This is a genomic window from Staphylococcus sp. TE8, assembly GCF_000692055.1.
Taxonomy (GTDB): domain Bacteria; phylum Bacillota; class Bacilli; order Staphylococcales; family Staphylococcaceae; genus Staphylococcus; species Staphylococcus capitis.
On record NZ_JMGB01000001.1, the window covers coordinates 1025495 to 1140837 of the forward strand.

At 32.7% G+C, this 115343-nt stretch carries 109 protein-coding genes, 1 other RNA gene, 1 riboswitch and 3 other annotated features (1 of these 114 cut by a window edge); of the genes, 8 read left to right on the forward strand and 102 right to left on the reverse strand.

Annotated elements, in window-relative coordinates; genetic code table 11:
• From CM54_RS04830 to CM54_RS04980, 31 genes are all read right to left on the reverse strand, one after another.
• On the reverse strand, positions 1-517 hold the 5' end (the start) of the coding sequence (locus tag CM54_RS04830; RefSeq protein WP_037549296.1) for a DNA internalization-related competence protein ComEC/Rec2. 1700 nt of this gene lie to the left of the window's left edge; 517 of the gene's 2217 nt are visible here — the first part of the coding sequence; its start codon is at positions 515-517; the stop codon falls past the left edge of the window.
• A gap of 3 nt (positions 518-520) precedes the next feature.
• Positions 521-982, reverse strand: a complete 462-nt coding sequence (locus CM54_RS04835) for a ComE operon protein 2 (RefSeq protein ID WP_037549297.1) — start codon at positions 980-982, stop codon at positions 521-523.
• An 81-nt stretch (positions 983-1063) separates the two neighbouring features.
• Positions 1064-1744 (reverse strand): helix-hairpin-helix domain-containing protein, encoded by a 681-nt coding sequence (locus CM54_RS04840; protein ID WP_037549298.1) that lies wholly within the window; start codon positions 1742-1744, stop codon positions 1064-1066.
• A 65-nt stretch (positions 1745-1809) separates the two neighbouring features.
• Positions 1810-2529, reverse strand: coding sequence for a class I SAM-dependent DNA methyltransferase (locus tag CM54_RS04845; RefSeq protein WP_037549299.1), 720 nt, complete (start codon positions 2527-2529; stop codon positions 1810-1812).
• Between the two features lie 3 nt (positions 2530-2532).
• On the reverse strand, positions 2533-2886 hold the full coding sequence (gene rsfS / locus CM54_RS04850) for a ribosome silencing factor (RefSeq protein WP_002436550.1): 354 nt from the start codon (positions 2884-2886) through the stop codon (positions 2533-2535).
• On the reverse strand, positions 2887-3471 hold the full coding sequence (gene yqeK, locus CM54_RS04855) for a bis(5'-nucleosyl)-tetraphosphatase (symmetrical) YqeK (protein ID WP_002436723.1): 585 nt from the start codon (positions 3469-3471) through the stop codon (positions 2887-2889). It abuts the gene before it with no gap.
• Positions 3461-4033, reverse strand: coding sequence for a nicotinate-nucleotide adenylyltransferase (locus tag CM54_RS04860; RefSeq protein ID WP_037549302.1), 573 nt, complete (start codon positions 4031-4033; stop codon positions 3461-3463). Before CM54_RS04860 ends, yqeK begins: the two co-directional genes overlap by 11 nt.
• Positions 4033-4323 carry a ribosome assembly RNA-binding protein YhbY gene (yhbY, locus tag CM54_RS04865; RefSeq protein ID WP_037549305.1) on the reverse strand — a complete coding sequence of 97 codons (291 nt, stop codon included), beginning with the start codon at positions 4321-4323 and terminating at the stop codon, positions 4033-4035. Before yhbY ends, CM54_RS04860 begins: the two co-directional genes overlap by 1 nt.
• Complete coding sequence (aroE, locus tag CM54_RS04870; RefSeq protein ID WP_002436759.1) at positions 4323-5132, reverse strand: shikimate dehydrogenase; 810 nt, start codon at positions 5130-5132, stop codon at positions 4323-4325. The genes yhbY and aroE overlap by 1 nt, the downstream gene beginning before the upstream one ends.
• Before the next feature lie 16 nt (positions 5133-5148).
• Entirely contained in the window at positions 5149-6249 is a 1101-nt protein-coding gene (yqeH, locus tag CM54_RS04875) for a ribosome biogenesis GTPase YqeH (protein WP_037549308.1), read from the reverse strand.
• A gap of 3 nt (positions 6250-6252) precedes the next feature.
• Positions 6253-6777 carry a YqeG family HAD IIIA-type phosphatase gene (locus CM54_RS04880; protein ID WP_002436733.1) on the reverse strand — a complete coding sequence of 175 codons (525 nt, stop codon included), beginning with the start codon at positions 6775-6777 and terminating at the stop codon, positions 6253-6255.
• A 21-nt stretch (positions 6778-6798) separates the two neighbouring features.
• Positions 6799-7485, reverse strand: a complete 687-nt coding sequence (gene mtnN / locus CM54_RS04885) for a 5'-methylthioadenosine/S-adenosylhomocysteine nucleosidase (protein WP_023350170.1) — start codon at positions 7483-7485, stop codon at positions 6799-6801.
• Positions 7486-7656: 171 nt separating this feature from the next.
• Positions 7657-8913: an NRAMP family divalent metal transporter gene (locus CM54_RS04890; RefSeq protein WP_023350169.1), complete on the reverse strand. Its 1257-nt coding sequence runs from the start codon at positions 8911-8913 to the stop codon at positions 7657-7659.
• A 12-nt stretch (positions 8914-8925) separates the two neighbouring features.
• Positions 8926-9678 (reverse strand): 5-oxoprolinase subunit PxpA, encoded by a 753-nt coding sequence (pxpA, locus tag CM54_RS04895; protein WP_037549310.1) that lies wholly within the window; start codon positions 9676-9678, stop codon positions 8926-8928.
• Positions 9678-11039 (reverse strand): acetyl-CoA carboxylase biotin carboxylase subunit, encoded by a 1362-nt coding sequence (locus tag CM54_RS04900; protein WP_002436565.1) that lies wholly within the window; start codon positions 11037-11039, stop codon positions 9678-9680. The genes pxpA and CM54_RS04900 overlap by 1 nt, the downstream gene beginning before the upstream one ends.
• A 14-nt stretch (positions 11040-11053) precedes the next feature.
• Complete coding sequence (locus CM54_RS04905; protein ID WP_037549311.1) at positions 11054-11509, reverse strand: acetyl-CoA carboxylase biotin carboxyl carrier protein; 456 nt, start codon at positions 11507-11509, stop codon at positions 11054-11056.
• Between the two features lie 2 nt (positions 11510-11511).
• A complete protein-coding gene (locus tag CM54_RS04910) occupies positions 11512-12516 on the reverse strand; it encodes a biotin-dependent carboxyltransferase family protein (protein WP_037549312.1) in 1005 nt (334 codons plus the stop codon).
• Entirely contained in the window at positions 12506-13237 is a 732-nt protein-coding gene (pxpB, locus tag CM54_RS04915; RefSeq protein ID WP_037549313.1) for a 5-oxoprolinase subunit PxpB, read from the reverse strand. The genes CM54_RS04910 and pxpB overlap by 11 nt, the downstream gene beginning before the upstream one ends.
• A 406-nt stretch (positions 13238-13643) precedes the next feature.
• On the reverse strand, positions 13644-14120 hold the full coding sequence (gene greA, locus CM54_RS04920) for a transcription elongation factor GreA (RefSeq protein ID WP_002435980.1): 477 nt from the start codon (positions 14118-14120) through the stop codon (positions 13644-13646).
• Positions 14121-14147: 27 nt separating this feature from the next.
• Positions 14148-14771 carry a uridine kinase gene (udk, locus tag CM54_RS04925; protein WP_002436118.1) on the reverse strand — a complete coding sequence of 208 codons (624 nt, stop codon included), beginning with the start codon at positions 14769-14771 and terminating at the stop codon, positions 14148-14150.
• A complete protein-coding gene (locus tag CM54_RS04930; protein WP_037549316.1) occupies positions 14771-16039 on the reverse strand; it encodes a peptidase U32 family protein in 1269 nt (422 codons plus the stop codon). The genes udk and CM54_RS04930 overlap by 1 nt, the downstream gene beginning before the upstream one ends.
• A gap of 19 nt (positions 16040-16058) precedes the next feature.
• Positions 16059-16982 carry a peptidase U32 family protein gene (locus tag CM54_RS04935; RefSeq protein ID WP_037549319.1) on the reverse strand — a complete coding sequence of 308 codons (924 nt, stop codon included), beginning with the start codon at positions 16980-16982 and terminating at the stop codon, positions 16059-16061.
• Positions 16983-16984: 2 nt separating this feature from the next.
• Entirely contained in the window at positions 16985-17620 is a 636-nt protein-coding gene (locus CM54_RS04940) for an O-methyltransferase (RefSeq protein ID WP_037549322.1), read from the reverse strand.
• 404 nt (positions 17621-18024) lie between these two features.
• The gene (locus tag CM54_RS04945) at positions 18025-18345 is read right to left on the reverse strand and encodes a DUF1292 domain-containing protein (protein WP_037549324.1); all 321 of its coding nucleotides are present in this window, start codon (positions 18343-18345) and stop codon (positions 18025-18027) included.
• Positions 18346-18358: 13 nt separating this feature from the next.
• Complete coding sequence (ruvX, locus tag CM54_RS04950; RefSeq protein ID WP_002435990.1) at positions 18359-18787, reverse strand: Holliday junction resolvase RuvX; 429 nt, start codon at positions 18785-18787, stop codon at positions 18359-18361.
• 1 nt (position 18788) lies between these two features.
• The gene (locus CM54_RS04955) at positions 18789-19049 is read right to left on the reverse strand and encodes an IreB family regulatory phosphoprotein (protein ID WP_037549325.1); all 261 of its coding nucleotides are present in this window, start codon (positions 19047-19049) and stop codon (positions 18789-18791) included.
• A gap of 63 nt (positions 19050-19112) precedes the next feature.
• Entirely contained in the window at positions 19113-21743 is a 2631-nt protein-coding gene (alaS, locus tag CM54_RS04960) for an alanine--tRNA ligase (protein WP_037549326.1), read from the reverse strand.
• 339 nt (positions 21744-22082) lie between these two features.
• Positions 22083-24533, reverse strand: a complete 2451-nt coding sequence (gene recD2, locus CM54_RS04965; RefSeq protein ID WP_037549327.1) for an SF1B family DNA helicase RecD2 — start codon at positions 24531-24533, stop codon at positions 22083-22085.
• A gap of 1 nt (position 24534) precedes the next feature.
• The gene (locus tag CM54_RS04970; RefSeq protein ID WP_037549328.1) at positions 24535-25203 is read right to left on the reverse strand and encodes a tetratricopeptide repeat protein; all 669 of its coding nucleotides are present in this window, start codon (positions 25201-25203) and stop codon (positions 24535-24537) included.
• A 102-nt stretch (positions 25204-25305) separates the two neighbouring features.
• Positions 25306-26424 (reverse strand): tRNA 2-thiouridine(34) synthase MnmA, encoded by a 1119-nt coding sequence (gene mnmA / locus CM54_RS04975; RefSeq protein ID WP_002436098.1) that lies wholly within the window; start codon positions 26422-26424, stop codon positions 25306-25308.
• Positions 26424-27566, reverse strand: a complete 1143-nt coding sequence (locus CM54_RS04980; protein WP_037549330.1) for a cysteine desulfurase family protein — start codon at positions 27564-27566, stop codon at positions 26424-26426. Before CM54_RS04980 ends, mnmA begins: the two co-directional genes overlap by 1 nt.
• Before the next feature lie 260 nt (positions 27567-27826).
• Between CM54_RS04980 and CM54_RS04985 the strand changes: the two genes are divergently transcribed.
• Positions 27827-28822, forward strand: coding sequence for an LLM class flavin-dependent oxidoreductase (locus CM54_RS04985; protein ID WP_037549332.1), 996 nt, complete (start codon positions 27827-27829; stop codon positions 28820-28822).
• Between the two features lie 53 nt (positions 28823-28875).
• Here the strand turns inward: CM54_RS04985 and CM54_RS12535 are convergent, their stop codons facing one another.
• Positions 28876-29016: an SAS049 family protein gene (locus CM54_RS12535; RefSeq protein ID WP_002436115.1), complete on the reverse strand. Its 141-nt coding sequence runs from the start codon at positions 29014-29016 to the stop codon at positions 28876-28878.
• Between the two features lie 348 nt (positions 29017-29364).
• A complete protein-coding gene (gene cymR / locus CM54_RS04990; protein ID WP_002436108.1) occupies positions 29365-29787 on the reverse strand; it encodes a cysteine metabolism transcriptional regulator CymR in 423 nt (140 codons plus the stop codon).
• An 83-nt stretch (positions 29788-29870) separates the two neighbouring features.
• Here cymR and CM54_RS04995 point away from each other — a divergent pair, with 83 nt between their 5' ends.
• On the forward strand, positions 29871-31139 hold the full coding sequence (locus CM54_RS04995; protein ID WP_030064671.1) for a replication-associated recombination protein A: 1269 nt from the start codon (positions 29871-29873) through the stop codon (positions 31137-31139).
• Positions 31140-31235: 96 nt separating this feature from the next.
• On the opposite strand, the gene CM54_RS05000 is transcribed toward CM54_RS04995, so the two are convergent.
• The 24 genes from CM54_RS05000 to CM54_RS05105 all read right to left on the reverse strand — a co-directional run bounded on the left by CM54_RS05000 (position 31236) and on the right by CM54_RS05105 (position 54842).
• Positions 31236-32009: a tRNA threonylcarbamoyladenosine dehydratase gene (locus CM54_RS05000; protein WP_002435982.1), complete on the reverse strand. Its 774-nt coding sequence runs from the start codon at positions 32007-32009 to the stop codon at positions 31236-31238.
• A gap of 110 nt (positions 32010-32119) precedes the next feature.
• Positions 32120-32310: non-coding RNA, 6S RNA (gene ssrS, locus CM54_RS12335), on the reverse strand.
• A 285-nt stretch (positions 32311-32595) separates the two neighbouring features.
• Complete coding sequence (gene aspS, locus CM54_RS05005) at positions 32596-34362, reverse strand: aspartate--tRNA ligase (protein ID WP_037549336.1); 1767 nt, start codon at positions 34360-34362, stop codon at positions 32596-32598.
• 15 nt (positions 34363-34377) lie between these two features.
• Positions 34378-35640, reverse strand: coding sequence for a histidine--tRNA ligase (hisS, locus tag CM54_RS05010; RefSeq protein WP_037549338.1), 1263 nt, complete (start codon positions 35638-35640; stop codon positions 34378-34380).
• A gap of 387 nt (positions 35641-36027) precedes the next feature.
• Entirely contained in the window at positions 36028-36903 is an 876-nt protein-coding gene (locus tag CM54_RS05015; RefSeq protein ID WP_002436126.1) for an N-acetylmuramoyl-L-alanine amidase, read from the reverse strand.
• A complete protein-coding gene (gene dtd, locus CM54_RS05020; protein WP_030064674.1) occupies positions 36900-37352 on the reverse strand; it encodes a D-aminoacyl-tRNA deacylase in 453 nt (150 codons plus the stop codon). The genes CM54_RS05015 and dtd overlap by 4 nt, the downstream gene beginning before the upstream one ends.
• A gap of 13 nt (positions 37353-37365) precedes the next feature.
• The gene (locus CM54_RS05025) at positions 37366-39555 is read right to left on the reverse strand and encodes a RelA/SpoT family protein (protein ID WP_037549340.1); all 2190 of its coding nucleotides are present in this window, start codon (positions 39553-39555) and stop codon (positions 37366-37368) included.
• A gap of 409 nt (positions 39556-39964) precedes the next feature.
• Complete coding sequence (locus CM54_RS05030) at positions 39965-40483, reverse strand: adenine phosphoribosyltransferase (protein ID WP_002453394.1); 519 nt, start codon at positions 40481-40483, stop codon at positions 39965-39967.
• An 18-nt stretch (positions 40484-40501) separates the two neighbouring features.
• On the reverse strand, positions 40502-42775 hold the full coding sequence (gene recJ, locus CM54_RS05035) for a single-stranded-DNA-specific exonuclease RecJ (RefSeq protein WP_037549341.1): 2274 nt from the start codon (positions 42773-42775) through the stop codon (positions 40502-40504).
• Between the two features lie 138 nt (positions 42776-42913).
• Positions 42914-45205 carry a protein translocase subunit SecDF gene (gene secDF / locus CM54_RS05040; RefSeq protein WP_037549343.1) on the reverse strand — a complete coding sequence of 764 codons (2292 nt, stop codon included), beginning with the start codon at positions 45203-45205 and terminating at the stop codon, positions 42914-42916.
• A 235-nt stretch (positions 45206-45440) separates the two neighbouring features.
• Entirely contained in the window at positions 45441-45704 is a 264-nt protein-coding gene (gene yajC, locus CM54_RS05045; RefSeq protein WP_002436110.1) for a preprotein translocase subunit YajC, read from the reverse strand.
• Positions 45705-45719: 15 nt separating this feature from the next.
• A complete protein-coding gene (tgt, locus tag CM54_RS05050) occupies positions 45720-46859 on the reverse strand; it encodes a tRNA guanosine(34) transglycosylase Tgt (protein WP_002436105.1) in 1140 nt (379 codons plus the stop codon).
• A 22-nt stretch (positions 46860-46881) separates the two neighbouring features.
• Positions 46882-47907, reverse strand: coding sequence for a tRNA preQ1(34) S-adenosylmethionine ribosyltransferase-isomerase QueA (queA, locus tag CM54_RS05055; RefSeq protein ID WP_002436078.1), 1026 nt, complete (start codon positions 47905-47907; stop codon positions 46882-46884).
• A 1-nt stretch (position 47908) separates the two neighbouring features.
• Positions 47909-48913 (reverse strand): Holliday junction branch migration DNA helicase RuvB, encoded by a 1005-nt coding sequence (ruvB, locus tag CM54_RS05060; RefSeq protein ID WP_002436053.1) that lies wholly within the window; start codon positions 48911-48913, stop codon positions 47909-47911.
• Positions 48914-48946: 33 nt separating this feature from the next.
• Positions 48947-49549 carry a Holliday junction branch migration protein RuvA gene (gene ruvA, locus CM54_RS05065; RefSeq protein WP_002436096.1) on the reverse strand — a complete coding sequence of 201 codons (603 nt, stop codon included), beginning with the start codon at positions 49547-49549 and terminating at the stop codon, positions 48947-48949.
• Positions 49550-49562: 13 nt separating this feature from the next.
• A complete protein-coding gene (locus tag CM54_RS05070; RefSeq protein WP_037549346.1) occupies positions 49563-50018 on the reverse strand; it encodes an ACT domain-containing protein in 456 nt (151 codons plus the stop codon).
• 11 nt (positions 50019-50029) lie between these two features.
• Positions 50030-51322 carry a GTPase ObgE gene (obgE, locus tag CM54_RS05075; RefSeq protein WP_002436005.1) on the reverse strand — a complete coding sequence of 431 codons (1293 nt, stop codon included), beginning with the start codon at positions 51320-51322 and terminating at the stop codon, positions 50030-50032.
• A 143-nt stretch (positions 51323-51465) separates the two neighbouring features.
• On the reverse strand, positions 51466-51750 hold the full coding sequence (gene rpmA / locus CM54_RS05080; RefSeq protein WP_001830822.1) for a 50S ribosomal protein L27: 285 nt from the start codon (positions 51748-51750) through the stop codon (positions 51466-51468).
• Between the two features lie 11 nt (positions 51751-51761).
• Positions 51762-52082, reverse strand: coding sequence for a ribosomal-processing cysteine protease Prp (locus CM54_RS05085; protein ID WP_037549351.1), 321 nt, complete (start codon positions 52080-52082; stop codon positions 51762-51764).
• Positions 52083-52086: 4 nt separating this feature from the next.
• Positions 52087-52395: a 50S ribosomal protein L21 gene (rplU, locus tag CM54_RS05090; RefSeq protein ID WP_002436008.1), complete on the reverse strand. Its 309-nt coding sequence runs from the start codon at positions 52393-52395 to the stop codon at positions 52087-52089.
• A gap of 12 nt (positions 52396-52407) precedes the next feature.
• Positions 52408-52538 (reverse strand) — a sequence feature (ribosomal protein L21 leader region).
• Between the two features lie 32 nt (positions 52539-52570).
• A complete protein-coding gene (gene mreD, locus CM54_RS05095; RefSeq protein WP_037549354.1) occupies positions 52571-53092 on the reverse strand; it encodes a rod shape-determining protein MreD in 522 nt (173 codons plus the stop codon).
• Positions 53092-53934, reverse strand: coding sequence for a rod shape-determining protein MreC (mreC, locus tag CM54_RS05100; protein ID WP_037549357.1), 843 nt, complete (start codon positions 53932-53934; stop codon positions 53092-53094). The genes mreD and mreC overlap by 1 nt, the downstream gene beginning before the upstream one ends.
• A gap of 196 nt (positions 53935-54130) precedes the next feature.
• On the reverse strand, positions 54131-54271 hold the full coding sequence (locus tag CM54_RS12540; RefSeq protein WP_002436055.1) for a hypothetical protein: 141 nt from the start codon (positions 54269-54271) through the stop codon (positions 54131-54133).
• Between the two features lie 88 nt (positions 54272-54359).
• The gene (locus CM54_RS05105) at positions 54360-54842 is read right to left on the reverse strand and encodes a DUF4930 family protein (RefSeq protein WP_023350145.1); all 483 of its coding nucleotides are present in this window, start codon (positions 54840-54842) and stop codon (positions 54360-54362) included.
• 165 nt (positions 54843-55007) lie between these two features.
• Here CM54_RS05105 and CM54_RS12345 point away from each other — a divergent pair, with 165 nt between their 5' ends.
• On the forward strand, positions 55008-55187 hold the full coding sequence (locus CM54_RS12345; RefSeq protein WP_037560643.1) for a hypothetical protein: 180 nt from the start codon (positions 55008-55010) through the stop codon (positions 55185-55187).
• Positions 55188-55257: 70 nt separating this feature from the next.
• On the opposite strand, the gene CM54_RS05110 is transcribed toward CM54_RS12345, so the two are convergent.
• The 5 genes from CM54_RS05110 to CM54_RS05125 form a co-directional block, all read right to left on the reverse strand.
• Positions 55258-55539 (reverse strand): hypothetical protein, encoded by a 282-nt coding sequence (locus CM54_RS05110; protein ID WP_023350143.1) that lies wholly within the window; start codon positions 55537-55539, stop codon positions 55258-55260.
• A 67-nt stretch (positions 55540-55606) separates the two neighbouring features.
• The gene (gene radC / locus CM54_RS05115) at positions 55607-56290 is read right to left on the reverse strand and encodes a RadC family protein (protein WP_037549361.1); all 684 of its coding nucleotides are present in this window, start codon (positions 56288-56290) and stop codon (positions 55607-55609) included.
• A complete protein-coding gene (locus CM54_RS12350; protein ID WP_082243228.1) occupies positions 56287-56997 on the reverse strand; it encodes a prepilin peptidase in 711 nt (236 codons plus the stop codon). The genes radC and CM54_RS12350 overlap by 4 nt, the downstream gene beginning before the upstream one ends.
• Before the next feature lie 185 nt (positions 56998-57182).
• A complete protein-coding gene (locus CM54_RS05120) occupies positions 57183-58448 on the reverse strand; it encodes a bifunctional folylpolyglutamate synthase/dihydrofolate synthase (protein WP_030061502.1) in 1266 nt (421 codons plus the stop codon).
• Positions 58449-58458: 10 nt separating this feature from the next.
• A complete protein-coding gene (locus CM54_RS05125; RefSeq protein ID WP_037549365.1) occupies positions 58459-61089 on the reverse strand; it encodes a valine--tRNA ligase in 2631 nt (876 codons plus the stop codon).
• A gap of 40 nt (positions 61090-61129) precedes the next feature.
• Positions 61130-61377: a binding site (T-box leader), on the reverse strand.
• 58 nt (positions 61378-61435) lie between these two features.
• On the opposite strand from CM54_RS05125, the gene CM54_RS05130 reads away from it, so the two are divergent.
• Entirely contained in the window at positions 61436-61996 is a 561-nt protein-coding gene (locus CM54_RS05130) for a DNA-3-methyladenine glycosylase I (RefSeq protein ID WP_023350138.1), read from the forward strand.
• A gap of 52 nt (positions 61997-62048) precedes the next feature.
• Here the strand turns inward: CM54_RS05130 and CM54_RS05135 are convergent, their stop codons facing one another.
• The 28 genes from CM54_RS05135 to CM54_RS05270 form a co-directional block, all read right to left on the reverse strand.
• Positions 62049-63116: an AbrB family transcriptional regulator gene (locus CM54_RS05135; protein WP_037549368.1), complete on the reverse strand. Its 1068-nt coding sequence runs from the start codon at positions 63114-63116 to the stop codon at positions 62049-62051.
• Between the two features lie 97 nt (positions 63117-63213).
• Positions 63214-64497, reverse strand: a complete 1284-nt coding sequence (gene hemL / locus CM54_RS05140; protein ID WP_002435979.1) for a glutamate-1-semialdehyde 2,1-aminomutase — start codon at positions 64495-64497, stop codon at positions 63214-63216.
• 28 nt (positions 64498-64525) lie between these two features.
• Positions 64526-65500: a porphobilinogen synthase gene (hemB, locus tag CM54_RS05145; protein ID WP_037549384.1), complete on the reverse strand. Its 975-nt coding sequence runs from the start codon at positions 65498-65500 to the stop codon at positions 64526-64528.
• Positions 65490-66170, reverse strand: a complete 681-nt coding sequence (locus CM54_RS05150; RefSeq protein ID WP_037549820.1) for a uroporphyrinogen-III synthase — start codon at positions 66168-66170, stop codon at positions 65490-65492. The genes hemB and CM54_RS05150 overlap by 11 nt, the downstream gene beginning before the upstream one ends.
• Positions 66171-66204: 34 nt before the next feature.
• On the reverse strand, positions 66205-67134 hold the full coding sequence (gene hemC / locus CM54_RS05155) for a hydroxymethylbilane synthase (protein WP_002436130.1): 930 nt from the start codon (positions 67132-67134) through the stop codon (positions 66205-66207).
• Positions 67135-67200: 66 nt separating this feature from the next.
• The gene (locus tag CM54_RS05160; protein WP_002436077.1) at positions 67201-68013 is read right to left on the reverse strand and encodes a cytochrome C assembly family protein; all 813 of its coding nucleotides are present in this window, start codon (positions 68011-68013) and stop codon (positions 67201-67203) included.
• 21 nt (positions 68014-68034) lie between these two features.
• On the reverse strand, positions 68035-69381 hold the full coding sequence (hemA, locus tag CM54_RS05165) for a glutamyl-tRNA reductase (protein ID WP_023350132.1): 1347 nt from the start codon (positions 69379-69381) through the stop codon (positions 68035-68037).
• Between the two features lie 203 nt (positions 69382-69584).
• Positions 69585-70172 carry a ribosome biogenesis GTP-binding protein YihA/YsxC gene (gene yihA, locus CM54_RS05170; protein WP_037549386.1) on the reverse strand — a complete coding sequence of 196 codons (588 nt, stop codon included), beginning with the start codon at positions 70170-70172 and terminating at the stop codon, positions 69585-69587.
• Between the two features lie 145 nt (positions 70173-70317).
• A complete protein-coding gene (gene clpX / locus CM54_RS05175) occupies positions 70318-71580 on the reverse strand; it encodes an ATP-dependent Clp protease ATP-binding subunit ClpX (RefSeq protein ID WP_002436051.1) in 1263 nt (420 codons plus the stop codon).
• Positions 71581-71969: 389 nt separating this feature from the next.
• Positions 71970-73271: a trigger factor gene (gene tig, locus CM54_RS05180; RefSeq protein ID WP_023350131.1), complete on the reverse strand. Its 1302-nt coding sequence runs from the start codon at positions 73269-73271 to the stop codon at positions 71970-71972.
• 163 nt (positions 73272-73434) lie between these two features.
• Positions 73435-74358 carry a hypothetical protein gene (locus CM54_RS05185; protein ID WP_002436066.1) on the reverse strand — a complete coding sequence of 308 codons (924 nt, stop codon included), beginning with the start codon at positions 74356-74358 and terminating at the stop codon, positions 73435-73437.
• A gap of 19 nt (positions 74359-74377) precedes the next feature.
• Positions 74378-74986, reverse strand: coding sequence for an NUDIX domain-containing protein (locus CM54_RS05190; protein ID WP_002436122.1), 609 nt, complete (start codon positions 74984-74986; stop codon positions 74378-74380).
• Positions 74987-75166: 180 nt separating this feature from the next.
• On the reverse strand, positions 75167-75523 hold the full coding sequence (rplT, locus tag CM54_RS05195; RefSeq protein ID WP_002436058.1) for a 50S ribosomal protein L20: 357 nt from the start codon (positions 75521-75523) through the stop codon (positions 75167-75169).
• Positions 75524-75571: 48 nt separating this feature from the next.
• On the reverse strand, positions 75572-75772 hold the full coding sequence (gene rpmI, locus CM54_RS05200; RefSeq protein WP_001830767.1) for a 50S ribosomal protein L35: 201 nt from the start codon (positions 75770-75772) through the stop codon (positions 75572-75574).
• Positions 75773-75799: 27 nt separating this feature from the next.
• Complete coding sequence (gene infC / locus CM54_RS05205) at positions 75800-76327, reverse strand: translation initiation factor IF-3 (RefSeq protein WP_037549391.1); 528 nt, start codon at positions 76325-76327, stop codon at positions 75800-75802.
• 27 nt (positions 76328-76354) lie between these two features.
• Positions 76355-76478: a sequence feature (ribosomal protein L20 leader region), on the reverse strand.
• A gap of 60 nt (positions 76479-76538) precedes the next feature.
• Entirely contained in the window at positions 76539-78038 is a 1500-nt protein-coding gene (locus CM54_RS05210) for an amino acid permease (RefSeq protein ID WP_037549394.1), read from the reverse strand.
• A gap of 220 nt (positions 78039-78258) precedes the next feature.
• Positions 78259-78434: riboswitch (Lysine riboswitch) on the reverse strand.
• A 49-nt stretch (positions 78435-78483) separates the two neighbouring features.
• Positions 78484-80421: a threonine--tRNA ligase gene (thrS, locus tag CM54_RS05215; RefSeq protein WP_037549398.1), complete on the reverse strand. Its 1938-nt coding sequence runs from the start codon at positions 80419-80421 to the stop codon at positions 78484-78486.
• A 347-nt stretch (positions 80422-80768) separates the two neighbouring features.
• Positions 80769-81689, reverse strand: a complete 921-nt coding sequence (gene dnaI / locus CM54_RS05220) for a primosomal protein DnaI (protein ID WP_037549400.1) — start codon at positions 81687-81689, stop codon at positions 80769-80771.
• Positions 81689-83074: a replication initiation and membrane attachment family protein gene (locus CM54_RS05225; protein ID WP_037549404.1), complete on the reverse strand. Its 1386-nt coding sequence runs from the start codon at positions 83072-83074 to the stop codon at positions 81689-81691. Before CM54_RS05225 ends, dnaI begins: the two co-directional genes overlap by 1 nt.
• On the reverse strand, positions 83075-83545 hold the full coding sequence (gene nrdR / locus CM54_RS05230) for a transcriptional regulator NrdR (protein ID WP_002436018.1): 471 nt from the start codon (positions 83543-83545) through the stop codon (positions 83075-83077).
• A 355-nt stretch (positions 83546-83900) separates the two neighbouring features.
• Positions 83901-84926, reverse strand: coding sequence for a type I glyceraldehyde-3-phosphate dehydrogenase (gene gap, locus CM54_RS05235; RefSeq protein WP_002436117.1), 1026 nt, complete (start codon positions 84924-84926; stop codon positions 83901-83903).
• 196 nt (positions 84927-85122) lie between these two features.
• Entirely contained in the window at positions 85123-85722 is a 600-nt protein-coding gene (gene coaE, locus CM54_RS05240) for a dephospho-CoA kinase (protein WP_023350124.1), read from the reverse strand.
• Between the two features lie 15 nt (positions 85723-85737).
• A complete protein-coding gene (gene mutM, locus CM54_RS05245; protein ID WP_002436128.1) occupies positions 85738-86610 on the reverse strand; it encodes a bifunctional DNA-formamidopyrimidine glycosylase/DNA-(apurinic or apyrimidinic site) lyase in 873 nt (290 codons plus the stop codon).
• Positions 86611-86625: 15 nt separating this feature from the next.
• Positions 86626-89256 (reverse strand): DNA polymerase I, encoded by a 2631-nt coding sequence (gene polA / locus CM54_RS05250; protein ID WP_023350123.1) that lies wholly within the window; start codon positions 89254-89256, stop codon positions 86626-86628.
• 291 nt (positions 89257-89547) lie between these two features.
• Complete coding sequence (gene pnpS / locus CM54_RS05255; protein ID WP_037549407.1) at positions 89548-91245, reverse strand: two-component system histidine kinase PnpS; 1698 nt, start codon at positions 91243-91245, stop codon at positions 89548-89550.
• The gene (locus CM54_RS05260; protein WP_002434702.1) at positions 91245-91955 is read right to left on the reverse strand and encodes a response regulator transcription factor; all 711 of its coding nucleotides are present in this window, start codon (positions 91953-91955) and stop codon (positions 91245-91247) included. The genes pnpS and CM54_RS05260 overlap by 1 nt, the downstream gene beginning before the upstream one ends.
• 283 nt (positions 91956-92238) lie before the next feature.
• Positions 92239-93507 (reverse strand): NADP-dependent isocitrate dehydrogenase, encoded by a 1269-nt coding sequence (icd, locus tag CM54_RS05265; protein ID WP_037549410.1) that lies wholly within the window; start codon positions 93505-93507, stop codon positions 92239-92241.
• A 54-nt stretch (positions 93508-93561) separates the two neighbouring features.
• Positions 93562-94680: a citrate synthase gene (locus CM54_RS05270; protein WP_002434679.1), complete on the reverse strand. Its 1119-nt coding sequence runs from the start codon at positions 94678-94680 to the stop codon at positions 93562-93564.
• A 348-nt stretch (positions 94681-95028) separates the two neighbouring features.
• Between CM54_RS05270 and CM54_RS05275 the strand changes: the two genes are divergently transcribed.
• Positions 95029-96384, forward strand: a complete 1356-nt coding sequence (locus tag CM54_RS05275; protein ID WP_023350119.1) for an amino acid permease — start codon at positions 95029-95031, stop codon at positions 96382-96384.
• Between the two features lie 136 nt (positions 96385-96520).
• Here CM54_RS05275 and pyk read toward each other — a convergent pair whose 3' ends face one another.
• From pyk to CM54_RS05315, 8 genes are all read right to left on the reverse strand, one after another.
• On the reverse strand, positions 96521-98278 hold the full coding sequence (gene pyk / locus CM54_RS05280) for a pyruvate kinase (RefSeq protein ID WP_002434667.1): 1758 nt from the start codon (positions 98276-98278) through the stop codon (positions 96521-96523).
• 19 nt (positions 98279-98297) lie between these two features.
• Complete coding sequence (pfkA, locus tag CM54_RS05285) at positions 98298-99266, reverse strand: 6-phosphofructokinase (RefSeq protein ID WP_002434701.1); 969 nt, start codon at positions 99264-99266, stop codon at positions 98298-98300.
• A gap of 178 nt (positions 99267-99444) precedes the next feature.
• The gene (locus CM54_RS05290; protein ID WP_037549413.1) at positions 99445-100389 is read right to left on the reverse strand and encodes an acetyl-CoA carboxylase carboxyltransferase subunit alpha; all 945 of its coding nucleotides are present in this window, start codon (positions 100387-100389) and stop codon (positions 99445-99447) included.
• The gene (accD, locus tag CM54_RS05295; protein WP_002434776.1) at positions 100389-101246 is read right to left on the reverse strand and encodes an acetyl-CoA carboxylase, carboxyltransferase subunit beta; all 858 of its coding nucleotides are present in this window, start codon (positions 101244-101246) and stop codon (positions 100389-100391) included. Before accD ends, CM54_RS05290 begins: the two co-directional genes overlap by 1 nt.
• Positions 101247-101352: 106 nt before the next feature.
• Positions 101353-102582 (reverse strand): NAD(P)-dependent malic enzyme, encoded by a 1230-nt coding sequence (locus CM54_RS05300; protein WP_037549416.1) that lies wholly within the window; start codon positions 102580-102582, stop codon positions 101353-101355.
• A gap of 329 nt (positions 102583-102911) precedes the next feature.
• Entirely contained in the window at positions 102912-106115 is a 3204-nt protein-coding gene (locus tag CM54_RS05305; RefSeq protein WP_037549419.1) for a DNA polymerase III subunit alpha, read from the reverse strand.
• A gap of 19 nt (positions 106116-106134) precedes the next feature.
• On the reverse strand, positions 106135-107076 hold the full coding sequence (locus CM54_RS05310) for a DHH family phosphoesterase (protein WP_023350115.1): 942 nt from the start codon (positions 107074-107076) through the stop codon (positions 106135-106137).
• Between the two features lie 34 nt (positions 107077-107110).
• Positions 107111-108409, reverse strand: a complete 1299-nt coding sequence (locus tag CM54_RS05315; protein WP_037549424.1) for a DRTGG domain-containing protein — start codon at positions 108407-108409, stop codon at positions 107111-107113.
• A gap of 208 nt (positions 108410-108617) precedes the next feature.
• Between CM54_RS05315 and CM54_RS05320 the strand changes: the two genes are divergently transcribed.
• A complete protein-coding gene (locus tag CM54_RS05320; RefSeq protein WP_002434753.1) occupies positions 108618-109031 on the forward strand; it encodes a universal stress protein in 414 nt (137 codons plus the stop codon).
• A gap of 81 nt (positions 109032-109112) precedes the next feature.
• Here CM54_RS05320 and CM54_RS05325 read toward each other — a convergent pair whose 3' ends face one another.
• The gene (locus CM54_RS05325; protein ID WP_023350114.1) at positions 109113-109802 is read right to left on the reverse strand and encodes a metal-dependent hydrolase; all 690 of its coding nucleotides are present in this window, start codon (positions 109800-109802) and stop codon (positions 109113-109115) included.
• Positions 109803-109972: 170 nt separating this feature from the next.
• On the opposite strand from CM54_RS05325, the gene CM54_RS05330 reads away from it, so the two are divergent.
• Entirely contained in the window at positions 109973-111028 is a 1056-nt protein-coding gene (locus CM54_RS05330; protein WP_023350113.1) for a M24 family metallopeptidase, read from the forward strand.
• Between the two features lie 56 nt (positions 111029-111084).
• Here the strand turns inward: CM54_RS05330 and ald are convergent, their stop codons facing one another.
• Positions 111085-112203: an alanine dehydrogenase gene (gene ald, locus CM54_RS05335; RefSeq protein WP_002469674.1), complete on the reverse strand. Its 1119-nt coding sequence runs from the start codon at positions 112201-112203 to the stop codon at positions 111085-111087.
• Between the two features lie 142 nt (positions 112204-112345).
• Here ald and CM54_RS05340 point away from each other — a divergent pair, with 142 nt between their 5' ends.
• The gene (locus CM54_RS05340) at positions 112346-112846 is read left to right on the forward strand and encodes a universal stress protein (RefSeq protein ID WP_037549430.1); all 501 of its coding nucleotides are present in this window, start codon (positions 112346-112348) and stop codon (positions 112844-112846) included.
• 160 nt (positions 112847-113006) lie between these two features.
• On the opposite strand, the gene CM54_RS05345 is transcribed toward CM54_RS05340, so the two are convergent.
• The gene (locus CM54_RS05345) at positions 113007-114251 is read right to left on the reverse strand and encodes an acetate kinase (protein ID WP_037549433.1); all 1245 of its coding nucleotides are present in this window, start codon (positions 114249-114251) and stop codon (positions 113007-113009) included.
• 89 nt (positions 114252-114340) lie between these two features.
• Positions 114341-115288: a class I SAM-dependent methyltransferase gene (locus CM54_RS05350; RefSeq protein ID WP_037549436.1), complete on the reverse strand. Its 948-nt coding sequence runs from the start codon at positions 115286-115288 to the stop codon at positions 114341-114343.
• Positions 115289-115343 lie beyond the last annotated feature (55 nt).

Below are 115343 nucleotides of genomic sequence, written 5' to 3' on the forward strand. Positions count from 1 at the left end.
CACCTGAATGTTGAATCTTATCGATTATATAGTCTTGATGGAAATAAATGAATTTAAACCTATCATTATAAGTACATGAATTAGTGTGGATTTCATTCAGTGTAATTGATGGAGGAACTTTATCAAACTTGAATTCCCCATTTATACTACAAGTGTGATGTTTGAGGGAGGTAATGTTTGTCTTATTATTGTTATTATAAAAGAAATTATAATTTTTACCTTTATAAACTAATATTCCAGTAATAAAATTATTTTGAACTTTAAGTGTTTTAAATTTTACGTAATCATTAACTTTGGGATTATACATTAGTATGCGTTGTTCATGGTCAACACGTTGGTTATATGTTTGTGTAATATAATTTGAAAAGAAAGGACACACAACAATAAGTAAGATTATTGGAAGTTTAAGTTTTTTGATGAAGATTAATAAGATTAAAAGGAAAAATAAAGAGATAGAGATAACTTTGAAATTCATCCAAAGTATCCCTACTAAAAATGATAGTGCTATGTATATCATTGATTACCACTGTGTTAAATATTGAGCTACATATTCCGGTGTAAATGGAATTTTTTTATATTCAATACCAGATTGATTTAGTAACTTAATCGCATAATTATGATTGTGGTAATCTTCAGCATAATAAATTGTTTTAATCCCTGCTTGAATAATAGATTTAGTACAATTTAAACAAGGGAAATGTGTAACATATATTGTCGCTCCCTCTGTTGAAACGCCTTGTTTAGCACACTGAAGTAATGCATTCATTTCTGCATGAATTGTTCTGATACAATGTCCATCTTCTATTAGGCAACCTTCATCTATGCAGTGAACTTCACCGGCAACTGAACCATTGTAGCCTCCTGCTATAATTCGATTATCTTTAACAATAGTAGCTCCTACAGATAGTCTCTGACATGTTGATCTCAAAGCAAGTAAATGACTTTGAGCCATAAAATATTCTTCCCATTTAATTCGTTCCATGTAAAGGTGCCTCCTTATCTTGAATAACAATCAACATTTATAGCTTAATCATTTATAATTATAAATGCAATCATTGACCAGTTAAACAACAAGATGTTCTTTAAGTTTCTCAAATGTTTTTTCGCCAAATCCTTTAATTTTTTTCAAATCTTCTATATTCTTGAACCCTCCATTTTGCTCTCTATAATTAATTATTTCTCTTGCTTTAGAAGGCCCGACGCCTGGAATGCTTTTTAAATCCGTTTCAGTGGCATTATTCAAATTAATTTGTTTATTTCCCTCGTTTTGATTGATATTATTATTTGAAATATTATTTACCGTATTATATTGACTGTGTTCTCCCTTTTTGGGAACATAAATTAGCTTTTGATCTATTAACCTTTCAGATAAGTTTATTTGTGATAAGTCTGCATCCTTATAAGGTTTAGCTTTATTAATTGCATCTATGACTCTTTCAGTGTTTGTCATCTGATAAACATTTGGATGTTCTACTGCGCCTTTAATATCTATAAAAATTTTTTCATTGTTGTTTCCTCTTTGAGATTGTCTTTCTTTTTCATTATTATCTTTGTTAGTTGAACTATATCTCTTAGAATTAACCTGCTTGCTATTAATCTCTTTGTTAAATTCATCCTCTTTGCTATTGTCTTCATAATGATTAAATAGACTTAAAACTACCATTGCTAAAACTACTAGACCTATAATTAAATAAATTTTCCATTTAATAATAAATTCAATATACTTATTACCTTTGTTAAACAAAAAAATCACCCCTTCACACTTAATAACGTATGAACGAGTGATTTTACTTCTATTTATTTCATAATCTATTTTTTTACAACGAAAAATAATCGATCAGCATCTTCTTCTTTTTGATTAAAATCAAAATCGGTGAAAGTTTTAACTTCTTTAAAGCCAGCCTCATTGAGTAACCGTTTATAAACATCTTCTTCATATGTGCGTTGATAATGGGATTCGTCAAAGCGTCGATAACTTCCATTATTATTTTGAATGAAAAAAGTCATTTCATGATAAACACTTAATGGTTCATTACCTTGAATTGCTTCCCAACCTAAGAAGACATTTTCGGTTTCATCAATATAACTTTGATTATTAAATAAAGTATTCATCTTATGTACAGTATGCACATCAAATAGAAATACTCCATCATCAGTTAAATGCTGGTAAACTTTATTAAAGGTTTCTTTAACTTCTTTACTTGAAGATAAATAATTCAGTGAATCACAAAATATTGTAATGATATTGAATTTTTGGTTCAACTTAAAACTTGTCATATCTCCTTCTAACCATCTAACTTCATTAGATTTTTGATTAGCGATAGTTAACATATCAACACTTAAATCCATTCCGATAACATTGCCTAATGGAACCAACATATGTGTTAAATTTCCTGTACCGCAACCTAAATCTAGAATGTCATTAGATTCTCTCTTTGAAAAGGTTTGAACTATATTGAACCAAGCATCATATGGTTGATCTTGAGTAAGCTGGTCATAGACCAAACTCAAATCTTCGTATTGACTCATATTTTAATAAGCAACCTGACCATATGACTCATATGGAGCATCTTGATATAATTTCTCGATATTATAATAATTTCGCTCATCCTTATGGAAAATATGAACCACAACATTAGCTAAATCAATTAATACCCATCTTGCGTCGTTATAACCTTCCATACGTTTAACATCAATACCTTGCTCATGAACAGCTTCTTTAACAGCTCTTGCAATGGATTGTACTTGTCGCTCATTGTTACCATGACACACAACAAAGTAATCAGTCATATCGCTGATACCTTGCATATTAAGAGAAATTACATCTTCTGCTTTTTTGTTTTCTGTCGCTTCGACAGCAATATTTAATAATTCTTCTGAACTCATTTAATCATCCTTTATTCTTTCGTCACTATAATTATAATAATTCAAGCATGCAATCGTAGCGCCATATACCGTAATGTCTTTACCGATTAAAAATAAAACTGTTCGCTTAGAAATTTCATAAATTGTTTTATCTAAGCTACCTTGATTGTATGCCATATCTCTAATTTCTTCAACTCCTGGGGTTTTTCTACCAGGTTCAATATAATCAGCAATAAAAATAAGCTTTTCTGTTTTAGTCATTTGCTGACGCCCAGTTGTATGATATTTTATAGCTAGTAAAACCTCTTCATCTTCAATGTGATAATCATGTTCCATGATTGCAGCGCAAACAGGTCCATGTAAGATTTCACTTCCATAACTAAGTAAGTCACTCTCTAATTCACATTGTCTAACAATTTGGTACATTGAACTTAAATCATCATACTTACAATAGTCATGTAAAACACCAGCTAATTCTGCTTTATCTTTATCTCCATCATATATTTCTGCTAATTTTACAGCTGTCTCAGCAACTCTAAGCGAGTGATTATAACGCTTCTCGGGCAATTTTTCTTTCACTAGCTTTTTAGCTTCACTAATTTCCATAAAGTCCTTCCTCCTCAATATAGTCCTCCACTTTATTAGGGACGAGTGCTTGTATAGATTTATGATTTTTAACACGGTCTCGAATCATTGTTGAACTAATATCAATACGAGGTATTTTAACCGATATCATACCAGTTTCGACACTTTGATAATCTGACTCACGATTAACTATAACGAAGGTGATCAACTTTTTTAATTCGTCAATTTTAAACCACTTATCAAGTTGCTCATATTGATCAGTTCCTATTACAAAATAAAATTCATCTTTAGGATTGTTACGCTTTATTTCAGACAACGTGTCAAAAGTATAGCTTTGTCCTTTTCTATCTAATTCACTAGTACAAATTTTTCCAAAACCTAATTCCTCTATGACAAATTCAATCATCTTCATACGATAAGAAGCATCTAGGAAATCTTGATGTTCTTTCAACGGAGCCATGTAACTAGGTAAGAAATAAAATTCATCAGGTTGTAATTCATGGAACACCTCGCTAGCTACCACCATATGAGCGGTATGAATCGGGTTAAATTGACCGCCGTATAATACAATCTTTTTAGACATTAGGGTAAAACGATGTCTTTATTTTCTTGAGATTCTTTATAAAGTACAATCATTGACCCGATTACTTGTACTAATTCACTTTTAGTTGCATGACTAAGTTCATTAGCTAATTCATTTTTATCATCAAAATTATTTTGTAAAACATGTATTTTAATGAGTTCTCTATTCTCTAAGGTTTCATCAATTTGAGAAATCATATTTTCGTTAATTCCACCTTTACCTATTTGGAAAGTTGGATCAGTATTATGAGCTAAACTACGTAAGTATCTCTTTTGTTTTCCAGTTAACATTATAAATCTCCTTTTAATTTATCTAATACAGTATTTTTCATGATTTGAATATTAGGTTGTTCTCCTGTCCAAATTTTAAAGCTTTCAGCACCTTGATACACAAACATATCTAAACCATTATAAATGGGGTTACCTTTACTTTCAGCTTCTAATAAGATTGGAGTCTTATAAGGAATGTACACTATATCACTTACTAACGTATGAGGAGATAAATTTCTTAGATTTATCACACTATCATTATTTTTATCCATTCCAGCAGGTGTTGTATTAATAACGATATCAAATTCATCCAAATACTTCTCAGCGTCATTTAGAGAAATAGCATTAATATCTAAATTCCAATCTTCAAATCTTGACATTGTACGATTAGCAATTGTTAATTTAGGTTCAACAAATTTAGTTAATTCGTTAGCAATTCCTTTACTTGCACCACCAGCACCTAAAATGAGTATATAAGCATTCTTTAAATCATCATAAATTTGTTTTAAGCCAGTTACATAACCTATACCATCTGTATTATAGCCTATCCACTTACCATCTCTAATTAAAACAGTATTTACCGCACCAACTGTTTTAGATTGCTCATCTACCTCGTCTAGGTAAGGTATTATACGCTCTTTATGAGGGATAGTGACATTAAATCCACTAAGTTTCTTTTCAGTAATGATGTCTCTAAGTAAGTGGAATTCGTCAATAGGAATGTCTAGTGGTTCATAGGTGTAATTTAAACTTAAATTTGAAAAGTTAGCACTATGCATTATAGGTGATAAAGAATGAGAAATCGGATGGCCAATTACTGCAAATTTCATTCTCAACCACTCCCTTTTATAAAATAGAATTTCTTAAAATGACGTCTACATTTTTGGGTACACGCACGATCACTTTTGCACCTTCGTCAATTGTGATAAATCCTAAGCCTGATATCATAACATCACGTTTAGCTTTACCAGTTTCTAATCTAACAGCTTTTACGTCATTTAAATCAAATTGACTTGCGTCATGTGGTGGTGTTAAAAGTGAACCCAATTGATTTTTCCATAATTCATTAGCTTTTTCAGTTTTTGTTCTATGGATATTTAAATCATTGGAGAAGAAACATACTAATGATCTTTTACCTCCAGATAAATAATCAATTCTAGCTAAACCACCAAAAAATAATGTTTGTTCTTCATTTAGTTGATATACGCGTTGTTTTATTTCCTTTTTAGGCATAATGGTTTTTAATTCTTTATCAGAGACATAGTTTGTCATTTGATGCTCTTGTATAATACCAGGTGTATCATACATCAACGTAGTTTCATCAAGCGGAATATCAATCATGTCCAAAGTAGTACCTGGAAATCTTGAAGTAGTTACTACATCTTTTTCACCAACACTAATTTCAATTAATTTATTAATTAAAGTAGATTTCCCTACATTAGTCGTACCTACGACATAAACGTCCTCATTATTTCTTACTTGATTAATTGACTGCATCAACTCTTTAATGCCCCAACCTTTATCAGCCGAAATAAGTACAACATCATCGGCTTCTAAGCCGTATTTTCTAGCAGTTTTCTTTAACCACTCTTTTACACGACGCTGATTGATTTGTTTAGGTAGTAGATCAAGTTTGTTTGCAACTAAAATGATTTTTTTATTACCTACAATACGTTTAATTGCATTAATAAATGATCCCTCAAAGTCAAAAACATCCACAACATTAACTACAATACCAGATTTATTAGAAAGACCAGTTAATAAATTTAAGAAATCCTCACTGTCCATCCCAACATCTTGAACTTCATTATAATTTTTTAATCTAAAACATCTTTGACATATAACATCTTCACGGAACATATTATGTTCAGGTACATAGCCTGGAGCATTTTTATCTTCTGATTGTAGTGGAGCGCCACAACCAATACATTTTAGTAATTCACTCAAACACTATTCCTCCCATTTGATATAACCTTTTTTTCTAAAGTGATTTAATAAGCGTCTTTCAATTAGACGATTAAATTTAGTCACAAAGCCATCAGTTCTTTTAACTGGAACGACCATAATAGTATATAGTCCATTGCGATTACCACCGAAAACATCTGTAAGCATTTGATCTCCAATAACAACAGTTTCTTTAGCTTGTATATTCATTTGTTTAATAGCTTTTATAAAAGCTTTACCCATTGGTTTACGTGCTTTGAATATAAAATCTACTTCTAAATCTTTAGAAAAACTAGATACACGTTCTTCATTATTGTTCGACACAATTGTAATTGTAATACCAAGCTCACGCGCTTTAGAGAACCACTCTTTAATTCTCTCGGTAGGCTCTTTAACGTCCCAACCAACAAGGGTGTTATCTAGGTCTGTAATGATTCCTTTAACTCCCATACTCGCTAATTTTTCTATATCTATATCGAATACAGATTGTACGTATGCATTTGGCATAAATAAATTTTTAATAATACCCATTTTATAAATTCACCTTTACTTTTATAATGATTTAACTAACAATTCAACTGTCTCACTAGAAGAAATCGCAGCTTGACCTAAAAATTCTTCAAATGAAATATCTGCTTCTCCATTAGCTAAATCTGAAACTGCTCTCGTCACAATAAATGGAACGTTAAATTGGAAACATGTTTGTGCAATAGCTGTCGCTTCCATTTCTACTGCCATTGCATCTGGAAATTGTGATTTAATTTTATTTCGTTGTTGAGCACTTCCAATAAAACTATCGCCACTAGTAATCATGCCCACTTTACCATTTAGCTGTTGCTGTTTTAATATATCAATTGTTTTTTCTAATAATTTTTCACTAGACTCATAACGCTCTGGCATTTGTGGGATTTGACCATAAGCATAACCAAATGCTGTTGCATCTGCATCATGATAAATGACTTCATTACTAACTAATACGTCACCCACTTTTAAACTCTCATCAAGAGCGCCAGCAGAACCTGTATTAATTACTATATCTGGATTGAATTTTTCAATTAATAAAGTCGTAGATATAGTAGCATTCACTTTACCTATTCCACTTTGAGTTAAAACAATGTCTTTATTATTAAGTGTACCAGTATAAAATTTTACGTGTGCCACACTAATTTCACTTAAGTCGACAATTTTATCTTTGAGTATACCTACTTCTTCTTCCATAGCTCCAATTATGCCTATCATTTCTATTTACACCTCTTTTAAAAAGTCCTAGCACTACGTATTTTATCACATTTTAAAATTCATCACGATAGGATAAGTTAATTATCAAAAGGGAGTTAAATAATTAAATTTTTAAGACTTTTTAATAAAAAAATACTTCACATCTTAACGACGTGAAGTAATAAAAAATAATTAACCTTTCCATAAGCTTGCTAAATCTTGTAGAGAGAAAATACCAGTGATAATCGTAACTATAACTGCTATGATTCCGAAAACAAGCATCCAAGTAGGATGTTTATAATCTCCAACAATAGATTTTTTACGACTAGCTATTAAGATAGCCCCTAGTGTTATTGGTAAAATCCAACCATTGATTGCTCCCGCAATTATAAGTAAACTTACAGGTTTACCAATGAATAAGAAAATTAATGTTGAGATAACTATAAACATAATGACTATTAAATTATTTTTATTAAATAAAGACTTATGTAATGTCTTCAAGAAGGTTGCACTTGTATATGCTGAACCGATAACAGATGACATCGCTGCTGCAAAAATAACTACACCAAATATATTTTTTCCTATTGGACCAATAGCGTGTTCAAACACTGAAGCAGGTGGATTTTCTGCACTTAACGTAACTCCAGTAACAACCACACCTAAAACTGCTAAGAAAAGTAAAGTTCTCATAACTCCTGTTGTTAAAATACCTGCAATCGCAGATCTGTTAACGAAAGGTAAAAACTCTTTACCTTTCATGCCAGAGTCTAATAATCGGTGTGCTCCTGCAAAAGTTATATATCCACCTACAGTGCCTCCAACTAAAGTAATTATAGGTAAAATAAGTTTAATTGGATGTTCAGGTGCAACCATGTGTACTAATGCATCACCGTATGGAGGATTAGAAACTACCATCACATATGCAACGACCAAAATCATTACTACCCCTAGAATCATAGATACTACATCCATTATTTTTTGGCCACTTTTACTTACAAAGATTAAGATAGAGAATATTGCAGTTATAGCTGCACCCCATTTAACATCTAAACCAAACATTGCATTGAGTCCAAGACCTGCACCTGCAATATTACCTATATTAAATGCAAGTCCCCCAAATGCTATTAATATTGATATCACTGTGCCTAATCCAGGTACAACTTTATTTGAAACTTCTTGACCACGCAATCCAGTAACTACTAAAACACGCCAAATATTAATTTGAGCACCAATATCAATTAATATTGATATTAAAATAGCGAATGCAAAACTAGCATAAAATTGTGCTGTGAAAACAGCCGTTTGAGTTAGAAATGCCGGACCAATGGCAGAAGTAGCCATCAAAAATACTGAACCATATAATAAACGTCTATGACCTTTTGTAAATTTAAAGTCTTTCCCACTTTGTTTTGTTTCTTGATTGTTGCTTTGTTTAAAATTTTCTCCCATCTCTGGTACCCCCTATAAGGATTGAATATCAATGCCTTCTTTCGTTAATTTTTTTCTAATTTGAGTTACAAAATCAAGTGCATGAGCACCATCACCATGGACACATATTGTATCGGCTTGTAAATCAATTTCTTTACCATTTTTACTAACAACTTTATTTTCAGTAACCATTTTTAACACTTGCTGTAATGCTTCATCCGTATTTGTAATTGTCGCATCTGATTCTTGACGACTTACAAGCTGACCATCATCTTCATAACGACGATCTGCAAAAACTTCTGAAGCAGTACGTAAACCAAGCGCTTCAGCTTCTGAAATTAACAATGTATTAGATAGTCCAACTAGCACTAAGGATTTATCGAAATCATAAACCGCTTGTGCAATAGCTTGAGCAATTTCTTTATTTTTAGCGCCCATGTTATATAAAGCACCATGAGGTTTAACATGATTTATACGAGTTCCATGAATTTTACAAAAACCATTCAAAGCACCTAATTGGTAGACAACTAAATTGTAGATTTCTTTAGGTTTAATATCCATTTTGCGTCTGCCGAAACCTTGTAAATCAGGTAAACCTGGATGTGCTCCTATGCCTACATTATTTTCTTTAGCAAGTTGTATTGTCTCATTCATTACATTTTCATCACCGGCGTGAAAACCACAAGCAATGTTTGCCGAAGTAATTAAAGGAATAATATCATTGTCGCCACCAAATGAATAATTTCCAAATGCTTCACCTAAATCACAATTCAAATCGATTTGCATTATAAATCCACCCCTTTAATGATTTGATGCTTCTCTAAGAATTTAATATCAACTTCACTTGCATCACCATCTGCATATAACGGATAACTTAATACTGCGTATAAGAAATCTGCTGTTGTAGTGAAACCTTCAATAACCATTTCATCTAATGCTACTTTTAATTTATTGATAGCTGTTTGTCTATTTGAGTCTTTTACAATCACTTTTGCTACAAGTGAGTCATAATATGGTGATACTTGATAACCGGAATATAATAAAGAATCTACTCGAATATTAAATCCTTGTGGTAAATGTAATTTCTTCACTTTACCAGGAGTGGGCTGGAATTTCTTTTCTGGATTTTCAGCATTAATACGTGCTTCAATTACATGTCCGTTAAACACTATATCTTCTTGTTGGAACGGTAATTCACCATATTGCAATAAATATAATTGTGCTTGTAAAAGATCTCTATCTGCTCGCATTTCAGTAACTGTATGTTCGACTTGGATACGTGCATTCATCTCAATAAAGTAGTGAGCATCCTCTGTTACTAAAAATTCAATTGTACCAGCACTTCTATAATTAGATGCCTTTGCTACTTTAACAGCATCATTACAAATCCGTTCTCGTCTTTCATCTGTTAATGCAGCACAAGGTGATTCTTCAATAAGTTTTTGATTTTTTCGTTGCACTGAACAATCACGTTCACCTAAATGAACATAGTTATTTTTACCATCACCGATGACTTGAACCTCTACATGCTTTGCAACGGGAATAAAAGCTTCAACGTATACACGATCATCATTAAAATATTTTTGACCTTCACTTTTAGCTTCTTTTAATGATTTTTCTAATTGTTCAGGTTCTTTAACGATACGGATACCCTTACCTCCACCGCCACTTGCAGCTTTAAGAACAAGGGGGTATCCTATTTCTTCCGCGAGTTTTTTAATTTCATCAACAGATTCAACCTCGCCGTCAGATCCAGGAATTACTGGAACATTTGCAGCATGAACGGTCTGACGAGCTGTAATTTTATCCCCCATCATTTCCATTGTCTTTTTATTAGGGCCAATGAAGTGGATATCATTTTCTTCAACAGCTTCAGCAAAAGTAGTTGATTCAGATAAGAAACCGTAACCAGGGTGTATCGCATTTGCTCCGGTAATTTCTGCTGCTGAGATAATACGTTCTATATTTAAATAGCTATCTAAAGGATTAGCTTCTCCAATACAAATCGCTTGATCAGCTAAACTTACATGCAGACTATCTTCGTCGCCTTTGGCATAGATGGCTACTGTTTCGATTTTCATCTCTCTACATGCGCGAATAATCCTTACGGCTATTTCCCCTCTGTTTGCAATCAAACAACGATACATAAGTCTATTCCCCCTTACTTCATTTTGACTAATACTTGATCATATTCAACATTAGTACCATGTTCTACAACAATTTCAGTAACCTCACCACTCACGTCACTAGTGATTTCGTTCATTACCTTCATTGCTTCTATGTAACCAATGATATCTCCTTCTTTAACTTGATCACCAACTTTAATTTGGGGATCCGTTAATTCTTTACTATCTTGTAAGAAAAACGTACCAACCATAGAAGATTTAATTTCTTTGTCATCACTAGAATCTTGCGTTTGGTTGTTAGTATCTTGAGTTTCATTATTAGTTTGTGTCATTTCATTTGATTGTACATTTGCAGTTTGAGATAAACCTTGTGATGAATTACCCTCTGTGAAATCAAGTTCAATTTCATTCTCAAAGTCTTTATATTTAAACTTTTTTACATCATTTGATTTTACTAAATTTATAATTTCTTCTATTCTTTCAAGATTCATTATTATTTGTCCTCCTTAATTAGTGATGCTAATTTCTTAGAAGTGTTTCTTACATTGCTTAAATTAAATAATGGTTGTTCTGACACGTTTTTTAATTTTTGATCAAAATCATTTTCAAATTCAATTAATTGTTTAAACGCTTCTTCTGTAGATATCCATTCAAATCGAATAGTCTCTCCAGGTTTAAGTTGCGCTAATTTTTTTAAATCTAATTGAGTAACTGTAGCAATTTTAGTATAACCACCTACAGTTTGTTTATCATTTAATAGAATAATTGGATTTCCGTCATTAGGAACTTGGATGCTTCCTAAAGCTACAGGTTCAGAAATAATGTCAGCCGTTTTCAAAGGTGAAACGGATGGACCAACTAATCTGTAACCCATACGATCCGACTGATCTGAAACCTTAAATTCAGAATTGATAAATGTATCTACTGCTTCCTCTGAAAATGAACTAAATTGAGGACCTTTAATAACATGAATAGTATTATCCTCTACTAATGGTTTATAGTCGGTTGCTTTACCTAAATTCTCATTATAAGATGCATTACTTTGAGTAGGTATAATATCATGCTTTTTAAGCGCTCGTCCTTCAAAACCACCAAGTCCACTTCTAGTATGAGTAGAATAACTCTCTGCAATCCTTTCTATTTTTAACGGATGACCAAACACAAGATATCCTCTCGCACCTTCAGTAACCTGACCGATTTCTAATACATCGTTAGTCTGTACTTTATATACTACTTGTGAATCAATGGAATTACCGTTTAATTTTGCATTGGATGTACCACCGATAAATGCAAAAGTATTTTCTTTAAGAAACTGTACTTTAGGGCCAATAACAGTGTATTCAATCGCAGGTCCATCATTACCAATTAATTTTTGAGCCATTTTAAAACTATAAAAGTCTAAAGCACCAGCTCCGGAAAATCCTAAATCTTGATAACCTATACGTCCTTCGTCTTGGATTGTTGAAAATAAGCCAGGTTGTAAAATTTTAATACTCATCTTTATTTGTCACCCACTTATCTATATCAAATTTTCCATTTTCAATTTCCTCAGATATATTGTTATATTCATGTTGATCAATCTCATAAAACTGAATATAATCTCCAGCTTCATACATTGTCATCGGAGTTCGATTGAGATCAAAAACCTTAAAAGGTGTACGACCAATAATTTGCCACCCTCCTGGAGAGTCCATTGGATATAATCCCGTTTGATTATTGGCTATTCCAACAGAACCAGCCTCAATCTTAAGTCTTGGCTCAGAACGTCTTGGTGTATGTAAACGTTCGTCAAGCCCCCCTAAATAAGGAAATCCTGGCATAAAGCCTAACATATAAATAAGGTATGGCTGACGAGTGTGAATCTGTTTGACTTCTTCTTTAGTTAAATGATTATGTTCTGCAACTTCAGCCAAGTCAGGTCCATATTCCTCACCATATAAAACAGGAATTTGAATAATACGCTTATTTCGAGTTCTAGCATCTGACTCGTTTTGTAAGCGGTTAAGTTCTAAATTTTCTAACAATTCATTTCCTTCTATCCTATTATTATCGAAGTATATTAGAATTGCTCTATAAGATGGAATGATTTCTGTTATCTCTGAATGATTCTGTTTCTTTATGTATTGTACTGTTGATTGAACGAGTTGGTAAGTGCTTTCACTAATTTCATTATCAAAATAAATCATCACAGTTTGTTCATTTATAATTTGAGTTTCCAACTTTAAAATCCCTCCCCTTTAAATTTTTAAGGATTTATTTGCTGTAACTATTTAATTGTATCATTGCAATAAAATGTTTGTTTAATAATTAATTCAAATTGTTAGTGATAATTACTAATAATTTGATATTTAGAAATTAAGGTCTTTCAAAAAATATAGCATTTCTATTTCAAAAAATCGCTAATATTTATTTAATCATACATATTATTTTTTGTCATGATAAAAATGATGAATAACAAAAGGATTTTATCCTACTCATCTATTAAGAACTACATTTAATGGTGTAATGTTTCTTTAAAGCTAAAATTTCTATAATAATAACATAAAAAAGTCCAAGTCATAAAATATGACTCGGACTTAATACTAGAATTCATTAGTACTAGCAATTTTAAAATAAAATATTTAATTATTTGATATCAACGATTTTAACGTTCATTTCTCCGCCGTTAGGAAGAGGAACACGAACTTCGTCATTTAATCCTTTACCTATTAAAGCATTTGCCATAGGAGATTCATTTGAAATTTTTCCTTTGAATGCGTCAGCTTCAGCAGAACCTACTATTTGATAACTTTCTTCTTCATCACCTGGTAATTCAACAAAAGTGACTGTTTTACCAATTTGAACAACGTTATTATCGCCATTATCTTCAATGATAAGCGCATTTCTAATCATATGTTCAATACGTTGAATATCTTGTTCGATAAATCCTTGTTCATCTTTTGCTGCATCGTACTCAGAGTTCTCTGATAAGTCACCAAAAGAACGAGCTACTTTAATTTTTTCAACAACTTCTGGTCTTTTAACCGTTTTTAATTCTTCTAATTCTTGCTCAAGTTGTTCATAACCTTCTTGAGTCATTGGGTATTGTTTTTGGTTTTCCATAATGTCATCTTCCTTTACTATAAGTTACTATTTTTTGCTAACGAGTGATTGAATCTTCGTAGTCATAATATCAATTGCGACCTTATTACTGCCACCTTCAGGTATGATAATATCTGCATGTTTTTTTGTTGGTTCAATAAATTGTTCATGCATTGGTCTGACTACATTTAAATATTGATTAATTACAGACTCCATAGAACGTCCACGTTCTTGAGTATCACGTGTAAGTCTACGTAAAATTCTTAAATCTGCATCTGTATCCACATAAATTTTTACATCCATCATATCTCGTAAAGTTTTATTTTCTAAAGCAAAGATACCTTCTACGATAATAACATCTTTTGGTTCAAATGCAATCGTTTCATCACTACGAGTATGTTTCGAATAATCATAAGTAGGAACTTCGATGGCCACACCATTTCTTAAATCTTTAAGATTTTGTATAAGTAAATCATTATCGAATGCGAATGGATGATCATAATTTGTCTCAAGTCTTTCTTCAAAAGTTAAATGAGACTGGTCTTTATAATAGTAATCTTGAGCTAAAAGTGCAACACTGTGGCCTTCAAGATTCTTCATAATTTCATTAGTAACAGTGGTTTTACCTGAACCAGAGCCACCAGCAATACCAATTATTGTCGTTTGATTCATTAGCCGATTTCCTTTCTCATCATGTTATTAGCATAAATAGGTTTGTCGACTTTAATTTGAACAATTTGCAGTGGATGACGTGCGGCATCTAAACTATTACCTTCCTCATCATAAATAGCATCAACAATTTGCCTGAAACTATCAATTTCAGGACCAAAGAATTCAATTTCTTGTCCTGGTTTGAAATGGTTTCGCTGTTGTATGGTAGCAAGTTGCGTTTGTTCATCATAGTCGAGTACTAGTCCGCAAAAATCGTAAGCTGATTTCTTAGATTGTTCTTCTCCAAACATTTGCTCTTCATATCCAGGTGTCCCTTGGAAGAAAGCTGGCGCTGTATCACGATTTGCGCATTTATCCAGTTCTTTGAGCCATTCAGGTTTAATCTTAAAATTCTCAGGATCCATAGCATAAGCGTCTATGACTTTTCGATAAACTGATACGACAGTTGCAATATAATGAATAGATTTCATCCTACCCTCAATTTTTAAAGAGTCGATTCCTAATTCCATCATTTGTGGTATAGATTCAATTAATTTTAAATCTTTTGGACTCATTGCAAACGGTGTAACATCTCCATCTTCATAAAATAAATCAAGTTCTCCATCATTATCTACTTGAAGTAAATCATAGTCCCAACGGCAACTTTGACAACAGCCTCCACGGTTTGAATCACGAGCTGTCATATGATTACTTAATGTACAACGTCCTGAATATGCTATACACATTGCACCATGAATAAAAGCTTCAATTTCAATATCAACTTTTTCCTTCATTTCTTTCATTTCCATAGCGCCTGTCTCACGTGCTAACACAACACGGTCTAAACCTTCTTCTTTCCAAAATTCAACAGCTTTATAATTTGAAAGAGATTGCTGAGTAGATAAATGAATTTCAAGTCTTGGTGCGACCTCTTTGCATGTTTCTATGATTAATGGATCAGCTACAATAATTCCAGTTGCGCCTGTTTTATCTAACTGACGTAGATATTCCTCTAATCCATCCATATTTTCATCATGTGCAATAATATTTGTTGTAACGTAGATTTTAGCACCATAACGATTTGCAAATTCTACGCCTTCAGCAATTTCATCCATAGTAAAATTATCTGCATTTGAACGTAAACCATACTCTTGACCACCTAAAAATACTGCATCAGCACCATAATGTACAGCTATTTTAAGTTTCTCTAAATTTCCTGCTGGAGCAAGTAATTCTGGCTTTTTCATTTTTGGTTTCGAACTTGATTGAACTTCTTCTAGAGTTTTCATTATTAATGATAAGCCTCCCTTAGTAAACCGTTTGTTTATATAAGAAACCTTCATCGAATGGACGATGTTCAGGTTGAATTTCCTCTATAGGATCGACTAACATGAATTTTTCATCATCATATGCTTCAGGGTCTTCATTATATAAGTCAATTGCTTCTCTATATTGCTCTGTTACTACATTGATATAGTCTTCTGATTGTAGAACGCCATCGATTTTGAATGCGTCAATTCCCGCTTCAAAAAATGGTTCTAATTCCTCGATTAAACAAATATCATTCGGAGACATAATATGCGTTCCATTATAATCTTCAAAAACTGGATATTTGTTATCGCGTTCTTCATCATATAAAAGTAAATCTTGTTGTGCATTATTGCGCTCAATCTTCATTTGTCTGTCTTGGAATGTATAGTAATTACCTAACAACATTCGTTTCGATTGAAACATGCATGTCATTCCATGTACTTGGACTTCGATTTCAACATTAGCATTCTTTTTAATATTAATCATCTCTTCTAAGCTAAGCTCTTTAGCTAAAACAGCTCTTGATGCACCCTTTTTCCCCCAATAATTACATTGGAAATAATTTGTTACTAATGCTCCAGCATCCCAATGTAAAGGGATAGGATTTGATTGATTTTTAACAAACATTACTACTGCTGGATCACCGAAAATAATTCGATCCACTTGAATTTCATGTAAAAAATATATGTAATTTTCTAAAGCATCTAAATGATAATTATGAAACAAACCATTGACCGCAGCATAAACTTTTTTATTGTTTCTATGTGCTATTTCAACAGCTTCTTTCATCATTTCACGATTAAATTCTCCTGGAAGTCTTAAACCAAATTTTTGTTCACCAATAACAAATGCATCTGCACCTTTTTCTATTAGTGTTTCCATATGAGTTATTGACTTAGGAGTAACTAATAATTCAACCATAGTCATTCTCCTTTAATTGATATTGCTAAACCATCATCTATATTTAAAAAGTTAGTTGTATACCCTGATTGCTCCATTAACCACTGGTTATATTGTTGTACCTTTTTAACCATTTGACGAACATTTCTAGATCTCACAATGTCTATATTCGATACAAAACCGTGGTATAAAACATTGTCAGTTACTACAATCCCACCTTTTCTTAAAAGAGGCGTATATAACTCAAAGAACTTTTTGGATTGGGCTTTGGCTGCATCGATAAATATCATATCATATTCTCTATCATTGACTTGTTGGTATGTTTCTAGCGCATTACCTTCAATCAATCTTATTTGTTCATTGTAACCATATTCTTGAAAATAATTTCGCGCCAAAGCAATCATATCTTCGTTACGTTCAATGGTAGTTACATGTATATCATTTGCTACTGAAGAAAATTGCATTGAACTATAGCCAATAGCAGTACCAATTTCTAGAATGTTTTTGGTATGATTCATTCTTATTAATTGTTTAATCATATCTAAAGTTAATTTATCTACAATAGGAACTTGATTGTCTTCTGCATAAGGTCTTAAATTCTCTATGTTTGTATCTAACTTTTGATGTAATTGAGTTAAATAGTTTTGGTTCAAATCCATTTTGAAATAACTTCCTTTATTATAAAAACTAAAAAGATTTGTAGACATAAAATAAATCAGTCCAAAATTGATTATCATTTTAATCAATATAAATGACTGATTTCTATAATGGTGCTTCTATTTCTTTCATATTAGAAGTGAATGATCGTTTCATAGAAATTAACTTTACATATTTTACCATAAATTATTAATAAATATAAGTGAGAAATATGTGATTCAATTTATTTTAGTATGTTATTAAAGTAATTATAGTTTGCGTTTTTAAGTTCGATATTACTAACTCAATTAAATAACAATAAAATAACTCATTTTTAATCAAAAAAGCTCTAAGATGTATACTAAAAACTTACATCTTAGAGCTATGAGTTTTAAACAATTAAAGCTTACATATTAATAATGAGATACTATTCATTAATCTCAGTATTTACAACCTCTTCAATCATATCCCATTCTTCATCTGTTTCGATAGGTACTAATTTACCACCATCTCCAGATTCATCAGGTTCATTAATCATAGGTACGAGTTCAATCATATCATCTTCATCAGATTGAGCACCTTCTTCGGATAATACAACATATTCCTTTTTGAATTCAGGATGGTAAAATTCTAACATTTTACGATATAAAACTTCATTGCCGTCTTCATCGAATAAAGTTAATAATTCTTCTTCGTTATTAATGCTTAAATCTGATTCATGATTTTGTTCGTGGTTATGTTCTGTCATTTTTATATCTCCTTTATTGGATAGAGTCTAAATAGCCTTGTAATATAAACACAGCTGCCATTTTATCTATAACTTTCTTTCTCTTTTGCCTAGAAACATCTGCTTCTAGTAATGAACGTTCAGCAGCCATCGTACTTAATCGTTCATCCCACATTATAATTTCTATGGAAGGCAAGGCTTCTTGAAGTTTCTCTTTGTATTGTAACGAAGCCTCTCCTCGAAATCCAATAGAATTGTTCATATTTTTAGGTAATCCTATAACTACAGTACCGACTTGATTTTTTTTAATAATATCGACTAATTCTTCTATGCCTAATTCGTTTTGTTCTTCGTTGATACGGAGTGTGTCTAAACCTTGGGCAGTCCATCCCATTAGGTCACTTATAGCAATGCCAACAGTTTTGCTTCCTACGTCTAAACCTATAATTTTATGTTGTAACATTTTAATGGTCAGACTCTTTTAAATAATAAGAAACAAGTTCTTCCATAATCACATCTCTATCAATATGACGAATTTGATTTCTCGCTTCATTTTGGCGAGGAATATAGGCAGGATCACCAGAGAGTAAATAACCTACAATTTGATTTACTGCGTTATATCCTCTTTCTTCTAATGTACGGTGCACATTGTTAAGTACTGATTTGACATCTTCTTTTGGAATCTCTTCATAGTCAAATTTCATCGTTTCATCAAAGTTTTCCATATGTGACACTCCTTTTAATGCATATTATTATTCAAGTTAATTCTACAATATTATGAAATTAAGTTATAGATTTTTAATGTAATCTTTAATGAAGTGTAATGCTTCTGTTATGTTTTCAGGTTGTGTGCCGCCACCTTGAGCCATATCCGGACGACCACCGCCTTTACCACCTACGATAGGTGCCATGTTTTTTATAATGTCTCCTGCTTTAACTTGATCTGTAAGTGATTTAGGAACAGTAGCTATTATGGAAACTTTACCATCAACATTACTTGCTAACACAATAATCGTGTCTTGTAACTTAGATTTAAAATCATCCATCGTTGAGCGTATCGCTTTAGCGTTTGGAACTTCAACTTCAGTTGCTAATACTTTCAAGTCATTGATAACTTCAACTTGGTCTTCAACATTTCCCATTTTAAGAGAGGTGATTTCTTTGTTACGTTGTTCTAATTGTTTAAGTAATGATTTTTCTTCTTCTTGTAACTGAGTTACTTTACCAACTACTTGTTCATCTGATTTGACTTTAACATGATTTTTAATGGTATTAAATTTAGACTGAATATCTTCGAGATAAAGGAAAGCAGATTTTCCTGTTAACGCTTCGATACGTCTAACTCCTGCACCAGTACCAGATTCACTTACAATTTTAAATAAACCAATTTCTGCAGTATTACTTACATGAATACCACCACATAATTCGATAGAAAATGGAGCCATATTTACTACTCGAACAATATCACCATATTTTTCACCGAAGAGAGCCATTGCCCCCATAGATTTGGCTTCATCTATACCCATTTCTTGAATACGAACATCAATGCCTCTCCATATTTCTTCATTCACTCTTCGTTCAACTTGATCTAATTCTTCTTGCGTCATTGGGCCGAAGTGCGAGAAGTCAAAACGTAATCGATCTGCTTCTACTAATGAACCTGCTTGGTTTACGTGATCACCTAATACTTCTTTTAAAGCAGCATGTAATAAATGCGTAGCACTATGATTCTTTTGAATTGCACGACGGTCTTCTTTATTAACGCTAGCATCCACTTCTGCTCCAACTGTAGCTTGTCCATATTGCACAATACCTTTGTGTAGATTCTGACCATTTGGTGCTTTCGTCACTTCAGATACTGCAATTTCAAATTTATCATTTCCAATTGTACCTTCGTCTGCTACTTGGCCACCACTGACAGCATAAAATGGCGTAGCTTTTAGTGTGAAATAAACAGTCTCTCCAGCCTCCACTGACTCGACTTCTTCACCATTGTATATTAAATGCGTGATTATAGATTGGTAATCAGTTGTTTCATATCCAACAAATGTACTATCATCAGTAATATTTTTTAGCACTTCACTTTGTATTTGCATAGATTGAGAGCTTTGACGTGCTTGTCTAGCACGGTCTCTTTGCTGTTGCATTTCATTTTCAAAAGTAGTCATATCAACTGATAAACCTTCTTGAGTTGCTAATTCTTCGGTTAATTCTACAGGGAAACCATAAGTATCATACAGTTTAAATGCATCTTCCCCTTTAATTTCATGATTGTCTTTTTTAGCTTTTTCAATTAACTGATTTAGAATTGATAAGCCTTCCTCGAGTGTCTCATGGAATCGTTCTTCTTCTGACTTAATCACTCGTTTAATAAAATCGGCTTTTTCTTTGACATTTGGATAATATGGTTCCATAATTTCAGCAACAATATCCACAAGTTTAAACATAAATGGTTCATTAATACCTAGTGATTGACTAAATCTAACTGCACGACGTAATAAACGACGTAGGACATATCCACGCCCTTCATTTGCAGGTAATGCACCATCAGCAATAGCAAACGCAATGGTTCTAATATGATCTGCAATAACTTTAAATGCTACGTCTTGCTCTTCAACTTCTAAATATTTCTTTCCTGAAACATTTTCAACTTCATTTATAATAGGCATAAATAAATCTGTTTCATAATTTGTTCTGACATTTTGTGAGATTGAAGCCATACGCTCTAATCCCATGCCAGTATCAATATTTTTATTAGGAAGTGGTGTATACGTATTGTCTTTATTATGATTAAATTCACTAAATACTAAATTCCATACTTCTAAATATCTTTCATTTTCTCCGCCAGGATACATTTCTTCAGCAGGATCATTCTGACCATATTCGTCACCACGATCATAGAAAATTTCTGTATTAGGTCCCGATGGCCCTTCGCCAATATCCCAGAAGTTACCTTCGATTCGAATAATACGAGTTTCATCTAAACCAATATCTTCATTCCAAATTTTATAAGCACCCGTATCTTCTGGATGAATTGTTACATATAATTTTTCTGGTTCCATACCCATCCATTTCTCACTAGTTAAGAATTCCCAAGCGAATTCAATTGCTTTTTGTTTAAAATAATCTCCAATTGAGAAATTTCCAAGCATTTCAAAAAATGTATGATGTCTCGCTGTAAAGCCAACATTTTCAATATCATTAGTACGAATGGCTTTTTGTGAGTTTACAATTCTTGGCTTTCTTGGCGTCTCGCGACCATCAAAGTATTTTTTTAGTGTTGCTACACCTGAGTTAATCCATAGTAATGAATCATCATCAATAGGTACAAGTGGTGCAGAAGGTTCAATCATATGACCTTTTTCAACGAAGAAATCTAAATATTTTTGTCTAATTTCACTAGCTTTTAAATTTTTCATCTATAGAACACTCCCTTGGGAAATAAGTATTTAATAAAGAAATACGAATTTTAACTTAATGATAATCACACGAAAAATAAAAAACGTTCATCCACAAAGGGACGAACGTTATCGCGGTACCACCCTAGTTATAAGAAAAATAATAGTAGCTATAAAAGAAACTATTTATAACTTAATTAAATTTCTTACCACTTAAAATTACGTATTCTCTATGACATAAAGTAGCGTTCGGTAACATTGATTGCACTTTACACCAGCCAGTACATCTCTAAAATCAACATGTTACTTACTCATCTTTATGTGAACTTAAGTTTATTTTATTTATTTTAATGACGAATGTCAATGCTCGGCAAAATCGTAAGGCGTCATTTCTCCCATATTAATCATAGGATCAATTTTAAATATAGTGGTTTCACTAAGAACAATGTCATTTTGTGGTGCGTCAGTTGTTGCGCTCTCTTCTTCAGTTTGTGTAGTATCATTTTTTTCAGTGCTATTTACAGATGAATGACCTGAACTACCTATAACTTCTTGCTCATCACCAAAATAAGATTTTAATAAGTGATTCAACTGAGTTAAACGTTCTTGGCCTTTTGTCTTCAGTCCTATATCAAATGCTTGGGGATCCCCTAGTAAAACAAGTGATTGCTTAGCACGGGTCAGACCCGTATAAAGGATAGGTCTTTGTAACATACGAAAGTATTGTTTAACTATAGGCATAATAACAATTGGAAATTCTGACCCTTGAGATTTATGAATAGATGTACAATAAGCATGAGTAAGTTCAAGTAAGTCTTGTCGAGTAAAGGTAATTTCATTTCCTTCAAAATCTACTACTATTACATCTTTATTAAGAGCATTTTCTTTAGCCCAAAATATGCCTACAATTACACCAATATCACCATTAAATATATTGTCATTAGGTCTATTGACCAACTGAAGTACTTTATCTCCTTTACGAAATACAACATCTCCGAATTCAATTTCACGACTATCTTTTTCCTTTGGATTTAAAATAGATTGTAATACTTGATTGAGACGTTTTATTCCTGCATTACCTTTATACATAGGAGCAAGGACTTGAATATCACTCATATTATACCCCTTACTCACTGCACTTTTAACAACTTTATCTACTACATCAGGTATTTGGTCTGAAGTACAGTTAATGAAACTGCGATCGTGAAAACGTTGAGTTATATCTATGGGTTCGCCTACTTTCATACGATGTGCTAAATCAACAATACTTGAGCCATCCTGTTGGCGATACACTTCCGTAAGATTAACACGCGGAATTCTTTTAGAATCAATGAGGTCTTTAAACACTTGACCCGGTCCAACTGAAGGGAGTTGGTCTTCATCTCCTACAAATACAATTTGAGCATCTAATGGAACAGCACTTAAAAATTGATGAAATAACCATGTATCTACCATAGACATTTCATCTATAATGATAAGCCGTGCATTAATTTCATTATCTAAAATATCTTCAGGTTGTGTTTCTTGATTCCAACCTATTAAACGGTGAATTGTCATTGCTTCTAATCCAGTAGATTCCTGAAGTCTTTTAGATGCGCGTCCAGTTGGTGCAGCAAGTACAACTGGATAATCATCCTCGTTGTAATCATCATAATCTAATGATAATCCATGTATTTCTGCATAAAGCTCTACGATGCCTTTAATGACAGTAGTTTTACCAGTACCGGGACCACCAGTAAGAAGCATCACTTTTGAATTGATTGCCGTCTCTAAAGCTTCTTTCTGTGAAGTTGCATAATTTACTTGATTTAGTGACTCAATTTCACCAATATGCATTTGTAAATCTGATTGTTCGATTTCTTTTAACTTTTTATTATTAGTTAGAATACGATAAAGATTTTGAACACTCTTTAATTCCGAATAATACAAACTTGGAATTGAAACTTGTTCTTCGCTTTGAATCAATTTTTTCTCTTCAGAGAGTTGCTCAATCTTTTGCTCTAGCATTTTAGTAGAAATAACAACTTCAGAGCTATCGTTAAGCATAGTTTGCGTTGATTCAATCACATATGAATTAGGCAAATATGTATGTCCTTGTTTGATACATTCTTCTTCAAGTGTATAAAGCAATCCTGCTTTTAAACGCTCTTCAGAATCTGCTGCAATACCAATGTTTCGCGCTAATTGATCAGCTTTATTAAAACCTATTCCTTTAATATCATAAACGAGTTGATAAGGATTTTCGTCTAGTATTTTCAATGTATCTCCCATATAAAACTGATAAATTGCCATTGAAAGTTTAGGACCAAATCCTAAATCATGTAACCGAATCATTATTTTTTCTGATTCTTGATTCGAACTTATTTGTTCTGCAATCTGCTTTTGCTTTTTCTTAGGTAAACTAGGGACTTTTTCTAACACTTCAGGATTATTTAATATATCATTGATTGCATTCTCGCCTAATGAATTAACAATATTTTGAGCAGTTTTCTTTCCTATTCCTTTAAATAAATCACTAGATAAATAACTAATAATTGCATCTTTGGTTTGTGGAAGTTCCTTTTCAAAAGTTTCAGCTTTTAATTGTTTACCATAACGTGGGTGGTCGACAATTTGCCCTTTAAACGTATAGACGTCTCCTTCAACTACATTTGGAAGAAACCCTACAACAGTTGGCATGCTATCAAAGGACTCATTCGTTTCAATCGTGTCTACTTTAAGAACTGTATAGAAATTATCATTATTTTGAAATAATATAGCATCTACAGTACCTTTGATCATTGATTTATCAAAATGTGTAGGGTCAGACATGTTACTCCTCCTCTTTCATCGTCTTAAACGTTTTTAAAGCGTGTTGACTTAATAAATGCTGTTCATCAATAGAAACTGCTTGTTCAAAATAAGCAATAGCTTCATCAACATCTTCTTTTTTCATATAGCTTGCTAGGCCGAGATTATATATAGCATCTACATGTTCAGGGTCAATTTTTAATACGTGATTTAACTGATTAATGGCTTGTTCAAACATTTCGAGCTGGCATAAGACAAGTCCATATTGAAATTGAATCTCAACATCATCGTTATCATCTTTTTCAGCTGCAGTCATCAAGAATGGTAATGCTTCTTTAAAAGCTTCTAATTGGTTAAATGACATTCCAATCATATAATTACAATCTACAATAGCTACATTGTTTTTTAATGCCTTTTGATATAATTTAATTGCTTCTTTAAAGCGACCTTGATTATAGTAAACATTCGCTAAATTATAATATACAGCACCATTAGACGGATCAATAGTAATCGCTTTTTGGAAGAAACGCTCGGCTTTTTCTATTTCTCCTGCATCAGATAACACAATTCCTGCATTAATGTAGTTTTCAACTGCATTAGGATTTTCTTCAATATTATCGAAAAGTGCTTTTAAAGCATCTTCGAACTTACCATCTTTAATATATTGATAAATTTGATTCTGTTCATGCATCATTCGTACCTCGTTTCTAAATAATTATAACATGCTTAAAAAATAAAAACCGTTAACCCAAAGATAGTCATCTTATGAATTAACGGTATTCAAGTTCAAGGTTTAAACTACGTAACTAAGTTGACCTTCATTTTTGTATACATCATCTATAGTAGCTCCACCTAAGCAGACTTCTTCATTGTAAAAGACAACCGCTTGTCCAGGAGTAATTGCGCGTACAGGTTGGTCGAAAGTTACACGAATTGAAGATTCATCCTCTTTTTTAACGAATACTTTTGTATCTTTCTGACGATAACGGAATTTCGCAGTACATTCGAAACCATGCTCTAAGTCAATTTCATTTTCATTAACAAATGAGAAATCTGAAGCGATTAAGTAATCACTATATAAAGCATCATGATGGAAGCCTTGCTCAACATATAATAAATTGTCATCTAAGTTTTTACCTACAACAAACCATGGATCTCCATCTCCACCTATTCCTAAGCCATGACGTTGTCCAATTGTATAATACATTAAACCGCTATGTTGTCCCATTTTTTTACCATCTAATGTTACCATGTCACCTGATTGTGCTGGTAAATATTGCGATAAAAATTCCTTGAAGTTTCTTTCACCAATGAAACAGATTCCTGTAGAATCTTTTTTCTTGGCTGTAGCTAAATCTTGTTCTTCTGCGATTCGTCTAACTTCACTTTTTTCAATGTCACCAATTGGGAACATAACTTTAGAAAGTTGTTCTTGTGATAGTTGGTTTAAAAAGTAAGTTTGATCTTTATTATTATCTACACCGCGTAACATTTCTACATGCCCATCCTCGTGTCGACGTATACGAGCATAATGTCCAGTTGCGACATAGTCAGCACCTAATTTCAAAGCATGCTCTAAGAATGCTTTGAATTTAATTTCTTTATTACACATTACATCAGGATTTGGTGTGCGTCCTTTTTTATATTCATCTAAAAAGTAAGTAAATACTTTGTCCCAATATTCCTCTTCAAAGTTAACTGCGTAATATGGTATACCAATTTGGTTACATACTGCAATGACATCATTGTAATCTTCTGTGGCGGTACATACACCATTTTCATCAGTGTCATCCCAGTTCTTCATAAAAATACCTATAACGTCATAACCTTGCTCTTTTAATAGGTGTGCAGTTACTGAACTATCAACACCTCCAGACATACCAACGACTACGCGTATATCTTTATTTGACACTATGATTCCTCCTTAAATTTATGATAAATTTTATGAATTTCGGCTACTATATATTTAATTTGTTGTTCGTTCATTTGTTCATTAAAGCTAAATCTAACAGAATGTTTTGCACGTTCTTCATCTTCAAACATTGCTGCTAAAACATGTGACGGTGTTGTAGAACCTGCTGTGCAAGCTGACCCAGATGATACGTATACATTAGAAAGGTCTAGTAGAGTTAACATTGTTTCAACATCAATAAATGGGAAATAAAGATTTAAAATATGACCTGTTGAGTCTGTCATAGAACCATTAAGTTCGAACGGGATCGCACATTCTTGCAAACTAACTAAGAATAATTCTTTTAAATTCATTAAATGAACATTATTTGCGTCACGATGTTGAACTGCTAATTCCAAAGCTTTAGTAAGTCCAACTATTTGAGGAACATTCTCAGTACCAGCTCGACGTTTCGTTTCTTGTTCCCCACCTAGCTGATTAAATTCAAGCGGAGTATGGTCCTTTACTAAGAGTATACCAGCTCCTTTAGGGCCCCCAAATTTATGTCCAGTTACACTCATAGTATCAATTTTGAAATCATGAAAGTCAATTTCTAAATGACCAATAGCTTGTACAGCGTCAACATGGAATAACGCATTAGTTTCAGCAATAATGTCCTCAATGTCATACATATTTTGAACAGTACCAACTTCATTATTAACAAACATAATTGATACAAGAATTGTTTTATCTGTGATTGTTTCACGTAATTGATCTAAATCAACCGCTCCAGTATCATCTACATCTAAATATGTTACGTCATAGCCTTCTCGTTCAAGTTGCTCAAATACATGTAAAACGGAATGATGTTCAATTTTAGAAGTAATAATATGATTTCCTAATTGTTCATTCGCTTTTACTAATCCTTTGATTGCAGTATTATTAGATTCCGTAGCACCACTTGTAAATATCACTTCATGAGGTTTTGCACCTAATAGTTGTGCAACTTTTCGGCGTGATTGATCTAAATATTTACGTGCATCTCTACCTATTGAGTGAATAGAAGATGGATTACCATAATGTTCTTTATAGATTTCCATCATTGCATCAACGACTTCTGTTTTTACTGGTGTGGTCGCGGCATAATCTGCATAAACTTCCATGTGTGGACACTCCTCGTCATGTTATCAATGTTCCTATAATAGCACCAATACTTGCTTTTTTCTACCTTTCTGTTTATGGAAAGAATTTTTATTTCTATAATATTTTAACATCTTAAATAGTAATTTTTCGATGATTAATCTTTAATGAAACTCATTTTCCAAAAAGATGAAACCTTTCTATGCATGAGCATATAAATGTTGCATTCAATATTCAGTTGTTATACTTCAACTATTAAATTGTCATGAAAGGAAGCTATAAAATGAAAGATATTAAATTATCAGCATTAAATCTTGTACCTATTAGAGAAGGTCAAGACGATAAAGACGCTATTAATGACATGGTTAAATTAGCTCAAGGTTTAGATGAATTAGGTTACGAACGTTATTGGATAGCTGAACATCACAACGCTCCAAATTTAGTTAGTTCTGCTACGGCATTACTTATTCAACATACTTTAGAACATACGGAAAGAATTAAAGTAGGTTCAGGTGGAATTATGTTACCTAATCACGCACCACTTATAGTGGCCGAACAATTTGGCACGATGGAAACACTTTTCCCACATCGCGTTGATTTAGGTTTAGGTCGCGCGCCTGGTACAGATATGATGACTGCTAGTGCATTAAGACGTGACCAACATAATGGTGTATACCAATTTCCTGAAGAAGTCGAACAACTAGAGAAATACTTCGGACCGGGAAATCAACAAGCATATGTAAGAGCTTACCCTGCTGTAGGTAAAAATGTTCCTCTATATATACTAGGCTCTTCAACTGATTCTGCTCATGTGGCTGCTAGAAGAGGATTGCCATATGTATTTGCCGGACATTTTGCGCCTCAACAAATGAAAGAAGCTATTCAAATATATAAAGAGTTATTTGAACCTTCTGATGTGTTAAGCGAACCTTATGTCATTGTATGTTTAAATGTGATTGTTTCAGATACAGATACGCATGCTGAATATTTAGCAAGCACAATGGCTCAAGTAATGGTGAGTATTACAAGAGGCAGAATGCAACCTGTTCAACCACCAACTGATGATTTAAAAGGATTACTTACTCCGAGAGAATATGAACTAGCTAAACAACGTTTCAGTGGCTCTTTAATTGGCTCAGAGGATTCTGTTAAGCGTCAACTTGAAGGCTTTATAAAGGAATATGGAGAAATTGATGAGCTAATGGCAATAAGTTACATTTATGACCGAGATAAACAACTTGAATCTTATCAAAGATTACAAAAAGTAATTCAGTCATAATATAAAATAAAGGGAGGGCGTCTGCCCTCCCTTTATAACTGTATGGTTAAGACTTATTTGTCGTCTTTGTCTTTTTTGTCGTCGTCTCCGCCACCAGTGTATTCGTTAATTTTATCTTTTGCTTTGTTAACTTGTTCGTTATCGCTATCCTTGAATTTTTCTGCTGCTTCTTTTGCTTTATCCATGAAACTCATAAATAATAGCTCCTTTCGAATTTGAAAAATTATTTTTTGCTTATTAATAAGGTCACTTGCTTTATCTTTGACATTTACAACGAATTCATTCGTTTCGCCATAAGCACTATTTTACGGACCTTCACTTTCAAGTTCTTGGTTGATGGTAGCATTTCCAATTGACTATTTGACGTTAGCTTAAGTTTATTTAAACTTAATTTCGTCTGCCATACTTACTACCTCTTCGATGTATTAATTGTTATACCACTTGAAAATGAGGATAAACATTATTAATTAAATTTTTCTATAAAAATTTAGGATTTATGCGATTAATGAGTATAATTCTAACTTAAATAGATTACTAAAATGTTAAATATAGAACATATAGCCATCTAAATCTTCATTGGTTTCTTTATAATCAGCAAGATATTTTAAAGTTGTGTTATCTAACACATCTCGAACTGAATCTCTCATTCTCAACCATAATTGTTTCTGTGCAGGTGGTTCAGATTCAATACTTTCTACAAACGTAATCGGACCTTCAAGTAAGCGAATAATATCGCCTGCTGTGATTTCATCAGCTGGTACTCTAAGTTGATAACCACCTTTAGCACCACGCACACTTCGAATTAATCCAGCATTTCTTAAAGGGCCGACTAATTGTTCAAGATATAAATCACTTAGTTTATTTTCTTCAGCAATAGACTTTAAAGATACACAACCTTGACCTTCTCTTTTAGCAAGAGAAATCATCAATGTTAATCCGTATCTCCCTTTTGTTGATATTTTCATTGTATAACCTCACTTAATTCGAATTATATATTCCCATTCTATCATTTTTTACGTTAAGATAATATTAGAAAGGTGTGACAAATGTGAGTACAGAACCTCTAGCGTCTCGAATGAGGCCTATGAATATAGATGAGATTATATCACAACAGCATCTCGTTGGTCCTAAAGGAATTATTAGAAGAATGGTTGAGACTAAACGACTTTCTTCAATGATATTTTATGGACCTCCAGGTATTGGTAAAACGAGTATTGCCAAAGCCATTTCTGGAAGTACACAGTTTAAATTTAGACAATTAAATGCTGTTACAAATACTAAAAAGGATATGCAAATGGTTGTTGAAGAAGCCAAAATGTCTGGCCAAGTCATCTTGCTACTTGATGAGATACACCGTTTGGATAAAGCAAAGCAAGACTTTCTTTTGCCTCATTTAGAAAATGGCAAAATTGTCTTGATAGGAGCCACTACGTCTAATCCATATCATGCGATTAACCCAGCTATCCGTTCTAGAGCTCAAATTTTTGAACTTTATCCTTTAGATGACCATGATGTAAGAATTGCACTTGATCGTGCAATTGAGGATAGTGATAGAGGTCTTAAAAGTTATCATCCTATTGTAGACGAAGATGCTATGGAGTACTTTTCCACTCAAAGCCAAGGTGATGTAAGAAGTGCCCTAAATGCTTTAGAGTTAGCAGTTCTAAGTGCAGAGGTAGTTGAAAACCAACGTCACATTACATTAGATGATGCTAAAGATTGTTTACAAAAAGGTGCTTTTGTGAGCGATAAAGATGGGGATATGCACTATGATGTAATGAGTGCTTTTCAGAAATCAATTCGAGGTAGTGACGTTAATGCAGCATTACATTATTTAGCACGACTTATTGAAGCTGGCGACTTACCTACCATTGTAAGGCGTTTATTAGTCATTAGTTACGAAGATGTTGGCCTAGCTTCACCCTCTGCGGGGCAACGAACATTAGCGGCAATTCAGTCAGCTGAACGTCTTGGATTTCCTGAAGCTAGAATTCCACTTAGCCAAGCTGTGATAGAACTGTGTTTATCACCTAAATCTAATTCAGGAATCACAGCTATAGATAGTGCTTTGAGTGATATCAGAAAAGGTTTAGTAGGACAAATACCAGACTATTTAAAAGATGGTCATTACTCTGGCGCTAAAGACTTAGGAAGAGCAATTGGCTATAAATATCCTCACAATTATGAAAATGGTCACGTCGTGCAACAATATTTACCAGACAAACTTAAAAATAGAATTTACTATGAACCTAAAACAACGTCTAAGAGTGAGCAACAATTTAAAGATGTTTATGAAAATTTATTAAACAAAAAATAAAAGTTAGCTATATTCCAATAATAAGATAGTTGAATAGTAGTTATATGCAACTTCTGTTCAATCTATCCTATGGAATATAAGCTAACTTTTTTGAGGTTACTGACCTTTATCTTTAATACGTCTAACTGGAATATCTTTTAAAATATCATTAATAACATAGCTTGCACATATGAGTCCTACCACACTTGGTACAAAGGCGTTAGATGAAGGTGGCATTTGACCTTTACGATTAATCGCATTTTTATCGCCAACAGTTTCTTTTACATCTTCACGAATCACAATTGGACTTTCATCAGAGAATACGACTTTGACTCCTTTTCTAATGCCTTGTCTTTTTAATCTATTTCTAATCACCTTGGCCATAGGATCTGTATGCGTTTTAGAAATATCTGCAATTTCAAAACGTGTAGGATCCGTTTTATTTGCTGCACCCATACTTGAAATCATATCAATTCCACGCTCTAGACATTCTTTCATAAGGTGTACTTTATAAATAATGGTATCACTCGCATCAATAAAGTAGTCTATATGATAATTATTAAAAATTTGTTCATATGTTTCTTCTGTATAAAACATATGAAGCGACGTTACTTTACAATCTGGATTAATCAATTTAATTCGCTCTTCCATAAGCGTGACCTTACTTTGACCTATCGTAGATGTTAATGCATGAATTTGTCTATTAACGTTTGTAATATCAACATCATCTTTGTCAATAAGTATAATATGACCAATATTTGTTCTAGCAAGTGCTTCTGCAGCGAAAGATCCGACTCCTCCGATACCAAGAACTGCTACAGTTTTATTTTTTAATAAATCTAAGCCTTCTTGACCAATTGCCAATTCATTTCTGGAAAATTGATGTTTCATTCTATACTCCTTTATCAAACTAAACCTTAATTAGCTTTTCATTTATATATGTATATTCATCATTGTAAAAATTCACATAAAAATACGCAAGACCGAAGTCTTGCGTATCGATAGAGTCCGTAGGTGCCGTAGTTGTAAATAGCTTGATCATTCGGCCTGCTATATACAGGTGGGTGCCCTGTTTCTCGTTTTGCAAGTCCTCCTATAGAGGCGTGTGCGCTGCGAGAAAACCTATTGGGCTCCCTGATCAAAGAGTGTTAGGCCCAAATAAAAAGCAAACTTACGTACACCACAGATGACTATCTTATGAAATAATCTTACCACAAATTCGAATTTAAAGAAATTTTTAAACTCAAAGTATCAACTTTTTTATGTCTAAATTTTTAACTTTAGTAAGCGGTATTGAGTTTTCATCTAGGTCCACATTGCTCGTGGGATTTCTTTTTGAAATTCTTTATGTTGGGGCCCCTTTGTCCCGACTTGCATTGCTCGAGGGATTTCTTATCGAAATCCTTTGTGTCGGGAGCCTAACCCCAACTTGCATTGCTCGTAGAATTTCTTTTTGAAATTCTTTATGTTGGGGCCCCTAGTGTCTGATTCGTAGTGAGAGTTCTTCTAGTTGTTTGTCTGATACTTCTCCTGGTGCGTCTGTTAATAGGCAAGTTGCTGATGCTGTTTTAGGGAATGCGATTGTATCTCTTAGGTTTGTTCTGTTAGTGAGTAACATCACTAGTCTGTCTAATCCTAATGCTATACCGCCGTGTGGTGGTGCACCGTATTTAAATGCATCAAGTAAGAAGCCGAATTGTTCTTGTGCTTGTTCAGTAGAGAACCCTAAAACTTCGAACATTTTTTGTTGTAATTCACCATCATGTATTCTTATTGATCCCCCACCAAGCTCATAACCATTTAATACGATATCGTATGCGTTTGCTTGAACATTTTCAGGTTCAGAATCTAGTTTCGAAATATCTTCTTGTTTAGGAGATGTGAATGGATGGTGTGCAGCAACATAACGTTTAGCATCTTCATCATATTCAAGTAATGGCCAATCAGTTACCCATAAGAAGTTTAATTTAGACTCGTCGATTAATCCTAATTCTTTGGCCAATTTAATACGTAATGCTCCTAAACTTTGAGCAACCACACTAGGTTTATCGGCTACAAACATAACTAAATCACCAGGTTTAGCTCCAGTCAATGTTTTTAATGTTTCTACATTAGCATCTTCAAAGAATCTAGCGATTGGGCCACTTAAGCCATCTTCGACTACTTTAACCCAAGCTAATCCTTTAGCACCGTAAATATTTACAAATTCAGTTAATGAATCCATATCTTTACGTGTATATTGATCCGCAGCACCTTCAGCAACAATTGCTTTAATTTCGCCTTCATTTTCAACAGTATCTTTAAAGACTTTGAAATCCATGTCTTTACCTAATTGAGATACATTAATGAGTTCCATATTAAAGCGTGTATCAGGTTTATCTGAACCATATCGGTCCATAGCTTCAGCGTATGTCATACGTGGGAACGGTCCCTCTACATCGATACCTTTAACATCTTTAACAACTTTACGTAACATCTCTTCGCCCATTGAAATAACGTCTTCTTGATCAACAAAACTCATTTCAATATCTACTTGCGTAAACTCAGGTTGACGGTCTGCACGTAAATCTTCATCACGGAAACACTTAACGATTTGATAATATTTATCAAAACCACTTATCATTAATAATTGTTTAAACAGCTGAGGTGATTGAGGTAAAGCGTAAAATTCACCTTCATGAACACGTGAAGGTACTAAATAGTCACGAGCACCTTCTGGTGTAGATTTAGTTAATACTGGCGTTTCTATATCGAAGAAGCCATTATCATCTAAATATTGACGAATTGAACGTGTTGTTTGATGTCTCATTTTGAAAGTTTGAGCTAATTCTTGTCTACGTAAATCTAAATATCTATATTTTAAGCGGATGTTCTCGTCTACATTGACGTTTTCTTCGTTAATTGCAAACGGAGGCGTTTCTGACTTATTAATAATCTCTATATTTGAAACTTGAACTTCTACTTGACCTGTTTTAATTTTAGGATTAATTGTTTCTGGGTCACGTTTAGTAACAACACCTTGTACTTCTACAACATACTCAGAACGTACTGTTTCAGCTACTTTTAAGGCCTCTTCTGAAAAGTCCGGATTGAAAACGATTTGAACAATACCTTCACGATCTCTTAAATCTACGAAAATTAATCCTCCGAGATCACGGCGATTGTGTACCCATCCTTTTAAAGTTACCTTTTCATCTAATAAATCTTCTGTGACTAAACCACAATATGTTGTTCTCTTACTCAAAGTTATACTCCCTTTCTACTTTTTAAAATAATTAATTAACTGATCAAGTTGTATATTTTCTGACTCTCCTGTAGTCATATTTTTAATTGCAATGGAATTATTCTCAAGTTCTTGATCGCCAATAACAATTGTATATTTTGCATTTAATCTATCGGCTTGTTTCATTTGTCCTTTAATTTTTCTATTGAGATAATCTTTATCAGCTTTCACATCATTTTTTCGTAAGTCATTTAAAAGCTTCACTGCATAACGATCAGCTTCCTCACCCATCGTTACGATAAATAAATCAAAGTTTTCTTCAATATCTAACTCAATACCTTCTTCTTCTAGTGCAAGTAAGAGTCTTTCAATACTTAAAGCAAATCCAATACCTGTTTCACTTGGTCCATCTAATAACTGTAGTAAACCATTATAACGACCGCCACCGCATAATGTAGTGATAGCTCCATCATAGTTTGGATTATCCATCATAAGTTCAAATGCTGTGTGGGTATAATAATCCAGACCTCTTACTAGATTTGGGTCTTCTACGTAAGGAATATTTAAGTCATCTAAATGATGTTTTACTTGTTCATAGTATGCTTTAGAATCGTCATTAAGATAATCCGTTATACGAGGTGCGGTTTTGATTGCTTCTTTGTCTCTGTCAATTTTACAATCTAAAATACGCATCGGATTTGTGTGCAAACGAGATTGGCAGTCTGAACAAAACGTATCAATAACAGGTTCAAAATGGTTAACAAGCGCTTCGTTATATTCTTTTCGTGATTCACTATCACCGATACTATTAATAACGAGTTTAAGATGTTTTAAACCAAAAGATTCGTAAATGTGCATTACCATAGCTAAAACTTCAGCATCTATACTCGGATTTTCAGCACCAATCGCCTCTACACCAAATTGATTAAATTGACGATAACGTCCTTTTTGTTTACGTTCATATCTGAACATAGGACCGTTATAATATAATTTAACAGGTTGATTAGGATTACCTTGCATTTTATGTTCTATATAAGAACGAACAACCGCTGCAGTACCTTCAGGTCGTAAAGTTAAACTACGATCTCCTTTGTCTTTAAAGGTATACATCTCTTTTTGAACTACATCGGTAGAATCGCCAACACCTCTTGCGAATAGTTCAGTACTTTCAAATATAGGTGTGCGAATTTCTTTATAATTATATAATTCCATGAGTTCATCTAATTTATTCTCAATGTGGCGCCATTTGATTGAATCTTCAGGTAAGATATCTTGTGTGCCTCTTGGAATCTTGATCATATCATTGTCTCCTTTGTCGTTAGTTTCAGAATAGGTCATCATGACGACTAAGGTGATGATTATACCCAATTAAGAAAATAAAAAGTCCCTTGTATAGTTTAAAACTATACAAGGGACGTAATAACCGTGTTGCCACCCTAATTGATCAGTCTCTTAATAAGAGCTTGACCCACTCAATACGCTTAACGTGCGTAAGCCGACATTAGTTTCCTAAAGTACCTCTTCTTGTGTTCAAGAATTAAACTACTCAGTACAATCTTACAGCCTAGGATTGTATTTCTACGCAATACTTTGCTACCTTTTTCGTTTAATCTTTCAAGAATAATAATGGTTTTATTTATAAAGTTCATTAATTATGATAACGAGTTTTATTTTAATTTGCAAGTTCTATGATGAGAAATATTGTTTAAGACCATCAACTACTGCTTGCTCTACGACATGACGATGTAGTTGGTCTTTAATCATATTTTCATCGGTTGGATTACTAATATATCCGAGTTCTAACAATACAGCTGGCACATCAGTTTGTCGGAGTACTTGATAATTCTGTTGTCGCGCACCTCTATTAGTAAGCAAGGCTTTTTTCTGGATATTAGAATTTAATGTTTGAGCGAGCGATTCTTGATTATCTTGTAACCAATAAACGGTTGCACCGTTAGCATTAGAGGAATCTAAAGAGTCATTATGTATACTGATAAATGCGTCGCCTTTAATATTTCTATCATCTAAAGACACATATTTATCTGTGGTGCGAGTCATTTTGACTTTGGCACCTTCTTTTTCAAGTAATTTTTTAAGTTCTTTAGCAGTTTTCAAAGTGTAATTCTTTTCTAAACTTTTAGAGGGGGTGTTACTTGATGCACCCTGGTCACTACCACCATGACCAGGATCAAGTACAATTGTTTTACCTTTAAGAGGATTAGAAGCTTTAGAGTTGTCAGCATGTATATTTAAGTTTGTATGCCAACCGGCAACCCAGCCTTTTTCTGTTCCAGCCCGATTTTGGACTTCTATCCATTTACCTTGTTTATCTACTTTCTTAAAGCTATCACCTTTTTCAATTTTGTAAATGATAGGATAGGCTGCATTAGGACCTGTTCTTAATTCAGCATTTTCAGTGATTGTAATCTGACCAGTATCCTCATCACCTTGATTGAGAAACATAAATAACAAGATAATAAATAGAATGAATGCTATGACTACTACAAGTGTAAGCCAATTTTTTAGGCCATGTCGTGTTAACCAAGCATCTATTTTGTTCATAGAATTTTTCCATCCTGTGATTCATAGATTATAGTAACAGGACCATCGTTGTTAATTTCAACATTCATGTGTGTACCAAATTCGCCTGTTTTAACAGTTAAACCGTATGATTCTAATTCCTCATTAAATCTTTCATAAAGTTGTTTCGCTTCTTCAGGGCTTTTTGAATTTGAAAATCCAGGACGATTACCTTTTTTAACATCTGCATAAAGTGTGAATTGAGATACAGATAAGATTTGTCCATTAACTTGTTGTATATTAAGGTTTAATTTGTCATTTTCATCTTCAAATAATCGAGCGTTAGCAATTTTTTTGGCAACGATTTTGATATCTTCTTCAGTAGAATCTTTGCCTACACCTACTAGTAAACAAAATCCTCTCTCGATTTCATTATCGATAGAATCATTTATTACTCTCGCATGTTTAACTCTTTGTACAATTATCTTCATTTCTTTTGCACCTCTAGTTCCAAACTCTCGATACTGTATATACGTCACCTAGTTGTTTTATCTTTTCAACGACGCGATAAACATCGTTAACATTTTTCACCATCACGCTAATATTTATCACAGCATTTTTGTCTACATCAGAACGACCTGAAACTTTAATTAAACTACCTGCTGTCGAATTAACAGCTTGTAGCACTTCATTAAGTAAACCATTTCTATCGTATGCTGTCACTTCTAAATCAACTTGATAACGTTGAGTTGAATCTTTAGATTTAACCCACTCTACAGAAATCAACCGGTCTGTCTCGTTTTTTATATTTGGACAATCTGTACGGTGAACTTTTATACCGTGACCTTTGGTGATATATCCTACAATATCATCACCAGGTATAGGATTACAACATTTTGACAGTTTGATAAGGACGTTTTCTAACCCTTCAACATATACACCACTGTCAGTATTAATATCTTCTTTAATAGGAACTGATTTTGTAACTTCTTGGGCTTCATTTAAAGCTTTCTGTTTATCTAATATTCGTTGTTTTTCAGTTAGTTTATTAACAATTTGTACGGAAGTTACGCCACCAAATCCTACAGCCGCAAATAAATCCTCGTCGTTTGCAAAATGATACTTATCATTTACAACCTCTAAATTCTTTTCGGTTAAAACATCTTCAACACGGAATCCCTGTTCCTTTATTTCTGCTTCAACCATAAATTTACCTTTTTCAATATTTGAGGAGCGGTCTTGTTTTTTAAAGAAACTTTTAATCTTACTTTTCGCACTTGAAGATTTTACGATTTTCAACCAATCACGACTCGGTCCATATGAGTGTTTACTGGTACGTATTTCAATGATATCACCTGTTTGTAGTACATAATCAATAGGTACAATTTTGCCATTTACTTTTGCACCGATCATTTTATTACCTACTTCACTATGTATGGCATAAGCGAAATCAATAGGCACTGCTCCATATGGCAATTCAATAACGTCACTCGCAGGTGTAAACGCATAAACTTTATCGCTTTGTAAATCGTATTTTAAAGACTCCATAAATTCTTGAGCATCAGTGGAGGTATGATCTGTTTCAGCTAGTTCTTTTAACCAATTAAGTTTGTTTTGGAAATCTTGAGTTTTCTCATTAACCGTTTTTCCCTCTTTATAAGCCCAGTGAGCCGCTACACCGTGTTCGGCAATTTCATGCATTTCATATGTTCTAATTTGTATCTCGAGTGGATCACCATTAGGACCTACAACTGTAGTATGAAGAGATTGATACATATTTTGTTTTGGCATAGCTATATAATCTTTAAACCTACCCGGCATAGGTTTCCATAATGTATGAACAAGACCTAAAATGGCGTAACAATCATTAATTGAATTAACAATGATACGTATAGCTAATAAATCAAAAATTTGATCAAATTGTTTTTTCTGTTTCATCATTTTACGGTAAATACTATAAATATGTTTAGGTCTACCATTAATCTCACCAGAAAGGTTCATTTTATCCATTTCTGCTTCAATTTTGTTTATCGCATTATCTATATATGCTTCTCGTTCACTACGTTTTTTCTTCATTAGATTTACAATACGGAAGTATTGGACGCTATCAATATATCTTAATGCTGTATCTTCTAATTCCCATTTGATTGTGTTAATACCTAAACGATGTGCAAGTGGAGCATATATCTCCAAAGTTTCCTTTGAAATTCTGACTTGTTTCTCTCTAGGCATTGCTTTCAATGTTCTCATATTATGCAGACGGTCTGCTAACTTTACTAAAATAACTCGAACATCTTTAGCGATGGCTATAAATAGTTTTCTATGGTTTTCAGCTTGTTGCTCTTCTTTAGAGCGATATTTAACTTTTTTAAGTTTTGTTACACCATCTACAATACGAGCAACCTCTTCATTGAACATATCTTTAACATCTTCAAATGTATAAGGCGTGTCTTCTATGACATCATGTAGAAAGCCGGCTACGATTGTAGGCCCATCGAGTCTCATCTCAGTTAATATACCTGCAACTTGAATAGGATGCATGATATAAGGTAAGCCATTTTTTCTAAACTGACCCTGATGGGCTTCATAAGCGATGTGATAACTCTTAAGTACATATTCATATTCACTTGCCGATAAATATGATTTAGCTTTATGAAGAACCTCATCCGCACTATATGGATATTCGTTGTTCAAATTATGACACCCCACTCAAATTTATTACTATTACATACCTTAGTATTTAAACGCTAAATAAACGAGTTAATTTATTTGCTTTTATAGGTTTTTGATTTTGAAAATTAAAATATAATATATTTGTAAAATTCTGATTATATAAAATCTATGCCCTTATCTATACAATAAGTAATACTTACTTCCACTTTACTATAACTTTTACCCTAACTTAAATAAGGTAGTTCACTTTAATTTAAATAATAGTTCTATGATACTACAATTTTTTAAATAAATAAACGTGGGTAGACTTTAAATCTTACAATCTATTTATTAAATTTCGCTAAGGTAAGGTTATTTTTGGAATATAAAAAAGCTATATCCTGTATTAAAATTTAAATAATACAAGATATAGCTTTGAACATAACTTTAGTTATTCATCATATGAAATAAGACTCATGACATCATAATCTTTTATCTTTTCAATACCATGTAGATATTTTAATTCGATAATAAATGCAATACCTACAACGATGCCACCTAATTTCTCTACAAGTTTAATTGCCGCTTCAATTGTACCACCCGTAGCGAGTAAATCGTCTGTAATCAACACACGTTGACCTGGTTTAATCGCATCTTTGTGCATAGTTAAAATGTTTGTACCGTACTCTAAACTATATTCATAACGAATAACTTCTCTAGGTAATTTACCTTCTTTACGCACAGGAGCAAATCCAATCCCCATAGAGTATGCCACTGGACAACCAATAATAAATCCTCTAGCTTCTGGCCCTACTACAACATCAACATCTCTTTCTCTCGCATACTCCACGATTTGATCAGTCGCGTATCCATATGCTTTACCATTATCCATAATTGTAGTTATATCTTTAAAACTTACTCCCGGTTTTGGCCAATCTTGAACTTCTGAGACATATTGTTTTAAATCCATTAAATTTCCTCCTAAATTTTAACTCAATTGAGACTTTATCCATTTTTTAATATTTGAAAAGTCATCGTACAGTAATCTTTTTTCTACTTCTATTCGAGATTGTCTTAATTGGTAAAGACGACTCGTCTCGATATCTTTTTTACTAGAGTGTGAATTTATTTTAATAAGACCATCCTCGTTGTAAATAAAATTAAGCTCACTAAAAACTTTAAGCATAAACTTTAATATTTCTGGCTTAACTTTTAAAAACTCACACAACATCATACCCTCTTTAGCTAAATTTGTTTCTTGTTTGTTAATTAAAGCTTTAAAACATTCTTTAAACAATGCTTTGCTTGGCATACCTTCAAAATAAATTGATTGATCATGTTGTAAAACAAGATAAAGCTGGGAAAATTGTAATTGTTTAAGCGTTTCTTCAATTTCATTCATTGTTGTAGGTAAATCTCTGAGAACTACTTTATCATATTGTGATTCTATAGTTTCACCATAATAATAATGATGCTCATTGGTTTTATCCTTTTTAGGATGAATCACATATGCTGTATTAGAATTATTTTCAGTGAATTGAAGATGCTTACGTTTGCTTCGATAATCTAAGATTTGTATTGTTTCTGTAGCAATATCTTGAATAATTAATTGGGGTGATTGATTTCCATTCCATTCATTGATTTGAAGGTTACCTATTAAATTAAGTGGTTGCCCCATTTCGATTTCTTTAGCAAGATGTCCATAACTCCAGTAAAGTGCCGCTAATTGATTCTCCCCAAGTGCCACTTTTAAATGTTTACCTTCTTGGCCTATAGCTTTAATCGATTTAACATTTAAATCATTAACTTCAAATGTAGGACTATTAAAGTCTGTACCAAAAGGACGCAATTTTTGTATATCTTGGATATTTTTAACAGTAATTTCACTCTCATTGAGCAGTACATCTACATGTTTACGTGGTGCTAAAGATGTTGATTCTGAAAGTTGCTTCATCCACTCGTTAAGACCTTTTCGTAGTTCATCAATATTTTCTATATCCATAGTCATACCAGCAGCCATATGATGACCACCAAATTTAGTAATTAAATCTTGATGAGCATTCAAAATTTCAAACATTGACACTTGTTCTATCGAACGAGCAGAGCCTTTAGCATGATTTTGCTCTAAATCAATATTCAAGATTAGAGTTGGCAGAGCATAAGTTTCAACAATCTTAGATGCTACAATACCGAGTACTCCTTCATGCCAATTCTCTTTAGCTAATAATAAAAATAAATTTCCTTGTTGAACTTGTTCCTCAGCTAATGAAAGCGCCTCTTCAGTAATTTCTGCTACAATATCTTTTCTTTCTTGATTGAAATGCTCCACTTGTTCAGCTAAAAATTCTGCTTCCTCAAACTCATCTACCATTAATAATTCAGCAGCTAGTGATGCATCTTCTAATCTACCTACCGCATTGAGTCGAGGTCCAATGATAAACCCAATTGTTTCTTCGTTGATTTGATCATTATAACCTGCTTGTTTCAATATAGCATTGATAGAAACAGGTGTCTGATCATTTAATATTTTCAATCCTCTTTTAACTATTGAACGATTTTCATCTGTTAAAGACACTAAATCTGCAATCGTTCCTATAGCTGCTAATGCTATAAATTGCTGAGGTGGATGACTTAATAAAGCTTGCGATAGCTTATATGCCACACCAGCACCACAAAGATATTTGAACGGATAGTCAAAATCCGGGTGCATTGGATGTACAATGGCTAATGCCTCTGGTAAAGTACGTCCAATCTCATGATGATCTGTCACAATGACATCCACACCGAGGTCTTGAACCATTTTAATTTCATCATGCCCTTGTATTCCATTATCCACTGTAATGATTAGTGAGATCCCCTCATCATATGCATTACGAAAGGCATGTTCATTAGGTCCATAACCTTCAGAAAACCGATTAGGAATATACCATCCTACTTGAGCACCCAATTGCTGTAATGTATTAACAAGAATAGTTGTTGAAGTGACACCATCAGCATCATAATCACCATAGACTAAAATACGTTCATTTTTATCAATAGCTAAATTTATGCGATCAATTGCTTTTTGCATATCACTTAATAACCAAGGGTCATGGTCAAGTACTTTATCTTCTAATACATCTAAAATATTTTTTTCTTGAACTAGATTCTTGCTTTCCAAAACTTTTTTTACAATAGGTGAAAGCTTAAGTTTCTTAGCAAGATCATCTGTTATGTATTCAGTTGGCTGGGCTAAATCCCAATGATATCTTGATTTAATCATAACAATCGTCCTCATTTCCAAAAGTCATTATACCGAACTTTATTTAAAATAAAAAGTACAACCCGTTGAGGATTAAATAATTTCAACAAAAAACTGTCAATTAAGCATTAAATACTTAATTGACAGTTAACTAATAGATTAAACTAAGATTTTTTCATCATTTGATTTTTTCTCTTTATAAACCGTTAATTTACTGTTTGGAGATTTCTTCAATTGACGTTTTTTCATGATACCCCAAAGCGGTACGGCGATAAATACAGAAGAGAATACTCCTGAGATTAAACCAATTAATAACGCTAATGAGAAGTTAAATATAGTTGGTGCACCAAAAATGAGTATAGCAACAACTACAACTACAACGGTTAAGACCGTATTAATTGAACGTGTCATTGTTTGTCTAATTGATCTATTAACAATATCGTCAATTTGCTCAGGTGACGTAACCACCTTAACCTTATGCAAGTTTTCTCGAACACGGTCGAAAGTAACAATTGTATCATTAATAGAATAACCTACAATTGTTAATACAGCTGCGATAAATGTTAAGTCAACTTCTAATCTAAATAAACTAAATACTGCTACGATTATGAATACGTCATGTAATAACGCAAGTACTGCAGATAAGCCCATTCGCCATTCAAATCGAAGTGATACATAAATAATAATACCTATTGAAGCTAGGATTAACGCTGTCATAGCATTTTTAGCGAGTTCTTGACCGATTAATGGTGATACTGAGTTAATTTGTGGTGTATCACCAAACTCTGATTTCATCTTATCACTTAGCTTGTTATCTTCTGCCCTTGTTAAATTTTTCTTGAATTGTACAGTAGCATTTTTATGACCGCTGCCATTAATTTGAACTTGGTCTGGCGATAAGCCGACATCTTTAACAGCTTTTTCGACTTTACCTTGAGTGAGTGATTGATTTGTCTCAATATCTGCTCTTGTACCAGAAGAGAAATCAATACCTAAATTAAGTTTAAAAATTGATAAAATAACTAAACCAACTATGACGATTAAAATACTTAACGCGATAAGCGGTTTTGCTAACTTAACGAAATTCCACTTTTCAAATGATGTTTTAAGGTCATGAACATCTTTACCTTCATTAATGTCATGGCGATCATTTTTCTTAACTCCAAATAACCAATATTTTTTCTTAAAGAAGTTAGATGATACTAATAATGATAATAATCCACGTGACAAGAAGACAGCTGTAACGAATATCATTAAAATACCTAATAGTAACATCGTTGCGAAACCTTTAACTGAGCTCTCACCGAAGAAGAACAGCACAGCTGCAGCAATAACAGTTGTTAAGTTTGAGTCAAAGATTGTTAGGAATGAACTTTTGTTTGCTTTAGAATAAGCCTGCTTGAGAGTTCGACCTATTCTTAGTTCATCTTTAATCCGCTCATACATAATAATGTTAGCATCAACAGCCATACCTACACCAAGCACAAGTGCGGCAAGTCCCGGTAATGTTAACACACCAGAAATAAAGTTAAATGCAACTAATGTTAGGTAAATGTAAGTAGTCAATGCAATAATTGCTACTAAACCTGGTAATCTGTAGAAGCCTAGCATAAATAGATAAATTATTCCTACACCGATAAATGAAGCGAATATTGTTTTATCTAGAGCATCTTGACCAAATTGTGCGCCAACTGAATTAGAATAAATTTCTTTAAGATCTACAGGTAACGAACCGGCATTTAGTAATTCAGCGATTTGTTTAGCTTCTTTAACACCTTTTTTACCATTGAAACCACCGGAAATTTCGACGCTATCTGAATTAATTGGCTGATCTACGTTTGCGGCAGAAACATATTTAGGGTCTTTACCTTCTTGTTGCTTCTTAGCCTCTTTCTTGTAACTATCACCCTTTTTATAGTCCATCCAGACAACCATAACATTGTCACGTTTTTTTGAAATCTTTTCAGTAACCTTTTTGAATTTTTCTTTGCTTTTAACCTTAAATGTTACTGTTGGTTGATTAGTTTCTTGTTTAAATTCTTGTTTGGCTGAACCTTGTTTGATATCTGAACCAGACATTAAAACATGGTCTTGAGCGTCCCTAATTGTTAAATTCGCTTGCGTAGATAACAATTTACGTGTTTGAGCTTGGTCCTTAATACCAGCTAATTGAACACGTATACGGTTAGGATCTTCAATTTGAATTTTAGGTTCTGAAACACCTAGAACATTAACTCGGTTTTCGAGTGTTCTTGATGTTGCTTGAAGTGCTTTCTTGTCTATCTTTTCTCCTTTATCTAAAGGATTAACTTGATAAAGTACTTCGAAACCACCTTGTAAATCAAGTCCTAAATTAACATTTTTAACTACATTCTTATATGTAAGTCCCATTCCTGTAAAAAGAAGAGCCACAAGTAGTATGAATGCAATTAATCTACTAGTTTTCTTCACATGAACACCTCATTATTTACTTATGTATTTAGCATACTCGATGATTATTTTATCATGCAAGTTAAAATGATATTACGTTCACTTTAACGACCTATCTATATTAACATACTACACTCAATAGTGAAATTATTGGCTTAATTTATAACTTTTAAACAAATTTAACATAATGATTTGTATATAAAAAAAGTGGAACTCCTTTTAAAGAGTCCCACTTTTAATTAAAACTGACCTCATATTATGAAGGGTCAACTTGTTTGATGGCTGGTTTCTCGAAAGTCATTTCCGTACCATGACCATTTACTGTAATGACAACTGTTGTTTCATCAACAGATTTAACAGTACCTTTAATACCGCCTATTGTAGTAACCTTTTGTCCTGATTCTACACGGCTAATCATTTCACGATGCTCTTTAGCACGTTTTTGTTGTGGTCTGATTAAAAAGAACCACATTAATACCAATAATAAAATTGGTAAAATCAATGATGTGAATTGGCCCATTGTTAAATTCTCCTTTTAAAAGTTCTTAGGGTTCTCTACATTTAATCCATACTGTTCAAAGAACGCATCTTTAAAGTCTAAAAGACGGTCTTCTCGAATGGCTTGTCTTATATCTTCCATTAATTTTAGCAGAAAATGTAAATTATGAATAGTAGTAAGACGGATACCAAAAGTTTCTTCCGCTTTGATTAAATGTCTAATATATGCTCTTGAATAATTACGACAAGTATAACAGTCACAATTATCATCTAATGGTCCAAGGTCATCTGCATATTTTGCATTTTTTATAACTACACGACCTTTTGAAGTCATACATGTACCATTTCGAGCGATTCTAGTAGGAAGCACGCAATCAAACATATCCATGCCTCTGATGCTACACTCTATTAATGCATCAGGTGAGCCTACCCCCATAAGATATCTAGGTTTATCTTTCGGCATAAATTGTTCGGTATGTTCAACCATGTCATACATAACTGGCTTCGGTTCTCCCACAGACAGACCTCCGATAGCATAACCAGGAAAATCAAGGTCAACAAGCTCTTTCGCACTTTGCTCACGTAAATCTTTGTATTCTCCACCTTGAATAATACCGAACAATGCTTGATCTTCGGGACGTTGATGCGCTTTTAAACATCTTTCTGCCCAGCGTGTGGTTCTTTCAATTGAGTTTTTAACATAATCGTATTCAGATGGCATGGGCGGACATTCATCAAACGCCATCATGATATCTGAACCTAAATCATTTTGTATTTGCATAGACTTTTCAGGGCTAAGGAAAAGTTTAGAACCATTAGTATGATGTCTAAATTCAACGCCCTCTTCAGTTATTTTACGCAAATTACTCAAACTGAAAACTTGAAATCCACCAGAGTCTGTTAAAATCGGACCATCCCAATTCATGAATTGATGTAGGCCCCCAGCATGCTTGATGATATCATTTCCAGGTTGTAGCCACAAATGATATGTGTTGCCCAAAATGATTTTTGCTTCAATATCTTTAAGTTCTTCAGGGCTCATCGTTTTAACTGTAGCTTTTGTTCCCACAGGCATAAACATCGGTGTCTCAAATGAACCATGTGGTGTATGTACAATACCTAATCTTGCCCCTGATTGTTTACATGTTTTAATATGCTCATAAGTTACCGCAGGCATACGTTAAACCTCACATTCTTCTTTAAATAATTAACATTGCATCTCCAAAACTGAAGAATCTGTACTCCATTTCTACCGCTTTATGATATGCATTTAAAATGTTTTCTCTAGTACTAAATGCTGAAACTAGCATTACTAATGTAGATTTAGGTAAATGAAAATTAGTAATTAATCCATCTATTGCTTTATATTCAAATCCAGGATAAATAAATATATCCGTCCAGCCACTTTTTTCAACAAATTGCTCGTGGTCTCTTCTAATAGTTTCTAAAGTACGTGTAGATGTTGTTCCCACCGAAATTATTCTTTTACCTTTGGCCTTTGTTTGATTAAGTAAATCAGCAGTTTCTTGAGTCATTTGATAATATTCGCTATGCATTTCGTGATCATCAATGTTATCAACGCTAACTGGTCTGAACGTGCCTAACCCTACATGCAATGTTATAAAAGCGATATTGACCCCTTTTTGCTTAATTTGATTTAATAAATCATCCGTAAAATGTAACCCTGCAGTTGGAGCTGCAGCAGAACCACTTTCTTTAGCGTATACAGTTTGATACCTATCTGGATCATCAAGACGTTCTTTAATGTATGGAGGTAAAGGCATCTCACCAAGCTCATCAAGGCGTTCTTGTAAAATACCATCATAGTGTAGACGCATAATACGTCCACCTTGTTCTAATTCTTTAATACATTCAGCAACAATTTTTCCGTCGCCAAATGATAAGCGATTACCCACCTTGATTCTTTTAGCAGGTTTTAGCAATACTTCCCAATCGTTTCCCTCAATTTGAGTAAGCATAAGCATTTCTACTTTAGCGCCAGTTTCCTCTTTTAAGCCAAATAGTCTTGCGGGCATCACTCGCGTATCATTTAAAACCAGTGTATCTCCAGGATTTAAATAATCAATGACATCTTTAAAATGGAGGTGAGTCATTTTACCAGTCTCTCTTTGAAGCACAAGCAAACGACTTTGGTCTCTATTTTTTAAAGGTGTTTGAGCTATTAAAGATTCTGGCAAATGATAGTCAAATTCTTCAATATTCAACTTACTCCCTCTTTTCATTCGTATTATTAAAATGCTCGTAAGCGAAAGGCGTCGCTTTTCGTCCACGTGGTGTTCGCTCTAAAAAGCCTTTTTGTATTAAAAATGGTTCATAAACATCTTCAATAGTAATGCGCTCTTCACCTATAGATACAGCAATTGTATCTAAACCAACAGGGCCACCATTATATTGATTGATAATACAGTTCATCATTTTATGATCTATATAATCTAAACCTTCTTTATCAACTTGAAGTAATTGTAATGCTCTTTTTGTTGTTTCAATATAAATTTGATCATCTTCATTGACTTGCTGAAAGTCTCTAACACGTTTCAATAAACGATTTGCTACTCTTGGTGTACCACGAGAACGTCGAGCTAATTCTAAAGCACTCTCTTCATCAATACCAGTACCAAGTACATCTGCAGTTCGAGTAATTATTTCTTTAAGATCATTTTCATTATAATACTCAAGTCTCAAGTGCACCCCAAATCTATCTCTTAACGGTCCTGTTAAACTACCTGCTCTGGTTGTAGCACCGACTAATGTAAATGGTGGTAAATCTATTCTAATACTACGTGCCTCGTCACCTTTACCAATAATAATATCTAAAAAGAAATCCTCCATTGCTGGATAGAGTACCTCTTCAACGACACTACTTAATCTATGAATTTCATCTATGAAAAGCACATCACCTGGCTGTAGTCCTGATAGAATTGCAGCTAAATCTCCAGGTCTTTCTAATGAAGGACCTGAGATTGTACGTATATTAACTTCCATTTCATTAGCTATAATATTTGAAAGTGTTGTTTTACCTAATCCTGGTGGCCCGAATAAAAGCACATGATCGAGAGGTTCTTCTCTTAATTTAGCAGCTTTAATAAACACTTCTAAATTACTTTTAATAGAGGTTTGACCAATATATTGTTTGAGTTTAGTAGGTCTCAATGATAATTCGAAATCTGAATCTTCATTATGAAATTGTTGATCGACCATTCTTTTATCCATATTCGCGCCTCCATAAGATACATACTCTATTTATTAAGAAACTAACGTTTGTAAGCCTAATTTTACAGCTTCGTCTACACTAGATACACTTTGCTTGTTTAACACTTTTTCAACCTTAGAAAGTTCACGTTTTGAGTATCCTAATGCTTCTAATGCTAACATAGCTTCTTTAACAACTTGACTTTGTTCATTATTATTAACATCGACTTGAAGCAATGATTCTGAATCTTCCTCAGTAATGGTGACTTTACCTTTTAAATCTAATACGATTTGTCTGGCCGTTTTTTTACCAATGCCAGGGAACTGAGTTAGATAAGCATCATTTTCATTTTCAATTGCTCTTTTCACTTCATTTGGAGAACTAGCTGCTAAAATAGCTAAAGCTGACTTGGGACCAATTCCCGTAACTTTAATTAAACTATGGAACATATCTTTCTCTTCTTCACTAATGAATCCATACAACAATTGTGCATCTTCTCTAACAATCAAAGAAGTGAAAATTTGTACATCTTGATTTAAATATTTTTGAAAACGATAAGAATTAGGTGTTTGAATTTCATAACCTATTCCTGAAGTTTCAACCACTACATGAGTTGGAAATAATTGCGTTAATGTCCCTTTTACATAAGCATACATGTTGGCACTCCCTTTACATACTCATACTAATTAACTCAACTTTTGAAACATGCTCTATTTCTCTAAGTGAATTGACTACATCATCAATTGAGAGATAGGATGATTGAGCGTTAAGTGATAAAGTAATCGTAGCTTTATCTTCCATAGGTACACTTTGATGTATCGTTAATACAGATAATTGAAGTCTTGAAATTGTATTTAATACTTGTGCTAACATTCCTACTATATCATTAACATATAAAATGAGTGTAAACTCCCTATGATCTAGCATCTTTTCATCTACAGGAAATATAGTTTCCCTATATTTATAAAAGGCGCTACGGGATAAGTTGAACTGTTTAACTGCATCATAAATGGACAATTCAGGATTGTTTTTTAAAGCATCTTTAACTTTCAAAGTTTTAACAACAGATTCAGGTAATACATCTTCTCTAATTAAATAAAACTTTCTATAGTCTTTATTGTCCATAGTCTACACTCCTATTCGACAAATTCAAATTCTCCACCTAGAATTCTAACGATATCTCCGTTACTACATCCTCTTTCTCTTAACGCATCATCAATACCCATAGAACGCATTTGTCTTGCGAATCGACGAACGGCAGGATCGCTATTGAAATCAGTCATTTTGAACATTCTTTCAATTGCATTACCACTTACTACATAAGCACCATCGTCGTCTCTAGTAATTGTAAATGCATCTTGGGAAGGCGTGTGTTTATATAAAACACGATTGACGCCTATATTTTCATCTTCTTCAACTGAGAAGTCAACATCTTTAACTTCTTCTAGTTTATCAGCAATGAGATACAACAATTGATCTATGTTATCTCGTGTGATAGTTGATACCGGAACAATTGTAATATCTTCGCCAACTTCCTCTTTAAAAAGTTCTAAATTATCTTTAGCGTCAGGAATGTCCATTTTATTAGCCACTACAATCTGTGGGCGATCTTCAAGTCGTTGCTTATAATTAACAAGTTCTTGATTGATGATTTTATAGTCTTCAATAGGATCTCTTCCTTCAGAACCACTCATATCTATCATGTGAACAATCACTTTAGTTCGTTCTACATGTCTTAAAAATTGATGACCTAGACCAACGCCATCTGAAGCACCTTCTATAAGACCAGGTAAATCAGCCATAACAAAACTTCTACTGTCTGGCGTAGAAACTACACCTAAGTTTGGCTTAATCGTAGTAAAATGATAAGCTCCAATTTTAGGTTTTGCTTTTGAAACAATAGATAATAACGTAGATTTACCAACACTAGGGAAACCAACTAAACCGACATCCGCTAATAATTTAAGTTCTAAGGTTACATCTAGTTCCTCACCGGGCTCACCATTTTCGCTGAAATCAGGTGCTGGATTACGTGGAGTAGCAAAACGTGAGTTACCACGACCACCACGGCCCCCTCGTGCAACGATAGCTCTTTGACCGTCTTCAACTAAGTCAGCTAAAACCTCTTCAGTTTCTACACTTTTAATAATTGTACCTGGGGGTACTTTTAATACTAAATCTTCAGCATTTTTACCATGCATATTGCTACTTTGCCCATTTTCACCTTTTTTAGCTTTAAAGTGTCTTTGATATCTAAAGTCTAAAAGTGTTCTTAAACCTTCATCTACTTCAAAAACAACTGAGGCACCTTTACCACCGTCACCTCCAGCTGGTCCACCAAAAGGTACATATTTTTCTCTTCGATAAGCAGTGATTCCGTTACCTCCATCACCTGCTTTGAGAGATATTTTGACTTGATCGACAAACATATATCTCACCTCTTTTACTCTGAATTTTTCATCCTTATAATTATATCATTATCCCTATTTATAGAAAAATTTTTAATGTGTATATCAATTTAAACAAAAATAAAACACCAGAAGCATTCACTTCTGGTGTTAACTAGACAAAATTATTCAGCAACTGCGTATACAGAAACTTGTTTTTTGTCGCGACCTTTGCGTTCAAATTTAACAACGCCGTCGATTTTAGCGAATAATGTATCATCGCCACCACGACCTACATTTTCACCAGGGTAGATTTTAGTACCACGTTGGCGATAAAGAATTGAACCACCTGATACATATTGACCGTCAGCACGTTTAGCACCTAAACGTTTAGATTCAGAGTCACGTCCGTTTTTAGTAGAACTTACCCCTTTTTTAGATGCGAAGAATTGTAAGTTTAATTTTAACATCGGGATACACCTCACTTATAATTTAATCTGATATTCTTATTATATTCTTCTTCAATTGTTTGTAAAGAAACTAACATCGCTTGAAGAATTAATTGCGCTTCTTTGTTATTAGTATCAACACTTCTTATATGAAAATGACCACCATCATCATCGTAATCGATGTCAGGCTTTTCTGATGTCAATCCCATAATTGCGTTCACACTACCAAATAAAACTGCTGAGGCACCAGCACAGACAATGTCATGACCATATTCACCATGATTCGCATGACCATCCATGATCACATCTGTGACTTTGCCTTCATCATCAACTGTAATATCAACAGTAATCATAAAATTATGCGTTAATTTTATCGATAGTTAATTTAGTAAATGGTTGACGATGGCCTTTTTTACGTTTTGAGTCTTTACGACGTCTGTAAGTGAATACAGTGATTTTTTTGCCACGTCCTTGTTTGTTAACAGTAGCAGTAACTGACGCACCTTCAACAGTTGGCGCACCAACTTTTACTGAATCTCCACCTACAAATAATACTTTATCAAAAGTGAATGAGTCACCTTCATTTACGTCTAATTTTTCAACGAAGATTTCTTGACCTTCTTCTACTTTGATTTGTTTTCCACCTGTTTCAATAATAGCAAACATACTTTGCACCTCCTATATAATAAGTCACGCCATATACAGGTGACACCTTCATGAGCTATACAATGAAGCTAGCTTGAATAGACAAACAAAATAATATATTTGCCTTCGTACTTAAACCTGTATTTGAGCGGTTGTATGTAGCCTGAAACTACTCAACTACTGCATCTTACCATCACTAAGCTTTACTGTCAATTGCGTTTTGCATTTTTCGCGTAAATTTTATGATGATAGGATATAAAATTAATAATAAGATAAAATTAATTATAAACGTTGGGATTAATCTGAATAAAATATAATCAATAAAATCAAATTGAATAAATCCAATTACTGCATATATGGCTGCTACATAAATTTCAAGTATCACTGTACTTAACAACACGATGCTAAATAGCATTGTATGGTCTCGATAAAACACTTTAAAGAATTTATCTACAATCACAACTAATATAATGTAACCAAACATATATAAACCGTATATACTTCCAAAATATAAATCTGTAACTATTCCGAAAAAGATAGCAAGAACAATTGATACACCAAAACCTCTATATACAGTCATTATCAATATGTACATTAAAGTTAAATGAGGAACAAAGATAATGTCGATTTTACCGAAATGCAATGGAATAACTAATCCTATAGCCGTATCTATATAAAATAAAAGTACTCCAATTAGTAAATAATAAAGCGTTCGCATTAGTTATCCCTGCTTTCATCATCGGGAATCGTGCTCACATCACGTTTTGCAACATATACATGATTTAAGTCAGCTAAATCAGCACCAGTCTTAACTCTTACCTCTTTGGCAAGTTCGTATTGATCATTTTCAACATCTGTAACTTCACCTATGTAAAGATCACTTGGTAACTGGTCAGCTAAGCCACTGGTTACTACCTTATCTCCTTTTTTTACACTATCTTTGTTGTTAATATCACTAATCACTAATTCTTCGTTTTTAGCATCATAATGATCAATCAAACCAAAAACATTTTTAGAACCGTGTTGTACGTTAACTGAAAGTTTACCTGCTCTCGTATGAGTGGAAATCAAATCGACTTGAGCAGAAAATTGATTTACCTTTGTGACTCTACCAACTAAACCTTCAGAAGTCATAACCGCCATATTATTTTTAATGCCAGATTTAGAACCCTTGTCTATCACAATTGTATTCATCCACTGATCTGGGTTTCTAGCAATCACTGTTGTTGAAATAGGCTCATATTTTGATAAATCTTTAACGTCTAATTCTTTTTTAAACTTTTTATTTTCAGTTTCTAACTTTTGATTCTTTGCCTCAAGTTGTTTAATTTTATTTTTATCTTCTTTCGATCCACCATTATTGAAAATATTTCCAATAGCTCCAGTTACAAAATGAATAGGATAACTCACAACTCTTTGTCCTAAAGAAACTGAGTCTCCTACATATTGTTCTGGAGGTGATTGGTTTTGGGAACGAATGGATAAACCAATTAACGCTATAAAAACGATAATTGCACATAAAACAACAATGAGCTTGTTATTTTTGAAAAAATTAAGCACCCAGAACACCTCTATAAGACTAAATTTATTATCCTTTTATATTTTATATTACTCACTACATGAAATAAAGCACTAACTAATCTAAAAGGTAAATTTTATAATAAGTAATGTTAAACTTTTTAAAAACATTATGCCTAAATACATAAAAAAACTACTAACCTTATCGTTAGTAGTTTAATAAAATATGACTTTAAATTTATTTAGTTTCATCTTCGCTATCATTTTTATCTTTCTTTTCGTCTTCGCTATATAGTGTTTCTTCTTTTCTCCAACGAGCAAAAAGATTTTGTGCTTTTGCTTGTTCGTTAGCTTGTTTTTCTTTTGATTGTTCAGCCATTAGAAATCACACCAACCTTTAATGTATTTATCTATATATAAAGGTTAACTTATTTAAAAATACATTTCAAATTCATAGTTTACAGTTTTTACTTAAAAGCTTCTGATGGTTTTAACTCTATATGTTGTCCTAATTTATTTAGATCCTGTTGCATTTCAAACTCTGTGTTATATACTCTTATAGAATCTGAACCAAATTTATATATTATGAATTCGTCCCCTCTTTGGCCTGCTAAGTATTTATTATTATAGCCCATTCTACCTATACCAGATACTGACATAAATTCTTTCTTATCAATCATATTAAATACATTTTTAATTTGACTAGAAGGGACATTATTGATGATGTCGTTTTCTTTTAATGAATAACTTTTACCGTTTTTTGGCTGAGCAGGTAGTCTGTTATTTGCCGGAGTATCATGCATATTTTGTTGAATATAATTAGTACTTTCATGTAAAGGATTCCATTCTTGATCTCTAAGGAAAGGGGCATACTTCAATGCTATATAAATAATAGCAATAATAGCTAGCACAGCAATAATATTCTTAACTATACTAAATATAAATCTCATATTCGCCCTCCTTATCATATTTAATTAAGTATATGTTAAATGTTTTTAGTTTACATCAGACTATAGGTGTAAAAATATTATATCTGTAGACGGATGCTAACATTCATTAAATGAATTATAATAAGCAATATAACATGCATACGTGATGAGGAGGGACAGCGTTTGATAAGTATCTTAACTATTATTTTGATAGTATTATTAGTCGTACTTCTCTTTAGAGTTGGTCTATCTATACTACGTTTCTTAATATCTGCAGGGATTGTTTTACTATGTATTTACTTGGCGTATCAAGGAGTAATTTGGCTATTAGATAACTATCAAAACTTGATATCTTATGTTAATTAATTTAAGAGTTAGCTATACATTGTGAGTGAATGTTTCAAAACCTCTTCAATGTTTTTTAGCTAACTTTTTATTATTTTTTAATTAATTTAGTTAACCAATTTATTAATATATAACTCCCCACTAGAAGTAATCCCCACAATACACCTGTTATTATAGCTCCAATGATTATAAAAATTAATTCATTCAATTGCTTTGTTACTATACTACCTAACAAAGATGCTGTAACTATACCTATAATCGATAAAATAATCGTTATGAAACCACGTCTAATAGTCATTATATTATCTAGGATATTAAGCCTTATTACGTAAATCACTGGCATGATTATACCTAAAATTAGAAATAAACTCATATAAAATATCTCCTTATTTTTTAATAAGAAAATTATACACTATGTGACTGATATAAACTAATTGATTTTAATGCTCCTCAAAATAGCCTGCTTCAACCAAACTTGTAAATTGATTATCTCCAATGATGATGTGATCAAGTACATCAATTCCTAAAATAGCACCACACTCTTTTAAACGTAAAGTCGTAGTAATGTCTTCTTTAGAAGGTGTTACATCACCTGAAGGATGGTTGTGAACAATAATGATAGCATTAGAGGATTCTCTAATTGCAATATTAAATACCTCACGTGGATGAATAATTGAACTATTTAGTGTTCCTTTAAAGATCCAAGATTGTTTTATAACGATATTTTTTGAATTAAGTAATAATACTACAAAATGTTCCTGATCTAAATCTTTCATAGAAGACATCATCAAATCAGCCACGTCACTCGGATGAGTAATTTTAACTTTATCTATCGTGCTTGATGCATTTAGCCTTTCTCCTAACTCAAAAGCTGCTTGCAATATAATTGCTTTATACAATCCAATCCCTTTTACTTTTAATAAATCATTGATAGATAATTTTTTTAAATCTCTAATAGAATGATGACTTTTTATAAGTTCATTAGCAATATCTATGCTAGAGAAGCCTTTTCTACCAGTATTAATAAGTATTGCCAGCAATTCCACATTTGATAAGCTTTTTGCACCGTAATTCATAAGACGCTCTCTAGGTTTCTCGGAAATTGCCATTTCATTTATTTTCAATAATATGTTCCTCCTAATACAATATTTAAATCATTATAGAAAAGCGAAGTGAAAATGAAAGAGAGGAAGACAAAAGGAATTAATGGAATATATTTTAAATCTTTATTAATCAAAAGTTTTATAAAAATGGATATAAAACCGCCAAAAATAAAAGTAAACATACATAAATAAATAAGAAAATTTAAAGGTAAGAATAAAGACAGCATGTTAAAAATTACGATATCTCCGTAACCTATATATTTACGTAGAATTAGATATAACAATTGCGAAATTAAAAAAGTAATTATAAAAGTATGAAGATATAAATGTGAACAAAAGAAGGCTACTATAACATAGATTAAGGACAATCTTATGTCGATCGATAGATTGTTAATATCGTATATAGAGAAACTGAGTAAAAAAAGAAAAGTTAATAAGAAATGAGAAAAATTGATATTACCATGTGAAAAGTAATACAAAAAAATTGGTATAAGCGCTAAAACTTCCCCTATCAAATAATATATTTGTAATTTCTTGTGACAACAGCGAGCGCGCCCTTTGAGTAATATGTAGCTCAAAATCGGTAATAAGTCATAAGGCTTAACATTTTGATTACAATGATCACAAACGGATCTTGAAAAGAAATAATTAAATTTTAATGTACCCTTGTGACTAAATTGGTATAAAAAACTAAATATCACACTACATGAATAAGCCAGTAAAGCCATTTATCATCCTCCTTTAAAATAATTATAAGTAATTTCTTTTGAATGTAAATAGTTGCATAATTAGAGAAATTTTATCATTAGAGTACTTATTTATTGGCTATGTTTAATTTCCATATTTTAATGGCTTTCATATAAAAAAAGAGTAAAACAAGTTAGTATAACTACTCATTTTACTCTTTCTTAATTTAGTTAAATTTAATTTTTGCTTTTATTTCGCTTATAAAATACAAACTACCCGTGATGATTAAACCTTCACCAGTGTAATTTTCAATAAACTGTACATAATCTTCTACAAGTTCTACATTATCTAAATTAGTTTCATCAGCAATTTCTTCTTTAGTTAAAGCTTTAGGAAAATCGAAATCCGCTAAATAAAACTGCGAGGCAATTTCACTTAAATTATGAATCATCGAATTAATTGGTTTGCCTTTAATTGCTGAGAAGAGTACATCAATTTTATCTCTACCATAGTAATGTTTAATAGTATCGATTAAAGCTTCTACACTTTCATTATTATGTGCACCATCGATAACCATAAGCGGCTGTTCTTTCACTTGTTCAATACGTCCAGTCCAATTTACAGATTCAATACCATCAATCATCTTATTAAAATCTAAATCAATAATATCCGCTTCATTAAGTTCAATAAGCGCCGTAATTGCTAAGGAAGCATTTTCTTTCTGATGTTCACCCATCATATTTAAAATGATAGTTTCAAGTTCATAATCTTTATATCGGTAAGTAAACTCATCATCTTGTGAAATGATTGTTACTTCTCTATCTAACTCAATTGGTTTAGCGTTTTGTTCTAAAGCATAGTCTCTCACATACTTAAGAGCTTCATCGTTTTTCACAGCATAGATAACTGGTGTATATGGTTTAATTATTGCTGATTTATCTTTTGCTATATCTAGATAAGTTGACCCAAGAATATCAGTATGATCCAATCCAATACTAGTTAAAATTGATAAAATTGGTTTAAATACATTTGTTGAATCGTGTTTAATTCCTAAACCAGCTTCTATGATAACGAAATCAACTGGATGGATTTCACCGAAGTAAAGGAACATCATAGTAGTAATAATTTCGAACTCTGTTGCTCCACCAAGTTCTGTTTCATTTTCTAAAGCTTCACTAACTGGCTTAACACGCTCAACTAAATCTACAATTTCATCATTAGTAATTGGTGTGCCATTTAAACTAATGCGTTCATTAAAACTTTCTATAAACGGCGATGTAAAGGTTCCGACATCATAACCATTTTCAACCAAAGCAGTTCTTAGATATGCTACCGTAGACCCTTTACCATTGGTGCCGCCAACATGTATACCTCTAATTTTATCTTGAGGATTATTAAATTGTTCTAACATCCATTCCATACGTTTGACACCTGGTTTAATACCAAATTTCGATCTTTCATGTATCCAATACAAGCTGTCTAGGTAATTCATGATCATACTCCTATGCTTTTAATTGTTCGATTCGTGATTTAACACCATTATACTTCTCTTGATAATGTTGTTGTTTTTCTTTTTCTTCATTAATTATTTTCTCAGGTGCTTTATTTACAAAGTTTTCGTTTGATAATTTTTTGTCTACTCTATCTAATTCACTTTGAAGTTTATCTAGTTCTTTTTCTAAGCGAGCGATTTCTTTATCCATATCAATAAGTCCTTCAAGCGGTAACACAACTTTACCCGCTACAACTACTGATGTCATAGCTTTTTCAGGAATTTCAACTTCTGTATCAATAGTGAGTTCGCTTGGGTTACAGAATTTGTGTAAATAACTCGCATTATCTTTCAATGTTTGCTTAACGTTATCATCTTTAGTTTGAATTAAAATTGGTATTGATTTAGAAAGTGGCGTATTCACTTCAACTCTTGATTGACGAACAGATTTAATGATTTCAACAAGTTGCTGCATTGTTTGCTTACTTTCGTCAAACATATATTCAGAGTTAACAGTTGGCCAATCTGCGTTAACTATAGTTTCACCTTCATGAGGTAAACTTTGCCAGATTGTTTCTGTAACAAAAGGCATAAATGGATGTAACATCTTCATAATTTTATCAAGAACATAACTTAACACTGAACGTGTAGTTTGTTTCTGAGCTTCATCATCACCATTCATTGGTATCTTACTCATTTCAATATACCAATCACAGAATTCGTCCCAAATAAAGTTATAAAGCGCACGCCCTACTTCACCAAACTCATATTTGTCACTTAAATCTGTTACGGTTTTAATTGTTTCATTTAGGCGAGTTAAAATCCATTTATCAGCCAGCGATAAGTTTCCAGATAAATCGATATCTTCTACTTTAAACTCTTCACCAATATTCATTAAACTAAAGCGCGCAGCGTTCCAAATTTTGTTTATAAAATTCCATACAGATTCAACTTTTTCAGTCGAATAGCGTAAGTCATGACCTGGTGATGAACCAGTAGCTAAGAAGTATCTCAAGCTATCTGCACCATATTCATCAATTACATCCATTGGGTCTACACCATTACCTAATGACTTACTCATTTTACGTCCATCTTCAGCTCTTACTAAACCGTGTAGTAAAACATCATTAAATGGTCTTCTATCTGTGAATTCTAAACCTTGGAATATCATTCTTGCTACCCAGAAGAAAATAATGTCATAACCTGTAACTAAAGCATTCGTTGGATAATAACGTTTAAAGTCTTCAGATTCAGTATCTGGCCAACCTAAAGTAGAAAATGGCCATAAAGCACTTGAGAACCAAGTATCTAATACATCTGCATCTTGCTCCCAATTGTCAATGTCATTTGGTGCTTCTTCCCCTACGTAGATTTCACCAGTTTCTTTATGATACCAAGCAGGAATCTGATGTCCCCACCATAATTGACGAGAAATAGTCCAATCTCTTATTTCTTCCATCCAACGATTAAATGTGTTTTCGAAACGACCTGGGAAGAAATCAATTCTGTCGTCTGTTTTTTGGTTATCTAGTGCTCTTTGAGCTAAAGGTTTCATTTTAACAAACCATTGTGTTGATAAATACGGTTCGACGATTGCACCTGTTCTTTCTGAGTGACCTACAGAATGCGTATGCTCTTCGATCTTAATAACTAAATCTTGATCTTTTAAATCTTGAACGAGTTGTTTACGACATTCGAAACGATCCATACCTTCATATTTACCAGATCTCTCATTCATTTTACCGTATTCATCCATTACTATGATGTTTTCTAAATCATGCCTTTGCCCAATTTCAAAGTCGTTTGGATCATGCGCAGGTGTGACTTTCATTGCACCTGAACCAAATTCTATATCAACATATTCATCAGCTAAGATAGGCAATTCTCTACCAACAATTGGTAAAATTACTTTTTTACCAATAACATTTTTATAACGTTCATCATTAGGGTTAACAACAATCGCTGTATCACCTAACATTGTCTCGGGACGGGTAGTCGCAATTTCAATATAACCTTCACCATCTGCGTAAGGATATTTAAAGTGATAAAATGCACCTTGCACATCTTCATGAATAACTTCAATGTCAGACAATGCCGTTCTAGCTTGAGGATCCCAGTTAATAATTCTTTCGCCTCTATAAATTATATCCTTGTTATATAAATCAACAAATACTTTTCTAACAGCTTTACTTAGACCGTCATCAAGAGTGAAACGCTCTCTACTATAATCCAATCCTAAGCCTAGTTTAGCCCATTGTTGTCTAATAAATGAAGCGTATTCCTCTTTCCAATCCCAAGCTTGTTCTAGAAATTTTTCTCGACCTAATTCATGTCTTGAAATACCTTGTTCATTTAATTTTGCTTCTACTTTCGCTTGTGTAGCTATCCCAGCATGATCCATACCTGGAAGATACAAAGTATCATATCCTTGCATTCTCTTCATACGAGTAATTATATCTTGTAACGTTGTGTCCCACGCATGTCCTAAATGTAATTTTCCCGTCACATTTGGCGGCGGAATAACAATAGTATATGTATCTTTCGATTTATCTTCTGATGGTTTAAAATAACCATTTTTTACCCATTCTTCATAACGACCAGCTTCTACTTCTCTTGGGTCGTATTTCGGTTTCATTTCCATGTAAAAACCTCCTAATAAAATAAAAAAACATCCACCCTAAAAATAGGACGGATGTTCCGTGGTACCACCTATATTCAAGAAAAATAAAGCCTTTTAACATAAACATACTTTATTCTTCGAGCACTTAAGTATAAGATTAACGCTCTCACACGCTTTCACCTACTGAACATTTGTTCAATGAAAGTTTCATTTTGGGCTACCTTCAATTAAAATCATCTACATATTCACACCAAACATATGCTCTCTTTGAAATGATTAGAATTTACTCTTCCCTATCATTATATTCATTTACTTATTTATAGTATAATGGATACATCAATAAGTCAATGTATTGGAGGTAAAATTTATGAATGAGTGCGCCTTTGGTACTAAAGATGAAACATATTTAGAATATCATGATTATTTTTGGGGTCAACCTTTATATGATAGTAAAGAACTTTTTAAGTTAATCGCCTTAGAATCCCAACATGCCGGTTTATCATGGCTTACCATCTTAAAGAAAAAAGAATCCTATGAAGAAGCATTCTATAATTTCGAACCAAAAAAGGTTGCCAAAATGTCTGATAAAGATATTGATCGCCTTATGGAATTTCCTAATATAGTTCATAATAGAAAAAAGTTAGAAGCTATTGTTAGCCAAGCACGAGGTTACTTACAAATTGAAAAAGATTATAAAAGTTTTAGTGATTTTCTTTGGTCATATGTTAATCATCAACCTATTAATATGGGTTATAAAAAACCCAGAGATCGTAAAACAGTAGATGATAGAGCTACACAACTTTCTAAAGATTTAAAAAAATATGGTTTTAAATTTTTAGGTCCTGTCACTGTATTTTCATTTCTTGAGGCTGCAGGATTATACGATTCACATCTTGAAGGATGCCCTGTTAAACCGAGTCATTCTTAGATAGAAATAAACGCATTTCCTATTAACTTAGGAAATGCGTTTTATTATTTATTTAACGAGATTTCGCTCTAAATTTTAAGAAGTAATTAATCACAGGTGCAACTAAGAAAAGAATGAAGAAAATTCTAAAGATGTGATAGCTTGAAATCATTGCTACATCAGCACCAGTAGCTATAGCTACTAAAACTATTTGACTCATACCTCCTGGGGCTGCACCTAAGAATAATTCATTAATTGAATTATGCGTGAAAAGATGAATGATAACCACCATTATAAAAGCCGAAATAATTAACATTATATTCTGAAAAGCAATAGCTACTGCGATACGACCTTTTAAATCATTAAGTAGATGAGCAATTTGAAGGCCTATACGTATCATATAAATCACTTGCGCAGATGCGAGTAACCAATTATCTAAAGTGAAATTTAAATTTGTAGTCATATTCCAAACAATTAAGACAAATATAGGAGCTAACAATTGTTTAGTAGGAAAGTTAATTTTCGCCATCAAGAAATAAACTATTGCTACAGCTAAAAATATTATGAATATTTGCCAAAAATCAAGAGCATGTGTCAATGCTGGCGCTTTGCTTACATGTTCCCCAGTGGTATTATGGGAATCTTGGAAAAAATATGATATCAACGGAACTAATATAACCACAAATATTATACGAGATGTTTGAGTTAAACTTACAACTAAAATATTAGCTTTCTTATCTTCCTCAGCCATAATTAACATTTGGCTTAATGCACCTGGAATTACACTTAAAATAGCTGTTTCCGAATTAACTTGAGCTATTTTCTTAAAGAAATAAGCTATTAATAATGCTAAGACTAATAAAAGTACAGTTACTATGATTATTGTTAACCAATCATTTTTTATATCACCGATCACTGTTTTCGTAAAAGTAGAACCAATTTGTTCGCCAAGAAATATTAAACCGATTTGACTTAACCAAAAAGGCCATTTGATCTCCAATTTAAATGCTTTCACACAAATAACCGCTGCAATAATTGGTCCAAACATGAAAGGCAACAGTATGTGAGAAATCTTCAATATTAAACTTATTATTATAGCTAATGCTAAGACAATAAAGTTATTTCTCTGTATATTATTCATCTTATCTCACTACTTTCATAAAAGAACATTAACAAAACTTAGACTGGGATAATAGCTATCACCCCAGTCATTTATCTTTTTTATTTTGTTCAATTTATCATACAATACGGCCTAGTGCGTTATCAAATGCTTGAATTGTTTTTTCAATATCCTCTTTAGTATGAGCCATTGAAAGGAAAGTACCCTCGAATTGAGATGGCGGTAAGAATACACCTTCTTTTGCCATTTCTCTATACATATTACTAAATAGTTCTAAATCACTTTTATTTGCTTCATCAAAATTAGTAACAGGGCCCTCATTTAGGAAGTATCCTATCATTGAGCCTGCTCTATTTACAGTAATAGGTACATTATGTTTAGCGAACACATCTTTTAGACCTTTTTCAAGAATGTCCCCTAATTCATTAAAATATTCATAAGACTCAGGAGTTAGCTGACTTAATGTTTCATACCCACTCGTCATTGCTAAAGGATTTCCTGATAGAGTTCCAGCTTGATAAATATTTCCTACTGGAGCTATTTGATCCATAATTTCTTTTTTACCACCAAATGCACCAACTGGTAATCCGCCACCAATAACTTTTCCTAAACAAGTTAAGTCTGGAGTAACACCAAAGTAACCTTGAGCACAATTATATCCTACGCGGAAACCAGTCATTACTTCATCAAAAATAAGTAAAGAACCATATTCATTTGTAATGTCACGTAAACCTTGTAAGAATCCTTCTAAAGGCGGAACTACACCCATATTACCTGCTACTGGCTCAACAATTACACCAGCGATATCGTCACCATATTTTTCAAAAGCTAATTTTAATGATTCTAAATCATTATAAGGAACTGTTATTGTGTTTTTAGCAATTCCCTCTGGTACACCAGGAGAGTCAGGTAATCCTAATGTAGCTACGCCAGAACCAGCTTTAATTAATAAAGAATCACTATGACCATGATAGCAACCTTCAAACTTAATTATCTTACTACGACCTGTATACCCTCTAGCTAAACGTAGAGTATCAAGTGTAGCTTCAGTACCTGAAGACACCATTCTTACTTTTTCTATTGATGGCACTCTGTCAATCACGAGTTCTGCTAGTTTATTTTCTTGTAACGTTGAAGCACCAAAACTTGTACCGTTATCAACTGCTTCATGAAGCTTTTCTATCACACGTTTATTTTTATGTCCTAAAATTAGTGGTCCCCAACTTAGTACATAATCAATGTATTCATTGCCATCTATATCATATATTTTAGAACCGTCTGCATGATCCATAAAAATAGCAGGTGTATCTACCGATTTAAATGCTCTGACAGGGCTATTAACACCTCCAGGCATTAAATTTTCAGCTGTTTCCATAGCTTTTATAGATTTTTCATAACCCATAAATAAAATCCTCCTTAGTAGTGATTCATTACTTATCTAAATAGCGACAAATATCCTTAGCAAAGTAAGTGATGATTAAATCCGCACCAGCACGTTTCATAGAAATCATTTGTTCCATCACAATTTTTTCTTCATCAATCCAACCATTGAGGGCCGCAGCTTTAGTCATGCTATATTCACCACTGACATTGTATGCAACAACAGGAACATTAGTATTATTTTTTACGTCTCTAACAATATCTAAGTAACTTAAAGCTGGCTTAACAATCATCATATCGCAACCTTCTTTAAGATCGCTTTCTAATTCTCTCAATGCTTCTAAACGATTTGCTGGATCCATTTGATAAGTTTTTCTGTCACCGAAAGATGGAGCTGAATCTGCTGCATCACGGAACGGACCGAAGAAACTAGACGCATATTTAATACCATAACTCATAATTGGAATATTTTCGTACCCAGCTTGATCTAAGCCTTTCCTAATTTCTGCAACGAAACCATCCATCATATTACTTGGAGCGATAATATCTGCGCCTGCTTCTACTTGTGATATAGCAGTTTTAACTAATAAAGGTAATGACTTATCATTGTCAACATCATGAGTATGATCATCAATAACGCCACAATGGCCGTGATCTGTATATTCACATAGACAAGTATCCGCAACAATTAACAAGTCATCATACATTTTTTTAGCAATACGCGTTGCTTCTTGTACAACACCGTTATAATCGTATGCACCTGAACCTACATCGTCTTTGTTATTAGGCACTCCAAAGAACATTATTGCTCTAATGCCTAAATCATAAGCATCTTTAATTTCTTCATGTAATAGATTTAAACTAATTTGATATACACCAGGTAGTGAATGAATTTCAGATTTAATGTCATCTTGTTCGACTACGAAAATAGGATAAATTAAATCCTCTTTTCTCACGTGTGTCTCTCTCACTAAATCTCGCATTGTATGAGAAGAACGTAGTCTTCTATGTCTATCAAATTTCATTATTCTCCCTACTTTCTAAAATTTTGGCTATTATTGATTCCGAAGTTTGTGAATCAGCAACTTGCACATTTTGATTATAATTTTTAAGAACTGTAGCTGTTTGCTTACCTATCGCATAGTAATGGTGAAACTCTGGAGTATCTCCATTTTCAAAATAATAACGAACTGCAGATGAGCTTGAGAAAGTTATAGCATCTAATTCATTATTTTTTACAAGTTGTTTAACCTCATTAATATTTTGATGGTGAGGTATAGGTTTATATAAATCAATCTTAATCACAACATTATTATTATTCAATTGATGTGCTAATTTCGGTCGTGCAAGCTGACTAGAAGGAAGTAAGATTCGCTGATTCATAGAATTAAACTCTTTAAGAAATCCTTCTTGAGAAAAATCACTTGGAATAAAATCAACATTTATATTTAAATCCTCACAGTATTGAGCCGTTTTCTCGCCGATAACTGCTACCTTCTTAACTTTAACGCTTTTTAAATACTCATAAAAGTATTTGACTGCATTTTTAGAAGAAAAAATAAGCCAGTCATAGTCATGATTAAGCAAATGCTCATTAAACGAAAGTTCTTGTATTTGAATCAATGGTTTATGAATAATATTGACTAAATTACTTTGAACTTTACTTGTTTGGGTCATAACTATAACTGGTTTCATCATTGAGTTCCACCTTTAAGACATGGTAATCTTTTTAATTATTTTCCTCATTTAACTTTCTAATAATTTCATAAGCGCCTTGTTCTTTCAATACGCGACTAACTTCTTGACCTAATTCAACAGGATCTAAACCTTTGGCAGTATGTTCATAACGTTCTTTTCCATCTGGTGTCATAATTAATCCTGTGAACTCGATTTGCTTATCACCATCTATAGTGGCGTATCCACCGATGGGTACTTGGCAACTGCCATCCATCTCCGACAAGAAGGTACGTTCAGCAGTAACACATTGTGCGACATCTTGATTATGCACTTTTTTAAGCAACTCTAAAAGTTCTTTATCATCGCTTCTACATTCTATACCTAGTGCTCCTTGTCCAATAGCTGGTAGAAGGACATCTTTATCTAAATAAGTTGTAACTATGTCGTCTGACCAACCCATACGTTTTAGACCTGCTGCAGCGAGTATAATTGCATCATAATCTTCTGTTTCTAATTTTTTTAAACGCGTATCTATATTACCGCGGATCCATTTAATTTCTAAATGAGGATATTTAGATAAAATCTGTGCACCTCGACGAAGTGAACTTGTACCGACTATACTCCCCTCTGTTAACTCACTTAGTGGGGTGTGATTTTTCGAAATATAAGCATCGAATGGAACTTCACGATCTGGAATACATCCTAATGTAAGACCTTCAGGAATAATACTTGGCACATCTTTCAGAGAATGAATAGCCATATCTATTTCTTTATTAAATAATTCATTTTGAATTTCTTTAACAAATAGACCTTTACCTCCAACTTTGGATAGTTGTTTATCTACAATTTGGTCCCCTTTTGTAACAATTTCTTTGATTTCGATGTCTAAATCAGGATCGACTTTTTTTAATTTATCTATAAATTGTTGACTTTGAGTCAAAGCTAGTTTACTTCTACGTGATCCAACAACGAGTTTACGCATATGTTGAATGCCTCCTAGGTACTAAAATCTATTAAATACTCGAAATAGTAAAAATTAAGCAACTTTTTAATTAAAGTGCGTTGTAAAGAATAAATTAATCATACTAAGACAGAATAGAATGATATTAAAATAAATTAAATTTCTTTGTGTAATCCATTTTCTAATACGTAACAGGATGTAAACACCATATAATAAAGTAATAATTGAAGAAAAGATAACTTTTGGATCTATAAAAATACGATTACCGATGGCAAAAACGCCCCATTGAGCACCTAAAATAATACTCAAAATAAGAACGATAAAGCCTATTAGTGTGGAGTAAAATATAATCGACTCTAAAGTAGCGACGCTACCAATTCTAAAGTAATTTTGATCAAAAATTTTCTCTTTTAAGTTTCTATATTGAATAATGTATAGCAAAGCATTCACAAATGCTACTGCAAAAAAGGCATAACTTAACACAGCTAAACCAATATGAACAAGTAAAAGTTCATTGATCACAGCTACTTGTTGTACCTGTGTTTGATAGTGTTCAGGCTGAAACGTGTTCATCGCCATAAGTGCTAATCCTACTAAATTCAAAAAGAAAACGGAGAAATTAAGAACTTTAATTAAATTCAATATTAAAGAAAGTGAAATAATAATCCACGTAAGTGTGAAAAAGACATCAAATATCGAATTTAAAGGCACTTTTTGAGTTTGAATGATAAAAACAGATAAAGAGATTGTTTGTAATACCCAAACAATCCCTAATGAATAAACGCCTAAAGTCCTAACTTTATAACTTTTACTAATAAAATCTATAAAATAGAACACTATACTTAGAATATATATAATTAATATAATTTCATGAAATCGAATAAACAGGGTTTCTTGCATATTATCACCATATTAATATGCTTATTCAAAACTAAAAATTCGACGAGCAGAGATCTCCTGTGCTTTACTCTCTTTTTCTAGCTTAGCCTTTTCTCTAGGATCTTCGGCTTCAATGTCAAAAATGTTTTGAAATAGCTCTAATTTTTCAGTACTTTTCTTATCACTACTTAATTCTTTAGCCTGTTTGATTGGATCTTTCAACATTTGATTAATAATACTTTTTGTATGCTTAGAAATTACTTTTCTTTCTCTTTCTGAAAGATGAGGTAATTTACGGTCAATACTATCCATCGTTTCTGATTGTATATCCATAGCTTTATCACGTAATGCTCGAATGACAGGTACGACACCTAACATATTAACCCATTCATTGTGTGAGTCAATTTCAGCTGGAATTTGTTGTGCAATCGTTTCAGCTGCAAGTTGACGTTCTCTTAAATTAGCGTCAACTAAACCTTTTAAATCATCAACGTCATAGTTAAAAATATTAGTGATTGCATCGATACCTGGTTCAATATCACGCGGTACCGCTATATCAATCATAACTAATGAATCAACTTTTCTACGATCAGAAATTTGATTAATCATTTCATTAGTAATGATATAATCTTGAGAACTTGTAGAGCTGATTACAATATCAGTTTGCTCTAACAATGAAGGTAAAGCATCTAAAGAATCAAATGATACATTATGTTTATTAGCTAAAATTTCTGCTTTAGCTAGAGTACGATTGACAATAGTAATGTTTGAGATACCAGAACCTAAAAGATTTAAGAGTGATAATTCACTCATTTCCCCTGCACCAATAATGACAGCATGTTTACTTTTTAATTTACCGAATACCTTTTTAGCTAATTCAACTGCAGCGTATGAAACACTTACTGCATTATCTGCAATGTCTGTTTCACTATGTGCGCGTTTAGCAAAAGTAATTGCCTGTTTAAATAAATGATTAAATATCGTTCCAGTAGTACCTGTTTCTTGGGCAAGGAAGAATGCATCACGCATTTGACCTAAAATTTGAGTTTCACCAAGTACTATTGAATCAAGACCAGAAATCACACGCAATAAATGTTCTACTGCGTCGTCCCCCACTTTGACTTCTGACATTACTTTAATATCATCTACATCGAATCCAAATGAACGTGCTAAAAATCGTTGAATATAGTAGCGTCCTGTATGGATTTGATCAACAACGGCGTATACTTCAGTACGATTACATGTAGATAAAATGACATTTTCTAAAATAGATTTAGTTTCATATAAATCTTCATGGGCTAATCGCAAGGCATCATCTCTAAAAGCAACTTGCTCTCTTAGTGCTACATCAGCAGTTCGATGATTTATGCTAATTGCAATAAAATGCATTTATAACGCCCTCCATATACTAACAATAATCCAAGTATAACACATTTATATACACATTTAAGTTGATTGCTCAAATAAATTAGAAATATTCTAATCTAACTTCAATTTTTTGTCAAAATCATTACAAGCATTAATATTATCTTCCATCAAATATAGTTCATATCAAAATTTGTACTCGTTTAAGCAATCTTAAACAATAATGATTATAAATAAGTTGAGATGAGATCCCAAATTGGTTGTTGCTTATTATTTTTAATAGAAGAATAACTAATAATACTATCCTCAGGTTCTAATTCAAGTTTATCCTTAATATTTTTTAAATGCTTTTGCACTTTTCCTTTAGCGATTTTATCTTCTTTAGTGCAGATAACTAGAGTAGGTATATCAAAATGTTTGAGATAATTATACATAAGCACATCATCTTCAGTCGGATTATGTCTTAAATCAACGAGTTGTATAACAAGTCTTAGATTTTCTCGTTGAGTTAAATACTCTTCTATCATTTTTCCGAATTTTTCTCTTTGTGCTTTACTCACTTTTGCATAGCCATACCCTGGTACATCTACAAAGATAAGTTGTTCATCGATATTAAAGAAATTAAGTGTTTGAGTTTTACCAGGTTGTTGAGATGTTCGAGCCATATTTTTTCGTCCTATCATACTATTGATAAATGTTGATTTACCAACATTTGAACGACCGCTTAAAGCAACTTCTGACAAATTTGTCTCAGGATATTGAGCCTCTTGAACAGCACTAATTATTAATTCAATATTATTAGGATTAATATTCATGTTAGATCCTCTCTTTATAACTTAAATTTAACTTAACTCTAACATTATATATGATTTAGTGTCGATAAGATATATTTGATTATATATTTAAATCAACACATAAAAAAACAGTGTCACAGAAGTGTGACACTGTTTAGCTTTTAAATTAAGCAGAAGTTTTATCTTCATTAACAAGATTACCTTCTGAATCATATAATTCAGGTTCAATCTCTTCATTAATTGTATTTTCAGTTATAACAACTTTACTTACATTTTCAGTTGATGGCACGTCATACATAATATCAATAAGTGCTTCTTCAATAATAGAACGTAAACCACGAGCACCAGTCTTACGCTCAATAGCTTTTTCACTTATAGCAGATAAAGCTTCTTCAGTGAATTCTAACTCAACATTATCTAACTCAAGCATTTTAGTATATTGTTTAACTAATGCATTTTTAGGTTGAGTTAAAATATTTTTAAGCGCTGCAACGTCTAATGTTTCAAGGTTTGCAACAATAGGAACACGTCCGATAAATTCCGGAATTAAACCATATGATTGTAAATCTTCAGGTCTAATTTGTTCTAATAGTGCTTCTTCATCGTATTTGTCTGCTTCATTACTAGCAAAGCCAATAACTTTTTCACCTAGACGACGTTTGATAACTTCATCAATACCATCAAAGGCACCGCCTAAAATAAATAATATATTTGTCGTATCAATTTGAATTAATTCTTGATTTGGATGTTTACGGCCACCTTGTGGAGGAACACTTGCAGTTGTACCTTCTAAAATTTTAAGTAATGCTTGTTGTACACCTTCACCTGAAACATCACGTGTAATTGAAGTATTTTCAGATTTACGAGCAATTTTATCAATCTCATCTACATAAATGATACCTTTTTCAGCTTTATCTATATCAAAGTCTGCAGCTTGGATTAAACGTAATAGTATATTTTCAACATCATCACCAACGTAACCGGCTTCAGTAAGACTTGTTGCATCAGCAATAGCAAAAGGTACATTAAGCGTTTTAGCTAATGTTTGAGCTAATAATGTTTTACCGCTACCCGTTGGACCTATTAAAGCGATGTTACTTTTCTGTAGTTCAACATCATCATCGCTTGGTCCTAATTGTTGAATTCGTTTGTAATGATTATATACAGCTACTGCTAATGATTTTTTAGCTTTTTCTTGGCCGATAACATATTCATTTAAATGATCCATTATTTCTTTAGGAGTTGGTAATTCAGTAAATCCTTCAGACGTATTTTGAGCTAATTCTTCTTCAACGATTTCAGAGCATAATTCAATACACTCATTACAAATATATACGCCACTTCCTGCGACTAATTTTTTAACTTGATCTTGGTCTTTACCGCAGAAAGAACATTTTAAATTTTCTTCATCTTCATTGAATTTGAACATTCTTATATACACCCCTATTCTTTAAAGACTATACTAGATTGCATTCTACAATGCAACTTTATACATTTACAATTTATCTGCTTACATAGTTATGAGGCTGGGACATGATTCATTGTCTCAGCCTCACTCAACATATTGGCAGTAGATGTCTGAATTGGAAGCGCGCTTATACCAAGATTCTTCCAACATATTCATCTTTGTCAACAGGGCCCAACATAGTGAATTTCATTTTAGCGAAATTCTACAAGTAGGGCAAGTTGGGAGAGGGACAATGAAAATAATTTTGACAAATTATATTTCGTCCCTCTCCCACTTTATGACATTAACATAGTATACGAACAATCAGTAATTGATTAAATAGCGCAAGTTAAATTAACTTTACTTGTTAATTAGTCTTCTTTTGTTGATTCAACATATTTAGCATTATCTCTTAATAAGTCAATAACTTTTTGGATACGAACATCATTTTTAACAATGTCAGTATTACCTAATGTTGATTTAATATCTTCAACTGAAATATTAAATTGTTCACTCATTTTTTCTAATTCTTTATCGATGTCTTCGTCTGAAACTTCAACATTTTCAGCATCAGCAATAGCAGTTAAAGTTAAGTTTGTTTTAACGCGTTGTTCTGCATCGTCTTTCATTTGTTCTCTTAGTTGATCTTCATTTTGACCTGAGATTTGATAATAAGTTTGTAAATCTAAACCTTGTTGTTGAATTCTTTGGCCAAACTCTTGAATCATACGATCTAATTCAGTGTTAACCATAGCCTCTGGAATGTCGATTGTAGTGTTCTCAGTTGCTTTGTTAATGGCTTCTTCTTTTTCAGTATTTTCAGCTTCAGTAGCTTTTTGTTCAGATAAACGTTTGCGTAAGTTTTCTTTATACTCATCTACTGTTTCAGCATTAGAATCTAATTCGTTCGCAATTTCATCATTAAGCTCTGGAACGTCTTTATATTTAATTTCATTGACTTTAGTTTTGAAAGTAGCTTCCTTACCAGCTAATTCTTCAGCATGGTATTCTTCTGGGAATGTAACGACTACATCTTTTTCTTCGCCAGTTTTCATACCTTCTAATTGTTCTTCAAATCCTGGAATGAATGAACCAGAACCAACTTCTAGGTCGTAACCTTCAGCTTGTCCACCTTCAAATTCTTCACCGTCAACAGAACCTGTGAAGTCGATGTTTACTGTATTGCCATTTTCAACAGCTCCATCTTCTTTAACAACCATTTCTGCTAAATGACCTAAACTATGATCAATTGATTCTTGCAATTCATCATCTGTAAGTTCAGTATCTTGTTTTTCAATTTCAAGACCTTTATAGTCGCCCAATTTAACTTCAGGTTCAACTGTTACTGTAGCATCGAAAATAAAGTCTTTACCTTTTTCAATTTGAGTAACGCTTACTTCAGGTTGCGCTACTGGGTTGATACCAGTTTCATCAATAGCTTCACCGTAAGCTTCAGGTAATAAGATATCAACTGCATCTTGGTATAATGCCTCTACACCAAAACGTTGTTCAAAAATTTGACGAGGCACTTTACCTTTACGGAAACCAGGCACATTAATTTGTTTAACTACTTTTTTGAATGCTTGATCTAATGCTTTGTCTACTTTTTCTGCTGGAACTGTAACTGTTAATACGCCTTCGTTACCTTCCTTTTTTTCCCAAGTTGCTGTCATGTATAAATACCTCCATGATTGACTAATTTATTTTTTCAACTTCCCTATTATATCATAGGTTCAAAACGTAAACAAACATTGAAAATACTGACTTTTTCATGTTTATTTGTTTTCAATAGATACTATATTAAAATTCTTTTAGCTAATTTGCAACAAATGAATTTTAGCTTTCAATATCTAAAGATTTTATAAATTCAAGTGTGTTTAAGTTTTCAACAGTTATATCTATACCAAGTAACGCTTTGAAATAAACATCGTATGCATTTATCCAATCTTCTATATCATACAAATCTTCAATATTTAATGGATATAGAAGAATCGAGTGATTATTCATGATATGATGAGCCTCATCTACAATATGCAAAGCCCCATCTTCAAGCCTTTGAATTACTTGAGGAATAACTAGTTTCTTCATTATTGTATGTTCAAGTCCACATAATTTCGATGGTATAACTTCTGCACTAAGACGATATTTGTTAATATCAATTGTTCGTTGATAACCCGCAAATCTTAAATATTCTAGCATCAAGCTTTTTATATTATTAGGTAAATCTAATGTTGTTAATAAATGAGCGATACTTTCTTTAAATTGATAATGACCGTTATCAATAAGTTGGAGGATTAGTGCTGTCTGTTCTCTACTATTGAACTCATCAAATTGAGATAAAGAAGTTGAAATCATTTTTCTATCTTGATCAAGTTTAGATTGTGCATATTCTTTCAATGGAAATAATTCCATTCTCGTTTTATGATTTTTAACTTCATCGATAATTTGATTAATTACTTCGACCGCTTGGTAATATTGACCTAACCCATTTAAACTTTTTATATAATAAATCATTAAATCGTCATAGCAATTTAATCCACGCTTTAATAATATAATTGCTTCTTCTCTTAATTCTAAAAAAGAGCTCATCTGATGAAGCATCCAACATTTTTTCAATGCTAATTCTTCACTAAGTTCAAAATGCATTTCATACTTCTCAAACAAATCATACATTAAATCAAGATCAAGACTCGTTTGAGCTTCATTAATTTGCTTTCTTATTTTCTCCTCTGATTGTGGAAATGGAATTACATTTGACATTGATTATGCACTCCAATCTTTATAAATCTTGAAGAATTAAAGCACTCCATGTCTCAAAATCATCATACGACTCAATACTACCCTTTTCTACCCATTTAATTCTAAGGGTATCTGTCTCTTTCGCTTCAACATCAGTAGTACTTACAGTTATTTTAAAAACAATGCCCATGTGAACTTTTCCTACTTCATTATTATCATCGTTAATAAATCCAAGATATTCCATGTTTTGAGAATCTTCTTTTGCAAGGCCAACTTCTTCTTCTAATTCTCTTTGAGCATTAACTCTTAGTACTTCATTGATAGAGTCTGCTCCCATAACATCGTTCATATGACCACCTACTCCTATAGAAGATTGACCATGCAACCTTTCTTCTCCTCCGCCAGATAAGCGCTCATATACAAGGATTTCACCTTTTTCATTTTCTAATAAACAATATGAAATAAGCTGTTTAAATGTGGAATCCTCTTCCATATCTCCACGTCTTTTTACTTCGTATTCATTTAGTGCATTAAAGATATCTTTACCTTTAATATTATTTTTATGTAAAAATCCATTAAAAGCATTTTTCTCATCATTAAATAGTACTTTTCGTGGAACAACGATAATTTGTTCATCAAATTTAGACATATTAATCTCCTTTAGGTATATACTTTTATATCAGTCATTTTAGCAAAAATCTACTTATTTTGCGATTTACTTTATTATGAAGTTTTAATAACAAAAATCTTAATGGCAATTGGTAATGATACACAACTATGAATTGCCATAAAAAAAGAGATGACACCTGAGTCATCTCTTAATCTAATATTATTTTAAAGCTTCTTTAGCTTTAGTAACTAATTCACCGAAAGCTTTGTCATCTGAAATAGCAATTTCTGATAACATTTTACGGTTAATATCGATTTCAGCTTTTTTCAAACCGTTCATTAAACGAGAATAGCTGATGTCGTGTTGACGTGCAGCAGCGTTAATACGTGTAATCCATAATTTACGGAAGTCACGTTTACGTTGACGACGGTCACGGAAAGCATATTGACCTGATTTCATTACTTGTTGTTTAGCTACTTTATATAATGTATGTTTTGAACCGAAGTAACCTTTAGCTAATTTAATCGTTTTTTTACGACGTGCTCTTGTTACTGTTCCACCTTTAACTCGTGGCATAATAATTCCTCCTTAGATATTATCTATCTTGTAATTTCGTATTAAATATTATTTTTTGTAAGCTAATAATTGTTTTACGCGTTTCATATCACTTTTTGAAACTAATTTAGCTTTACGTAATTGACGCTTTTGTTTAGTGTTTTTGTTTGCGAATAAGTGAGATGTGAAAGCTCTTGAACGTTTTAATTGACCAGAACCAGTTCTTTTAACACGTTTAGCAGCTCCACGGTGAGTTTTCATTTTAGGCATGATTCATTTCCTCCTATTATTTAACGATTATTTTTCATTGATAGGCGCTAACATGATAAACATTTGACGCCCTTCCATTTTAGGCTTTTGTTCAACTGTTGCTATATCTTTACATTCATCTGCAAATTGTTCTAATACACGTTGACCAATTTCTTTATGCGTAATCGCACGACCTCTGAAACGAATAGAAACTTTACATTTGTCGCCTTTAGATAAGAATTTACGTCCATTTTTCAACTTAGTTTGGAAATCATGTTCCTCAATTGTTGGACTTAAACGTAATTCTTTAACATTAATGACTTTTTGTTTCTTCTTTATTTCTTTTTCTTTTTTCTGTTGTTCGAATTTATATTTACCGTAGTCCATAATTCTCGCAACAGGTGGTTTCGCATTTGGTGCGACAACAACTAAATCTAAATCAACTCGTTCAGCCATTTCTAAAGCTTCACGTTTCGATTTCACACCAATTTGATCACCATCTTGGCCAATTAAACGTAGTTCTTTTGCACGAATTCTCTCATTAACTTGAGTTTGATCTTTTGCTATGGTTGACACCTCCTAGAGTTTTACGAAATTGTCCCAAGCAAAAAAGAAGAGCGAGTAACAATACCCGCTCTTCTTCCACACATTTATTGTGTAACATGATTAACCTGCCAACTGCTATTGCGTCGCTACAGGTGAGAAGCGGGTGCTTCTACTTGGTTCGTTTCGTATTCAACGTTACTAATCATATCAATAATAAACATGTAAGTCAATTGTTTTTTTGTTATTTATTGTGATGTCTAATTTCATCCATCGAAACATCTTGTCTTAAATCAACTTTTTTAAGTGGAATCATTTTCGTTTTATAGCGTAGCTTATGGTAAATGAAGAATGCTAAGAAAACAGGTATTCCCATATAAGTAATAACAAAACGATTAAGATCAAAATGTCCTGTTTTTATAAAGTCTACATCTTGTCCGATGATAACAATTATACATAATATACCTGCAAATATAGGGCCAGATGGGAACAGCTTAGCCTTATATTTAAGTTTACTTTTATCATAATCTTGTTTATCAAATGCTCGTCTGAATCTATAGTGACTTATTGCTATACCTACCCAAGCGATAAACCCTGTCATACCACTAGCTGCAACAATATATTCATATGCATCTCCACTTATATGCTGTAAAGCAAAGATAATTACAACAAGTACACCAGTAGCAATTAATGATAAATAAGGTACGCCACTTTTGTTAGTCTTACCAAAAGAAGAAAATGCTAATTTGTCTTTACTCATTGAATATAACATACGAGTTGATGCATACATTCCTGAGTTACCAGCAGATAAAACAGACGTTAATATAACGGCGTTCATAAATGATGCTGCAAAAGCAAGACCAGCATTTTTGAACACAAGTGTAAATGGAGAAGTAGAAATGCTATCTCCACCGCCCATTAGAGACTTACTATCATAAGGAATTAACATACCTATTATGAATATTGCTAAAATGTAAAATAATAAGATACGCCAAAACACTTGCTTAATCGCTTTAGGGACGGCTCTTTCTGGATTTTCAGACTCACCAGCTGTGATACCTATTAATTCTGTTCCTTGGAATGAGAAACCTGCAACAAGGAATACTCCTAAAATTGATAATAGGCTACCACCTAAATTTCCACCTAGAATAGGACCATCACCTTTGGTAAATGTATCAAAACCGACGTATTTACCACCCATAATTCCAACAATTGTTAATAAACCAATGACAATAAATATAACTACAGTTATTACTTTTATTAAAGCGAACCAATATTCACTTTCACCATAAATTCTCACTGATAAAGAATTTAGGGCAAATATAATTACTAAAAAGATACAACTCCAAACCCACGCTGGTATACCTTGCATAGGTGACCAATACTGTATAACCTGTGCAGCAATGGTAACATCAGCAGCAACAGTTATTACCCAGTTAAACCAATAGTTCCAACCTAATGCAAATCCCAGTGATGGATCAACAAAGCGTGTAGCATATGTACTAAATGAACCGGAAACTGGTAAATAAGTAGCCATTTCCCCAAGAGATGTCATCAGGAAGAATACCATTGCACCAATAATTGCATAAGCAATTAAAGCACCTAACGCACCAGCATCATGAATAGCACCACCAGATGTCATGAATAGACCTGTACCAATACAACCGCCTATAGCGATCATTGAAATATGACGGTCTTTTAATCCTCTTTGGACACCGTCATTTTGATTTTCTTTTTTACTCATAGAAGCTCCCTTTCCTTGTCTTAGAGGCTAACATGTAACTATTTTTCTCTTTGTGTAATAAATATATATTTTAAATATAAAAGTTTGATTAAAAAATTTATAAGCAACAAACTTTGTGACAATAATAGCACTAAATCATTTATTAAGCTAAATACTACACAATACGAAAATAAAAAGTGGTTACATACCTTTAAGATATGCAACCACTTAGGTTTTATCTATATAAGGTAGCACATCACATTCTGTGACAGTACAGCTTCTTGTCGAAAACTGTCCCAACAATTATAAATTATGGTTTTACAATTGTTTCGGCATCGTTACCTTTCACTAATTCAACACATGTCCCATACGACTTCTGACTAGTTACTAATTAAAGATGCAACCTCTAACTCTAATTTTATTTCATTCATTTGTAATATACATGATACGACCTATCTTTTCAAGGTTATCTATGTTTTTTCAAACGAATTTCATCCACCAAATTCCAAATAAATTCATCTTTTTCAAGTGTTTCTTGATCTTGGGAACCATATTGTCTTACATTGACTTCATTATTTTCTACTTCTTTATCCCCTACAACAATTTGGTATGGTATTTTTTGCATTTGCGCTTCACGAATTTTATAACCCATTTTTTCATTACGATCATCAATCTCAACACGAACGCCTTGCGATTTAAGTTCATCTTGTAATTGGCGGGCGTAATCATAATGTAAATCTACATTAACTGGAATGATTTCGACTTGTTTTGGTGCTAACCATGTTGGGAAAGCTCCTTTAGTTTCTTCAGTAAGGAATGCGACGAAACGTTCCATTGTAGAAACAACACCTCGGTGAATAACTACTGGTCTATGTTGTTCACCATCACTACCAATATAAGTGAGTTCAAAACGTTCAGGTAGTAAGAAATCAAGCTGCGCAGTAGATAAAGTTTCTTCTTTACCCATTGCAGTTTTAACTTGAACATCAAGTTTAGGACCATAAAATGCCGCTTCACCAATAGCTTCTACATATGGTAGACCCATTTCATCAACTGCTTCTTTGAGCATTGATTCAGCTTTATTCCACATTTCATCATCATCCATATATTTTTCTTTATCTTCTGGGTCTCTGTAGCTTAATCTGAAAGTGTAATCCTTAAAACCGAAGTCTTCATAAACTTCTTGAATCATATTGACTACTCTTTTGAACTCTTCTTTAATTTGATCTGGTCTCACGAATATATGAGAATCGTTAAGAGTCATTCCACGAACACGTTGTAAACCTGAAACTGCACCACTTGCTTCATATCTATGCATAGTACCTAATTCCGCAATACGGATTGGTAATTCTCGGTAAGAGTGTGGTTTATTATTATAAATCATCATATGGTGTGGACAGTTCATTGGTCTTAATACCATTTCTTCAGTTTCATCTAATTTCATAGGTGGAAACATGTCGTCTTGGTAATGATCCCAGTGACCAGAAGTTTTATATAAATCAACATTTGCTAATACTGGAGTATATACATGGTCATATCCCATGCTCACTTCTTTATCTACAATATAGCGTTCAATTTCACGTCTGATTGTAGCGCCATTTGGTAACCATAAAGGTAATCCAGCACCAACAAGTTGGCTATTAGTAAATAATTCTAAATCTTTACCGATTTTACGGTGATCTCTTTCACGACGTTCTTCAAGCATTTGTAAATGCGCTTTTAAATCCTTTTTATCAAAAAACGCAGTACCGTATATACGTTGTAACATTTTATTGTTACTGTCACCACGCCAATAAGCACCTGCAGTTGATAGTAATTTAAACTCTTTTATCTTAGAAGTCGAAGGTACATGTACACCACGACATAAATCTGTGAATTCACCTTGTGAGTATAAAGTAACGCTCTCATCTTCTGGAATTGCATCAATAAGTTCTAATTTATATGGATCATCTTTGAAGAATTCTTTAGCTTCATCTCTACTTACAACTTTTCGTTCTATTTTATAATTCTCATTAACGATTTGCTTCATCGTTTTTTCTATTTTTTCAAAATCATCTGATGATACTTTTTCATCCATATCAAAGTCATAGTAAAATCCGCCTTCAACCACCGGACCTACACCAAATTTCACATCACCATATAAACGCTTCAAAGCTTGTGCCATTAAATGCGCAGTAGAATGTCGTAAAACCTCTAAAGCCTCTTCACTACCTGGTGTAACAATCTCAATTGATCCATCTTCCTCAAGTGGTCTAGTTAAATCTACCATTTGACCATTAAATTTACCTGCTACAGCTTTCTTTTTTAAACCTGGGCTAATAGATTGAGCGATGTCTTCAGTAGTAGTACCTTTATCAAACTCTTTTGAATTACCATCTGGAAATTGAATATTAATTTGATCCATATTAAACCCTCCTAAATATTAAAAAGATCTGATCGTTGACTTATTGAATGATTAAGATAAATATCCGCAAAACAAAAAACTCGCCCCCTATAACAAGGGACGAGTTTGTCGTGGTACCACCCTAGTTGCTCAGCTTTATAAAAATAATAACTAAGCTACTCTACATGAGATAACGGTCTCGAGCCGGATATTCATTACAAATATCATTATGAAGTAGTAATAATTTAATATATTAGCCATATTCTCATCAACTAATGACTTTCTGTGTAATAGTGATTAAATTATCTTATCTTCAATAGTTTCAACGATTAAGATTTAAGTCCATTATACACCTCATAAGATAAAATTCAATTGTTTCTATAATTTTTACCTTCTAAATAATATGGCGTAGATAGTGTTTTAACACGTTCGATAATTCTAGCTGCTTTAGTTTTCTCAGCTCCATCTCTCGTCATAGATAAATGATGCTCTAATTCACTATAGTCGAAGTTCGAACTGAAAAACGTAGGTAACTCATGAACCATTCTATAATGTAATAATGGTCCGATAATTTCATCTCTTACCCATGGTGTAACCTCTTCAGCACCTATATCATCAAGCATAAGTATATTAGCTTCACGCACACGTTCTAGTTTCTTTTCAAAACTACCGTCTTTGAAGCCACCTTTTAAAGTACGAATAAATTCAGGTAAGTAAACAATAGTGGATGAAATCTTCTTCGATTTGAGTTGATTAGCAACTGCACCTAATATAAATGACTTACCTGTTCCAAAAGGGCCATACAAATATAATCCTTTTACTTTTTCATTATTAGCTATATTTGTGCATATTTCATCTGCAGCCATCGCTACGTCCAAACGATCACGTTCAGTCATGTAAATATCTTTTAATTTTGCATCTAATGTATCACGTTGCATATGATGTGAGGTGATGAGTTGAGAGTTAAAGCGTTCTTCATCATGTTTAATTTTACATGGACATTTCAAATATCTAATCTTAATTCTTTTATTTTCTATATACAACTCAGGTACGTGCCCTTTAACAAAATTAGGACATTCTTCAAAACGATGACCATCATAATGCTTCTGTTGATCTTTATACTCTTGTAAAACATTTAAATCTTCATCAATCATTGCATTCGTAAGTTGAGATTGATGTTGCTCTAAAAACTCTTTAACATCTGGGTCTTTTATAACATTTTGCTTGATTTTCTCAATACGTTTATTTAAGTCGTCTGACGCACCCATTATGTTCTTGAAACTTTTCATTACTCATTGCCCTCCTCCCATTTTTTATTCAAACGTTCTAAGAATGCTTTTCGATCTTTTTCTAATTTTTCATCTTTTGTGGTTGAATCTTTTGTAGCTGATGAATTTGATTGAGCCTCTCTATTTTCAAGCCATTTTGGAGTTTTCTCTTTTGAAATAAGTTGCTTGTTTTGTTTGGAATAGTTTCTATTCCCTTTGAAATTTTGGTCATAACTTTTAGGTTGATTAACTTGAAGTGCATAGTTGTAAGCTTGCTTAGCTGTTTTAATATCTTTTTTCTTCCAATTTGATGCAATTTCGAATATGTAAGATTTGGGTAACTTCATATCTTCTTTTAGCATAACAAATTGCAACAGTATATTAATCACACCGAAACTCATTTTTTCTCTATCAATTAATTCTTCAATCATACTTTTTTGTGATTGCGTAGGTTCAGAACCTGACCAACTCGCTAACATATCTATAGGACTAGTTTCGTCTAATAGTTGTAACCATTCATCAGTATTATCTAGGGGTGTATCTTTTTCTTGAGTTGATTTATCAAAAGACTCACCTTTCAATTGTAATTTTGGCAAATGATTTTCGTGTTCAATCAAATAATATGATCGTGCTTGCTTGCGCATTTCTTCAAATGATAATTGTTGCGCACTAGTAATTGAATTTAATATAACTTTTTTCATTCCATCGGCAGTCAAACCATATAATGTAGCCAATTGAATAATTAATTCTTTAGCATCTTTAGTTACGATTTCATTACTGATAAAGTGTTGATTTAACATATGTCTCAACATTTCGAAATCAAATGTCTCATTGGATAAATCAATACCACTATAGTGATTAGCTTGTTTAAGATTAGATAAATCTTGATTTAAAACTTTTTTTGGTACATTAAAAACTTCAGTAAACTTCCTAGTCGTTTGTTGATAATGACTTAAATCCTTTTTGTCTTTTTCAAAATGATTCTTTAAAGACTGATAACGATTTTTATCAACTTCACTATATAAAAAAACAGATAACATAGGATCATTAAAAAATTGATAAGCTGTAGGAGGTTGTATTAATTGATATACAAATCGTGTTTGCTGCTCTTCATGCTTAACAAAGGTTTTAATTAACCCGATAGCTTCTAAATAATCCATCTGCTTTCTAAAGTCTAAAAGATTGATTTTTAACTCATTCATAAATATGTAATGAGTGAGCGGATAATGATGATGGTCGTCTACAAATTGATTGATAAAGTGATAAAGCCCTATAGATTGCGGACCGATTAACGGCGTAAAGAGACGGTTCAATATTTCTAAATGTTCTGTCGTTAATTGAAATTCTTTGATGACTTCGAAGCTATCTTGAGGTCTTAACCCATACTCATACGACTGTAATCCCATTTAATAATCACTCCGTTTATTATCACTCAAGATTCCTTGCATTGAAGCAAGTAATTGGTCAACGTCCTTAAACTCTTTGTAGACAGATGCAAATCTAACATATGAGACTTGATCAACATGCATTAATAATTTCATAACATGCTCTCCTATATCTCTTGAGGATATTTCAGTTTGACCTTCGTCACGTAATTGCCATTCGACTTTATTGGTAATATCTTCCAATTGTTGGTATCTTACTGGTCTCTTTTCACAAGATCTTACTAACCCATTTAATATTTTTTCTCTTAAAAATTGTTCTCGAGTACCATCTTTTTTAACAACGATAAGCGGACTTACTTCAATGTGTTCAAAAGTAGTAAACCGAGTTCCACAATTTTCACATTCTCTTCTTCGTCTTATTGCATTTGCATCATCTGCGTGTCTAGAATCAACTACTCTAGAATGTGTTGAATTACATTTTGGGCATTTCATTTATGTCACCCTCTTAAGTTTGATTAACGTACATTATACTACATAATTGTATTGTAAAAAAGAAAGGTTATTTACGCTAGAATTTAGATTTTAATGCTATAAATATAGATTTTTAAATGATATTTTACTATAAAATTGAATCTTTGGATAAATGTTTAAAACAGAAATTTAAATTAAGTTAATTACGCTTTCTAATGTTTTTATTATAAAGATATAAGTCTTACTACAAATTTCCAAAAAGAAAGCTGTCAACAAAGGATAAAGATCAACCAATATGAGTTAGATGAATACTAACTTTATGATTGTTCATACTTTGTCGACAGCTTATAATTACATGTCTTATACTGTTTTTTAATTATACTGCTTTAACAGTGGCCTCTTTCTCAATCAGTTCTCCAATTTGTTCAGCTACTTCTACAACACGATTAGAGTAACCCCATTCATTATCATACCAAGCAATTACTTTTACTTTATTCTCACCCATTACCATAGTAGATTGAGAATCTAAAACTGCAGAATTAGGATTCGTATTAAAGTCTACTGATACTAAAGGTGCATCTTCAACATCTAAAATGCCATCTAAGTCCGATTGTCTAAATGCTTCATTTACTTCTTCAGCAGTGACATTTTTTTCTAAATCAACGACTAAATCAACAAGTGAGACATTCTTAGTTGGAACACGTAAAGCCATTCCATGAAGTTTCCCTTCAACTTCTGGTAACACTTCTTTAAGCGCTTTAGCGGCACCAGTTGAAGTTGGAATAATACTTTCATTGCAAGAACGTGCTCTACGTAAATCCTTATGAGGATTATCAATATTTTTTTGATCGTTAGTAATGGCATGAACAGTTGTCATTAAACCATTTACAATGCCAAACTTATCATTCAAGACCTTTGCAACTGGACCGATACAATTGGTAGTACATGAAGCATTACTAAAGATGTCATATTGATTAATATCAAGTTTGTCATCATTAACACCTTTAACAATCATTTGTACCTCTCCACCTTTTGAAGGGCCTGTGAGTAATACTTTCTTTGCACCTGCATTAATATGAGCAATGGCTTTATCTCCATGATTAAATTTACCAGTAGCTTCAATAACAATGTCGATATCTAATTCATTCCATGGTAAGTTTTCTGGATTTCTATCAGAAACAAGTTTAATTTCATGATTATCTACTTTAATACCATTTTCTGTTGCTTCAACTTTTTTATCATATGTACCATGAGTTGTATCATAATTAATTAAATGTGCAATAGTTTCAGAAGGATAACTTGCATTAATCGCTACAACATTTAAGTTTTCGTTTTTTAAAGCTATACGTAGCACCATTCTTCCAATTCTACCCATTCCATTAATCGCGATATTCGTTGACATTAAAAAGCACCCCTTGAACATTTATTTATATGTTATACTTTATGAAATTAGTATAACATATTATCTGTCTTTTGAAAGCGTTTCCCTATACTCATGTTCGAACTTTTATCTATCATTTTAAATAAGTTATACTTATTATTTAACATACAAAAATAAAAAACGTACACAAAACAATGCTTTGTGTACGTTAACTTTATTAATCGATATAACCTTCTTCTTCAAGAAGTTGTTGTAAATTTTGTTTTAATTCAAGTTTATCACCTAGATTGTCTATGACATGATCCGCCATTCTACTTTTCTTATCAATAGATATTTGACTATACACACGTGCCTTAGCATCTTCTTGTGATAAATCATTTCTTTCCATTAAACGTTCAATTTGAATACTTTCAGAAGTGTAAACTACCCAAACTTCATCCACAGTATCTTGTAAATCATTTTCAAATAACAAAGGAATATCCATAATGACATTGTATCCCTCATTTAGGTAGTGATTCTTCTCTTCTTCCATTATTTCTCTAACAATAGGATGAACTATCTTATTAAGTTCTATTCGTTGTTCTGGATTATTAAAGACAAGTTCTCCAACATATTTACGATTCATCTCACCATTGTCGTCAATAGCTTCTTGACCAAATTTCTCTCTTATTTGATCTAATCCTTTTGAACCCTTCTTAACAGCTTTTCGAGATGCAACATCCGCATCAACAACCTTAAATCCATATGCAGTTAATAATTCTGAGACTGTTGATTTACCAGTTGCGATTCCACCTGTTAGTCCAATAATCTTTGGCATATTTTCACGCTTCCTTTATTTCTGACAATTTGGGCAAAAATGACTATTTCTAGTGGCAATCACTTTTGTTTCTATTTCATGCCCACATGTTTTACAATATTTCTGTTTATAAACATTTAAATGCAATTGCATTTCTCCGGTTTTACCGTCAGCATGGCGATAATCAGAAATACTTGTTCCACCGTATTTAATACCCTCTTCAAGAACTTCTCGAACATAATAAAATAACATCTCTTTTTGTTGATGACTCAATGAGTTAGCAATTTTATCAGGTCGAATACCAGTTCTATAAAGTGCTTCACAAGCATAAATATTACCAGCACCGGCAATCACTTTATGATCTAAAATCATTTGTTTAATAGGTTTATTGGCGTATTTATTAATATCAAAACAACTTAGATAATGTATCATTGCTTCTTTATCAAATGGTTCTGGAGCTATTTCTAGAAAAGGAGGATAACTTTCATAATTGGCAATATTTCTAATTTCTCCAAAACGTCTAATATCTGAGTAAACTAATTTTTTACCATTGTTAAGTTCGAAAATCACTTGCCAATGTTTACGGTAATTTGGCGTTCCAATTTCTTCTAAATCATCAACTACAAAAAATCCTCCTGCCATACCTAAATGACTTATCAAAATTCTATGATCATTGTCTTTTTCAATATGAAAAACGATGTACTTACTACGCCTAAGAACTTCAGATATAACATAACCTTCAGTTAATTTTTTAAAACTATCTAACTCTATACCTTTTATAATTGTTTCTCTTTGATTATTTTTACCTTCGATTACCTTCTCTGAAAAAATAACTTTATCAATTTTTTCATTTATTACAAAAGGTTCTATACCTCTTTTAACATGTTCAACTTCTGGTAATTCTGGCATATTTTAATCCTTTCCTTATTTAGCGTCATACCATGTTGGTCCATAACTTGAATCTACTTTTAGAGGTACATCTAAATCTAAAGCTTGTTCCATAATTTCTTCAACAAACTTACTAAAATCTTCGACTTCAGATTTAGGCAACTCGAAAATCAATTCATCATGAACTTGCAATAATAATGTCGCGTGATAATTAGTATCTTTAACTTTTTCATAAAACTTAACCATAGCTAATTTAATAATATCTGCTGCGCTACCTTGTATCGGGGTATTCATTGCTGTTCTTTCTGCAAAACTTCTTAAGTTGAAATTACGACTTGTAATATCTGGAATATAACGACGTCGATGTAGAAGTGTTTCAACATATCCATCTGCTTTTGCATCTTTAACAATGTCAGACATGTATTGTTTTACACCAGGAAAACTAGCTAAGTAATCATCTATAAAAGCTTTCGCTTTTTTACGTGTAATTCCTAAACTTTGACTTAAGCCATAATCGCTAATTCCATACACAATACCAAAGTTTACTGCTTTGGCTTGTCTACGCATTAAACTATCTACTTCATTAGCTTCTACGTTAAATACTTTCATAGCTGTCGCAGTATGAATATCGTTACCATTAATAAATGCCTCTTTCAAACTTTCATCTTGAGTAATATGTGCAAGCACACGTAACTCTATTTGTGAATAGTCAGCCGATAAGATTACGCTATCCTTATCTGTAGGTTTAAAGGCTTTTCTAATTTTTCTTCCTTCTTCTAAACGAATAGGTATATTCTGTAAGTTTGGATCTACACTTGAAAGTCTACCTGTTTGTGCTAACGTTTGATTAAAACGTGTGTGAATTCTCTGATCTTTACTAATCACTTTTTGTAATCCTTCAACATAAGTTGATTGTAATTTTGACAATTGTCTATACTCCAATATATGTTCAATAATTGGATGCTCTCCCTGCAATTGTTCTAATACGTCTACTGCTGTTGAATAGCCTGTCTTAGTTTTCTTGATAACAGGTAGTTTTAGCGTTTCAAATAAAACTACTCCTAATTGTTTAGGAGAATTAATATTAAATTCTTCTCCTGCAGCTTCATGAATGTTTTTAATTAAAACATCTAATTTTTCTTGGATTTCGTTCTCCATTTGTTTTAAGTCTTCAACATCAGTATAAATACCAATTTCTTCCATTTCACTTAAAATTTTAGCAAGTGGTAATTCTAAATCTTTGAGTAACTCAACTTGATTATACTCTTCTAATTGAGCCTCCATTTCAGGTTTAGAGTTAGCAATTGCCTCTGTGATTGAAGCTACATGTTTATTTAATACTTCTTCTTCAGGAACTTGATGTTTTTTCCCCTTACCGTAAACTGACACATTATCTTTAACATAATTCTGTCCATAAAGTGAAACTACTGATTTTACATCATCTATTGAACGAGAAGGATCAATAATATAACTAGACAACATTACATCAAACTGCACATTTTGAATATCGATATTTAAACGATGCGCAGCCACATAAGTTTTTTTGGCATCGTATACAGTTTTAGTCGTATTTTTATCTTCTAACCATTGGACTAAATCTTGATATTGCTTAATATCTTCAGCATTAATGACCACATGTGAATCATCAGCATAAAAACCGAATTTTAGGATATTATCTTTAAGATAATTTGTGCCCTCTAATTCAAAATGAATAATTGCATGCTCTAAACTATCAAAGTTGATATGTTGAAAATCCGATTCAATTTCAAAGGTCTTTTCGTTAACTACATCGTTATTAGCTTCTTCATCAATATCTGCCAATAATTGTTTAAATTCAAGCTTTTTAAACAATTCTATTTTGTTAGTATTATCATCTTGATTTTCTAATTTTGTATCATTTAGATTAACATCAATGGGACTTTCAACATTAATTGTAGCTAAGTCTTTACTCATCAAGGCATCATCTTTACTATTCACGAGTTTTTCTTTTAATTTTTTAGCTGTGACATCATCAATATGTTCATAAACACCTTCTACAGAAGTAAATTGTTTAAGAAGTTTGATTGCAGTCTTTTCACCAACGCCAGCAACCCCTGGAATATTATCTGAAGTATCTCCCATGAGACCTTTCATATCAATGATTTGTTTCGGTTGTAGCCCATCATATTTTTCAGCTATAAAACTTGGCGTGTAGTGATCTACATCTGTCACACCTTTTTTAGTGTAATAAATTGTGACATTATCAGTAGCTAATTGTGTTAAATCTCGATCCCCTGTAATAATAATCGTTTCGAAACCAGCCTTATCAGCCTCTCTACTTAGCGTGCCAATAATGTCATCCGCTTCATAATTTTCTAATTCATAGTGTTTAATGTGATAAGCATCTAATAATTGACGAATATAAGGAAATTGTTCACTTAATTCTGGTGGTGTTTTTTGACGTCCACCTTTATATTCACTGTACTTAGAATGTCTGAAAGTAGTTTTACCAGCATCAAATGCAACTAAAAAGTGATTGGGTTGTTCTTCTTTAATAATTTTCTCAAGCAACATCGCAAAGCCATATATAGCATTTGTATGAATACCAGCTTTATTAGAAAGTAATGGTAAAGCATAAAACGCTCTAAAGCTTAAACTGTTACCATCTATTAACACTAATTTATCCAAAATACGTAACCTCCAGAACTGATTTACATACATTTTAGCATACATAGGAACGCTTAACGAATATAGAGTTTAGCGGTCCTTAGTGCATTTGCATCAGCAAATGTAATCCTTTACTAGCACAATTAACATTGAAATACTTAGTACCACTTACGCATTAGCCTTTAGCTAGTGTGTTCCTCTTTTTTACGCTTAACGAATTTAAGACTTCTAACATAAAGTTAAATGTATACAACAAAAAGCTTTTCAAAAGAAGAAACTGCAATGTCAAAAATGACATCGCAGTTCCTCAAATTATTCATCTATAAAAGTAACTTTGAAGGTCGAACCTTCTCCAAGTCTACTATTTATGTTGATTCGTCCGTTATGGGCTTCGACAATATGTTTAGTTATTGATAAACCTAAACCTGTACCGCCAGAATCTCTACTTCTCGCTTTATCTACTCTGTAGAAACGTTCAAAGATATGTTTTTGATCCTTGGCGCTAATACCAATTCCGAAATCTTGAATTTCTAAATTAACCTTTTTACCCTCTCTAAATACTCGTACAATAACCTTATTGTCCTCAAGAGAATAATTAATCGCATTTGAAAGTAAGTTAGTAATAACTTGAGCAATTTTATTTTCATGAGCTTCTATTATGACATCTTTTTCAATTTCAGGTTGAATTTCAATATTTTTATTTATAGCTTGAGTCTGCAAGTTATCAATCGTATTATAAGCTAATTCAGATAAATTCATATAGTTCGTTTCAATCTCGGTTTGTTGTTCGATATGCGATAAATCCAATAAATCCATAACTAATGATTCTATTCTATTAGATTCTTTCAAAATGATGTTCAAGAACATATCAAGAGATTGCTCATCATTTTTAGCACCTTCAATAAGCGTCTCCGCAAAACCTTTAATAGAAGTAATTGGTGTTTTCAATTCATGTGACACATTAGCCACAAACTCTCTTCTAAGATTTTCTAATTTTTGAAGGTTAGTAATATCATGAAGTACGACAACCATACCTTGTAATTTCTTCTTAGATTTGGACAAAATTGGGACACATGATACATCAAAGTATTTAGTATGTACATTATTTATGTCTACTTCAATTTGATCATAGATTACCTTCTCAGTTCTAAAGCTTTCTATTATTAGCTTCTCAATACTATCATCTATAAAACCAATATAATTCTTATTTTCAACCTGTTGATCCAGACTAAATACTTCATAGTAAGCATGGTTCGCAACAACTATTTCGCCATGTTTATCAATCATTAAAACAGAACTTGGAATATTCTCAAGTGTTGTTTTCAAACGATTTGATTGTATTTTTTGACTATTGTTCAATTTCTGCAATCTTCTGGCTAGCTCATTCGTTGTTACAAAAAGTGCTCGTGTTTCCTTAACATTACTTTCAGGAACACGAACATGATAATAACCATCTGCCAATAATGATGTTGCATACGTCACTTCATTAATAGGTCTTATATATGTTCGATTGATACTTCTACTAGCTAAGTAAACTGTGAATAACACTATGACGCCTATTATAGAAAGGTATTTCCACATTTCTCTTTGTAAATCTATGATTTCATCATTAATTCCACTTATGTATACGGTTTTGTTACCTATATTATCTTTAAAAGTATAGCGTGTACCGATATTAGTTTTTTTAGTAATTAAGTTAGAAGGATTTGCTGCATTATCAATTCTACTATCTATCTTTTTACTATCACCTGATGAAAAAATGATGTGTCCATCAGCTTCGTTTTTTATAACAACGATATTTTGTTGATTATCAGCAAGGTTGTCAATCTCTTCACCTTTTTTATGATTTAGTAAATTGACATAATTATGTGCTTCATTTCTTAATTCATTGATTTGATTGCTAGTTAAAGTTTGATAAATTGTGTTGTGAATAATTACACCTAAACCAATAAAACTAATTATTGTTATAGTACTAATTAATAATAATAAACGATGATGAAACTTTAGCATTAAGCTTTAGGTCTCTCCAATTTATAACCTAATCCTCGCACTGTTTTAATTAATTTAGGTTGTTTTGGATTCTCTTCCAATTTATCTCTTAAATGACTAATATGTACATCGACGATTCGAGAGTCGCCAGCAAATTCATAATTCCAAACTGAATTGAGCATATGCTCTCGTGTAATGACACGGCCTTGTCTTTCAATTAAGTATAATAATAATTCGAATTCTTTAGGAGTTAACTCTAATAATTCTTCATCTTTATATACTTCAAAGAATTCAGGACGTATACGAATAGAGTCGATGATGATGTCTTCCTCATCTGTGTCCTCTTTCTCAATTTCATTAACAAACTTAGAACGTCTTAAAATAGCCTTAACTCTTGCAACCACTTCTCTAGGTGAAAATGGCTTTGTCATGTAATCGTCAGCACCTAGTTCAAGTCCTAAAACACGATCAAACTCATCATCTTTTGCGGTTAACATTAAAATAGGTACTAAATTTTTGTCAGATCGAATTGATTTACACACCTCAATACCATCCTTCTTAGGTAACATGACGTCCAATACAATAAGTTCAGGTTGCTCTTCTTCAACCTTTTTTAATGCTTCCTCGCCGTCATACGCGACTTCAACTATGTATCCTGCTGTTTCTAAATTATACTTTAGTAAGGTCACGATTGATTGTTCATCATCAACCACTAATACTTTTTGTGACATGGTGTGCCTCCCTATTTTGTTATTACAATTTCATTATAACTGAAGTTCAAATAAAAATAACATAGCTACACATCAATTTTACATAAACTTAACAAAACAAATATATTTGCACATATATTAAGAAAATATTTGTTTAATATTGTCTTAACATTAATTAACCTATCATCTTTTGAAGTAAAAAGATAATGATAACTTACATTTTTACATAATCTTTAAAAAAAGGGTTGGCTTTCGCCAACCCAACAAAGATTAGTATCTTATTTAATTTTAACTCTAATTTAGTTTACTTTAAGTTTTTAATTAACTCGTCAGCGAACTCTGAAGTTGAAACTTCTTCAGCGCCATCCATTAAACGAGCAAAATCGTAAGTTACAATTTTAGAAGCGATAGTTGCTTCAATTGAATCAGTGATTTTATCAGCAGCCTCTTGCCAACCTAAGTGTTCTAACATAAGAACAGAACTTAAAATTTCTGATGATGGATTAACTTTATTTAATCCAGCGTATTTTGGAGCTGTACCATGTGTTGCTTCAAAGATAGCGTGACCTGTTTCGTAGTTAATATTAGCACCTGGAGCGATACCAATACCACCAACTTGTGCAGCTAAAGCATCTGAAATGTAGTCACCATTTAAGTTCATAGTTGCTACTACATCATGTTCAGCTGGACGAGTTAAGATTTGTTGTAAGAAGATATCAGCAATTGAATCTTTGATAATAATTTTGCCTTCTTTTTCAGCTTTATCTTGAGCATCATTTGCTGCATCTTTACCTTCTTTTTCAACAATTTCATCATATTGTTGCCAAGTAAATACTTTATCACCAAATTCATTATGAGCTAAGTCATAACCCCATTGTTTGAATGAACCTTCAGTGAATTTCATAATGTTACCTTTATGCACTAAAGTCACAGATTTACGATTGTTATCTAAAGCATATTGAATAGCTGCTCTAACAAGACGTTCTGTACCTTCTTTAGATACAGGTTTAATACCAATACCTGAAGTTTCTGGGAAGCGGATGTTAGTAGCTCCCATCTCATTTTGTAAGAAATCAATTACTTTTTTAACTTCTGAAGTTCCTTCTTTAAATTCAATACCTGCGTAGATATCTTCAGTGTTTTCACGGAAAATAACCATATCTACATCTTCAGGACGTTTAACTGGAGATGGTACACCTTGGAACCAACGAACAGGACGTAAGCAAGTAAATAAATCTAATTCTTGTCTTAAAGCAACATTTAGTGAACGGATCCCGCCACCAATTGGCGTAGTTAAAGGTCCTTTAACAGCGATTAAATATTCTTTAATCATGTCTAAAGTTTCTTGAGGTAACCATTCTCCTGTTTCATCATAAGCTTTTTGTCCAGCTAAAACTTCTTTCCATTCAATACGTTTTTCGCCGTTGTAAGCTTTTTCTACTGCTGCATCAATAACGCGACTTGCAGCTTTCCAAATATCTGGTCCAATTCCATCACCAATAATAAATGGAATAATTGGTTCGTTTGGTACATTTAAACCTTCATTAGTTTGAGTAATTTTTTCTGCTGACATAAATCTAACCTCCAAGTATATTTAAACTTTCACTAAATACTATATGTTATTTTATTATCTTTCTTCAATAGGAACATATTTACGATCTTTCTCACCAATATATTGAGCTCTTGGTCTCATAATTCTGTTGTCTCGATATTGTTCTAATATATGAGCAATCCAACCAGAAGTACGACTTACTGCAAAGATTGGTGTAAATAAATCATGAGGAATGTTCATACTGTGATAAACAGTTGCACTGAAGAAATCAACATTTGGAATTAAGCCTTTTTCATCTTTCATACGCTTTTCAATAGCTAATGAAATATCAAATAATTCGCTTTGACCAGTTTCTTCAGTAATTTTACGGCTCATTTCACGTAAATATTTAGCACGTGGATCACCATCTTTATATACACGGTGACCAAAGCCCATTACTTTATCTTTATTAGCGAATCTCTCATCAAGGTAACTATCAACATTATCAGTACTACCTACTTCTTTTAACATTGCCATTACACGTTCATTTGCACCACCGTGTAGAGGCCCTTTTAATGAACCTACAGCAGCAACTATACCTGAATACATATCAGAGAGTGATGAAACAGCACAACGAGCAGTGAATGCAGATGCGTTTAATTCATGATCGGCATGTAAAATTAAAGCTTTATTGAATGCTTCAACCTCAATGTCAGTTGGAAGTTCGCCTCTTAACATGTATAAGAAGTTCGCTGCATAACTTAATTCTGAATTAGGTTTAACAGGTTCTTTCCCTTCTCTTACTCTTGCGAAAGCCGTAACTAATGAAGCAATTTTTGCTTGAATACGAATTGCTCTTTCATACTTTTTATCTTCAGATTCATCTTCAGCATCTGGATCGAAATGAGCAATATAAGATACAGATGTACGTAACGCTGTCATAGGATGAACATCATCAGTTACATACTCTTCAAAGTGTTTATAAACTCTTTCGTTTAGAGTCATAAACTCAAATAATTTTTCTTTCAATTCTTTTAATTCTTCTTTATTTGGAAGTCTATAATTCCAAAGTAAGAAAATAATTTCTTCGAATTGGGCATTTTCTGCGAGATCATCAATATCATAGCCCGCATATGTCAATTGACTGTCAATTATTGAGCTGATCTTAGTTTCAGCTGCAATAACCCCTTCTAAACCTCTTTGTAATTCTGCCATGATAAATTTCCCCTTTACTATTTCTTTATGAAATGGCTTTCACCTAGTATTATAGCTAAATTCAAACAATTTGTGAAACATTATAAATAACTTTAAACATGTAAAAATGGTATATTAGCTTGACCTTAATGTATGTTAACATCTTTAAAAGAGCGTGAAATTAAACTTTACATAGTATATAACTCATCAAATTTCAAAAATATTGTGATGTTTTCGTTTAGTTATCAAGAATGATTACAAAATATAAATATACATTTTAGTGAATTTTCACACTTTTTTGCGAAAAGAATTGTATAAATAGCCTTATAAGTGCATAATATAAATATCTTATAGTAAGGGAGATGTCTTATGGCTGAAAATTTACAAAGAGAATTGAGCAATCGTCATGTTCAATTAATCGCCATTGGAGGCGCTATAGGAACGGGGTTATTCCTTGGTGCCGGTCAAACAATTGCAATGACGGGTCCCTCAATATTGCTTACCTATATCATTATAGGATTTATGTTATTCATGTTTATGCGTGGATTGGGAGAAATTATAATTCAAAACACTAATTTTAAATCATTTGCGGATGTTACTAATAAATACATAGGACCATTTGCTGGATTTATTACAGGGTGGACATATTGGTTATGTTGGATTATTACTGGTATGGCTGAAGTTACAGCGGTAGCTAAATATGTTAGTTTTTGGTTCCCTGAAATACCTAATTGGATTAGTGCTTTATTTTGTGTATTAATCTTAATGTCATTTAACCTACTAAGCGCCAAATTATTTGGTGAATTAGAATTTTGGTTTGCAATCATTAAAATTGCCACAATTATTGCTTTAATCGTTGTAGGTATTGTCATGATTCTTTTTGCTTTCAAAACACAATTCGGACATACAAGTTTAACTAATTTATACAACCATGGAATATTCCCTAAAGGGGCTTCAGGGTTCTTCATGTCATTCCAGATGGCACTATTTTCATTCGTAGGAATCGAAATGATTGGTGTTACTGCTGGAGAGACGAAAGATCCTGAACAAACTATACCAAAGGCAATCAATAGTGTACCTATTAGAATATTAATTTTCTATGTTGGGGCATTAGCAGTAATTATGTCAATCATTCCTTGGTACAAAGTTGATCCAGATAACAGCCCTTTCGTTAAATTATTCGCTTTAATTGGAGTACCATTTGCAGCTGGAATAATTAACTTTGTGGTTTTAACTGCTGCTGCATCATCATGTAATAGTGGTATATTTTCAAATAGTAGAATGCTGTACGGACTATCTAATCAAGAGCAAGCTCCACCAGCCTTCTCTAAAACGAACAAAAACGGTGTACCACACACAGCTATTATAGCTTCGTCAGCATTATTGCTAATTGCAGCGTTGTTAAATTATATTTTCCCTGACGCTACTAAGGTATTTACTTATGTTACAACTATTTCAACTGTACTATTTTTAGTTGTATGGGCATTGATTATTATTGCTTATATCAATTACAGTAGAAATAATCCAGAGTTACATAAAAAGGCAACTTATAAATTACCTGGTGGTCTATATATGGGATATGCAATATTAATATTCTTCATTTTTGTCTTCGGCTTATTATTTGTAAATGTCGATACTAGAAGAGCTATCTATTTAACACCTATTTGGTTTATTATTTTAGGTCTCATGTACTTACGATACAAAAAGGTAAGCAAACACGCGTAATAATAATAATTAATACCAGCGTTAGAATTGAAATGTCTAACGCTGGTATTTTTTTATCACCATTCAAGTTTTAAAACACAAAAACTGAGACATTATAAATAATGCCTCAGTCATGTAAAATTATATTTAAATTAAATTATAGTACGTTAGCGTAGCCTTCAAAGATTTTTCCTTGAGCTGCATCAACAGTAACTAACATATCGTTCTTAATTTCTTTAGTAGCTTTTTCAACACCAACTACTGTTGGAATACCTTTTTCTAAACCAACGATTGCACTTGGTGAAGTGATACCGTTCTCTTCAGTAATTAAACCAATAGCATTTTCGACATAAGGTACTAACGTTTCATCAACAGAGTTAGTAACAATGACTTTATCAGATAAATCTTTACCTTCTAAGTCACTTGCACTATCAGCAACAATAGCATGGCCTACTACTGATCCACGACCTACACCTTGGCCACGAGCAATTTCATCACCTACTAAGTGAATTTTCATCATGTTTGTTGTACCTTTTTCACCAGTAGGTACACCTGCAGTAATAATGATTAAGTCTCCATTAGAAACTCTACCAGTCTCAACTGCAGTTGCTACTGCGTTATTAAGTAATGCATCAGTGTTTTTACGTCCTTCTTTAACTACAGGATTAACGCCCCAAACAATCGCACATTGACGTGCAGTTTCTTCACTAGGAGTAACAGCGATAATATCAGAGTGTGGACGATATTTTGAAATCGTACGTGCAGTTGATCCACTCTCTGTTGCAGCAACAATTGCTTTAACATTTAAATTAAGCGCTGTATGTGCTACAGAAACACCAATGGCATTAACAAGAGATGTTTCAACTAACTTAGTACGGTCAGATAATAATTTTTTATAATCTTGCGCTGCTTCAGCTGAAACTGCGATATTTCTCATCGTTTTAACTGCTTCTTCTGGGTATAATCCCGCTGCAGTTTCACCTGATAACATAACTGCATCAGTACCATCATAAATGGCATTAGCAACGTCACTTGCTTCCGCACGAGTTGCACGAGGATTACGTTGCATTGAATCTAACATTTGAGTTGCAGTAATAACTGGTTTACCTAATTTATTACATTTTCTAATTAAATCTTTTTGAACCATAGGTACTTTTTCTGGTGGTATTTCAACACCCATGTCACCACGAGCAACCATTAAACCATCAGAAACTTCTAATATTTCGTCAATATTATCGATACCTTCTTGGTTTTCAATTTTAGGGAAAATTGTGATATGAGCTTTTTCTTCTTCAAGAATTTGGCGAATATCTAAAACATCACTAGGACGTCTTACGAAACTTGCTGCGATAAAATCAACATTTTCTTTGATACCAAAGCGGATATCATCAGCATCTTTATCAGTGATACCTGGTAAATTAACTTTTACTCCTGGTAAGTTAACACCTTTTTTATTTTTTAATTCTCCTGTATTTAAGATATCACATTTAACTTCGCCTTTATCTTTATTAATTTCTTTAACTTGTAGTTCAACTAAACCGTCATCTAATAAGATATAAGAACCTTCATTTACATCGTTAATTAAGTCTTCATAAGTAACTGAGAATTTCTCAGGAGTACCTTCAACTTCATTCATACTTACAATAACTTCTTTACCTTTTTCTAATTCAATAACGCCATCTTTCATATTATGCGTACGAATTTCTGGCCCTTTAGTATCTAATAATAGTGCAACAGTTTTATCTAAGCGTTTAGCAACTTTACGTATTGTATCAATTCTTGCTTTATGTTCTTCATGACTACCATGAGAGAAGTTTAAACGCGCAACGTTCATACCCGCGTTAATTAATTTTTCAAGCATTTCTTCCGATTCAGAAGCTGGTCCTATAGTACATACAATTTTAGTCTTTCTCATTATATAATCCTCCCATAATTTATATTGATAATTCTTTAGCTAATTGATACATATCTTTATCAAATTTATGATTACTTTCTCCAAAGATATCATCAAATGGTGTAGCAGTTAATTGATTATTTTTAATACCCACACCTTTAGCAGTTTCACCTTGTTTAAGTAATTCTACAGCGTGTCCACCTAACCTTGAAGCCAACACACGGTCAGCTCCAGAAGGGCTTCCTCCACGCTGAATATGACCTAAAACTGATACTCGAGTATCAATATTGATGTATTTCATTAATTCATCAGCACATTCTTGGCCACTCATACATCCTTCAGCGACCATAACGATAGAATGTTTCTTACCTCTTTTTATACCCTGTTCAATCTTTTCTGCAACATCTTTAATGTCTGTATGAACTTCGGGTACTACAATCGTCTCTGCGCCAACAGACAATCCTGCCCATAACGCTAAATCACCACAGTCTCGACCCATAACTTCTACTATAAAAGTACGAGCATGACTTGATGCAGTATCTCTAATTTTATCGACCGATTCAATAATTGTATTCAAAGCAGTGTCAAAACCTATAGTGAAATCTGTACCATTAATATCATTATCAATAGTACCAGGTATTCCAATAGTTTGAATTTCCTTACATTCTTCACTAATACGTTGAGCACCGCGATAACTACCGTCGCCCCCAATGACAACTAAGCCTTCAATACCACGTTTACGAAGGTTTTCAATACCTTTCTTACGCACATCTTCTTCTTTAAATTGAGGGCACCTAGCTGAAAATAGGAACGTACCTCCACGTTGAATTGTATCCCCTACAGAGCCTAATTCAAGCTTGTGAATATCATCGTCAAGTAAACCTTGGTAACCATGATAAATCCCATAAACTTCAATATTATTGTAAATTGCTGTACGAACGACTGCTCGAACTGCAGCATTCATACCTGGTGAATCTCCACCGCTAGTTAAAACTGCAATTTTTTTCATGACGACATACCTTTCTTTAACTAGATTTATCTTTAACTCTAAATTACCACAATTTATTTTACTGTTCCATCAAAAGAAAGCCTTTCAACGGATGTAAACGTTTTAAATAATGAATTTTTTCTAAAATCATAAAAAAGAGCTAATAGCCTTTAAATCAAGACAATTAACTCTTAATAATTTATTCTACAACTGATCCTATGTGTCTAAATTTCTCGAAACGATCATTAGCTAAATCTTTACCAGATTTTTGGTTCAATTCATTTAGATGTTTCACAAAAACTTCTTTAATTGTTGAAGCTTGTGTTTCTATATCTTTATGAGCACCACCTAAAGGTTCATTAATCACTTCATCAACAATATTTAAACCTTTAAGATCATTAGCTGTAATTTTCATAGTTTCAGCAGCAATTTTAGCTAAATTACTATCTTTCCAAAGTAAAGCAGCAGCGCCTTCAGGTGAAATAACTGAATAAGTACTATTCTCAAGCATAAGTACTTTATTAGATATACCTATACCAAGCGCACCACCACTACCGCCTTCACCAATAACGATTGCGATAACAGGGACTGTCAGTGATGCCATTTCAATTAGATTTTTAGCTATTGATTCACTCTGACCACGTTCTTCAGCTGCTTTACCTGGATAAGCACCTTTTGTATCAATAAAAGTAAAGATCGGACGGTTAAACTTTTCAGCTTGTTTCATTAAACGAAGAGCTTTACGGTATCCCTCTGGATGAGCCATTCCAAAATTACGATAAATGTTATCTTTTGTATCTTTACCACGTTGCTGGCCGACTACAGTGACAGCTTGTCCGTTTAGATAACCAATTCCACCAATCATGGCAGGGTCATCTCTATAATTTCTATCTCCATGAAGCTCAATAAATGAGTCGAAAATATAAGGTATATAATCCAAAGTAGTTGGACGCTCTTGTAAGCGGGCAATCTGTACACGATCCCAAGGCTTCAAATTGGTATAAACTTTTTTAGTTTCTCTCTCAAGCGACGCTTCAAGCATATCTATTTCTTCTTGTAGATCAACTTCATTTTTCTCTTGAGATTCTTTTAACGATTCAATTTTATTTCTTATTTCAAAAAGTGGCTTTTCAAAATCTAACATTATTTACTCACCTCTTGATGGATATTTAAGATATTAGAAAGCGTTTCTTTCATATCTTTACGATGAATAACTTTGTCTAATTGACCATGCTCTAATAAAAATTCAGCCGTTTGGAAGTCATCAGGTAACTTTTCATTAATAGTTTGTTCAATAACACGTCTACCAGCAAAACCTATAAGCGCTTTAGGTTCACTTAAATTAATATCTCCTACTGAAGCAAAACTTGCAGAAACCCCTCCAGTTGTCGGGTTAGTTATATATGAGATATATAATAAGCCTGCATCAGAATGACGTTTAAGTGATACACTTGTTTTTCCCATTTGCATAAGTGAAATAATGCCTTCTTGCATTCTGGCACCACCACTTGCTGAAAAGAGAATAAATGGTAGACGGTGTTCAGTACAGTAATCTATAATTCTGCAGATTTTTTCACCTACTACTGATCCCATGCTTCCCATTCTAAAACGGGCATCCATTACGGCCACTCCATATTTAATACCATCAAGTTCAGAAGTACCAGTAACTACAGCTTCATTTAATCCTGTCTTTTGTTGATCTTTCTCTACCTTTTCAATGTAGCCAGGGAAATCTAATGGATTCGCAGAGGTCATGCCTTTGTCGAATTCTACAAATGTCCCTTCATCTGAAATAGCTTCAATTCTCTTATGTGCAGTGAGTGCGATGTGGTGATCACAATTGAAGCACACATTTAAATTTTCAGCTAATTCTTTAGTGTACATAATTTTTTTACACTTTGGGCATTTAGTCATAATCCCAGCTGGCACATCATTTTGTTTAGAATCTTGAACTGTTAAATATTTCTTTTTCTTACTTCGATTAAAAAAATCTTTAAACATTGGTAAACCTCCAAATAACCTCTGTTACTACCATTTTTTAAATTTCCTGATTCAATATGCTCATGAATAAACTATATTCTAACCAGCATAGAAATCAACTTCAAAATTATTTTAAATCTGTCACTTTCATTGTTTTATCATAAATATCTTGAGGGTTAACTTCGATTCTTGCAACCCCTGATTCCATAGCAGCTTTGGCTACGCTTCTAGCAACAGATGGCGCAACTCTTTTATCAAAAGGTCCAGGAATACAATAATCAGGATTAAGTTCATCCTCTTCAATTAAGTCTGCAATTGCTTCTACAGCCGCTTTTTTCATATCTTCATTGATGTGAGTTGCTTCAACATCTAATGCACCTCTAAAAATACCAGGGAAAGCTAAGACATTATTAATCTGGTTAGGAAAATCTGAACGTCCTGTACCAATGACTTTAGCACCTGCTTCTTTAGCATCATCAGGTTTGATTTCAGGGTTAGGATTTGCCATAGCAAAGATAATTGGATCATCTGCCATGCTCTTAACCATATCTTTAGTTAATAAGTCTGCTACAGATACACCAATAAATACATCCGCATCTTTAATAACTTCTTCTAAAGAACCATCGATTTTATCTTTATTTGTCCAGTTAGCAACATAAGATTTAGTATCATTCATACCATGTTGTCGCCCTTCATAAATAGCTCCTTTAGAGTCGCACATAATCATGTCTCTAACACCATAAGAATATAAAAGTTTTACAATAGCAATTCCAGCAGCTCCAGCTCCATTTAGTACAACTTTAATATCTGATAAATCTTTATCAACAATTCTTAAAGCATTGATTAAACCAGCCATAGTAACAATTGCTGTACCATGTTGATCGTCATGGAATACTGGGATATTAGTTTCTTTTTTCAATGTTTCCTCTATTTCAAAACATCTCGGTGCTGAAATATCTTCAAGATTAATACCACCATAATTAGGCTGTAGTAATTTCACAGTATTAACAATTTCATCAGTGTCTGTCGTATCTAATGCAATAGGTACGCCGTTGATACCAGCAAAGCTTTTAAACAATACCGCTTTACCTTCCATAACAGGAATGCTAGCTTCTGCTCCAATATTACCTAAACCAAGAACAGCAGTCCCATCAGTTACCACTGCTACAGTGTTTGCCTTTATTGTATAATCATAAACTTTTCTTGAATCTTCATGAATCTCCTTACAAGGTTCAGCAACACCAGGTGAATAAGCTAAACTAAGCTCTTCTTTATTAGTTACTTTTATATTTGGTGTAATTTCTAATTTACCTTGATTCTCTTTGTGCATCTCTAATGCATCGTCTCTTAAAGACATGAAATCAACCCCTATTTTAAATAATTTTAAAGTTAAAAAATAACTGTACTTATTAGATAAAAATCGTGAATGTTGAATCTAGTATTTCTAATATTTAAAAACCCAATATACTTCATTTTAAGAATAGTTAGAAACGCATCTCATATGTAAATGAATACGTTAATTTAAATAATTCTTCGTGATACTATTCTTATTTATTAAAATTATTTTTTCTTCCGATTATAAGTTAAACAGTGTATAACCAAAACAAAAAATAATTACAAAGAAAAACTGATGGTTATTATCTTAACCATCAGTTAACTATACCATAGTTTAAAAATTGATAAAAGTTATATAAACCTAATATCACTAGGTTTTACAGACTCGATAAGTTGATAAATTGTCTCATCATCTTTATTTATATATCCTAAGTGTTTTATATCATTATTTTGTTCATTAAACGAACTAATCTCTAAAATGTTATTTTTCTCAATTGGTGTGTCTAATATCATTTCATGCAACTTATCTGAAATCAATTGTGTATCACGTAGAATCACTTTTTTAGATGCTTTAATCTTTTGATTTTTAAATTCATTCACTTCAATTATCTGATTTATAATAAGTTGTAGTTGCTGATTTCTTTTTTCAAATTTACCGATGACTATATACATTTCTTCATTAGATATTGAAGTTTCATATTTCTTGAATTTATCAGGAAATATCACACCGTCCATTAACAACATTCCATCATTAAGGGTTACGAAGGCCATGTTCTGTCCATTTTTAGTTCTTATTTGTTTAATTGCATCAAATTGAACTAATATAGGTTGGTGATTTTGAGCATTACCTAGTTTATAAATTCCTAAGTATTGCTTTTTATCAAATTCTTTCTCAACCGGATGTTTAGATATGTAGAAGCCTAAATACTCTTTTTCATAATCACTAAGCATTTTATCAGGTAACTCTTCTTTATCTTCATAAGCTTGTTTCGGAGTTAATATGTCGAAAAGCATATCATCCTGCTCGACATCGGAGGCTGTATCTAAAACTTGATCAATAGTTTGTAATAGAGTAGCTCTATTTTTACCAAAATGATCAAACGCACCAACTAAAATTAAAGCTTCTAATAATTTTCTACTTTTAACCCTTTTAGGAATTCTTCGTGTAAAATCAAAAAAATCTTTAAACTTGCCATTATTATATCTTTCATCAACAATCGTTTTAACACTCTGGTATCCTACACCTTTTATAGCTCCTAGAGATAAATAAATACCTTTTGAAGTTGCTTTATAATACCAATGACTTTCATTGATATTAGGTGGTAAAATATTTAATTTTTGATGCTTCGCTTCATCTATAATGGCAGAAGTTTTCTTTTCACTACCTATAACATTACTTAGAATATTGGCATAGAAATAGTTTGGATAATACACTTTTAAATAACTCATAATGTAGGCTATTTTAGAATAGCTCACTGCGTGCGCTCTAGGGAAACCGTAATCAGCAAATTTAAGTATTAAGTCAAAAATTTGTTTACTTATTTGTTCGTTGTATCCATTTTGTTTGGCGCCATTAACAAAGTGTTGACGTTCATTTTCTAATACTGCACGATTCTTCTTACTCATAGCTCTTCGTAAGATATCCGCTTCACCATAACTAAAGTTAGCGAATTTACTTGCAATTTGCATTATTTGCTCTTGATAGATAATGACACCATACGTACTTTTTAAAATGGATTCTAAATCATTATGCAAATATTCTACTTTTGAAGGGTCATGTCTACGAGTAATATATGTTGGTATCTCTTCCATAGGTCCTGGACGATATAGAGATGTTACGGCAACAATATCCTCAAAATGCTCTGGTTGAAGTCTTTTTAGCACACTTCTAACGCCTTCTGATTCTAGTTGGAAAATACCTGTAGTATCACCTTGAGATAAAAGTTTAAAAACATTTTTATCATCAAAAGGAATCGCTTCGACATCTATATCAACATCTAAATCTTTCTTAACTTGATTAACTATTTGATGAATAATAGATAAGTTACGTAAACCTAAAAAATCGATTTTTAATAAACCAATACGTTCCGCTTCTGTCATAGTCCATTGTGTTAATAAACCTGTATCACCCAATGTAAGTGGCGCGTATTTATATAAAGGTTGATCGTTAATAATAATTCCTGCTGCATGTGTTGATGTATGTCTAGGTAAGCCTTCTAATTTTTTACTCATTTCAAACCATAGTTCATTTCGGTGGTTTCGGTGAACAAAAGACTTAAAGTCCTCTTCTTGATATGCTTTATCTAGAGTAATCCCCAACTTGTGAGGAATTAATTTAGATATCTCATTTAAAGTCGTTTCATCAAAGCCCATAATTCTTCCGACATCACGCCCAACTGCTCTAGCAAGTAAATGACCAAATGTAACAATACCAGAAACATGGAGTTCACCATATTTTTCTTTAACATATTGAATCACTTTTTCACGTCTTGTATCTTCAAAGTCAATATCTATATCAGGCATAGTTACCCTCTCTGGATTTAAAAATCTTTCAAAGAGTAGGTTAAATTTAATTGGATCGATAGTTGTTATTTCTAATAAATAACTGACTAATGAACCAGCTGAAGAACCACGACCAGGTCCAACCATTACGTCATGTGTTTTAGCGTAATGTATAAGGTCACTAACTATAAGGAAATAATCTTCAAATCCCATTTTAGTTATAATTTCATATTCATGCTTAAGTCGATTTAAATATTGTTCATTATTCAGATTCCATTCATTCAATTTACGAATTAATACTGACCATAGATAATCTTTTGAAACTTCTCCATCAGGTGTGACATATTGAGGCAGTAACGATTGATGATATACCAATTCAGCTTTACATAAGTCTACGATGTCTTCAGTATTTTGTTTTATTTTCTCATCGATTTCTAACTCTTCAAATTCCTTCTGATCAGGAAAATGCTCACCAAAATCTTTACTATCGTTAATAATATCTAATTTAGAATTATCTTTGATGGCTTGTAAAGCAGAAATGGTATCAGCGTCTTCTCTATTCAAATATCTTGCTGACTTAAGCCATACTTTTTTTCTATTAACAATATCATTACTCGTATGATTGATATAAACATGTATTTTATCATTAAATGCTTCAATAATTTGTTTGTGAGTATTATCAATATCTTTGAAGATAATAATTAGATTTTTATCGTAACGTTTTAGCCATTCTAAAGGTACTTCCTCTTTTTCTTTCATCTTAATTGCAGAAGAAAGTTGATATAGCGCTTTTAACCCTTCATTATTTTGAGCTAATACGACTGTTTCAACTGTATATAAACCATCAGTTAATGTTATCGTCATGCCAAAAATCGGATGAATATCTTTTGCTATACACGCATCATAAAACTTAGGAAAGCCATATAAAACATGGGTATCTGTAATTGCAAGCGCACGATAACCTTCATTTTTAGCTTTATTGACCACATCTTCAATTTTCAAACTTGCGTTCAATAAATCGTATGCAGTATGAATATTTAAATGCGCAACCATGTTTGTATACTCCTTCCAGTTATTTAATCTTTTGTTTTAATGCATTAGCTAGATTATCAAATTCAGTCCAACTATATACAGAGACACCTGAAGCATTCGGATGTCCACCACCACCAAAATCATTTGCTACATCATTAATAATGATTTTACCCTTTGAACGAATTCGACATCTAATTTGGTCTCCTTCATCTACACCAAACATCCAAATTTTCAAACCTTGAATATCAGCTATAGTATTTACAAATTGAGATGCTTCATTAGGTTGAATATTATATTCCTCTAAAATATCGCGAGTTATTTTAACCTGACAATAACCCACATTGTCTAATTCGAAATTCTGTAATATGTAACCTTGGAAAGGTAAAAGTTTAGGATCTTTCTCTGACATTTTATTTAATTCTGCATTAGGGTCAAAAGGAAAGGCAATTAATTTACTAGCCACTTCCATTGTGTGCGGAGTGGTATTGTTAAATAAGAATCTTCCTGTATCTCCCACAATGCCCAAATATAATACACGTGCAGTTTTTTCGTCTATAATACGCTCATCGTTAAAATGTGTAATAAAATCATAGATAATTTCACTTGTCGAAGACGCCTCTGTACTCACATAATTAATGTCGCCATATTGGTCTATCGCTGGATGATGGTCTATCTTCAATACTTTTAAACCATTCTGATAACGTTGGTCGTCAATACGCGGAGAATTTGCAGTGTCACAAACGATCACCAATGCTTCTTTATAAACTTCATCTGAAATTTCATCAAAAGTACCTATAAATTCTAAAGATGGTTCATTTTCTCCGACTGCATAAATATGCTTATTTGGATATTTAGCCTCTAAATAATATTTAAGTCCTAATTGTGATCCATAAGCGTCAGGGTCTGGTCTAACATGACGATGGATGATGATCGTATCGTTTTGTTCAATTTCTTGCATCATATCATTCATAATATTCTTCATTTTAAATTACTCCCTTAAAATACTCATTTATTGCTCAAAAGCCTTCAAACATTTGACAAATTACTAATGCGTTTGCAACCTTTTTGTTATTATTAATCATTGTTACTTCTAACTTAGCAAAATTTCTACCAACATCTAGCATTTCATAATGAACATCGATGGATGATTCAATAGGTACAGTTTTGATATAAACTATATTTAAGTTTTCAATCATTACATTACCTTTTTTGTACTTTCTCATCTCATGTCTAATCGTTTCTTCGATAATGCCCACAAATACTGCTTTACTTAATGTGCCATAATGATTTGTTACTAAAGGAGAAACATCAACAGTAATTCCATTTGAATTAATCGTAATATGCTTAGCAATTTGATCATTAATTGTATCACCAATTTGCGGCTGTCTTCCTAAAAGTTGCATTGACTTCAATACATCCTGTCTATTAATTACACCAATAGCTTTTTTATTATTATTAGTTACAGGCAGTAATTCAATGCCTTCCCATATCATCATATGCGCACAACTAGCCACTGTATTGGTAAGCTTTACACTAAGAGGATTACGTGTCATTATTTTCCCTAACTCATCCTCTTCATTCATATTAATAATTTCTCTACTTGTAACTATTCCTACTAATTTAAAATCCTCATTCACTATAGGAAATCTAGTGTGCCCTGTATCATTTGCTAACTTTTTATAGTCATTAATTTTCATGTAATCAAATAATACTGATAACTCGTTAATAGGTTTGACAATATCCTCTACGACAAGAATTTCTTTACGAATTTTTTGATTATACATTGCTCTATTAATAATATTAGCGACTAGAAATGTATCATAACTTGATGAAATAATGGGCAGTTCGTGCTCATTTGCATATTCAACGACTTCTTTAGAAGGCTGAAATCCACCAGTTATTAATATTGCAGTGTCTCGTTTTAAGGCTTCCATTTGAACATCTGCGCGGTTTCCGACTATAAGCAATGTGTGACTTCCAATATATTTTAAAATATCTTGAAGTTCCATTGCTCCTATCGCAAATTTGGATACAGTTTTCCCTAATCCCTTCTTACCACCTAAAATTTGACCTTCAACAATGTTAGCAATTTCATTAAATGTTAAATTGTCTATATTATCCCTATTACGTTTCTCAATTCTTACTGTACCTACACGATCAATTGTAGCAACAATGCCAAGTTGACCTGCATCTTTAATTGCTCTATATGCTGTACCTTCAGAAACATCTAAAACTTTTGCAATCTTTCTAACAGAAATTTTAGAACCTACAGATAGTGATTCAATGTAATTTAAAATTTGCTCGTGTTTAGTCATCAAGTTACCTCTTTATTTCTATTGAACAGTGATAGCATTATTATAACTTTTAACCTCAAAAAAATCATGGCACAACTTCACTTAAAGTAAATTGAAATTCAAAACGATATACATAATTACTTTTTTATTTAATTTTGAATAGAAAAATGAATTTAAATGGAAATTCCATTAAAACTCTATTAAAATAAAGTTGAGGAGGGATGTACTTATGTATAAACATATTTTACTTGGTGTAGACACTCAATTAAAAAATGAAAAAGCATTAAAAGAAGTGTCTCATTTAGCTGGTAAAGACACAGTTGTAACTATTCTAAATGCTATTAATGAACAAGATGCTCAAGCTTCTATCAAAGCAGGAGTTCACTTGGATGAACTAACTGAAGAAAGAAGCGAACGTTTAGAGAAAACAAGAAAAGCATTAGAGGACTACGGTATTGATTATGATCAAATCATTGTTAGAGGAAATCCTAAAGAAGAGTTATTGAAACATGCTAATAGTGGTAAATATGAAATTGTTGTTTTAAGTAACCGTAAAGCTGAAGATAAAAAGAAATTTGTACTCGGTAGCGTAAGTCATAAAGTAGCTAAACGAGCTACAATCCCTGTATTAATCGTTAAATAATTAATAGAAATTCCCGATTCTTCTTAAAAAGTTTGAGAATCGGGAATTTTTTATAAACATTAAATTATTCAAAACATCAAATTAAAATTCAACTGATTGACCTGGCTCTAGAATTTGAACTTCACCTACATTAACAGCATCCTTAAACTGATTTGGGTCCTGTTCGATTAATGGGAAAGTATTGTAGTGAATTGGTACACTGATTTGCGGTTTAATTAATTCATTTATCGCATAACTTGCGTCATCAATGCCCATTGTAAAGTTATCTCCAATAGGTACGAAGCATACATCAACAGGATGTCTATCTGCAATTAATTTCATATCACTAAATAAGCCAGTATCTCCTGTGTGATAAATCGTTTTACCTTCAGCTTCGATAACAACTCCCATAGGCATACCTAAATATACTGGAATACCATCTTCATGTGTAAAACTAGAGCTGTGGAAAGCTTGAACAAATTTTACAGTACCAAAATCGAATTTAGCTTTACCACCGATATTCATACCATGCACATTTTCAACACCGTGATAAGTTGATAAGTAACCTTGTAATTCCGCAGAACCAATAACTACAGCGTGGTTTCTGTTCGCTAGTTCAACTACATCACCAAAATGATCTTCATGTCCATGAGTTAAAATAATGTAGTCTACATCTAATGTTTGTTCATCTAAATCGCATTTGTCATTTCCAGAAATAAAAGGATCGACAATTACTTTTTTACCATTTCCTTCAAAATAGATTGTTGATTGACCATGAAATGAAAGTTTCATTTATATAGCCCTCCTCAAATTTTATCTGTAATCATTATACCCTAGCTACTCCCTCTTATAACACTGTATATCAAAATGACTACAAACATGTTTATCATGATTCGATTTTTGAAAACTAAGACTATTTAGAATAAAATTAAATTACATTAATACTATGGAGGCAAATTAAAATGACTAAAATAGATGAAATCATTAAAGTCTTACAACAACAAAATGCAGATGCAGCCTGGATTACGACGCCACTTAATATTTACTACTTCACTGGATACCGTAGTGAACCTCATGAACGTTTATTTGCCCTACTTATTCAAGCTGATGGGGAACCAGTACTATTTTGTCCAAAAATGGAAGTAGAAGAAGTAAAAGCTTCTCCATATGAGGGAAAAATTATTGGTTACCTAGATACTCAAAACCCCTTTGATTTATATCCTCAAACGTTTACTACATTACTGATTGAAAGTGAACATTTGACTGTTAAACGTCAACGTGAATTATCTCAAGCTTTCAATGTACAAGTTTATAGTGATATAGATCAATCTATTAAAGATTTAAGAAACATAAAATCCTATGAAGAAGTAACTAAAATTAAGAAAGCCGCTGAATTAGCTGATAAGTGTATAGAAATCGGCGTCGCTTATTTAAAAGAAGGTGTTGAAGAACGAGATGTCGTGAATCATATTGAAAATGAAATAAAAAAATATGGTGTTAACGAAATGAGTTTTGACACTATGGTACTATTCGGGGATCATGCTGCTTCTCCTCACGGAACACCTGGTAATAGAAAGTTAAAACAAAATGAGTATGTTTTATTTGATTTAGGTGTTGTTTACGAGCATTATTGTAGTGATATGACGAGAACGGTAAAATTTGGTAACCCTAGCGAAGATGCTCAAAATATTTATAAAACCGTATTGAAAGCTGAGCAATCTGCGATTGAGGCTATCAAACCTGGAGTAATGATTAAAAACATTGATAAAATTGCTCGAGATATTATTAGCGAAGCGGGATACGGCGACTATTTCCCTCATCGATTAGGCCACGGCTTAGGATTAGAAGAACACGAATATCAAGACGTTTCCAGTGCCAATGAGAACCCTTTAGAAGCGGGAATGGTGATAACTATAGAACCAGGCATTTATGTCCCTGATGTTGCAGGTGTTAGAATCGAAGATGATATTCTAGTGACTGAAAATGGATATGAAATCCTTACAAAATATCAAAAATAATAATTTAAGCATAATAAAACTCGGCTAAGTTAGTACCTAGCCGAGTTTCTTTTTAATTATTGATTAAGCGCATCTTCAACAGAAGTATATTCTAAGTTAAACGCTTCAGCTACACCCTTATTCGTAACATGACCTTTATAGGTATTTAATCCTAAGGATAACGCATGATTTGATTTAAACGCTTCACGATAACCTTTATTAGCTAAAGTTTGCGCAAATGGTAATGTAGCATTATTTAAAGCTAATGTTGATGTACGTGGTACAGCGCCAGGCATATTAGCCACAGCATAGTGAACAACACCATGTTTTGTATAAGTAGGATCGTCATGTGTAGTAATTTTATCAGTTGTCTCGAAAATACCACCTTGGTCAATAGCGATATCTACTATCACTGATCCTGCTTTCATTTGCTTAATCATATCTTCAGTGACTAAGTTTGGAGCTTTAGCACCTGGAATAAGTACAGCACCAATAACTAAGTCACTATCTTTAACGAACATTTCAATATTTAGTGGATTGGACATAATTGTATGTACTCTTCCATTAAATAAGTCATCAAGTTCTTGTAAACGTTTTGGATTAACATCAAGCACAGTGACATCAGCGCCTAAGCCTAAAGCAATCTTAGCTGCGTTAGTACCGGCTTGACCTCCACCTATAATTGTTACTTTCCCTTTAGGTACACCTGGTACGCCACCGAGTAATATTCCCATGCCACCGTTAACTTTTTGTAAGAACTCAGCTCCGATTTGAGTTGACATTCTTCCGGCAACTTCGCTCATAGGTGATAATAATGGTAATGATTTATCAGGTAATTGCACTGTTTCGTATGCAATACCAATAACTTTATTATCTACTAAAGCTTGAGTTAATTTTTCTTCATTAGCTAAATGTAAATAAGTGAAGAGAATTAACCCCTCTTTAAAGAATTGATATTCAGATTCTAATGGTTCTTTAACTTTGACTACCATATCTACATCCCATATTTTCGCCTGTTCAGATACGATCTCTGCTCCAGCTTCTTTGTAGTCAACGTCTTCAAAATATGAACCTAGTCCTGCGTTTGTTTCAACAAAGACTGTATGTCCTTGCTCTACAAGTGCATGTACGCCACTTGGCGATAAACTCACTCTGTTCTCGTTATTTTTTATCTCCTTTGGAATACCAATTTTCATTCCATCCACCTCCTCTTACATCCTAACGCGAAAGTATTGAAAGCGCAATCATAAAAATTACACAAATTTGTAATTATTGATAATTAAATATTCTGTCAATTATGTTAAAATAGAGTTAAGAAACATGAAGGGGGCACGAGCGATGATTACGTATAAAAATATTTTAATCGCAGTCGACGGTTCATACGAAGCAGAATGGGCTTTTAATAAAGCTGTAGGAGTTGCTAAACGTAACGATGCAAAATTAACAATTGTAAATGTAATCGATTCAAGAACATACTCTTCTTATGAAGTCTATGATGCTCAGTTCACTGAGAAATCTAAACATTTTTCTGAGGAGTTACTTAAAGGTTATAAAGAAGTAGCTTCAAATGCAGGAGTAAAAAATGTAGAAACACGTTTAGAATTTGGCTCACCTAAAGCGATTATCCCTAAAAAATTAGCACATGAAGTAGGTGCTGATTTAATCATGAGTGGTACTTCAGGTTTAAATGCTGTAGAACGTTTTATTGTAGGTTCAGTATCAGAAGCAATCGTACGCCACGCGCCATGTGATGTTTTAGTTGTACGTACAGAAGAAATTCCTGAAGATTTCCAACCACAAGTAGCTACGCCTAGATTACGTGAAAGATATCAAGATTAAATTTAATATTTAAAAGTAAGAATATATTCATTTAATAGCCTATCAACGTCATTATAAAAGTCGTTGATAGGTTTTCTTAATTTTATTTCTCTCTAGTTAAAAATTAAAAATCGCATAACCATTCATATGGTTATGCGATCACAAGTTGTACTTCCACCTATTAATTATTAGTTTCAGCGTTAACACTTTGTTCTTCGGATGATTCCTCTTTTAGTCCACCATATTTGATAACGTCACGAGAAATCATAACTTCCTCGTCAGTTGGTACAACTAATACTTTTACTGGGGAATGGGGATAGTTAATATACCCTTCATCTCCGTGAAGACTCTCATTTTTCTTCGGATCCCAATATACACCCATAAATTCAAGTCCCTCTAGAACTTTACCTCGAATAATATGAGAATTTTCTCCTATACCAGCTGTGAATACAATTACATCAACGCCATGCATTCTAGCCGCATAAGAGCCAATGTATTTATGAATCTTCGATGCAAATAAATCAAGTGCTACACGTGCACGATGACGTCCGTGTTTAGCTTCTTCAGTTAAGTCTCGTAAATCACTTGACGTACCAGTTAAACCTAGTAAACCGGATTCTTTATTCAAGATATTTAATACTTCGTCTGCGTTTTTACCAGTCTTTTCCATAATAAACGGAATCAACGCTGGGTCTAGATTACCTGAACGTGTACCCATTGTTACACCTGCTAATGGAGTGAAACCCATAGATGTATCAATTGATTCTCCGCCATCAATCGCAGCTATTGACGCACCATTACCAATGTGACAAGAAATAATTCTTAAATCTTCGATCGGTCTTCCTAAAATGTCTGCCGCTCTTCTAGATACATACTTATGACTTGTACCATGGAAGCCATATTTACGAATGCCATAATCTTCATAATAATGATAAGGTAAACTGTATAAATAAGCTTGTTCAGGCATTGTTTGGTGGAAAGATGTATCAAATACAGCTACATGAGGGATATTTGGCAATAACTTTTTAAAAGCTCTTATTCCCATTAAATTAGCTGGGTTATGCAGTGGAGCTAACTCACTTAACTCCTCAATTTGAGTCTCTACCTCATCCGTTACAACTACTGATTTTGGAAATTTCTCTCCCCCATGCACTACACGGTGACCTGTTCCTTCAATTTCATTGATATCTTCAATCATGTGATGTTCTTTAAAGCTTTCTAACATAATATTAACTGCTTCTTCATGATCATTTATATCTCTAACGTCAGTAAGCTTTTCCCCTTCAACTACAATTGTGAAAATAGAATCGCTTAAACCAATACGCTCGATGACGCCTTTGGTTACTAACTTTTCTTCCGGCATTCTGATTAACTGGAATTTCAAAGATGAACTACCAGCATTTACCGCCAAAATTAATTTTGACATAGGTCATTGTCCTCCATCATTTGTTTAGTTATATTTTTCACACAGTTCATTTTATCATTATTACAGTTTGAATACTATATTGTTACAGATTATTTTTTTGTATGATTTGTGTCCATCCATTGATTTAATTCACTAATAAATCCTTGAAATTGCTGTGGATTTTTAAAATCAGGAATATTAGCTAATAAGACTTCAACAGGTTTAGTCTCTTGAGGTTGTTTTTTCTGTAAAATAAGTATAGATTTTCGTGCTTTTTCATTTTTAAATAACGTTGTTGGTAGATTTAAAAATGCTTGCATTTCAGTATCTGTAGCAATGAATTTTTCTAACTGTTTCACTTTATCTCCAGTAAAAATGTTACTTGGAACGACTAAAAACGCATAACCTGCCCCTTTTAATGCATTTATAGCTTGTTCAATTAATAAATAATGAGAGTAACTGTGCCCCTCATCAAAGCCAAGTTTCATTTCTTTACTACGCTCATCTACTGGATAATAGCCAATTGGGAAGTCTCCAATTACCACATCTGCTTCTTCTAAAGGCAGTGGCATAATAGCATCTTGAGGGTATACATCAAATGGAATTTCTAAGAAGTTAGCTAAATGTACACTTACTCTAGATAACACTGGGTCTACTTCAATGAGATGATGCATCGTTGTTTTATCCGAAAGTACCTCCTTAACAGAAGCACTTAAGTGTCCAGCACCACTAGCGATATCAACAACATGCATCTCCTCTTTATCTTGCATGAATCGTTCAACTAAGAAACCAAGTATTAAACCTATTGAATCAGGAGTAATTTGGTGATTTGCTTGAATATTTTCTTCTTGCATTAAACTTAAATATGCAAATTGAAATGCTTTTCTTCTATCTTGAAGTGTAGCTTGTTCGAGTAAATCTCTTTTATTGGTATAAATTTCCTCCGTAGCTAACCCTAAATTTTCAATGAAGCTTTGTCCATTTTCTTCATTTAAGGATTTAGCTTTTTCATCTAATGCATGGAATAAGCGTTCCATAATTGTATTTTCTTCAGCCATAAAAAACCCTCTCTAACCAAAAGTGCCCATTCATAATTTATAGAAATTAAACACT

Excerpts from the sequence above, each read along its gene's own strand:
- CM54_RS04835 (WP_037549297.1), bottom strand. The coding sequence starts at position 982 with ATGGAACGAATTAAATGGGAAGAATATTTTATGGCTCAAAGTCATTTA.
- CM54_RS04845 (WP_037549299.1), bottom strand. The coding sequence starts at position 2,529 with ATGAGTCAATACGAAGATTTGAGTTTGGTCTATGACCAGCTTACTCAA.
- rsfS (WP_002436550.1), bottom strand. The coding sequence starts at position 2,886 with ATGAGTTCAGAAGAATTATTAAATATTGCTGTCGAAGCGACAGAAAAC.
- yqeK (WP_002436723.1), bottom strand. The coding sequence starts at position 3,471 with ATGGAAATTAGTGAAGCTAAAAAGCTAGTGAAAGAAAAATTGCCCGAG.
- CM54_RS04860 (WP_037549302.1), bottom strand. The coding sequence starts at position 4,033 with ATGTCTAAAAAGATTGTATTATACGGCGGTCAATTTAACCCGATTCAT.
- yhbY (WP_037549305.1), bottom strand. The coding sequence starts at position 4,323 with ATGTTAACTGGAAAACAAAAGAGATACTTACGTAGTTTAGCTCATAAT.
- aroE (WP_002436759.1), bottom strand. The coding sequence starts at position 5,132 with ATGAAATTTGCAGTAATTGGCCATCCGATTTCTCATTCTTTATCACCT.
- CM54_RS04880 (WP_002436733.1), bottom strand. The coding sequence starts at position 6,777 with ATGGGTATTATTAAAAATTTATTTATGCCAAATGCATACGTACAATCT.
- mtnN (WP_023350170.1), bottom strand. The coding sequence starts at position 7,485 with ATGATAGGCATAATTGGAGCTATGGAAGAAGAAGTAGGTATACTCAAA.
- CM54_RS04890 (WP_023350169.1), bottom strand. The coding sequence starts at position 8,913 with ATGGGAGAAAATTTTAAACAAAGCAACAATCAAGAAACAAAACAAAGT.
- pxpA (WP_037549310.1), bottom strand. The coding sequence starts at position 9,678 with ATGCAAATCGATTTGAATTGTGATTTAGGTGAAGCATTTGGAAATTAT.
- CM54_RS04900 (WP_002436565.1), bottom strand. The coding sequence starts at position 11,039 with ATGTATCGTTGTTTGATTGCAAACAGAGGGGAAATAGCCGTAAGGATT.
- CM54_RS04905 (WP_037549311.1), bottom strand. The coding sequence starts at position 11,509 with ATGAATCTTGAAAGAATAGAAGAAATTATAAATTTAGTAAAATCAAAT.
- CM54_RS04910 (WP_037549312.1), bottom strand. The coding sequence starts at position 12,516 with ATGAGTATTAAAATTTTACAACCTGGCTTATTTTCAACAATCCAAGAC.
- greA (WP_002435980.1), bottom strand. The coding sequence starts at position 14,120 with ATGGAAAACCAAAAACAATACCCAATGACTCAAGAAGGTTATGAACAA.
- udk (WP_002436118.1), bottom strand. The coding sequence starts at position 14,771 with ATGAATCAAACGACAATAATTGGTATTGCTGGTGGCTCTGGTTCAGGT.
- CM54_RS04930 (WP_037549316.1), bottom strand. The coding sequence starts at position 16,039 with ATGAAAACTCTAGAAGAAGTTCAATCAAGTTCGAAACCAAAAATGAAA.
- CM54_RS04935 (WP_037549319.1), bottom strand. The coding sequence starts at position 16,982 with ATGGTTGAATTATTAGTTACTCCTAAGTCAATAACTCATATGGAAACA.
- CM54_RS04940 (WP_037549322.1), bottom strand. The coding sequence starts at position 17,620 with ATGGATTTGAACCAAAACTATTTAACTCAATTACATCAAAAGTTAGAT.
- CM54_RS04945 (WP_037549324.1), bottom strand. The coding sequence starts at position 18,345 with ATGACAGAACATAACCACGAACAAAATCATGAATCAGATTTAAGCATT.
- ruvX (WP_002435990.1), bottom strand. The coding sequence starts at position 18,787 with ATGTTACAACATAAAATTATAGGTTTAGACGTAGGAAGCAAAACTGTT.
- CM54_RS04955 (WP_037549325.1), bottom strand. The coding sequence starts at position 19,049 with ATGGAAAACTTTGATGAAACGATGAAATTTGACTATGAAGAGATTCCA.
- alaS (WP_037549326.1), bottom strand. The coding sequence starts at position 21,743 with ATGAAAAATTTAAAAGCTAGTGAAATTAGACAAAAATATTTAGATTTC.
- recD2 (WP_037549327.1), bottom strand. The coding sequence starts at position 24,533 with ATGTCTGACCCTACACATTTTGATAAATCAATGATCAAAGGTACTGTA.
- CM54_RS04970 (WP_037549328.1), bottom strand. The coding sequence starts at position 25,203 with ATGCATGAACAGAATCAAATTTATCAATATATTAAAGATGGTAAGTTC.
- CM54_RS04980 (WP_037549330.1), bottom strand. The coding sequence starts at position 27,566 with ATGGAAGTTTATGCAGATTATGCCGCGACCACACCAGTAAAAACAGAA.
- CM54_RS04985 (WP_037549332.1), top strand. The coding sequence starts at position 27,827 with ATGAAAGATATTAAATTATCAGCATTAAATCTTGTACCTATTAGAGAA.
- CM54_RS12535 (WP_002436115.1), bottom strand. The coding sequence starts at position 29,016 with ATGAGTTTCATGGATAAAGCAAAAGAAGCAGCAGAAAAATTCAAGGAT.
- cymR (WP_002436108.1), bottom strand. The coding sequence starts at position 29,787 with ATGAAAATATCAACAAAAGGGAGATACGGATTAACATTGATGATTTCT.
- CM54_RS05000 (WP_002435982.1), bottom strand. The coding sequence starts at position 32,009 with ATGAAACATCAATTTTCCAGAAATGAATTGGCAATTGGTCAAGAAGGC.
- hisS (WP_037549338.1), bottom strand. The coding sequence starts at position 35,640 with ATGATCAAGATTCCAAGAGGCACACAAGATATCTTACCTGAAGATTCA.
- CM54_RS05015 (WP_002436126.1), bottom strand. The coding sequence starts at position 36,903 with ATGAACAAAATAGATGCTTGGTTAACACGACATGGCCTAAAAAATTGG.
- dtd (WP_030064674.1), bottom strand. The coding sequence starts at position 37,352 with ATGAAGATAATTGTACAAAGAGTTAAACATGCGAGAGTAATAAATGAT.
- CM54_RS05030 (WP_002453394.1), bottom strand. The coding sequence starts at position 40,483 with ATGGATTTAAAACAATATGTCTCAGAAGTTCAAGATTGGCCAAAACCG.
- recJ (WP_037549341.1), bottom strand. The coding sequence starts at position 42,775 with ATGATTAAATCAAGATATCATTGGGATTTAGCCCAGCCAACTGAATAC.
- yajC (WP_002436110.1), bottom strand. The coding sequence starts at position 45,704 with ATGGGCCAATTCACATCATTGATTTTACCAATTTTATTATTGGTATTA.
- tgt (WP_002436105.1), bottom strand. The coding sequence starts at position 46,859 with ATGCCTGCGGTAACTTATGAGCATATTAAAACATGTAAACAATCAGGG.
- ruvB (WP_002436053.1), bottom strand. The coding sequence starts at position 48,913 with ATGGATAAAAGAATGGTCGATCAACAATTTCATAATGAAGATTCAGAT.
- ruvA (WP_002436096.1), bottom strand. The coding sequence starts at position 49,549 with ATGTATGCTTATGTAAAAGGGACATTAACGCAATTATTTCCAACTCAT.
- CM54_RS05070 (WP_037549346.1), bottom strand. The coding sequence starts at position 50,018 with ATGGACAATAAAGACTATAGAAAGTTTTATTTAATTAGAGAAGATGTA.
- obgE (WP_002436005.1), bottom strand. The coding sequence starts at position 51,322 with ATGTTTGTCGATCAAGTCAAAATATCTCTCAAAGCAGGTGATGGAGGT.
- rpmA (WP_001830822.1), bottom strand. The coding sequence starts at position 51,750 with ATGTTAAAATTAAACTTACAATTCTTCGCATCTAAAAAAGGGGTAAGT.
- CM54_RS05085 (WP_037549351.1), bottom strand. The coding sequence starts at position 52,082 with ATGATTACTGTTGATATTACAGTTGATGATGAAGGCAAAGTCACAGAT.
- rplU (WP_002436008.1), bottom strand. The coding sequence starts at position 52,395 with ATGTTTGCTATTATTGAAACAGGTGGAAAACAAATCAAAGTAGAAGAA.
- mreD (WP_037549354.1), bottom strand. The coding sequence starts at position 53,092 with ATGCGAACGCTTTATTATTTACTAATTGGAGTACTTTTATTTTATATA.
- CM54_RS12540 (WP_002436055.1), bottom strand. The coding sequence starts at position 54,271 with ATGGCTGAACAATCAAAAGAAAAACAAGCTAACGAACAAGCAAAAGCA.
- CM54_RS05105 (WP_023350145.1), bottom strand. The coding sequence starts at position 54,842 with ATGAGATTTATATTTAGTATAGTTAAGAATATTATTGCTGTGCTAGCT.
- CM54_RS05110 (WP_023350143.1), bottom strand. The coding sequence starts at position 55,539 with ATGAGTTTATTTCTAATTTTAGGTATAATCATGCCAGTGATTTACGTA.
- CM54_RS12350 (WP_082243228.1), bottom strand. The coding sequence starts at position 56,997 with ATGGCTTTACTGGCTTATTCATGTAGTGTGATATTTAGTTTTTTATAC.
- CM54_RS05120 (WP_030061502.1), bottom strand. The coding sequence starts at position 58,448 with ATGAATTACCTAGACAGCTTGTATTGGATACATGAAAGATCGAAATTT.
- CM54_RS05125 (WP_037549365.1), bottom strand. The coding sequence starts at position 61,089 with ATGGAAATGAAACCGAAATACGACCCAAGAGAAGTAGAAGCTGGTCGT.
- CM54_RS05130 (WP_023350138.1), top strand. The coding sequence starts at position 61,436 with ATGAATGAGTGCGCCTTTGGTACTAAAGATGAAACATATTTAGAATAT.
- CM54_RS05135 (WP_037549368.1), bottom strand. The coding sequence starts at position 63,116 with ATGAATAATATACAGAGAAATAACTTTATTGTCTTAGCATTAGCTATA.
- hemL (WP_002435979.1), bottom strand. The coding sequence starts at position 64,497 with ATGGGTTATGAAAAATCTATAAAAGCTATGGAAACAGCTGAAAATTTA.
- hemB (WP_037549384.1), bottom strand. The coding sequence starts at position 65,500 with ATGAAATTTGATAGACATAGAAGACTACGTTCTTCTCATACAATGCGA.
- CM54_RS05150 (WP_037549820.1), bottom strand. The coding sequence starts at position 66,170 with ATGAAACCAGTTATAGTTATGACCCAAACAAGTAAAGTTCAAAGTAAT.
- hemC (WP_002436130.1), bottom strand. The coding sequence starts at position 67,134 with ATGCGTAAACTCGTTGTTGGATCACGTAGAAGTAAACTAGCTTTGACT.
- CM54_RS05160 (WP_002436077.1), bottom strand. The coding sequence starts at position 68,013 with ATGCAAGAAACCCTGTTTATTCGATTTCATGAAATTATATTAATTATA.
- hemA (WP_023350132.1), bottom strand. The coding sequence starts at position 69,381 with ATGCATTTTATTGCAATTAGCATAAATCATCGAACTGCTGATGTAGCA.
- yihA (WP_037549386.1), bottom strand. The coding sequence starts at position 70,172 with ATGAATATTAATCCTAATAATATTGAATTAATAATTAGTGCTGTTCAA.
- clpX (WP_002436051.1), bottom strand. The coding sequence starts at position 71,580 with ATGTTCAAATTCAATGAAGATGAAGAAAATTTAAAATGTTCTTTCTGC.
- tig (WP_023350131.1), bottom strand. The coding sequence starts at position 73,271 with ATGACAGCAACTTGGGAAAAAAAGGAAGGTAACGAAGGCGTATTAACA.
- CM54_RS05185 (WP_002436066.1), bottom strand. The coding sequence starts at position 74,358 with ATGTCAAATGTAATTCCATTTCCACAATCAGAGGAGAAAATAAGAAAG.
- CM54_RS05190 (WP_002436122.1), bottom strand. The coding sequence starts at position 74,986 with ATGTCTAAATTTGATGAACAAATTATCGTTGTTCCACGAAAAGTACTA.
- rplT (WP_002436058.1), bottom strand. The coding sequence starts at position 75,523 with ATGCCACGAGTTAAAGGTGGAACAGTAACAAGAGCACGTCGTAAAAAA.
- rpmI (WP_001830767.1), bottom strand. The coding sequence starts at position 75,772 with ATGCCTAAAATGAAAACTCACCGTGGAGCTGCTAAACGTGTTAAAAGA.
- CM54_RS05210 (WP_037549394.1), bottom strand. The coding sequence starts at position 78,038 with ATGAGTAAAAAAGAAAATCAAAATGACGGTGTCCAAAGAGGATTAAAA.
- thrS (WP_037549398.1), bottom strand. The coding sequence starts at position 80,421 with ATGGATCAAATTAATATTCAATTTCCAGATGGTAATTCAAAAGAGTTT.
- dnaI (WP_037549400.1), bottom strand. The coding sequence starts at position 81,689 with ATGAAAAGTTTCAAGAACATAATGGGTGCGTCAGACGACTTAAATAAA.
- CM54_RS05225 (WP_037549404.1), bottom strand. The coding sequence starts at position 83,074 with ATGGGATTACAGTCGTATGAGTATGGGTTAAGACCTCAAGATAGCTTC.
- nrdR (WP_002436018.1), bottom strand. The coding sequence starts at position 83,545 with ATGAAATGCCCAAAATGTAATTCAACACATTCTAGAGTAGTTGATTCT.
- gap (WP_002436117.1), bottom strand. The coding sequence starts at position 84,926 with ATGTCAACGAATATCGCGATTAATGGAATGGGTAGAATTGGAAGAATG.
- coaE (WP_023350124.1), bottom strand. The coding sequence starts at position 85,722 with ATGCCAAAGATTATTGGACTAACAGGTGGAATCGCAACTGGTAAATCA.
- mutM (WP_002436128.1), bottom strand. The coding sequence starts at position 86,610 with ATGCCAGAATTACCAGAAGTTGAACATGTTAAAAGAGGTATAGAACCT.
- pnpS (WP_037549407.1), bottom strand. The coding sequence starts at position 91,245 with ATGCTAAAGTTTCATCATCGTTTATTATTATTAATTAGTACTATAACA.
- CM54_RS05260 (WP_002434702.1), bottom strand. The coding sequence starts at position 91,955 with ATGTCACAAAAAGTATTAGTGGTTGATGATGAACAATCAATCGTGACC.
- icd (WP_037549410.1), bottom strand. The coding sequence starts at position 93,507 with ATGTCAGCAGAAAAAATTACTCAAACTAATGAAGGTTTAAATGTACCA.
- CM54_RS05270 (WP_002434679.1), bottom strand. The coding sequence starts at position 94,680 with ATGGCAGAATTACAAAGAGGTTTAGAAGGGGTTATTGCAGCTGAAACT.
- CM54_RS05275 (WP_023350119.1), top strand. The coding sequence starts at position 95,029 with ATGGCTGAAAATTTACAAAGAGAATTGAGCAATCGTCATGTTCAATTA.
- pyk (WP_002434667.1), bottom strand. The coding sequence starts at position 98,278 with ATGAGAAAGACTAAAATTGTATGTACTATAGGACCAGCTTCTGAATCG.
- pfkA (WP_002434701.1), bottom strand. The coding sequence starts at position 99,266 with ATGAAAAAAATTGCAGTTTTAACTAGCGGTGGAGATTCACCAGGTATG.
- CM54_RS05290 (WP_037549413.1), bottom strand. The coding sequence starts at position 100,389 with ATGTTAGATTTTGAAAAGCCACTTTTTGAAATAAGAAATAAAATTGAA.
- accD (WP_002434776.1), bottom strand. The coding sequence starts at position 101,246 with ATGTTTAAAGATTTTTTTAATCGAAGTAAGAAAAAGAAATATTTAACA.
- CM54_RS05300 (WP_037549416.1), bottom strand. The coding sequence starts at position 102,582 with ATGTCTTTAAGAGACGATGCATTAGAGATGCACAAAGAGAATCAAGGT.
- CM54_RS05305 (WP_037549419.1), bottom strand. The coding sequence starts at position 106,115 with ATGGTTGCGCATTTAAATATTCATACTGCATACGATTTATTGAACGCA.
- CM54_RS05310 (WP_023350115.1), bottom strand. The coding sequence starts at position 107,076 with ATGAAGAATATTATGAATGATATGATGCAAGAAATTGAACAAAACGAT.
- CM54_RS05315 (WP_037549424.1), bottom strand. The coding sequence starts at position 108,409 with ATGACTAAACACGAGCAAATTTTAAATTACATTGAATCACTATCTGTA.
- CM54_RS05320 (WP_002434753.1), top strand. The coding sequence starts at position 108,618 with ATGTATAAACATATTTTACTTGGTGTAGACACTCAATTAAAAAATGAA.
- CM54_RS05325 (WP_023350114.1), bottom strand. The coding sequence starts at position 109,802 with ATGAAACTTTCATTTCATGGTCAATCAACAATCTATTTTGAAGGAAAT.
- CM54_RS05330 (WP_023350113.1), top strand. The coding sequence starts at position 109,973 with ATGACTAAAATAGATGAAATCATTAAAGTCTTACAACAACAAAATGCA.
- ald (WP_002469674.1), bottom strand. The coding sequence starts at position 112,203 with ATGAAAATTGGTATTCCAAAGGAGATAAAAAATAACGAGAACAGAGTG.
- CM54_RS05340 (WP_037549430.1), top strand. The coding sequence starts at position 112,346 with ATGATTACGTATAAAAATATTTTAATCGCAGTCGACGGTTCATACGAA.
- CM54_RS05345 (WP_037549433.1), bottom strand. The coding sequence starts at position 114,251 with ATGTCAAAATTAATTTTGGCGGTAAATGCTGGTAGTTCATCTTTGAAA.
- CM54_RS05350 (WP_037549436.1), bottom strand. The coding sequence starts at position 115,288 with ATGGCTGAAGAAAATACAATTATGGAACGCTTATTCCATGCATTAGAT.